Origin of the sequence: Pseudomonas fluvialis, assembly GCF_014207935.1 — a bacterium.
Taxonomy (GTDB): domain Bacteria; phylum Pseudomonadota; class Gammaproteobacteria; order Pseudomonadales; family Pseudomonadaceae; genus Aquipseudomonas; species Aquipseudomonas fluvialis_A.
In genome coordinates, this window is sequence record NZ_JACHLL010000005.1 from 57,672 (window position 1) to 173,014 (window position 115,343).

General features: G+C 62.2%; 76 protein-coding genes (2 of these 76 cut by a window edge). 17 read left to right on the forward strand and 59 right to left on the reverse strand.

The annotated features are described in order from the left end of the window. The 8 genes from HNP49_RS13880 to HNP49_RS13915 form a co-directional block, all read right to left on the reverse strand. Window positions 1–693, reverse strand: partial view of a two-component system response regulator gene (locus HNP49_RS13880; RefSeq protein WP_184684219.1) — the 5' portion only. Its footprint begins 468 nt before the window's first position; the window shows 693 of its 1,161 coding nt (coding positions 1–693); the start codon lies at window positions 691–693; its stop codon lies off the left edge, out of view. Between the two features lie 56 nt (window positions 694–749). Continuing rightward, complete coding sequence (locus HNP49_RS13885; protein WP_184684221.1) at window positions 750–1,397, reverse strand: hypothetical protein; 648 nt, start codon at window positions 1,395–1,397, stop codon at window positions 750–752. 93 nt (window positions 1,398–1,490) lie between these two features. Then, window positions 1,491–15,083, reverse strand: a complete 13,593-nt coding sequence (locus tag HNP49_RS13890; protein ID WP_184684223.1) for a VCBS domain-containing protein — start codon at window positions 15,081–15,083, stop codon at window positions 1,491–1,493. 36 nt (window positions 15,084–15,119) lie between these two features. Then, a complete protein-coding gene (locus HNP49_RS13895; RefSeq protein ID WP_184684225.1) occupies window positions 15,120–16,463 on the reverse strand; it encodes an HlyD family type I secretion periplasmic adaptor subunit in 1,344 nt (447 codons plus the stop codon). Window positions 16,464–16,478: 15 nt separating this feature from the next. Next, the gene (locus HNP49_RS13900; RefSeq protein WP_184684227.1) at window positions 16,479–18,632 is read right to left on the reverse strand and encodes an ATP-binding cassette domain-containing protein; all 2,154 of its coding nucleotides are present in this window, start codon (window positions 18,630–18,632) and stop codon (window positions 16,479–16,481) included. Further along, complete coding sequence (locus HNP49_RS13905; protein ID WP_184684228.1) at window positions 18,629–20,209, reverse strand: ABC transporter transmembrane domain-containing protein; 1,581 nt, start codon at window positions 20,207–20,209, stop codon at window positions 18,629–18,631. The genes HNP49_RS13900 and HNP49_RS13905 overlap by 4 nt, the downstream gene beginning before the upstream one ends. Before the next feature lie 329 nt (window positions 20,210–20,538). Continuing rightward, complete coding sequence (locus HNP49_RS13910; RefSeq protein WP_184684229.1) at window positions 20,539–20,895, reverse strand: hypothetical protein; 357 nt, start codon at window positions 20,893–20,895, stop codon at window positions 20,539–20,541. A 39-nt stretch (window positions 20,896–20,934) separates the two neighbouring features. Further along, a complete protein-coding gene (locus HNP49_RS13915) occupies window positions 20,935–21,327 on the reverse strand; it encodes a hypothetical protein (protein WP_184684230.1) in 393 nt (130 codons plus the stop codon). An 813-nt stretch (window positions 21,328–22,140) separates the two neighbouring features. Between HNP49_RS13915 and HNP49_RS13920 the strand changes: the two genes are divergently transcribed. Then, window positions 22,141–23,703: a sensor domain-containing diguanylate cyclase gene (locus HNP49_RS13920; protein WP_184684231.1), complete on the forward strand. Its 1,563-nt coding sequence runs from the start codon at window positions 22,141–22,143 to the stop codon at window positions 23,701–23,703. An 84-nt stretch (window positions 23,704–23,787) separates the two neighbouring features. Here the strand turns inward: HNP49_RS13920 and HNP49_RS13925 are convergent, their stop codons facing one another. From HNP49_RS13925 to HNP49_RS13940, 4 genes are all read right to left on the reverse strand, one after another. After that, window positions 23,788–24,813: a sensor domain-containing diguanylate cyclase gene (locus HNP49_RS13925; RefSeq protein WP_184684232.1), complete on the reverse strand. Its 1,026-nt coding sequence runs from the start codon at window positions 24,811–24,813 to the stop codon at window positions 23,788–23,790. A 224-nt stretch (window positions 24,814–25,037) separates the two neighbouring features. After that, on the reverse strand, window positions 25,038–25,307 hold the full coding sequence (locus HNP49_RS13930) for an amidohydrolase family protein (RefSeq protein ID WP_184684233.1): 270 nt from the start codon (window positions 25,305–25,307) through the stop codon (window positions 25,038–25,040). Window positions 25,308–25,479: 172 nt separating this feature from the next. Beyond that, the gene (locus HNP49_RS13935; protein WP_184684235.1) at window positions 25,480–25,662 is read right to left on the reverse strand and encodes an AlpA family transcriptional regulator; all 183 of its coding nucleotides are present in this window, start codon (window positions 25,660–25,662) and stop codon (window positions 25,480–25,482) included. Between the two features lie 242 nt (window positions 25,663–25,904). After that, window positions 25,905–27,323 (reverse strand): integrase, encoded by a 1,419-nt coding sequence (locus tag HNP49_RS13940; protein WP_184684237.1) that lies wholly within the window; start codon window positions 27,321–27,323, stop codon window positions 25,905–25,907. A gap of 431 nt (window positions 27,324–27,754) precedes the next feature. Here HNP49_RS13940 and HNP49_RS13945 point away from each other — a divergent pair, with 431 nt between their 5' ends. From HNP49_RS13945 to HNP49_RS13955, 3 genes are all read left to right on the forward strand, one after another. Next, a complete protein-coding gene (locus HNP49_RS13945; protein ID WP_184684239.1) occupies window positions 27,755–29,479 on the forward strand; it encodes a type I secretion system permease/ATPase in 1,725 nt (574 codons plus the stop codon). A 6-nt stretch (window positions 29,480–29,485) separates the two neighbouring features. Beyond that, entirely contained in the window at window positions 29,486–30,823 is a 1,338-nt protein-coding gene (locus HNP49_RS13950) for an HlyD family type I secretion periplasmic adaptor subunit (protein ID WP_260407197.1), read from the forward strand. Window positions 30,824–30,891: 68 nt separating this feature from the next. After that, entirely contained in the window at window positions 30,892–32,148 is a 1,257-nt protein-coding gene (locus HNP49_RS13955) for a TolC family outer membrane protein (protein WP_260407198.1), read from the forward strand. Between the two features lie 5 nt (window positions 32,149–32,153). Here the strand turns inward: HNP49_RS13955 and HNP49_RS13960 are convergent, their stop codons facing one another. The 3 genes from HNP49_RS13960 to HNP49_RS13970 form a co-directional block, all read right to left on the reverse strand. Beyond that, entirely contained in the window at window positions 32,154–32,993 is an 840-nt protein-coding gene (locus HNP49_RS13960; RefSeq protein WP_184684243.1) for a hypothetical protein, read from the reverse strand. A gap of 34 nt (window positions 32,994–33,027) precedes the next feature. Beyond that, window positions 33,028–34,866, reverse strand: coding sequence for an acetylglucosamine transferase (locus HNP49_RS13965; RefSeq protein WP_184684244.1), 1,839 nt, complete (start codon window positions 34,864–34,866; stop codon window positions 33,028–33,030). An 87-nt stretch (window positions 34,867–34,953) separates the two neighbouring features. Beyond that, window positions 34,954–53,757: a hypothetical protein gene (locus tag HNP49_RS13970; protein ID WP_184684246.1), complete on the reverse strand. Its 18,804-nt coding sequence runs from the start codon at window positions 53,755–53,757 to the stop codon at window positions 34,954–34,956. Between the two features lie 559 nt (window positions 53,758–54,316). Here HNP49_RS13970 and HNP49_RS13975 point away from each other — a divergent pair. The 4 genes from HNP49_RS13975 to HNP49_RS13990 all read left to right on the forward strand — a co-directional run bounded on the left by HNP49_RS13975 (window position 54,317) and on the right by HNP49_RS13990 (window position 60,505). Further along, complete coding sequence (locus tag HNP49_RS13975; RefSeq protein WP_184684248.1) at window positions 54,317–55,489, forward strand: response regulator; 1,173 nt, start codon at window positions 54,317–54,319, stop codon at window positions 55,487–55,489. Window positions 55,490–55,728: 239 nt separating this feature from the next. After that, a complete protein-coding gene (gene xrtD, locus HNP49_RS13980; protein WP_221445243.1) occupies window positions 55,729–57,246 on the forward strand; it encodes a VPLPA-CTERM-specific exosortase XrtD in 1,518 nt (505 codons plus the stop codon). Between the two features lie 18 nt (window positions 57,247–57,264). Next, the gene (locus HNP49_RS13985; RefSeq protein WP_184684252.1) at window positions 57,265–59,673 is read left to right on the forward strand and encodes a tetratricopeptide repeat protein; all 2,409 of its coding nucleotides are present in this window, start codon (window positions 57,265–57,267) and stop codon (window positions 59,671–59,673) included. 10 nt (window positions 59,674–59,683) lie between these two features. After that, window positions 59,684–60,505, forward strand: coding sequence for an ExeA family protein (locus HNP49_RS13990; RefSeq protein WP_184684255.1), 822 nt, complete (start codon window positions 59,684–59,686; stop codon window positions 60,503–60,505). A 22-nt stretch (window positions 60,506–60,527) separates the two neighbouring features. Here HNP49_RS13990 and HNP49_RS13995 read toward each other — a convergent pair whose 3' ends face one another. The 10 genes from HNP49_RS13995 to HNP49_RS14040 form a co-directional block, all read right to left on the reverse strand. Further along, the gene (locus tag HNP49_RS13995) at window positions 60,528–61,268 is read right to left on the reverse strand and encodes a WecB/TagA/CpsF family glycosyltransferase (protein ID WP_184684257.1); all 741 of its coding nucleotides are present in this window, start codon (window positions 61,266–61,268) and stop codon (window positions 60,528–60,530) included. After that, window positions 61,265–62,449, reverse strand: a complete 1,185-nt coding sequence (locus HNP49_RS14000; RefSeq protein WP_184684258.1) for a glycosyltransferase family 2 protein — start codon at window positions 62,447–62,449, stop codon at window positions 61,265–61,267. The genes HNP49_RS13995 and HNP49_RS14000 overlap by 4 nt, the downstream gene beginning before the upstream one ends. Next, on the reverse strand, window positions 62,446–63,648 hold the full coding sequence (locus tag HNP49_RS14005) for a glycosyltransferase family 4 protein (protein ID WP_184684259.1): 1,203 nt from the start codon (window positions 63,646–63,648) through the stop codon (window positions 62,446–62,448). The genes HNP49_RS14000 and HNP49_RS14005 overlap by 4 nt, the downstream gene beginning before the upstream one ends. Window positions 63,649–63,652: 4 nt before the next feature. Then, on the reverse strand, window positions 63,653–64,177 hold the full coding sequence (locus tag HNP49_RS18840) for a serine acetyltransferase (RefSeq protein WP_184684261.1): 525 nt from the start codon (window positions 64,175–64,177) through the stop codon (window positions 63,653–63,655). Beyond that, entirely contained in the window at window positions 64,178–65,155 is a 978-nt protein-coding gene (locus HNP49_RS14015; RefSeq protein ID WP_184684262.1) for a glycosyltransferase, read from the reverse strand. It abuts the gene before it with no gap. 17 nt (window positions 65,156–65,172) lie between these two features. After that, on the reverse strand, window positions 65,173–65,793 hold the full coding sequence (locus tag HNP49_RS14020; protein WP_221445244.1) for a serine O-acetyltransferase: 621 nt from the start codon (window positions 65,791–65,793) through the stop codon (window positions 65,173–65,175). Continuing rightward, entirely contained in the window at window positions 65,790–66,761 is a 972-nt protein-coding gene (locus HNP49_RS14025; protein ID WP_184684264.1) for a glycosyltransferase family 2 protein, read from the reverse strand. Before HNP49_RS14025 ends, HNP49_RS14020 begins: the two co-directional genes overlap by 4 nt. Window positions 66,762–66,798: 37 nt before the next feature. Further along, complete coding sequence (locus HNP49_RS14030) at window positions 66,799–68,253, reverse strand: FAD-dependent oxidoreductase (RefSeq protein ID WP_184684265.1); 1,455 nt, start codon at window positions 68,251–68,253, stop codon at window positions 66,799–66,801. A gap of 271 nt (window positions 68,254–68,524) precedes the next feature. Next, on the reverse strand, window positions 68,525–69,106 hold the full coding sequence (locus HNP49_RS14035) for a DapH/DapD/GlmU-related protein (RefSeq protein ID WP_184684637.1): 582 nt from the start codon (window positions 69,104–69,106) through the stop codon (window positions 68,525–68,527). Between the two features lie 42 nt (window positions 69,107–69,148). Beyond that, on the reverse strand, window positions 69,149–70,519 hold the full coding sequence (locus HNP49_RS14040) for an oligosaccharide flippase family protein (RefSeq protein WP_409372554.1): 1,371 nt from the start codon (window positions 70,517–70,519) through the stop codon (window positions 69,149–69,151). 90 nt (window positions 70,520–70,609) lie between these two features. Here HNP49_RS14040 and HNP49_RS14045 point away from each other — a divergent pair, with 90 nt between their 5' ends. The 3 genes from HNP49_RS14045 to galE all read left to right on the forward strand — a co-directional run bounded on the left by HNP49_RS14045 (window position 70,610) and on the right by galE (window position 75,754). After that, window positions 70,610–72,115 carry an O-antigen ligase gene (locus HNP49_RS14045; protein ID WP_184684266.1) on the forward strand — a complete coding sequence of 502 codons (1,506 nt, stop codon included), beginning with the start codon at window positions 70,610–70,612 and terminating at the stop codon, window positions 72,113–72,115. Window positions 72,116–72,119: 4 nt separating this feature from the next. Further along, complete coding sequence (locus HNP49_RS14050; RefSeq protein ID WP_184684267.1) at window positions 72,120–74,711, forward strand: glycosyl hydrolase family 5; 2,592 nt, start codon at window positions 72,120–72,122, stop codon at window positions 74,709–74,711. A gap of 62 nt (window positions 74,712–74,773) precedes the next feature. Further along, on the forward strand, window positions 74,774–75,754 hold the full coding sequence (galE, locus tag HNP49_RS14055; RefSeq protein WP_184684268.1) for a UDP-glucose 4-epimerase GalE: 981 nt from the start codon (window positions 74,774–74,776) through the stop codon (window positions 75,752–75,754). A 10-nt stretch (window positions 75,755–75,764) separates the two neighbouring features. On the opposite strand, the gene HNP49_RS14060 is transcribed toward galE, so the two are convergent. The 7 genes from HNP49_RS14060 to HNP49_RS14090 form a co-directional block, all read right to left on the reverse strand. Beyond that, window positions 75,765–76,583 (reverse strand): CpsD/CapB family tyrosine-protein kinase, encoded by an 819-nt coding sequence (locus HNP49_RS14060; RefSeq protein WP_184684269.1) that lies wholly within the window; start codon window positions 76,581–76,583, stop codon window positions 75,765–75,767. A gap of 10 nt (window positions 76,584–76,593) precedes the next feature. Next, a complete protein-coding gene (locus HNP49_RS14065; RefSeq protein WP_184684270.1) occupies window positions 76,594–78,156 on the reverse strand; it encodes a Wzz/FepE/Etk N-terminal domain-containing protein in 1,563 nt (520 codons plus the stop codon). Between the two features lie 20 nt (window positions 78,157–78,176). Continuing rightward, window positions 78,177–79,193: a hypothetical protein gene (locus HNP49_RS14070; RefSeq protein ID WP_184684271.1), complete on the reverse strand. Its 1,017-nt coding sequence runs from the start codon at window positions 79,191–79,193 to the stop codon at window positions 78,177–78,179. Between the two features lie 107 nt (window positions 79,194–79,300). Further along, complete coding sequence (locus HNP49_RS14075; RefSeq protein WP_184684273.1) at window positions 79,301–79,852, reverse strand: polysaccharide biosynthesis/export family protein; 552 nt, start codon at window positions 79,850–79,852, stop codon at window positions 79,301–79,303. A 75-nt stretch (window positions 79,853–79,927) separates the two neighbouring features. After that, complete coding sequence (locus tag HNP49_RS14080; RefSeq protein WP_184684274.1) at window positions 79,928–80,506, reverse strand: hypothetical protein; 579 nt, start codon at window positions 80,504–80,506, stop codon at window positions 79,928–79,930. Window positions 80,507–80,544: 38 nt separating this feature from the next. Further along, the gene (locus HNP49_RS14085; protein WP_184684276.1) at window positions 80,545–81,219 is read right to left on the reverse strand and encodes a hypothetical protein; all 675 of its coding nucleotides are present in this window, start codon (window positions 81,217–81,219) and stop codon (window positions 80,545–80,547) included. A gap of 154 nt (window positions 81,220–81,373) precedes the next feature. Then, on the reverse strand, window positions 81,374–82,783 hold the full coding sequence (locus tag HNP49_RS14090) for an undecaprenyl-phosphate glucose phosphotransferase (protein WP_184684278.1): 1,410 nt from the start codon (window positions 82,781–82,783) through the stop codon (window positions 81,374–81,376). A 638-nt stretch (window positions 82,784–83,421) separates the two neighbouring features. Here HNP49_RS14090 and HNP49_RS14095 point away from each other — a divergent pair. After that, a complete protein-coding gene (locus HNP49_RS14095) occupies window positions 83,422–84,087 on the forward strand; it encodes an endonuclease I family protein (RefSeq protein ID WP_184684280.1) in 666 nt (221 codons plus the stop codon). A gap of 88 nt (window positions 84,088–84,175) precedes the next feature. Here the strand turns inward: HNP49_RS14095 and HNP49_RS14100 are convergent, their stop codons facing one another. The 10 genes from HNP49_RS14100 to bioB form a co-directional block, all read right to left on the reverse strand. Next, a complete protein-coding gene (locus tag HNP49_RS14100; protein ID WP_184684282.1) occupies window positions 84,176–85,954 on the reverse strand; it encodes an acyl-CoA dehydrogenase C-terminal domain-containing protein in 1,779 nt (592 codons plus the stop codon). Between the two features lie 118 nt (window positions 85,955–86,072). Next, on the reverse strand, window positions 86,073–87,365 hold the full coding sequence (locus HNP49_RS14105; RefSeq protein ID WP_184684284.1) for a diguanylate cyclase: 1,293 nt from the start codon (window positions 87,363–87,365) through the stop codon (window positions 86,073–86,075). A 144-nt stretch (window positions 87,366–87,509) separates the two neighbouring features. Further along, complete coding sequence (locus HNP49_RS14110; protein WP_184684286.1) at window positions 87,510–89,315, reverse strand: phenylacyl-CoA dehydrogenase; 1,806 nt, start codon at window positions 89,313–89,315, stop codon at window positions 87,510–87,512. Between the two features lie 158 nt (window positions 89,316–89,473). Then, window positions 89,474–90,262 carry a putative metalloprotease CJM1_0395 family protein gene (locus tag HNP49_RS14115; protein ID WP_184684288.1) on the reverse strand — a complete coding sequence of 263 codons (789 nt, stop codon included), beginning with the start codon at window positions 90,260–90,262 and terminating at the stop codon, window positions 89,474–89,476. Between the two features lie 42 nt (window positions 90,263–90,304). After that, window positions 90,305–90,562, reverse strand: a complete 258-nt coding sequence (locus tag HNP49_RS14120; protein ID WP_184684290.1) for a hypothetical protein — start codon at window positions 90,560–90,562, stop codon at window positions 90,305–90,307. 111 nt (window positions 90,563–90,673) lie between these two features. Next, window positions 90,674–91,348 carry a dethiobiotin synthase gene (gene bioD, locus HNP49_RS14125; RefSeq protein WP_184684292.1) on the reverse strand — a complete coding sequence of 225 codons (675 nt, stop codon included), beginning with the start codon at window positions 91,346–91,348 and terminating at the stop codon, window positions 90,674–90,676. A 2-nt stretch (window positions 91,349–91,350) separates the two neighbouring features. Then, window positions 91,351–92,169 carry a malonyl-ACP O-methyltransferase BioC gene (bioC, locus tag HNP49_RS14130; RefSeq protein ID WP_184684294.1) on the reverse strand — a complete coding sequence of 273 codons (819 nt, stop codon included), beginning with the start codon at window positions 92,167–92,169 and terminating at the stop codon, window positions 91,351–91,353. Continuing rightward, a complete protein-coding gene (locus tag HNP49_RS14135; protein WP_184684296.1) occupies window positions 92,162–92,893 on the reverse strand; it encodes an alpha/beta fold hydrolase in 732 nt (243 codons plus the stop codon). Before HNP49_RS14135 ends, bioC begins: the two co-directional genes overlap by 8 nt. After that, window positions 92,886–94,070 (reverse strand): 8-amino-7-oxononanoate synthase, encoded by a 1,185-nt coding sequence (gene bioF / locus HNP49_RS14140; protein WP_184684298.1) that lies wholly within the window; start codon window positions 94,068–94,070, stop codon window positions 92,886–92,888. The genes HNP49_RS14135 and bioF overlap by 8 nt, the downstream gene beginning before the upstream one ends. Before the next feature lie 13 nt (window positions 94,071–94,083). Then, window positions 94,084–95,142, reverse strand: coding sequence for a biotin synthase BioB (bioB, locus tag HNP49_RS14145; RefSeq protein ID WP_184684299.1), 1,059 nt, complete (start codon window positions 95,140–95,142; stop codon window positions 94,084–94,086). Window positions 95,143–95,213: 71 nt separating this feature from the next. On the opposite strand from bioB, the gene HNP49_RS14150 reads away from it, so the two are divergent. The 5 genes from HNP49_RS14150 to HNP49_RS14170 all read left to right on the forward strand — a co-directional run bounded on the left by HNP49_RS14150 (window position 95,214) and on the right by HNP49_RS14170 (window position 99,254). Then, complete coding sequence (locus tag HNP49_RS14150) at window positions 95,214–95,963, forward strand: ComF family protein (protein ID WP_184684301.1); 750 nt, start codon at window positions 95,214–95,216, stop codon at window positions 95,961–95,963. Between the two features lie 72 nt (window positions 95,964–96,035). Then, window positions 96,036–96,794: a TOBE domain-containing protein gene (locus HNP49_RS14155; RefSeq protein WP_184684302.1), complete on the forward strand. Its 759-nt coding sequence runs from the start codon at window positions 96,036–96,038 to the stop codon at window positions 96,792–96,794. Between the two features lie 17 nt (window positions 96,795–96,811). Further along, complete coding sequence (gene modA / locus HNP49_RS14160) at window positions 96,812–97,549, forward strand: molybdate ABC transporter substrate-binding protein (RefSeq protein ID WP_184684304.1); 738 nt, start codon at window positions 96,812–96,814, stop codon at window positions 97,547–97,549. After that, window positions 97,536–98,228: a molybdate ABC transporter permease subunit gene (modB, locus tag HNP49_RS14165; protein WP_184684305.1), complete on the forward strand. Its 693-nt coding sequence runs from the start codon at window positions 97,536–97,538 to the stop codon at window positions 98,226–98,228. The genes modA and modB overlap by 14 nt, the downstream gene beginning before the upstream one ends. Before the next feature lie 51 nt (window positions 98,229–98,279). After that, entirely contained in the window at window positions 98,280–99,254 is a 975-nt protein-coding gene (locus tag HNP49_RS14170; protein WP_184684307.1) for a serine/threonine protein kinase, read from the forward strand. A 148-nt stretch (window positions 99,255–99,402) separates the two neighbouring features. Here the strand turns inward: HNP49_RS14170 and HNP49_RS14175 are convergent, their stop codons facing one another. The 17 genes in view from HNP49_RS14175 to HNP49_RS14255 are tightly spaced (at most 19 nt apart) and all read right to left on the reverse strand, a layout consistent with a single transcriptional unit that may run on beyond the window. Next, entirely contained in the window at window positions 99,403–103,017 is a 3,615-nt protein-coding gene (locus HNP49_RS14175; RefSeq protein WP_184684308.1) for a DUF6701 domain-containing protein, read from the reverse strand. Window position 103,018: 1 nt separating this feature from the next. Further along, on the reverse strand, window positions 103,019–103,432 hold the full coding sequence (locus tag HNP49_RS14180) for a hypothetical protein (protein WP_184684310.1): 414 nt from the start codon (window positions 103,430–103,432) through the stop codon (window positions 103,019–103,021). Beyond that, window positions 103,422–104,309: a type II secretion system protein gene (locus HNP49_RS14185; protein WP_184684312.1), complete on the reverse strand. Its 888-nt coding sequence runs from the start codon at window positions 104,307–104,309 to the stop codon at window positions 103,422–103,424. Before HNP49_RS14185 ends, HNP49_RS14180 begins: the two co-directional genes overlap by 11 nt. Window positions 104,310–104,311: 2 nt before the next feature. Beyond that, window positions 104,312–104,770: a prepilin-type N-terminal cleavage/methylation domain-containing protein gene (locus tag HNP49_RS14190; RefSeq protein ID WP_184684314.1), complete on the reverse strand. Its 459-nt coding sequence runs from the start codon at window positions 104,768–104,770 to the stop codon at window positions 104,312–104,314. Between the two features lie 13 nt (window positions 104,771–104,783). After that, a complete protein-coding gene (locus HNP49_RS14195) occupies window positions 104,784–105,233 on the reverse strand; it encodes a type II secretion system protein (protein ID WP_221445246.1) in 450 nt (149 codons plus the stop codon). After that, on the reverse strand, window positions 105,233–105,682 hold the full coding sequence (locus tag HNP49_RS18845; RefSeq protein WP_184684315.1) for a type II secretion system protein: 450 nt from the start codon (window positions 105,680–105,682) through the stop codon (window positions 105,233–105,235). The genes HNP49_RS14195 and HNP49_RS18845 overlap by 1 nt, the downstream gene beginning before the upstream one ends. Before the next feature lie 19 nt (window positions 105,683–105,701). Beyond that, the gene (locus tag HNP49_RS14205) at window positions 105,702–106,232 is read right to left on the reverse strand and encodes a type II secretion system protein (RefSeq protein WP_184684317.1); all 531 of its coding nucleotides are present in this window, start codon (window positions 106,230–106,232) and stop codon (window positions 105,702–105,704) included. Between the two features lie 2 nt (window positions 106,233–106,234). Further along, window positions 106,235–106,783, reverse strand: a complete 549-nt coding sequence (locus tag HNP49_RS14210) for a hypothetical protein (protein WP_184684318.1) — start codon at window positions 106,781–106,783, stop codon at window positions 106,235–106,237. Next, window positions 106,783–108,015, reverse strand: a complete 1,233-nt coding sequence (locus tag HNP49_RS14215; protein ID WP_184684320.1) for a type II secretion system F family protein — start codon at window positions 108,013–108,015, stop codon at window positions 106,783–106,785. Before HNP49_RS14215 ends, HNP49_RS14210 begins: the two co-directional genes overlap by 1 nt. Further along, window positions 108,015–109,736, reverse strand: a complete 1,722-nt coding sequence (locus tag HNP49_RS14220; RefSeq protein WP_184684321.1) for a GspE/PulE family protein — start codon at window positions 109,734–109,736, stop codon at window positions 108,015–108,017. Before HNP49_RS14220 ends, HNP49_RS14215 begins: the two co-directional genes overlap by 1 nt. Beyond that, window positions 109,733–111,073, reverse strand: a complete 1,341-nt coding sequence (locus HNP49_RS14225) for a tetratricopeptide repeat protein (RefSeq protein WP_311772124.1) — start codon at window positions 111,071–111,073, stop codon at window positions 109,733–109,735. Before HNP49_RS14225 ends, HNP49_RS14220 begins: the two co-directional genes overlap by 4 nt. Then, window positions 111,040–111,972, reverse strand: a complete 933-nt coding sequence (locus tag HNP49_RS14230; protein ID WP_184684322.1) for an ExeA family protein — start codon at window positions 111,970–111,972, stop codon at window positions 111,040–111,042. Before HNP49_RS14230 ends, HNP49_RS14225 begins: the two co-directional genes overlap by 34 nt. Window positions 111,973–111,975: 3 nt before the next feature. Beyond that, window positions 111,976–113,598: a pilus (MSHA type) biogenesis protein MshL gene (gene mshL, locus HNP49_RS14235; protein ID WP_184684323.1), complete on the reverse strand. Its 1,623-nt coding sequence runs from the start codon at window positions 113,596–113,598 to the stop codon at window positions 111,976–111,978. A gap of 5 nt (window positions 113,599–113,603) precedes the next feature. Next, window positions 113,604–113,900 carry a Type II secretory pathway component gene (locus HNP49_RS14240; RefSeq protein WP_260407199.1) on the reverse strand — a complete coding sequence of 99 codons (297 nt, stop codon included), beginning with the start codon at window positions 113,898–113,900 and terminating at the stop codon, window positions 113,604–113,606. A gap of 7 nt (window positions 113,901–113,907) precedes the next feature. After that, window positions 113,908–114,576: a type II secretion system protein GspM gene (gene gspM, locus HNP49_RS14245; protein ID WP_184684324.1), complete on the reverse strand. Its 669-nt coding sequence runs from the start codon at window positions 114,574–114,576 to the stop codon at window positions 113,908–113,910. Next, on the reverse strand, window positions 114,573–115,178 hold the full coding sequence (locus HNP49_RS14250; protein WP_184684325.1) for a PilN domain-containing protein: 606 nt from the start codon (window positions 115,176–115,178) through the stop codon (window positions 114,573–114,575). The genes gspM and HNP49_RS14250 overlap by 4 nt, the downstream gene beginning before the upstream one ends. Then, on the reverse strand, window positions 115,178–115,343 hold the 3' end of the coding sequence (locus tag HNP49_RS14255) for an MSHA biogenesis protein MshI (protein WP_184684326.1). The gene runs 752 nt beyond the window's last position; 166 of the gene's 918 nt are visible here — the last part of the coding sequence; the start codon falls outside the window, past its right edge; the stop codon is at window positions 115,178–115,180. Before HNP49_RS14255 ends, HNP49_RS14250 begins: the two co-directional genes overlap by 1 nt.

Below are 115,343 nucleotides of genomic sequence, written 5' to 3' on the forward strand. Positions count from 1 at the left end.
AATGCGATCGGGAATGCCGACCTTGCCGATGTCGTGCAGTGGCGCCGATTTGAACAGCAGGTCGATGTAACTATCGTCGATCTGCTCGCTGTAAGGCGAGTCATGACGCAACTGGTTGGCCAGCACCTTGACGTAGTGTTGGGTACGGCGGATGTGGTTGCCCGTCTCCGGATCGCGGGTTTCTGCCAGGGAGGCCATGGCCAGAATCGTCACATCCTGGATAGCAGTGATTTCCTGGGCGCGGCGTTGCACCTCGTGTTCCAGATAACTGTTCTTGTCGCGCAGGAAGTCTGCCGCGCGTTTCAGACTGAGGTGGGTTTCCACCCGGGCCAGTACGATGGGCGGACTGATGGGCTTGGTGATGTAGTCCACGGCGCCGAGTGAAAGACCATGCCGCTCATCCTCAACCAGGGCCTTGGCCGTGAGGAATATCACTGGAATATCCCGCGTGCGCGGATCGGCCTTGAGCCGTTGGCACACTTCGTAGCCGTCCATCTCGGGCATCATGATGTCGAGCAGGATCAGGTCCGGCGGGCTGTCGGACTGGGCGATCTGCAGGGCCTTGGCGCCGCCGTTGGCCAGCTTGACCCGGTAGCGGCCGCGGAGCAGATCACTCATCAGGCTGAGGTTGTCCGGGGTGTCGTCAACCACCAGCACAACAGGCAGGGGGGTATGAACCGTGGGCTGATCCATCAATGCTGACTCCGTGCGTTAAAAGTTACTGAGTGCTGGTGGCTGAGCGACAAGTATCAGCCTCCGAAAACTACCGCCTCAAAGATCTCGTAATACTCTTTACCAGCCCGGATCTTGAATACATCGCCCTGTTTGGTTGCCTTGAACGTCATGTCGCCATCGGCCTGACTCAGGTCGGCGCCAAGAGCTTGGCCTTTATCAAAGAAAATGAAACGTGTCTTGCCGCTCGGCAGCGAGACCTTGACGGTGGCGGAGCCGCCTCCCTCACGCGCCACTTCGAACGCGCACTGGCGCACCTTGCCACCGCCCTCTGAACAGGGAATGTCGCCTCGTGCATCAAATTGTCCCTGACCGGCGCGCTCGGTATGCGACGGCCCTTTGGATGCTGCGGCTGCACCACCGCCCGGCGCCGCGAAGCCGAGGATTTCGCAGGGGCCATTGCTCTTGTCCTTGGCCGTGTAGGTCACATACGGGGGCTCGCTCCCCTTCGGCGTGATATCGACATAGGCGCCCGCCGATTTTGCGGTGATCTGGCCATCCGGGTGAGTAGTGGTCTTTGCCAAGGCGCCATTCATGCGAACCTGCCCCTTGGGGTTGGTATCGACGTTGAGACCGGCTCCGCACTTGGCTGCGAAAACAGGAACCTCGGCATAGGCCGATGTACTGGCCGCAAGGGCCATGACGAGCAGAAGGTTACGTTTCATGTGTTGCTCCTTTTTGATGGACGTAGGTCATGCTGCAGGTAGTGCTTTGTTGAAGTAGGGCGTTTTCTCTCGCGGGTGATCATGAGTGAGCCGCTATGTGCCGTGATGGTTCTGATCATCCACCGGGTGCGTTACAGCATCGGCTGCCTCGATCAGATTCTCATCCGGATCACTGCCTGCCTCATGGCTGCCCGCCCCCTGATCAGCCGTGCTGGCCAGCGCAATCAATGCTTCAGTCGGCGGTAGATCAAGATGTGGTGCCACCAGCGCATCCGGCGAAACGCCAGCTGCGTGCAGGTAGTCGTCCACGGGTGACAGCATATTGCTATGCAGCGTCAGGCCCGGATCGACGTGACCTGATGTGTCGGCGAACTGCAGGTAGTCCTGCAGCGTGCCATCAGCTGGCGGCGGTGGCAGTCCGCCCGTCTCGAGGCCGAGCGTAACCTGTTCGGCCGGCTCGATCGGATCGGGCGTAACATCATCCTGCCCGTGGCCCGCCTCGTGACCGAGGGCGAGACCATGGGAGTGATTATCCCCATGCCCCAGCGCCAGACCATGGTGGCCATGGTCGTGCCCGGTCGTGCTCCCGCCGGAAACCTGGCCCGCCGTGCCCGTGCCCGGATTCTGCTCCCCGGCAGCGGCCGATGGCGGAACCAGTTCCGGGGCGAGCTGCTGCACAGGATCGGGCACATCCAGAGACGGCGCCACCATATCCGGCTCGGCTGGCGGCGGCGCCTCGAGTTCCGGCGCCAGAACCGGTGCGGGCGGGGGCGGCAAGGGGGGCTCGAGAACAGGTGCATCGTCGGTGCCGATGATGGTCATCACCATCTCATGCGTCGTGCCATCCGCCAGTTGCACCGCGAAGACATCTTCCGTCTTTTCGCCGTCATTCAGCGCGTCGGCGCGGCCATCCGGCGTGTAGGTCCAGTAGCCGGTGCCGTCGATGGCGAAGAGGCCATATTTGCCCAGCACCACCACCGGCTGCACCGCGCGGCCGGCATCGCCGTCGAGGCTCGGAGGGGGTGGCGGTGGGGGTGGCGCATCACCTGCCCCGTCCTCGGACGGCGAGCCGAGATTGACGACAAAATCGGTGACAGGATCCGCACCGTCGCTTGGTTGATCGTCGCTATCTGGCGCGCCTCCGGCCGGGGGCTGTCCCATATCGGCGAGCACGCCGTGCACCTGCTGGTCTTCTCCCAACACCGAATGTTGCACATCGAAGTTCTCGCCCGGCGGCGGGCCGAGCGTAACGACAAAGTCCGGTGTGGGATCGGAGCCGTCGGCCGGCAGATCGTGGCTGGGTGCCGTACCAGCGGCAGGGAACGGCTGCCCCGGCTGCAGTTCTACCCGGACTTCCTTGTCAATCCAGGGGGATTCGCTCGTGCCATCGGTGCTGCACGTTTCGACATGGAACAGGTAGTTGCCGGTCTGGCCGGCGGGCGGCGTGACCGAGACCTTGTCCAGCGCCCAGCCGTCCAGCGAAACCGGCTTGCCGGCTTCGGCGGTGGCCGTATGCACCCCGTCGGTGACGACCGCACCGACCGGCAGATCGCTGAGGCGTACCTCAATATGCTCGTCAGCATCCGGCGAGGCGGCGTTGATCTTGAGGCTGAACGGGTCGCCCGGCTGCACATGGTGCACCGTGTTGAGGTCCACCACATTGACGCGGATCGTCGCCGTCGTGTGATTCACGCCGTCGGTGACTTCGTAGGTGAAGCTGTCGCTGCCCGAGAAGCCCGCTGCCGGCACGTAGCGGAAGGTGCCGTCGCCATTGCTGGTGATCGTGCCGCCGTGCGCCGTGGTGGCGTCGAAGTGGCTTAAGGTGACCGCATGGCCTTCGGGGTCGACGGCCTGATCGAGCACGTTTTGGGTAACCAGTTCGGTATCCGTGACATCCATCCGCGCGTCGACATCCGGCACCGACGGCGCCCAGTCGGTCGGGTGCATGGCCAGCTGGAAGCTGGTCTGGCCGCCGTCGGAGACCACGCCAAAACGCCCGCCGTTGAGCGGCGTGCCGAAGTCGTGCGACACCTTCATGACACCGCCCGACCATAGCTCGGCCACGCTGCCATGCACGCGCAGTTCGACGTCGTGATCGACATCGGGCGTTGCCATCGTTGCGTCGGTCACATGCGCGTGCTGAACAAACTGGCCGTTGCGATATTCCTCGATGTTCCAGCCGCCCTGGCCGGCACGCAGCACGGCCATCTTGAAGTTGTTGGCGTCCTGGTAGTCGAAGACGATACCGCCCGTGGTGTTGAAGCCGCTGTGGGCGTGGGCATTGACGGTCGCCGCCAGGGTGTAGTCGGCTTGCAACGCACCGGCGTAGTCGACCAGCGCCACCTGCTTGGCCGTGCCGCCGGCAACACTCATTTGGGTGCCAGCTATAGTCCATTCGCCATTGACCGCTTCGACGCCGTGCGGCGTGCCGTCATGCGGCGTATTGCTGAAGCGGACTTCGGCAAAGTTGGTGTAATGGACCACCGCCGCACCGCCACCGGGCAGGGTTACCGTGGCCGTGCCGGCGTGGCTGTCGATCAGCACGTCGTCGGCATCGTAGGCCGAGAGGTCAAGGACGTTGCGGCCGCTGCCGCCATCCACGGTGTAGGAGGCGCCATCTTTCAGCGCCGAGAAGCGGAAGATGTCGTCGGCGCTGCCTCCCTTGGCCGTGGTCACGTCGTAATAGCCCGAGGCCAGCCCCTGCGCCGGGGCCTGGAAGTCCTGATTGGTCGGGTCGAAAAAGATCGCCTGCGTGGCTTGAGAGAAATCGGCACTGGCCAGCGTGCTGTGACCGGATGCTGATACGGCCTCGACGGAAAGCGTCGGGGCGTCGGCCACCCCGGTGATGTCGAGCGTGCCGTGCGCTACCCGCGTGCCATGCCCGTCGCCGACAGTGAGCGTGACCGGAATGTCGTCGTGGCTGACGTTGGCGGCGGGGGTAAAGCGCCAGGTGCCGTCGGGTTGCTTGGCGAAGGCCCCGTATTGCGGGTCGACTGCTACCGAGCTGATCGCCAGCGTGTCGCCGGTGTCCGTGTCGGCAGCGCCGATGAGCTTCAGAAGCTCGGCCTCGGTGTAATCGTGCGCGGTGTCTTCCGCAGTCGCATCCAGTGCCGCCGGCGTCGCCGTGGTGCCGGTGACCGTCGGCAGATCATTGCTGCCCTTGATGGTCAGGGTCACGGTCTGCGTGGTTTCGGCGCCGTGGTTGTCGCGGATGGCGACGGTAAAGCTTTCGTGCTCGGTGGCGCCTTCGGCCAGCGCCTGCGCGCCCTGATGCAGGCGGTAGGTCCACGCGCCGGTCGTTGCATCGATGCTCAGGTCGCCATACTGGCCGTGGGCCGCGCCCGAGATGGCAAAGCTCAGCGTATCGCCGCTGTCGACGTCGTGCGCGGTCAGTTTGCCGGTGACGGTTTCGGCGAGATCCTCCTGTACTTCGCCTTCCTGCAGGGGGGCGGTGCCGCTCGCCGGGGCGCCGGTCTGCAGGCGGAAAGCCCCACTCTGGAAGTCGTAGCCGGAGAACAGCGCGTCATACGCAGCCCCCGAGATCACAGTGCCGCCACCCGACGAGCTCAAGACGCGTTGCGTGGAGTCGGCGGCGTCAGTGAGCCGGAAGCCGGGATTCGTCCCTTCGGCCATGTCGAAATGCAGGGTGTAGCCCTGTTTCACATAGTTCTGTATATCGCCCAGGGTGACCTGCGAGACGCCGCCGGCCGGGGTGCCCGGCAGGGTCACCACCGGCGGGGTGCCATCAGTCTTGGTGAACACCAGGTCAGCCTCGGTGACAACGAATTTCGCCGGCCATTCATGCTGCCTGTCCCGCGTCAGCATGATCGTTCCCGCGGCGCTTGTTCCCCCACCGATGACTTCCAGCAGGCCGCCAACCATTCCGTTTCCATGGGCCGCCAAGGCGTGGCCGATGACGGCCAGCGGATTGTCGTCCAGCGTCATCTGGTGGCCCGCGGCCACGCTCAGGGCCGAGGCGCTGGCGGTGGTGGCCGCGCCGATCACCGGCGCATCGTTGGTGCCGGTGACGGTGATGGTGAGGTCCTGAACGGACTTTGCGCCGGCGCCGTCGGTCGCCGTGACATGAATGACCACGTCGCGCGTCTCGCCCACGGCCAGGTTCTGATAATCGGCGTGGCTGGGGTCGAAGCTGTAGCTGCCGTCGGCATTGAGCGTGAAGCCGCCCGCCGTCGAGTCGGTGGTGAATTTGAGCGCATCACCGGCATCGGTGTCGGTGGCCTGCATCTGGCCGCGCAACAGGCTGCCATCCTCGGTCACCGACTGGGTCTGCGCCTGCAATACCGGTGCGTCGTTGCTGCCGGCGACGGTGACCGTCACCTGCTGCTGCACGGTTTCGCCATCGGCGGTGTGGGCCTCGACGGTGAACGTGTCGGTGCGCTGCGCGCCGGCTGCGAGGGTCTGAACCTTGCTGTCGTCCAGCGTGTAGGTCCAGTGGCCGCTGGCATCGACGCTGAAGCTGCCGTAGGTGCCGGCATGATCGGTCTGCGCGGTAAAGGTGGGCACGTCGCCGGTATCGGCGTCGGTGGCGGTGAGCGTGCCGGTGGCCTTGTGCTGTGCGGTGGCGTCTTCTCTGACGGCCCCCGTGTGAGCGCCGGCGATGACCGGCGCATCTTCGCGCCCCTGAACCGTGACCGTCACCTGTTGCCGGGTTGTCGTGCCGTCGCTGGAAGTGACGCTGACCGTAAAGGTTTCGGTTTCACTCTGTCCGGCATGCAGTGCTTGCGTCACTCCTTTGCTGTTGTCGATGATGTAGTGCCACTGGCCGCTGGCATCGATACTGAAATCGCCGTAGGCGCCATGTTGTGTTGCGGCAGTGAAGTTCACCGCCTGGGTGCTGCCCGCAACGGTCGCTGCCAGCTTGCCGGATACGGCAGCAGCTGCATCCTCGGCAATCGACTGTGCATGGTCGCCGCTGATGATCGGTGCGTCCGCCGTGCCGGTCAGCGTGACGGTAATCTGATGCGTCGTGCCATCGGCCGAGCGCACCACGAAATGCTCCTGCGCCGTGGCGCCGGCGGCCAGCGCATCGGCGCGGTCGTCGGGCGTGTAGATCCAGTGTCCGTCCGTGCCCAGGCTGAACTTGCCGTACTGGCCGTCGCTGTCGCTCTGGGCGACGAAATGCGCCTGCGAGGCATCCGTGTCCGTGATCGTCAGTAAGCCGGAAATGGACGCGGCATCCTCGTCGCCGCTGCCGGTGTCGTCGCCGGCGATGACGGCATCGGGCACCGGCTGTGTCGGGTCCATCACCAGCGGCTGGCTGGCCTGGGCGTGAGCCTGTGTCCCATCAGGGCCCTGGGTGGTGACATCGAGCGTGATTCTGGCGTTGCTGGTGAAGCCGGCGGGCAATTGCGCCGTGAGGCTGCTCAGCGTCCAGCCGGCCACATCCACGTTTGGCGTGGCCAGACTGAGCGTGACGCTGTGCTGCCCGCCATCGCTGACGACGGTGCCTGGCGGTAGGCCGCCAATAACCGCAGAGACGACATGGTCATCGGCATCGGCCGGTGCGCCGAAGGCGGCATTCAAGTGCAGCAAGGCGCCGGGGTTGGGTGGCGCCAGCGCGGTGTCGACGTTGACCGTGGCCGGCGTGACGGAACCCACCGTGGTGACCTGGGAATGCCCTGTCGTGTCGATGAACTGGCCGTGGCTATCGAGCTGGATGTTGGCCAGAAGGGTCGGCTGGCCGCGCAGCACTGCCTGCAGCGGGGCTTTGGCGAGATCGGCCGTGCTGACTGCGGTGGCGGCAAGGGCGGTGTTGAAGAGCTTGCCGGAGAAGGCGTCCTGAGCAGAGGCGCCCCCACCGAAGCTGTCCTGGTCGTTGCCGAGCATGAACTTGCCTCCATCCGGGATCGTCACGCCCTGCCCGATGCCGGTCAGATGCTTGACGACCTGGCCGTCGATCAGCAAGTCGAAATTGCCGCTCGTGCCGTCCCAGACGAAGCCGAGCCGATGGTCATGGCCATCGTGCGGCATCGGAATACCGGTGGTGTACTCGTGGCCGCCGATGCGAACGGTCATGTCGTCCGGATTCCAGATGTAGAACTCGTCAGAGTTGCTCGGCGTTGCATAGCTCAGGAAGGTCGCGCCGTGAATGCCCGAGGTGGCCACCATCTGGCCGGCCACTACGGTCATTTCAACGGACAGGCCCTGCATGGCGTGGCCTACGGCAATCGGCTGTGTCATCACCACGCCGTTGGCGGAGTTCTCGGCGAACTGCATGACCTGCTGGCTGGCGGTTACGGTCAATGTCGGTGTCGGCGCGTCAGTGACGGGGGTGATATCCAGTGTGCCGTGGGCCTCCGTCGTGCCATGGCCGTCGCTGACGGTGAGCGTGAGCGGGATGTCGTCGTGGTGCGCGTTGACGGCCGGAGTGAATCGCCAGTCGCCGTTGGGGAGTTTGGAAAATGCCCCGTACTGCGCGTCGACAGTGACCGCGCTGATCGACAAGGCATCGCCGGTGTCGACATCGCTTGCGCCAACGAGCTTCAGCAACTCGGCCTGGGTATAGGTGTGGGCGGTGTCTTCTGCTGTCGCTGTCAGCGCCACGGGGGCACCCGTGGTGGCCGTGACAACCGGGGCGTCGTTGCTGCCGGTGACGGTGATGACCAGATTCTGCGCGCTGTGCGCGCCGTGCTGATCGGAGACGGTGATGGGGATGGTGAGCGGCTGGGAACCGCTTGCTGCCAGATGATCGTAGGCGGCAACGCTCGGGTCGAAGCTGTAGCTGCCGTCGGGGTTGAGCGTGAAGCCGGCCACCGTCGCAGTCGTGCTGAAGGTGAGCGTATCGCCGCTATCGACATCGGAACCGGTGACACGGCCGGTGATGGCTGCGGCGCCTTCGGCGACGCTGGCCGGCGTGACCGTGACCGTGGGCGCATCGTTGGTGCCGGTGAGGGTGATGACCAGGTTCTGCACATTCGTGCCGCCGTGGCCGTCGGACACCGTCACCTGGATGGTGATGACCTGCTGCTCACCTTGGTGCAGGTGCTGATAGGCGGCGTTGGCGGGGTCGAAGCTGTAGCTGCCGTTGGCGTTGAGGGTGAAACCGGCGACCGTGCCGGCTGTGAACGTCAACGCCCCCGTATCGACGTCGGTCGCGCTCAGTTGGCCGGTGATCGCGGCACCGTCTTCATTGGCGCTGCGCGGGGCAGGCGCCGAGAGCACAGGCGCATCATTCGTACCGGTGACATTGACCGTGACCTCGCGGCTGACATGCTCGCCGGTGCGCGTGGTGACTTCGACCGTGAAGGTCTCGGTGCGGGAATCGCCTGCCGCGAGTGCGTTGGTTTCCGCCTTGCTGTTGTCGAGCGTGTAGGTCCAGTGGCCCTGCGCGTCGATGGCGAAGGTGCCGTAGGTGCCAGCCGTACCCCCCTGCACGGTGAATTGCGGGTTGTCGGTGGTGTCGATGTCGGTGACGTCGAGCGTGCCGGTGAGGTGATCGGTGGCCGCGTCTTCCTGCAGGCTGCCAAGCAGCAGGCCGCCGGGGTGCTCGGTGGCGCTGGCGCCGTTGATGCCGAACACGTGCTCCGGTTGGGCCTGGCCGTTGATGACGGTGTGCAGGGTCTGCGTACCGTCGGGCAAGCGGGCGACGCCCAGTTCCCAGTGGCCGTTGGCATCGGCTGTGGCGGTACCGAGGCGCTGGGTGCCGGCGTAGACCTCGACGGTGGCGCCGGCCGCCGCTTCGCCGGTGACGACGCTGCCGCCGTTGGCGGGGTTGATGCCGAGATACTTGGCGAAATAGATGTAGTCCTTCTCGCCCGTGCCATTACCGTTGCAGACCTTGACCACCTGCACCATGGTGCCGTCGGAGAAAACGGCGACGCCGCCATCCCATGTGTTGCGCTGGGCAGGTGGTTGCGGTGCGAAATCGTAGCCGGCGACATGCACGTTGGCGCCGAACCAGCCATTGGTACTCAGGAACTGGTAGCCGTGCACACCGCCGACCGGATTGTAGTTGCTGCCGATGGTGGGGCGCTGGTCTTCGGGGATGCCGTCCAAAACGTTGACGTTGCCGCCCGGCGCATAGAGCGCCAGCAGGCGGGTGCTGGCGGGCATGCCGGCATCTTGGGTGGCAAAGGCACTGAGATCGGCCGCGCCGGTGGGGTGCAGGATCTGGGTGACGCCGGTAATGGAGTGATCGGGCGCAGCGCCGTGGGCAGTGATGGTCGGCAGGTCGTGCGTGCCGGTAACGGTGACGGTGAGTTCCTGCGTCGTGCCGTCCTTCGTCGTGACGGTGACCTTGTCCTGCACCGTCTCGCCCTCGGCGAGCCCTTGCACGCCGGCCTTGCTGTTGTCCAGCGTGTAGATCCAGCGGCCGTCAGCGCGCACGTCGAAGCTACCGTACTGGCCGGCGATGACATGATCGCCGAAGTCGCCGCCATCGACCATTGAGCCGCCGGAGGTGGTCATCCGGCCGAGGAAGGTGCCGCCGGTGGCGCTGTCTTCGGTGACGCCACCCGTCACGTCGCCCGCGATGGTGACGTGGTCGTCGAGGCCGTTGATGGTGACCGTGAGCGTCTGAGCCGTGCCGTCGGCCGTGTGCACGGTGATCGAATCGGTCAGGTGCTGCCCGGTATTGAGGTTCTGGATCGCCGCCTGGCTATTGTCGGCGGTGTAGGTCCAGTGGCCCTGCGCATTGATGCTGAAGGTGCCGTAGTGGTTGCTGCCGGCCACATCGGTCTGCGCGACGAAGTGCGCTTCGCCGCTGTCGACATCGGCAACGGCGAGCGTGCCGCCGGTGGTGAGCTTGCCGGCGACGACGGCCGCATCCTCGGCGACGCTGCCGGTGGACGCACCGGTGACCGTGGCGCCATCCTGGGCGCCGGTGACGGTGATGACAAGGTTCTGGGTCGAGGTGGCACCGGCGGCGTCGGTGACGCGCACGGCGATGGTGACCTGCTCCGTCTGGCCGGCGGCGATGTGCTGGTAGGCCGCGTCCTTGGGGTCGAAGCTGTAGCTGCCGTCGGCATTCAGCGTGAAGCCGGCCACCGGGTTGGGCAGGCTGAAGCTCAGCGTGTCGCCGGTGTCGACATCGGTGGCGTGCATCTGGCCATTGAGCGTGGCGCCATCCTCGGTGACGCTTTGCGTCTGAGCTTGTATGACCGGTGTGTCGTTCGTGCCGGTGACGGTGATGGTGATTTGATGCGTCGTGCCATCCGCTGCTCGGACCTGATAGACGACATCCTGAGTCTGTCCTTCACGCAGTGCCTGAAGGGCCGGGTTGTTGTTGTCGACGGAATATCCCCAACCACCGGCCGCATCGATCCGCAAGTGGCCGCCGAAGGGGTCGGAGACGGCGTGTTCGCCAAACGAATTGAACTGGAAGCGTTCCTGCCCAGCGTCCGGATCGTGAATGGTCAAAGTGCCAAAGGCGGTCAACTGACCATGCCCCGATACCTGGGTATCTTCCTTGACGGCGCCGGTATCGGTGCCGGTGATGACGGCCTGGTCCTGCGTGCCATGCAGGGTGACGGTCACGGTCTGGCGCGTGCCGTCGGCCGACATGAAACTGACGCTGTCGGTGGCCGTTTCGCCGTCCTTGAGTGCCTGGATTTTCGTCTGCGTGTTGTCGGCGCTGTAGGTCCAGCGGCCTTGCGCGCCGATGCTGAAGCTGCCGAAACCGTGGTCGCCGGCAATGTTCTGCATGGCAAGGAAATGATCCTGTCCGGCATCCGGGTCGGTCACCGCTAGCTGGCCGCTGGCGGAGAGTGTGCTGCCGCTGCCGGTGTTGTCTTCGCTGACGCTGCCGGTGTGGGTGCCGCTGATGATGGCGCGGTCGTCGGCGCCCATGATGGTGACGGTGATGATGGTCGGTGTGCCGTCGATGCTGCCGACGACGATGCTGTCGGTGAGCGTCTTGCCGGAAACCAGCGCCTGCACGGCGGCATTGCCATTATCGAGCGCGTAGGTCCAGTCGCCGTTCGCGGCGAGCGTGAAGTGGCCGTAGTGCGCATCGCGATCGACCGGCTGGAAGGCGCTTTCGCCGGCATTGGGGTCGCTGACTGAGAGGTGATGACTGATGCTGCCGGGCTGGTCCTCGGTGACCATGCCGTTACCAACGCCGGCAAAGATGGCGGGGGTGTTGCTGCCCTTGATCGTGATGTCGATGTCGTGGCTCGTGCCATCGGCCGTGTGCACGGTGAAGTGCTCGGGGAGCTGACCGTTGGCCGGCATTTGTGCCAGCGCCGGACGGGTGGCATCGGCGCTGTAGGTCCAGCTGCCGTCTGCCTTGATCTCCAGCACACCGTGCGTACCGGGGATGAGTTGGGCCTGGAAGTGGCTTTCGCCCGCGTCGAGGTCGATGGCCGTCAACTGGCCCTGCACACGCAGGTGCCCACCCGGGGCGCCGGCCACGGCGCCCATGGCACGGTCGATGCCGCCGACGACGGGCACATCGTTGGTACCGGTGATGGTGATCTGGATCTGCTGGGTGTCGCTCAGGCCATGCGCGTCGGTGACGAACACCGGCACGCTGATGACCGCCTGCTGTCCGGCGGGAATCTCGTTGTAGGCCGGGTTGGCGGGATCGAAGCTGTAGCTGCCGTCGGCGTTGAGTGTGAAGCCGGGAATGTGCTGGCCGAGGCTGTAGCGCAGGGTGTCACCGCTGTCGGGGTCGGTGGCGGTGAGCTGGCCTGTCATGGCGGCCGCGCCTTCGTTGACGTGACGTGGCGGCTGCACGGCGAGCGTCGGCGCATCGTTGGTGCCGGTGACGGTGATCTGGATCTGGCCGGGTACGGCGCCGCCGGCGGAATCGACGACCTCGATAGGCAGCGTGACAATCTGGTGCTGACCGAAGGCGAGATGATCGTAGGCCGGGTCGGCGGGATCGAAGGTCCAGGAGCCGTCGGCCGCCAGCGCAAAACCGGCAACCGGCGTCGTGGCGTGGAAGCTCAGGGTGTCGGTCGTGTCGATGTCGATGGCGGCGAGCCGGCCGTGCATGACGGGGCTACCCTCGAAGGTCGATGCTGGCGGGATCAGGCCCAGATGGGGCAGATCGTTGGTGCCGGTGACGGTGATCTGCAGGGTCTGCGTGTCGCGTGCGCCGGCCTGGTCGGTGACGGTGACCGGGATCTGCAGCACAAGCTGCTCGCCGGCGGCGAGGTGCTGATAGTCCGTATGCGAGGGGTCGAAGGTGTAGCTGCCGTCGACGCCGAGCGAAAAGCCGGGAACCGGATTGGGGGCGCCGAAGACGAACACGTCCCCGGTGTCCGGATCAGTGGCAGTTACTTGCCCGCGGACCACGGCACCGTCTTCGGTGGCTGTTTGGCTGACAGCCTGAAGTACGGGCGCGTCATTCGTTCCATTCACATAGACCGTCAAGGTCTGCGTGGTGCCGTCCTTGCTGCTGACCTGAATGGTGTCGGTGAGCTGGTAACCATCTTTCAGGGCCTGCACGGCCGGCTGGGCGTTGTCGAGAGCATAGGTCCAAGTGCCATCGGGGGCGATGGTGAAGGTGCCGTGGGCGCCCTGTGCGGCGGACATGGGCACGAACTCGGCCTGTCCGGCATCGGGATCGGTCACGGTGAGCTTGCCGCCGGTGTGCGGCTGGTCGTCTTCCTTGACCGTGCCGACGGCGGTGCCGGCGATCCGGGCCTGATCATAGCGGCCGTTGATGGTGACGGTGATCTGTTGGGTCGTGCCGTCCTTGCTGCTGACGGTCAGCGTGTCAGTGAGCTGGTCGCCATCCTTCAGGGCCTGCACGGCCGGCTGGGCGTTGTCCAGCGCATAGGTCCAGGTGCCATCGGGGGCGATGCTGAAGGTGCCATGGGCGCCCTGCGCGGCGGACATCGGTACGAACTCGGCCTGTCCGGCATCGGGATCGGTCACGGTGAGCTTGCCGCCGGTGTGCGGCTGGTCGTCTTCCTTGACCGTGCCAACGGCGGTGCCGGCGATCTGGGCCTGATCGTCGCGGCCGTTGATGGTGACGGTGATCTGCTGGGTCGTGCCGTCCTTGCTGCTGACGGTCAGCGTGTCGGTGAGCTGGTCGCCATCCTTCAGGGCTTGCACGGCCGGCTGGGCGTTGTCCAGCGCATAGGTCCAGGTGCCATCGGGGGCGATGCTGAAGGTGCCATGGGCGCCCTGCGCGGCGGACATCGGCACGAACTCGGCCTGTCCGGCATCGGGATCGGTCACGGTGAGCTTGCCGCCGGTGTGCGGCTGGTCGTCTTCCTTGACCGTGCCAACGGCGGTGCCGGCGATCCGGGCCTGATCATCGCGGCCGTTGATGGTGACGGTGATCTGCTGGGTCGTGCCGTCCTTGCTGCTGACGGTCAGCGTGTCGGTGAGCTGGTCGCCATCCTTCAGGGCTTGCACGGCCGGCTGGGCGTTGTCGAGAGCATAGGTCCAAGTGCCATCGGGGGCGATGGTGAAGGTGCCGTGGGCGCCCTGTGCGGCGGACATGGGCACGAACTCGGCCTGTCCGGCATCGGGATCGGTCACGGTGAGCTTGCCGCCGGTGTGCGGCTGGTCGTCTTCCTTGACCGTGCCAACGGCGGTGCCGGCGATCCGGGCCTGATCATCGCGGCCGTTGATGGTGACGGTGATCTGCTGGGTCGTGCCGTCCTTGCTGCTGACAGTCAGCGTGTCGGTGAGCTGGTCGCCATCCTTCAGGGCCTGCACGGCCGGCTGGGCGTTGTCGAGGGCATAGGTCCAGGTGCCATCGGGGGCGATGCTGAAGGTGCCATGGGCACCCAGCGCGGCGGACATCGGCACGAACTCGGCCTGTCCGGCATCGGGATCGGTCACGGTGAGCTTGCCGCCGGTGTGCAGCTGGTCGTCTTCCTTGACCGTGCCGACAGCGGTGCCGGCGATCTGGGCCTGATCATTGCTGCCGTTAACCTGCACCAGCAGGTGCACGGCGCGGGTCACGCCACTGGCGTCGGTGGCGAAGACCAGGAAGCGCTCGGTGACCTGCTGCCCTTCGCCCAGTGCCTGTACCCTGGGATTGGCGTTATCGAGCAGGTAGTGCCATTGGCCGTTCTGGTCGATATCCAGTGAACCGAGCAACCCCTGATGACTGGCGACATCCCACTGCACCGGACCATTGGGATGACCGCTGATGGTCAGTGCCCCCTGGGTCTGCAGCTGGAGGTCTTCCTTGACTTGGCCACTGGTGGTGCCTTGTGCCTGGAAGGTCTCGGGTGCAGTGGTTACTCCGGAGGGAGAGGTTGCTGCCTGGTTGGCTTGGCTTGCGGCGGCCGCTTTGCCGCCCGCCGCACCGCCACCGATGGCCTTGGCGCTGGGATGCTGATCCGAAGAATCGAGATGAACCGAGCGGATGGCTACTGGCCCCGCCGGGTGGCTGACGAGTGGTGCAACAGGGTCGGGATAATCCGGCGCCTGAATATAGCCTCTGCTCGGAAAGGCAAGCGAGGAGTTGCCCGACGGAGCCAGGGGCTGGTCAGTGGGTATGACACTGGCGTCAGGTACCGTCAGGGTTTGCGCTGGGTGCGCGGCGGTGGGGATAGACTCCTCCTCCGGTGCATGCTGGGCTGAAGCCGGCTCTGCCTCCTGAGAGGGGGTGGGCTGGGCCTTGAGCTGTATCTCCCAGGCAATGCTGGTTTCGGTCGGCAGGCGGTCATCCGCGCTTCCCAGCGAGTGTTCACGTGCTTTGAGCAGTTGGGCTTTTTGCTCGGGGGTCAGACTGTGAGTAAAAGGTGTCTTCGCCATGATCAATCTCGCTGAAAATAGTGCGCGGACGTTAAATCAACGTTCGTGGAAAGCTGTGTCCGATGCCAGGAACAGGGGTTTTAGCAGAAACTGCATAACCGTCTTTTGCCCTGTGGCAATGTCCGTCTCTCCCGTCATGCCGGTAATCACGACGTGCTCGGGACTCTTCACATAGGGCTGAGCCAGGGTTATCTGCACCTTGTAATAGGGCATGCCGTTCTCCTTGAGTTTGCTGGAGGCTGGTGCCACCCGGCTGACAGTGCCTTCGATGGAGCCGAAACGCGCAGAGTCGAAGCTGTCGATCTTGACCATTGCCCGCTGACCGGGTTTGACGAAGCCAATGTCCTTGGGCATTACCATGGCTTCCATGACCACCGGTCGATTGCTCGGTACGATCTGGGCGATCATGCCGCCGGGCGGGATGACAGCACCAACCTGGGTTTGCGGCAGTTCGGTGACGACCCCGGCAATCGGCGCCTTGAACAGCATGAAGCCCTGACGCTCCTCGAGCGATTTCTTGAGACTAACGGTCTCCCGATATTCCTCGGTAGCTTTGCTCAGCTCAGCGCTGATCTGCTGCTTGAACTCGGCATCCTGCTTGGCCAATTCGGCTTTGGCACTCTCGATGGCGCTGCTGGTGCTCAGCTTGCGCGAAGCTATCTCTGCCTGGCGCTGACGAGCGGAACTGAGCTGCACGCGCGCGTCGCTCAGCGTGATCTTGCTCACCAGGCCGCGCTTTGCACCTTCCTCAATCCGGCTGAGCCGATCCTGAACCTGGGCAACCTCCTGATTGGCCTGCTGCTCTTCGCGCACCGCCCCGTGCCACAGGGCTTCCTGCCGCAGTACTTCACTCTGCCTGGCAGCCAGCGCCGATTTGGCCATGGACATCTGCGCCTGGTAGTTGACCTTGGCCTGTGCCGTCAGCAGCGGATAATCCTTGGCGTAAGCCGAGAAGTCCGGCTGGCGATTCTCCAGAATGGCTCCCAGACGTTCGCGGTCGAGTGCCAGGGCATTGAGCTTGATCTCCACCTGGCCGCGATCCTTGGCCAGGTTGGTGGCGGCGAATTCAACCAGTGGTTGACCTTCGCTAACGGTGTCGCCCTCGTTGACGAGCAGCTTGACGATGCGACCGCCTTCTTCGCTTTGCAGGGTCTGTACATGTTCGCTGGGTTGGATTTCCCCGCGCGCCTTGGCCAGTTCGTCCACCGGGGTGATGCTGGCCCAGACGATGAAGACGATCACCAGGGCAATGATGCCCAGCAGGGTGCGGCGCATCGTCCGGGTCTGGTTGCCCTGGTCGAGAAGGGTCTCGATGCGCTTGGCGCTGCGCTCGTCCTGGGTAACGATGGCGGCGATGCTGAGGTTCTTCTGGGTATTCATGGCAGTAGGCCTAAATCAGAGGGACGCCGGGGTGGGGTTCACCGGGCCGAAGTGGACAAGAGCGCCATCGTTGAGTACGACAAGCTGATCGCTGCGCTGAATCAGATCGGTACGGTGAGTGGCAATGATCACCGTGGTCTGGCCTTTGAGGCTGTTCAGCAGGCTGACCAGATAGGGATCGAGTACCGGGTCTTTGTCGCCCAGCGGGTCGTCCAGCAGCAGCAGGGGCGGATTGCCCATCAGCGCCGCCGCCAATCGCACGATATAGCGCATGCGGATGGCGTGAGCGTCTTCGCGCCAGGGACTGAGCGTTTGCCCAAGCGCCTCGGCAGCACTACCAGCGGCAAAGTGAACCCACCACTGCGGGCCTGCGGCCAGGGTCAGAGCTTCTGCGACTTCTTTATCGCTGGCCAGCGGGCAGCGCAGTCGCACTGCCTCGCCCAGCTTGACCGAAAGACCGCCTGCAAGCTGTGGCATGTAGCCAATCCAGGCCCGGTAGTCATCCGGGTCGAACTGGCGGATGTCGTGCCCACCGACCAGCACCCGACCATTTTGTGCCGCGCGAATACCGGCGAGCGCTTCCAGCAGGGTCGATTTACCGGCTCCGTTCGGGCCGACTACGGCGAGTAACTGGCCTGGCTCGATGGCGAAGCTGATGCCATTGAGGGAGGGCTCACGGTCACTGCTGTGGCGGTAATACAGGCGGTCGGCTTCAATGTTCGCCGTCAGGCTGGTGATCGGCGACACCAGTTGCGGATTGCAAACTTCCCCCTGGCTGGCCAGCAACTGATCGAGCTGGCGATTGGCATCGAGCAACTGCCTGATGCGCACATGGCTGGTGAACATTTGCTGGGCCGGTGTGGTAATGCGCCAGATCAGCATCATGGTGGCGATCAGGCCGCCCTGGCTCATATGCTGTGACAGCACCAGGGCGACACCGCAGCCCATGGTCGCCAGTACGGTGAGCATGGCGAGTGTCTGGCCGATCACCTGGGACAGGGCATTGGCCAGCGCATGCTCACGGTTGGCCTGTGTGCTCTGCATCAGCAGCTCTCTCAGCTTGCGCTCCCAGAGTGATGAGCCGCGCACGCCGCGCAGCGCCCGCATGCGCGCGGTCAGTACGACGATCATGTTGTTCAGGTTGCGTGAGCTGCGTCCGGCTTCGTTGCTGCGTGTCTGGATCAGTCGCGCCAGCGGCACTGCGCACAGCGCGAACAGCAACAGGCCGATCAGGGGGACGAAGACGATCCAGCCGCCCAGAAGCGCAATCGTCAGCAGGAAGATCAGCACGAAGGGGAAGTCGACATTGATTGCCCCACCGGCACCACCAAACCACTGGCGGACGTTTTCGATCGAACGCAGGCGACTCAGATTGTTGTCGACGCCCAGACGGGTCGACACCTCAATCGGCAGGCCAAGTGTCTTGCGCAACGCCCTGTAGCTGATGCGAGAACCTGCCCAGGCGGTCATCCGCGACAGGGCTTTGAGCCGGGCCAGACGCAGAGCCCAGGCACCAATAATGGCGATGATCACGCCACTGGTCATGCCCCACAGGGTGGTGGTGGCGTTGCTGGGGATGATGCTGTTGTAGACCAGCATGGTGAACAGCGAGATGAGCAGGGCCAGCAGGTTGGCGAACAGGCTGACCAGCGCCACGCCCGCAATTTCCCTGCGCGCTTTGAACATCAGGTTGTTCAGTAGGCCTGTTCTGGGCGTATCCAGCGGCTGGTAGTTCGGGTCTGCTTCTATCAGTAACAGGGAGCCGCCGCCGATCTCAGCCCCTGAGTGCAGGCAGTTGCCGTCATGCCACCAGTACTGTCCGTCCATCTGCCCCATGAAAACCCTGGCAGAATCGTTATCCAGCACAACACTGGCGATGGGCAGACTGTTCAGATCGGGTCTGTTTTTTACGGGCTGTTGCCGCAAGCGATAACCCTGTCCGGCCAGTAGCCTGGCCAGGTCGTCGATATCCAGGGGCTGTTCGGCGTCGGGTAGGTCGGCCAGCAAGGTACGTGGCGCACCGAGCCAGTCGAGGCTCACCAGTAGCGGTGCCAGGCATCGTGCCAGTGGCGAAGCCTGCAGGCGCCTGCTGCCCAAGGCTGCATTGATCAGGCCCATGCGGGCCTCTTCACGGGCATAAAGCGGAATTTTTTCGAAGGTATCCGTCATACCGAGACCTCCCGGGCATCGGCTGGGCGGATGTCGACCTGAATACTGCGACTGCAGGCAGCAATCAGGGGCTCCTTGTAGGTGGCTATCAGCACGGTGACCTTGCCTTGCAGAGAGGTAAGCAGGGCTGCCAGGCGTTTCTGACCGTCAAGGTCAATGCCGCTGGCGGCGTGATCAAGCAGGAGGATGCGCGGCGAGCGCAGCAACGCACGGATAATGGCTATGCGCTGGTAGACGCCTTCGTCCAGATGCTCTGCGGTACCCGCCCCCACTTCCGTGAGCATGCCGCTGCGCAGGCGTGAGACATAATGATCGAGCCCGAGTTGTTCGCACAGAGCATCCACGTCAGCGTTGTAGCGGGGGTCGTAGAGGGTCAGGTTGTTCAGGATCGAGCCGGGAATCAGGGCCAGATGGCGCGTCACCAGCGTGACACCGGCACGGTAGTCTCCCGCCTCGTAATCGCTTATGGGCAGACCGTCGACCTTGACCCGAATCTCTTCGGATTGACTCAGGCCGGCGATGGCTGACAGTAGTCGCGAGGTTATGGCCGGATCTTGGGTATTGAGGTGAACGATTTCACCGGGGTTAACCAGCAGAGGCTCGGTCAGCAGGCCAGGGGCATTCACTTGCAACTTGCCCTGCGTCACCTTGTTCCGCGTGGCGGCGGGAGGGGTTGTTTTTCGTCCGGTCGGCAGATTGAGCAGATCGTCGACCTTGCGCTGTGCTTCCTTGATCCGTTGTAACTGCGCCCAATAGCCCAGGCTGGCCATGGCCGGTCCGATGGACCGGCCGGCAAGCATGGTGCAGGCTGCCAGGGCGCCTGTGGTGAGTTCGCCATGCATGACGCCAATGGCGCCGAACGCGACGATCAAAACGGTGGCCAGTTGACCAAAGGTGGTGGCGTTTTCGCGGACCCAGCCCAAGCGGGTTTCCAGCTCGGCGCTGGTCGCCATGTAACGGGCGTTGCGACGCTGCCACAGGCTGGCCAGCAGACTTTCCGCGCCATTGCCCTTGAGGTAGGCCAATGCGGAAAACAATGACCAGGCCTGCTCGTTGCGCTGCTCCTCTTGTTCATTGACCTGTTTGGAGAGCCGTGCGATGGCTGGGTTCAGCGCCAGTGCGAGGAGAAGTGCAAGGCAGAACAGCATCAGCGGTATCAACGCCAGCCAGCCACCCACATAGCCGATCAGGGCAATATAGAGCAGGACGAAGGGCAGTTCGTACAGCGCAGCACCAGCCTGGCCCGACCAGAAATCACGCACCTGAGCGATGGCCCTGAAGGCATCAACGATGCTTGCTGTGCCCCGGGTTTCCACAACCTCCACATCCGCTGCGTAAAGCTGCAGCAGGGCCTGCTGCGTCGCCTGCGCCTCATAAGCGGCTCCCAGACTGGCGAAAAGCACTTGCCGGCCATAGCGCAGTGTGGCCTCCAGCATGATCGCAATGCCCACGCCCACTACCAGAAACAACGCGGTACCGAACGATTGCGATGGCAGAATGCGATCGTAGATCTGTAGCAGAGCAAGAGGGAGCGCCAACGCCAGTAGGTGCATGGCGGTGGAGCTGGCCAACAGCAACGGGCGTTGCTGACGGTGGCTCAAAGAGGGCGCTTGGGGCATGAAGTCCATTCCTGCAGCGAGGCGATCAGAATAATAAAAGAAGAGTTTTGCACGGGCTTCTGACTCATTCCACTTATGCGTGCAAGTGATTGGCCAGAGGAGCGCCTAGCCAGCACGCAGGAGAGCCTATTGGCGCTGGCATCAATCCTGATCTGAATCGCCCCGGAATTTGTGGAGACCCTGCGCCACCACCGAATTCCTTCCATCATTCGCCATACTGAGCACGCCAAGATCTGTTGTTCCTAAACAAGCACGATCAAGTTGCGACCTCACGCCTGCTGTACTTACTAATCCTGCTCAGTGCAAGTGACCAATTCCATCCTTCGCCCGTAGAACTCGACCCAGTCCACATCACCAAACTCCTTCTGCAGCAACCGTTTCAGATAGGCGTGCCACCCTTGGAGAGCCTCCGCCTTTTCCTCAAAGTAGGCGTAACGGTCATAGATCGCATCTACCGACAAGTCCTTGTGGTTAAGGATGCGACTGCGCACTTCTTTGCCCAAGCCATGCTTGGACATGTGCGTGGTCGCCGTGCGACGTAAGTCATGCACAGTAGGACGCGGATAACCATCAGCAACGCGCAGCAGGCTCTCCTCTTCGACGCGATCCGAATCCTTCACGTATTCATCGTAGAAGCGGCGCATCGCGCGATTGAGCGAAGGCTGCGTCTGCGGCTTAGCAGGCTACCGCCCAGGAAACACATACTGCCCAGGACTGGACAACGTTTTGCTGTCAGCCGAACGCGCAGGGGCCGCCGCCATCACTTTCTGAATTTGCCGTTCACGCAGGTAATTCAGAATGCTCAGCACGTCCTCGGACAGCGGGATGGCAATCGGATTGTCGTTCTTCTCGAACTTGCCACTGCGATCCCAGATCTGGTCTTCGAGATCAAAGTCGACCCAGCGCATTTCCACGATGCGCCCCGAGCGCTGGGCCAGCATCAAACTCAGCAACAGGGCAAACCGGGTATTGGTTGTCAGCGAGGCACCGGCCAACTGGTGCAGGAACCACACCAGCTCGTGCCGATTGAGACTGCGTTCGCGCGGCGTTTCCTTGGCCACCCTCTTGATCTGCACCAAAGGCGTGGCATCGATAATCTCGCGCTCGACGCAGAAGTTGGACTCTAAAGCTGGGCGCTACTCAAATCGGGGGAGATGTCCGTCACGACCTTGCCGGACTTTTTCAGCCTGTAGGTAGCTGATAGATGAGTGCCACCACAAAGACCTCGCAACCGTGGGCTAGGTCAAACAGATGCTGGCCTTTTTTTGGGGGGGGATTGACGTGGCGGGCTATGGCAGATCGTTTGGCGCAGCAGTTAGCCATCGAGGGAGCTAGGTAGGAAAATCAAGACTTTGGGCAATAAAAATAACGAACGCGTGCGGACTTCGGGAGTCCACAATTTTATACATTAACTCGCGCTTTCCACGTGGCAGCAGCTTCGCACATCGTTTAGCAGTGGCTCTAATGGCCTCGTCTGTGCCATGGATCCGGCAGGCCAACAGCAGAGCTATAACAGCATCTGTCAGGTTCATGCAGCCTATAGTAGCGAATGCTGCCTCCATACGCATCGCAGAGCGATCATCAGCCGTTACTTCTTGGACTTGCTTATCACTCTGTCACACGCTGCTATCGCCTAATATCTGTATCTTTTGCACGTTTTCACGCAGCGACCGGACGGATTACGGTACCGCCCGCTAACCATACACGCACATTATCCAGCTATGCATGACTACTTTGGTGGTTCTGCTCGAAAAAGCAACCACAGCATCTGTATGGGCTAGCCTGAAAGGGAAGTATGGCCTTCTAACATCAGCCCTTCGAAGCGGATTACGCTCGAAATGCTGCCGTGCGACATCGCAGACTGTAGTTGTCTAGCTTGAGACGTCACCATGGCAAAAATCGATTTGCGCCGATTGATCCTCCTGCTGGCCCTGTCGACGGGGGTAGTGACCTTCGTTAATGGGCTTTATGCCAGCTACCTGACACAGCGTGACTTGCTTATGAGCCAAGCGCTGGTCGCCAATCGAGTGTATGCCGCCAAGCAAGCGCTCAATACTGACAATTTCATTCACTCAGCGCAGACACATCTAGCTTTCAGTGCCCAGAAACTCTCTCATCGGACGCTCCAGTCCGAGCGCTTGCGGGAGGAGGTGGATAGGCTGCGACTGCAATCGAATGACTTTAACTCTGTATTCATCGTAAGCAGTGACGGGCGAGTTCTCGCCACATCGCCCGAAGGACTTGGCCTGGTCGGAGTAAAGCTCGAAACCGAAGGTGCCCGAGCTATTCTCAGCAAGAGAGCGCCGGTCATTACAGACCCATACCTTGGTAGTACCAAGCACCTGCTGATTGTGATGTCGCAGCCGATTTTCAGGCCGGACGGTGAGTATCAGGGCTACGTCGGTGCCGCGATCTACCTTCAGGAGCGGAATATCCTAAAAGCGCTTCTGGACGAGGACTATAGGAATGACGGCTCTTACGCTTACGTCGTGGACAAGCGCGGGCAGTTGATTTACCACCCCGAAGCCTCACGTATTGGCGAGACAGTGATTGCCAATCTAGCTGTGCAAGAGTTGATCAATGGCAGAGAGGGAGCCCAGAGGCTGGTCAACCTTAAAGGTGTGGACATGCTGACGGGCTACGCCATCATGAAGTCCACAGGTTGGGGCATTGTGGCGCAAACACCAACAGCCTCGACTCTTGCAGTGCTGGACCAGTTGATGCTTGATACCTTGTTGCAAACGATACCTCTCTCAGTGCTTACGCTACTTGGCATCTGGTGGCTATCGCATTGGATTTCACATCCTCTCAAAAGGCTTGCTCAGAACGTACAAGCATGGGAAGAGCCCGAGGCAGTAGAACGATTACGTGCTATCAAGACCTGGTATTTCGAGGCTGACCATCTCAAATCCGCCATTATTCAGGGGCTAAGTCTGCTTCAGCAGCGCATGGGGAAATTGAACCGTGACAGTCTTACAGATCCACTCACTGGACTGAACAATCGTCGCGGCCTCCGTTTAGCCTTGGATACATTGCTTAGTGCCGGTAAAGGGTTTTCGGTTATCACTTTGGACATTGATCACTTCAAGGAAGTGAATGACCTGTATGGACATGACGTAGGCGACAGTGTTCTGAAGTTTTTGGCTGAGCAGATGCAAGCATGCTTCCGATCAGATGATGTCCTGTGCCGTAGTGGAGGTGAAGAGTTCGTCGTACTACTTCCCGATCTAGCACTAACTGCTGCCCACAAGATTGCAGAGCGCCTTCGGCTCAATATGGCGTCTCAACCCAGTCCGTCTGGTCAAATAGTTACTATTTCGATCGGTGTAGCCTACATGCCGGCAGGCGACTTATCGGTAGAGCCAGTACTCAAGCAGTCCGACGCAGCCCTCTACCAAGCAAAATGCAGTGGAAGAAACTGCGTCATTTCTGCTGCCAACATGTCTACTTAATGGGCCACGTGGCTAGATAAGTGCCACTCCGAATCCGCATTCGCATCGTTAATCGCCAATGATGTAAGGCAGGTACTGGCAATGCTAACGATCCATATTTTCCAAGCGTTTACGTTCTCGTTTGTCCTGGTACATCGCTTGGTCTGCGTGCTCCATAAGAGCCTCAAGGCTTTGCCCGTCTTTGAGTGCGATGGCTGCTCCAATACTGGCACCCAACCGCAGCCAATTTGACTCAAACTCAAAGGGCGCGGATATAACCTCTCGAAGGCGCTCGATGCCTTCAGCCAAATACGACATGCCATTGGTTGGCTGCAAGATGACACCAAACTCATCGCCACCCAAGCGAGCAATGGTGTCTGACTTTCTGAGGGCCTGACTTGCGCGGCGCGCTACTTCGCAAATGGCAGCATCGCCTGCGCGATGGCCATAGTTGTCATTAATGGATTTGAGTCCATCCATGTCGATGATCAAAAGCCCGAACTCTGATCCATCGCGTGCCGCACGAGAGAGGTCACTTCTTATCCGATCAAAGAACAGAGCACGGTTAGCAATACCTGTCATTTCGTCATGGGTAGCTCGGTGATACAGATCCTGGGCTGCATATCTGGCTGCCATGAACATGTCAGCGCCAAGGACTTCTGCTAGTAGGCCCAAGACCGCTTCATCAGCATTATTAAAGGCCGAAACAGCTTTCGACATGACCTTCAAAACACCCACGGTAGTACCTTCGTGCTGCAGAGGTACTACCAGCATTGAGCGAATGTGCATTCGTCTGCAGGCTGCGCGGTCAACACGTTCGTCGGTTTCGGTATCAATGCACCGCAGGATCTCTCCACTCAGTACGCAGCGCCCAGATAGGCTGCTTGCAAGCTTCAATCGGAGCCCCAACTGGCCGGCAGCGATACCTGAGACGGCTCGATAGACCATCTCCTCATTCTCAGCCAGCTCAATAACTGCTCCCTCTGCGTTGATCAGCTCGAGCGCGCGCTCTACCACGACCGACATTACCTGGGCGAGATCGAGGCCTTGCCTGGCAATTTCCGTCTGGATGCGGATTATTGATATCAACTGCTCGCGGCTTGGGAGCGCCAAATCTGACTCACGAGGCATACAACACCATGCCTTACGGGCTATACGTTGGTGTCAGTATAGTGGCGGTATGCCTTCACGGGCCTTTGGGTGGCGAACTCTTGACGAGCGGTAGATTGGATGGCGGCTAGATGCCGGGCAAATGCACCAGGCGGAGTTCATACACTGTAATTGGCCGGGAGATGCCGTCCGCGTAAGCCCTCCGCCGGTCAGAAGCGCACGTTTGCATCTCGTTAACATAGACCTTAGAAGTCCTCACTGCGATATACCTCCTCGCCGCCAAGCAAAGTCCAAAGAACCTTGGTCTTTCCGATCTGGTTGACCGGCAGTTTGAAGATGTCACGGTCCAATACCACCAGATCGGCCTGCTTGCCCGGCTCCAGCGAGCCGGTGTCCTGCTCCTGGCGCAGGGTATAGGCCGCATCAAGGGTATAGGCCCTTACCGCCGCCTCCAGACTCGGCAGACTGCGAGGCCCCAGACTCAGCGCATTTTGCAGGATGCCCAAGGGCGACAAGGAGTTCACCTTCCACCAAACTACGCTCAACACCAGTAACCACGCTACTTTCAGCTAACTGTACTTTCCCTAAGCTACGCCCGATTTCACTGGGCTTGCAGCGTTTCTAGGCAACTGAAAATCCTACGTTCCATGCAGACAAAAAAATGCCGGTCATTGACCGGCATTTTTGCTATCTCGCTGCAGCTGCGCTGGCTATCCAGTCATCAACCTCATGCTGAAGCCAGCGACTTGCTCGACCTATCTTCACCTGCCTAGGGAAGTCACCTTCCCGGATACGGCAGTAGATGGTCTTGCGACTCAGGCCGACTTTCCTGCTAACGGCATTGAAATCCAATAGAACCATCTCAGACATAGGACACCTCCAAAATCGAGGTGCTAGCAGGTTGATGTAGACGCAGCTGTAGTGATGTTTTCCTCATGTGAACTACTCAGACGGATCGTGCCTTCGAGGCATTGGTTCTGCTTTTCCATTTCCGCAGTGCATCAAGCAGACAACGACACAGCGGCAAACCTTGGGGCTCCGCATAACCCCAATACCTGTATATTTTCACAGGCATTGAAGTCACGCAACAAAATACTTGACTTTACAGAAAATTATCCAATCTCGAACAAATCCAGCTGTTCAGCCTGATGTTCGTCCTCATCAGGACTATCGAGCAGACGACTCAGCGCAGCATCAAAAGCAGCCATCGTCGGGCGCACCTGTGGCAATTTCGCTTCGGGGTTATTGCGATAGTGCATCTCGACAACACCTGTTTGTCCGTGCGACTGCAACGCGTCGCTATCGAAATCTTTGATGCCGTGGCGCTGCATGAACTGTGTGCAGGTACGCCGGATATCACGCGGAGTAAATTTCGGCACGGGCTGGCCATCCAGCTTGGCATGTTCAGTCGCAAACCACTCGCTCACCGCATGAGACAAGCTGGACGGATGAATCGGCGTTTTCCCATTAATGCTCCATGGGTATTCAGATTCTTTCGGCTGTAAGACACGAACCTGCTCCAGCACCTGCAGTGCTCTCGCGCTTAAGGGAACAAAGTGAAGACGCTTTTTACCGCCTCGCCCTTTGCAATCGATGACTTTCACGTACTTGTCTTCAAGGTTGTAGCTGGACCAAGGCTCACGAATGAACTGGAGAGGTCGCTGGCCTGCAGTAGCAAAAGCAAAGTGAAAAGCACGAGCCATGATCGGCCCTACTACCGCTCCAACCTGCGTGATGGTCTGCCAAAAATGCTTCAGCTCCTTATCAGTCAGAGCGCGCTCGCCAGGCTTTGATGTGTTCGGGACAGTCACTGGATCAGCAGGATTCATCTGAAGTCCGTAGCTTTTATTACTGCTTCGGTCGATATGATGCTCAGCTTTCACGCCAAAATTGAAAGCAGCCACGAGAAACGAACGAACCTTACCCGTCTGACGCCCTGCACCTCGATCCCAGATTGGTTTCAGCAGCAGATTCACATGCTCAGGCCTGACATCTTTAGCTTTCATGGCCATGACATTGAGTTTCTGCACCTGGCCGTCGTCGGCCACAGAAACCACTTTTTCACCCTCCAAATCGTTACGCAGTACGCGCTCAAACTCAGCTAATTGCTGGTCTGAAACACCGTTGCGCCTGCGATCTTCGATGTAATCCCGAAAGAGCTCTGACAGAGTGCCTTTTGAGGCTTCGATTTCAGCGAGACGCTGCTGCTCATGAAGTTGGCGTTGGCGCTCGGCCTGCCGTGCCTCTTCCTCAGCATCACACTTGGCTTGATAGGCTTTGATGTCACCATGTTCTGCGGCAATCTTTGCGAAACGGACAGCTTGCTCGCGAATCTCAGTAAGAGAGAGACCAGGACTCTTCGGTGCTTTCTTGAAGACACCTACCTTAACCTTCTGCCCATCTTTACCTCGGCGGCGGTAGTAGGCCTCGATGACACCTGAGGCACGGCACTCAAACAAAATTGATCCGCTACCACGGCCTGGTAGCGAATCGGTGGCAGTCTGACGAGGCCTAAGCGCCTTCAGCTCCACATCTGTCACAAATTTCCTACTGCTTGCCTTACCCGATGCCCCTGCCATTTTTGCGTACCGTTTTGCGTACCGTTTCTAAGGGCATGATCGGCCACACCCGGAGCCAAGGGGAAACACCTAACCCCTTGATTTCAGGATAACGCGCTAAATTGGCTTTTTTCGGGAGACGGCGGGAAACGATCAGAAACGCGCTTTTTACTGCCTCATAATCCTTTGGTCCACGGTTCGAGTCCGTGTGGGCCCACCACCCTTCCCCTATCGGCAGCAGGTCGGTCAAGATGACTTGTACACTGCCGATATCCCCTCTAGAAGCCCGGTCTAGCGCGCCAGTCTATGCAGACGCCGTGAAAGGCTTACACTTGCCCATGGTTCGCATCCAATAACGGCAATTCAAGAACAGCGACCCTCAGCCGAGAGATACCCAGAAGTCCATGCGCTTACGCCTTGACCCCGCCCGCGACATCGATGCCGCCCTGCTGCGCTACCGCAAGCTGTTCTGGGTCATTGCCCTGTTCAGCGGCGTGATCAACCTGTTGGCCATCGTTCCCTCCATCTACATGATGCAGGTGTTCGACCGGGTGATGAGCAGTCGCAATGAAATGACGCTGCTGCTACTAAGCATCATGGCCCTGGGCCTGTTCCTGCTGAGCTCCCTGATCGAGTGGGTGCGCGGCCAGGTGATGATCAAGATGAGCGCTGGCATAGACCTTGATCTTGGCGAACGTATCTTTGGCGTCGCCTTTCAGAAAAGCCTGAAAGAGCACAATGCCAACCCGGCGCAGGTTCTCAGCGACCTGACAGCACTTCGTCAGTTTGTCACCGGCTCGGCGCTCATCGCCCTGCTCGATTTGCCCTGGATGCCAATCTTCCTGATTGTCACCGGCTTGCTTCACCCCTGGCTCGGTCTCTTTACCCTGCTCGGAGCCCTTATCCTTTTTGGTCTGGCGATCTGGAACGAGAACGCCACTCGGCAAGGCCTGGCTGAGGCCAATCAGATATCGGTAATGTCCGGTAAGTATGTCAACAGCACCCTGCAGAACGCCGAAGTCATCCAGGCGATGGGGATGCTGGGGAACCTGCAAAAGCGCTGGGCGACACTGCAACAGCGCCTGATCAAGGCTCAGTCGGAGGCCAGCGACAAAGGCGCCGCCATCTCCACACTGACGCGTCTGGTGCGCACCGCCTGGCAATCACTGGCGATGGCAGTGGCAATGCTGCTGATTCTTGAAGGCCAGATTACCGGTGGCGTCATGATGGCCGCCGGCTTTCTGATCGGCAAAGCCATGCTTCCGGCAGAGCAGGCCATCAGTTCCTGGAAACAGCTGGATGCGGCCAAAGCCAGCTACCAGAGACTCTGCCAGTTACTTGAAGAGTTCCCCAAACAGGCGGCGCGAATGCCACTGCCTGCGCCAACCGGTGCGTTGCGCATCGAGCGCCTGGTCGTGACACCGCCCGGCGCACAACGTCCGGCGGTCAACGGTATCGATCTGGCTCTGGACAAGGGTGAGGTACTGGCCATCATTGGCCCCAGCGCCTCAGGAAAATCAACCCTGGCGCGGGCCATTGCCGGCGTCTGGCTACCCAGTCACGGCTCGGTACGCCTGGATGGCGCAGAAATCAGCCAGTGGGATCGTGAGGCACTGGGGCCGCACCTAGGCTACCTTCCGCAAGATATCGAACTGTTCGCCGGTAGCGTGGCCGAAAATATTGCCCGCTTTGCCGATGTCGATTCCGTCAAGGTCATCGAGGCCGCCACACTGGCAGGCATCCATCAAATGATCCTGCGCTTCCCGCATGGCTACGACACGCCGCTCGGTCCTTCTGGCATGGGCCTTTCAGGCGGTCAGAAGCAACGCATCGGCTTGGCCAGGGCACTCTACGGGCAACCACCACTGATCCTCCTCGACGAGCCCAACTCGAACCTCGACGACGCCGGTGAGGCAGCGTTGGTCAGTGCCATCGGCACTTTGCGCCAGGCTGGCTCGACGGTGATCCTGGTCACGCATCGACCTAGTGTTCTGGCCGTGGTCGACAAGCTTCTGGTTCTGCAGGAGGGCACGCAGAAGTTGTTCGGGCCACGCGATGCGGTTCTCAAGGCACTACTGCCACCGAGCCAGCCCACCGTCACTGCGGCCCCGTCGGCCCAAACGAGTTAACCAGCCATGACCAACATGATGGCCACCCCTTCCGAGCCGCCTCTGCCACCCGCAGTTCGCGATGCTGCTGCCACCGCCAGACAGGGCTTGTGGATCATTGCCATCGGCTTGGGCGGTTTCCTGCTGTGGGCCAGCCTGGCCCCCCTGGCTCAAGGCGTAGCCGGCAATGGTACGGTGACCGTCGCCGGCGAACGCAAGACGGTGCAATCGCTGACCGGCGGTTCGATTCAACAAATCCTCGTACGTGAGGGCGAGTCGGTTCGCCGCGAGCAGTTGCTGGTCCAACTCAATACCGTGCAAGCCCAGGCACAGCTGGATGTTGCCATGAGCCAATGGCTGAGCAGCCGCAGCGTCGAGGCGCGCCTGAGTGCCGAGCGCTTGGGGCTGCAGAGCATCCATTGGCCGGAGGAGTTGCTCAAACGGCAGCAGGACCCACGCGCCAAGAGTGATATGGAGCTGCAGAACAACCTGTTTGAAACCCGCCGCGCGGAACTGGAAAGCCGCCTGCAGATTGCCCATAGCAGCACCGAATCGCTGAAGGAGCAACTGACCTCTTACCAACAGATCAAGGCTCATCTGGAAACCCAGCTGGATTACCAGCGCAAGGAGCTGGAAGGGCTACGCGCCCTCGCCGCCGAAGGTTACGTGCCGCGCAATCGCCTGTTTGAAGCCGAGCGCAACTCGGCACAACTCAGCGCCCAACTGACCGCCGGCATCGCCGATATCGGCAAGACGCGCCAGGCGATCAATGAAAGCAAGCTGCAGGAACTGCAATTGCGGCAGGCCTTCCGTGCCGAAGCCGAATCGCAGTTGACCAGCGTATCGGCCGAGGCGGACAGCCTGGCCGAGCGAATCAAGGCGCTGGAGTTCGAATTGAGCAATGCGGCCATTCGCGCCTCCGTGGATGGCCAAGTCATTGGCCTGACCGTCCACACCATCGGCGGAGTGATTTCCGCCGGGCACCGGTTGATGGACATCGTCCCTGGGGGTTCAACCTGGATCATCAAGGCCAAGTTCGAACCCATGGTTGCCGACCGGCTCAAGCCAGGGCTACCGGTCGACCTGCGTTTCTCGTCGCTGACCAGCGCCACCTTGCCCGTGGTGCGAGGCGAAGTGCTGACCGTTTCCGGCGACCAATTGCTCGATGAGCAGACCAAGATGCCGTACTTCTCCGTCGAGGTCAGCGTTGGCACCGAGGCGGTCAACGAGTTGCTGCATCATGGTCTGGATGTGAAACCGGGCATGCAGGCCGAAGTCATGGTGCAAACGGGCGAGCGCACCTTCATGAACTTCCTGCTAAAACCGCTGCTTTCCCGCCTGCGTGGAGCGATGACCGAGGAATGAGCATGGCCAGACTGCTGACACTTTGGATGCTTCTTGCCCCCTCACTGGCATTCGCGACAGAACACCCCATGTCACTGCTGGACGCCTATGACAGTTCCCTGCACAACGACCCGGCCTTCCAGGGTGCCACTTTCGACTACCAGGCTTCGCAGCAGGAAGAAGCCATAGGCCGGGCCGGCCTGCTGCCACAGCTGTCGGCAAGCGGCCGTTATGGTGATACCCGGCAACTGAGCGGTCAGGACGTCGACAGCAATAGTGCCGATGATCGTTATGCCAGTGGCAACCTCAGCCTCACCGCCCGGCAAATGCTCTATGACAAGGGCAAGCTGGCCTATTACGACCAGAGCAAGGCTCGCGGTAAGGTAGGTTCTGCGCTGTACAACGATGCCACTCAGGAGCTGTTCAATCGCGTGATCGAGGCCTACTTCGAAGTCGCCCGCCAAAGCAACGAGTTGAAACTGGCCAGTCAGCAACGCACTGCCATCGAGGGCCTAGCCAAGCAGACGCAGAGACTCTACGAAGCGGGCGATGGCACCATTACCGATATCGACGAAGCGCAGGCCCGCCTCGATCTGGTCAAGGCTCAGGAGATCGAGTACCTGGCGCGTATCCGCGCTGCCCTGCGCAGCCTTTCCGGACGCACCGGCCAGGCGGTCAACGAAATTGAACCGATGCAGGATAGCCTGCCCCCCCATGCGCCACTGCAAGCCGAACAGGACCTGCAGTACTGGCAACGCCAGGCCCGCCTGGCTGCACCGCGTCTGGATGCTCGCCGTGCCTCAGTCGAACTGGCCGAAGCGGAACTGCAGGGGCAACGTGCGGGGCACTACCCCTCGCTATCGCTGGTCAGCGAATACAACAAGAGCCAGCAAGACAACCTCAGTGACGACTATCGCCGGCAATCTTCCTACTACCTGGGAGTGGCCGTGGACGTGCCGCTTTTTGCCGGTGGCGGCGTCAATGCGTCGGTCCGCAAGTCCGCCTACGCCCTCTCCAGTGCAACCGCTCAACTGGACAATGAAGCACAGCAGCTGGTTGAGGATATCGAACGCGACTATCTGGGCGTGGTCAGCGGCTTCGAGAAATGCAAAGCCCTGCAAACTGCCGTCAACTCGAACCAGCGAGCCCTGGCCTCGGCGGAAAAGGGCTACCAGGCGGGCGTGCGCTCCACCATCGACATTCTCAATGCCCAGCAAGTGCTATTCACCGCGCGGCGCGACCTGCTCAACACCAAACTCTTGATGTTGCAGAGCTATGTCAGCCTGCATGCCCGTACGGGGCTGATGCACCGGGGCATTCTCGAACAGGTGCAGAGCCTGTTCTGACGCCCTCAGACTCCCGGAACGTAATGCTGCTCACCCGCAGCCACCAGCAGATTCAGCTGACCGGTGTGACGACTTAACCAATCACCATCGACGCCACCTTGCGCACGCAAGTAGCGCAGCAGGTAATAACTGCCCAGGCGTTCGGCACAGAACGCCCAGATCCGAGCCTGAATATCGTCACGCCGGGTGTCGTGGAGTTGCACGCAACGCCGCACAACCGCTTCGACCGCCGTGATGTGTGGCAACCAGAAGTCGACAGGAAAAACGCCTAGCTCGATGCCGCCAGGGAAGAAGATCTTCTCGTCGAAGAAGGCCATGACTTCCTGTTTGCTCAGAGCCCCTACCTCCACGGCGGCAGCGGTGAAGCGCAGAAAGTCCTCAATGTAGTGAACATCCTTGTACTGGTAGAGGTAGCCGTGGTTTTCCCCATTAAGGGTGAACTGCCCTGGCTTCCCGATCAGGAAGTCAGAGGCCTTCGGCAGCATCAGGTCCGCCAGATCAAAGCGCTCGACCTCCGCGCTGGAGAGCACATCCATGACCTGGTAATTCTCTGCAGGTGTCCCAATGCGTTCGCGGCTAAGAAACTTGCGGTACTGGCAGATCCCCACGTAACGCACATCACGCTGCTGCTGTTGCAGCAGGTTCTTGAGGGCAAACGCACCGGCCATGGAACCCAATACAGGGTGATAGGGCTCCCACTCCGGCGCCAGGTCACGCAAGTTATGCCGCCCCTCCCCCTGGGCATCACCCATATAAATCGCGGCAACATAGGGCGGATAGTCAACCTGCAGTGGCACATGGGTCAGGCAGGCATACAGCAGATTGTCCGGGGCGCAGAGTGACATCAACAAGCATCCTTGGTCAGCAATAGCAGGTATTTCAGGCTTTGTTGAGACGTGCATAGGCACGGCTCAGGCCAGCTTCGAAGCTGCGCACAAAACTAGGCATGTCAAACAGCAGGGAGTTTTCCCGGCCATGTTTCAGGCGCTGTCGCAGCCCGCCAAGCTGTTGCTTGTCCTTAGCCAACTCGACAGCACGCTGTTCGTATTCGCTCAGGGAGCGGGTAATCAGCTCGGGTAAATCCAGGGCGGTGAGCAGGCTGCCAGCCATGCGCGAAGCGAAGGTTCGTCCCGAGCGAGTCAACACCGGCAACCCCATCCACAACGCATCATTGGCGGTCGTGCCGCCATTGAAAGGGTAAGCATCAAGAAACAGGTCGGCTACCGTGTAACGCGCCAGGTAGAGTTCGGGCGCCACTCTGGGTGCAAAGATCAGTCGCTCGCGGGCCACGCCCAGCGACTCCGCCCTGGCGCAGAGGTTGGCTTGAGACCACTGATTGTCAGCCAGCAGCCAGAACACGCTACCTGGCACTTGCTGAAGAATGCGCATCCAGCAGTCGAACTGCTCCTCATTGAACTTGTAGTTATTGTTGAAACAGCAGAAAACAAAGCGATCCTCCGGCAAGCCACACTCTGCACGGCTTGGCAGCGCGGCAACCGGGCGCTGACGATCACTGCACTGAAAAACCGGCAAGTACAGTGGACGCTCGCTGTAGAAGGGTTTTTCGCTATCCGGAATCAGGTATTCGTCTGCAATCACATAATCCACACAGGGCAACCCTGTCGGCCCGGGGAACCCCAGGTAGGTTACCTGCACCGGTGCCGGCCTGAATGCAAGGATGTTCGGCCGTGCTCCCGACGTCAGCCCCTGCAAATCGACCAGCACATCGATTTCCTGCTGACGGATCAGTTGGGCAGCCTCAGCATCATCCAGCGCGCCAATCGGGATGAAGTAGTCCATCGCCGACTTGACTCTGGCCCGCAGTGCCGAACCATCCTCTCGGCTCCAGCAGAAGCCATAGACCTCGAATGCCTGGCGATCGAGCAGCTCAAAAAGCTCCACCGTCAGCAATGAGACCGCGTGCAAGCAGAAGTCCGAGGATAGAAAGCCAATGCGCAGGCGTTCATGCTGGTAACCACTACGCGGAGCCAGCTCGGCCACCCGCTGGTTAACCCTCTCACTGACAAAGCGCTGGGCAGTGGCCAGCTGCAAGCCGGGATCATCGGTCGCCGACAGCATCGCCAACGGCGAAGTTGCCTTGAGCATCTCACCCAGCGAAAGCTGTTCCAGCTCAGTGAATACGGGCCACTCACACTGCTTTTGGCGCAGGTGCACCCAGTGCTGAATGACCTTCGGCTGCTCCGGGTCTGCCTGCAGACTGGCCAACAGCTTGGCCTCGGCACTATTCAGTTGGCGGGTCTCTTCCATCAGGCGGCCCATGCTGTTGAGCACCATCAGGTACAGCTCCCGATTAAGCTCGGGGCCCACCAACGGATGATCAAGCATGGACTGCCAGATGATCAGCGCATTGTCCGCACGGCCCTGCCGCTCAATCACGGCGCCGAGATTGAACCAGGCCTGAACAAAATCCGGCTTACTCTGGATAGCCGACCGGTAAGCCTGCTCTGCCGCTGGCAGCTGTTCGAGCTGCGATAACGTCACACCAAGATTGAACTGCACGATGTAATCAGCCGTCGAGCGACAATGCGCCAACCAGCTTTGATACAAACGCACTACATCCGTATGCCGCCGCACAGTGCCCAACCGCTCTGCCACCGCAATCAGCTGCATCGGCTCCAGGCTTGCCTGCTCGGACAACTGCAGGGCATTGAGAAAAGCGGTATCAAGATTTACAGATAGAACTGAGCTTTCCGGCATGCAAACGCCTTAATCGGGCAATCCATTTCCATACACAGACAGTTCCAGGCCGCCCGAAAGAGGCGAACCTGGAACTACTGCCACTGGTTATGAATAGAAGCTGGTATTCACGTTGCTTGCAACCAGCAACTGGATCTCTCCATCGTTGTAGACGTTGTAGTCCGTGCCATCGACCTGCACGCTGCCAGCAGCCTGCCATTCGCCGGCCGGGTCGTTGATCACCACACTGTCATGGGCATCACCATTGATCAGCATCTGCACCGGCGCCGAGGCGCCCAGCGCGGTCTCGACCAAGCCAACCTGCCCAAACTGACTGATGCTCTGGGCATCGAGTGTAAGGGTGGTTGACTTACCAGCATCGCCAGCCAGGTTGATCTGACTGAGGCTGTTGGCACTGACCAGGTCCGGGTTAACTGCCGTGAGATCGATGCTCATCCCCTCACTACCGCCATTGCGGAACCAGGCATCAACGATGCTGTGCAGTTCACCATCAACGGTTTCGTAGCTGGAGGTCAGTCCAATCCAGTTGCCGTTGTTTACCTGAGAGGTCTGCTCAGCCGCCAGATTGATACTGGTGATACCCAGAGCGGACAGGTTGTACAGCTCACCAGCCTGGCTCACACCATCCTGGTTGCCATCAACCCACACACGCAGTGCCGCAAACTCGGTGTCGGCGGAACTGATGCGCCCATCCTGATTGCTATCAAGCTGAGCCAGTGCCGCAAAACCATCTTCGGCATGACCGCCATCGGTGAGGCTGGTGGCATTACCGAACAGCTCGCCGCCATCATTGATCAGCCCATCGCCGTTACGATCCAGCGCCAGCAGGCCATCGCCCTCACCGACCCAGCCAACATTATCCAGATCGCCATCGGCATCTATGTCGAAGTGGGTATTGGCGGCCCAATGCAGGGTCTGCACGCCGTCACCGTTGAGGTCCAGCACCAGCGGCGAGGTATTGAGCACCGCCAATTGCTCGGTACTCATGGCTGCCAACTGGTCAGGCGTGAAGGCATCGGCCTGGGTCATGCTCAGGGCCTGCAACTGGTCGGTCGTCAGCGCCGGCACATCGGCCACATCGATCGCCACCAGTTGAGCCGTGTTGAACAGGGCAAAATCGCTCGCCTGCAACGCGGCAACCTGGGCCGAGGTCAGCGCCGAGACATCCGCAGTCTCCAGCGCCTGCACCTGAACCGAGGTCAGTGCGATGATCTGGTCGGTCGTCAGCGCCTTCACCTGCGAGGTGGTCAGGGCAACGATATGTGCGGTGGTCAGCGCCGCAACCTGATCGCTGGTCAGTACCGCCAGGTCGACGTTCTGCATCGCCTGGATCTGCTCGGTGGTCAGAGCCGCCACATCACGGGTTTCCAGTGCCTGCACCTGAACGGTGGTCAGACCGGAGACCTGAGAGGTGGTCAGGGCACGAACCTGCTCGGTGGTCAGCGCGACAATCTGCGCAGTGCCCATGACGGCCAGATCGGAGATCTGGATGGCCGCCACCTGTGCGGTGGTCAGTGCCGCCACGTCCGCAGTTTCCAGCGCCGCGACCTGGGTCGAGGTGAGCGCCACGACCTGAGACGTCGTCAACGCCGCCGCCTGTGCCGTGGTCAGCGCGACGATCTGCGCAGTGTCCAACGACTGCAGATCAGAAGCCTGGATGGCTGCAATCTGCGCCGTCGTCAGCGCGGCCAGATCCTGGGTCTGCATCACGGAGAACTGCTCGGTCGTCAGCGAAACAATCTGCGCCGTGGTCAGCGCCGCCGCCTGTTCGGTCGTCAGCGCAACGATCTGTGCCGTGGTCAGCGCCGCAATATCGGCACCCTGCATCGCGGATACCTGCAGCGTGGTCAGGTCCTGGATCTGATCGGTGGTCAGTGCAGCGACCTGCTCGGTCGTCAGGGCCTGGATCTGTGCCGTGGTCAGCGCCGGCAGCTGATCGCTGGTCAGCTCCACCAACTGCGCCGTGCTCAGCAGGGCAATGTCACTGGCATCCAGTGCAGCGATCTGCTCGGTTTTGAAGGCCACCAGATCACGGGTTTCCAGCGCCTGCACCTGAGCACTGGTCAGGGCCTGAATCTGTGCGGTACTCAAGGCACGGAACTGATCGCTGGTCATCACCTCGATCTGCGCGGTGGTCAGCGCAGCAACATCGCGGGTCTCCATCACGGCCAGCTTGGCGGTGGCCAGGTTGGCAATCTGCGTGGTACTCAGGGCCGCCACCTGGCCGGTAGTCATACCGACAATCGCGGCGGAACTGAGGGCATTGAGGTCGTCCGTTTCCAACTTGCTGATCTGCGCAGTAGTCAACGCAGCGACCTGGCTGGCACTGAGCGCCGCCGCCTGTGCCGTGGTCAGGGCAACGATCTGGTCACTGGTCAGGTTGGCCATGTCGGCAGTCTGCAGCACCGCAACCTGCGCCGTGCTGAGCAGCGCGAAATCGGCTACCTGCATCGCTGCCACCTGAGTGCTGGTCAACGCGACGATCTGATCTGTGGTCAGTGCCTGGACCTGATCCGAGGTCAGCGCCACCACCTGCGCGGTGGTCAGGGCCTCGATCGCAGCGGTCTTGAGAGCCACCAGCTGCTCGGTCTCGAGTGCTGCCACTTGCTCAGTGGTCAGCGCCGCTGCCTGCTCGACAGTTACGCCCTGCAGGGCCTGGGTGGTCAGCAGGACCAGATCCTCGGTCTCCAGAGCGCGGATCTGTGCAGTCGTCAGCGCAGCCACCTGGGCCGAGCTGAGCACAGGTACCTGATCAGTCGTCAGCGCGACAATCTGCGCGGTGGTCAGCTCGGCCACATCACGGGTCTGCAGCGCGGCGATCTGCGCGGTACCCAGCTGCACCAGATCGGCGGTCTCGATAGCCTTCACCTGCTCGGTGGTCAACGCGACAATCTGCGCGGTGGTCAGTGCCTTGACCTGGGCAGTGGTCAGCCCGGCGATCTGTGCGGTGCCCATCACGGCAATGTCGCGGGTTTCCAGCGCGGCAATCTGCGCGGTGCTGAGTACTGCCAGATCAGCGACCTGGATGGCCGCGACCTGCTCAGTGGTTAGCGCAACGATCTGTGCGGTGGTCAGCGCCTGGGCCTGGGCAGTCGTCAGGGCAACGATCTGCGCAGTGGTCAGACCTGACAGATCCGGCGTCTGGATCTGACGGATCTGCACGGTGGTCAGCGCAGCGAAGTCCTCCGTCTCCATGGCCGCCAGCTGTGGCTTGGTCAGCGCCTGAATCTGCTCCCCAGTGAGAACGCGAACCTGATCAGTGCTCAACGCCACGATCTGATCGGTGGTCAGCGCCGTGATGTCGACCGCCTCCAGACCGGCCACCTGATCGGTGGTCAGTGCCGCAATATCGGCGGTCTCCAAGGCAGCAACCTGACTCTGCGTCAGCGCCTGAAGCTGGTCGACACTCAGCGCACGTACCTGAGCAGTGCTCAGCGCCTGAATCTGCGCCGTCGTGAAGGCCGCCACCTGCGACAACTGCAGTCCGGCGATCTGGGCCGAGGTCAGCAAGGCCAGATCACCTGTTTCCAGGGCGCGAATCTGTGCGGTGCTGAGGAAACCGATCTGGTCGGCGGTAATGGCGCCGATCTGTGCCGTGGTCAGCAGCGGAATTACGGTAGTCGACAGTGCGGCCAGATCCTGACCCTCCATCGCCGCGATCTGTGCCGTCGTCAGGTTCACCACCTGGGCAGTGGTCAGCGCCGCGGCCTGGGCGGTCGACAGCAACTGCACCTGATCGACGGTCAGCGCCGCGACATCCGTGGTTTCCATCGCCACAATCTGCGCCGTGGTCAGTGCCCCGATCTGCTCCAGCGTCAGAGCGCGGGTCTGCTCGGTCGTCAGAGCCACCAGTTGCTCGGCGCTGAGATTCTGGATGTTCGCCGTTCCCAGAGCCGCGACCTGCACACCCGACAGCTTGCTGAACTGGGCGGTGGAGAGCGCTGCGGTCTGCACGGTGGTCAACGAAGACACCTGCTCCTCAGTCAAGGCAGCAATATCGGCGGTAGCCATGGCCGTGATCTGGCTGGTAGTCAGCTTGGTCAGCTGAGCCACCGTCAGGGCCGCAAAACGGTCCGGAGTCAGCGCCACGATCTGCTCGGTGGTCAAGGCCACCAGTTGGGCGGTGGTCAACGCCGGAACCTGCGCCACGTTGATCGCCGCCACATCGGCGGTTTCCAAGGCACGTATCTGTGCCGTGGTCAGCGCAGCCAACTGTGTATTGGTCAGAGAGACGATCTGCTGGGTGGTCAACGCGGCAATCTGCGCAGTGGAGAGCGCCTGCAGATCGGCCAGTTCGATGGCGGCAATCTGGTCAGCAGTCAGCACGGCCAGATCAGCCAGCTCCATGTTGCGGAACTGCGCGGTGGTCAGCGCAGCGATCTGTTCGGCGCTGAGCGCAGCAGCCTGCTCAGTGGTGAGTCCCTGAACCTGTGCATTGGTCAGCGCCTCGACCTGAGCCGTACTCAGAGCAGCCAGCTGAGGCAACTTGAGCGCTGCCACGTCGGCGGTTTCCAGCGCCCGCACCTGGGAGGTGCTCAGAGCGGCCAGTTGGCCAGCCGTGAGGGCGCCAACCTGCTCGGTAGTCAGAGCAATCAGCTGCACGTTGCTCAGGGCGGCGACGTCCGCAGTCTCCAGCGCCGCCACCTGGCGGGTAGTGAGACCGGCGACTTGTGCTGTGGTCAGCGCGACCAGCTGCTCGGTACTCAAAGCGACTATCTGCGCGGTGGTCAGCGCAGCCAGATCGGCGATTTCCAGCGCCCGTACCTGAGCGGTGGTGAGCGCCGCGATCTGAGCGGTGGTGAGCGCGGCAGCAGCAGCCGTGCTGAGGGCATCGACCAGATCGGCACCCGCTGCAGCAATGGTACCGGCATCCAGGGCCGCCACCTGGCTCGGGTTGAGAGCCGCCAGCTGGGCACTGCCGAGGGCCGCTACCTGAGCGGAGTCCAGCACGGCCAATTGCTCGGCCGACAGTGCAGCCACATCGGCCGCTTCGAGGGCTGCCACCTGCACACTGGTCAGGGCCGCGACTTGCTCGGTGAGCAGGTTAGCCATCTGGTTGGTGGTCAGGCTCGGAATGGCCGCCACGGCAATGGCGGCAATGTCTGCGGTTTCCAGGCTGATGATCTGATCCGCACTGAGCGCAGCTAGCTGGGTGCCCGTGAGGGCCGCCACCTGCTCGGTACTCAGCGCCGCCAGTTGGGCCGAGGTCAGCACAGCCACGTCGGCGTTCTGCAGCGCAGCAATCTGCGCGGTAGTCAGCGCCGCGACCTGGCCACCCGAAAGCTGCTCAACCTGAGCGGTGGTCAGCGCTATCACCTGAGCGGTGGTGAGTGCTGCGATCTGGGCCGTACCAAGCGCCGCGATCTGATCACTGGTCAGCAAGGCCAAATCAGCCGTTTCGATAGCGCGTATCTGGGTGCTGCTCAGCACTGCCAGATCCGCGGTTTCCAGCGCGACTATCTGAGAGGTACTCAGCGCCGCAATCTGCGCCGTGGTAAGAGCCTGAGCCTGGGCGGTCGTCAGAGCCGCCAGTTGCTCGGCGCTGAACTGGGCCAGGTCGGCGAGTTCCAGAGCACGCAGTTGCGTGCTGGTCAGCGCAGCGATCTGGGCACCACTCAGGGCCTGCACCTGAGCGGTGCTCAGGGCGACTATCTGCGCCGTGGTCAGTGCCGCCAGGTCATCTGTCTGCAGAGCGCTGACCTGAGCATTGCCGAGCGCAGCCACCTGAGCGGTGGTCAGCGCTGCCGCTTGCTCGGTGGTCAATGCCGACAGCTGGCCGGCCGTCAGCACCTGAACATCGGCCAATTCCAGTACACGAATCTGGGCAGTGGTCAGCGCAGCAAAGTCCGCAGTCTCAAGCGCCTGCACCTGGGCGGTGGTCAGCGCCACCACCTGATCGGTGGTCAGCGCAGCAGCCTGGGTCGGGCTCAGAGCACGCACCTGTAGCGTGGTCAGGGCCTGCAGATCAGCGGTCTCGATCACTCGCAGTTGCGCGGTAGTCAGGGCTGCAATCTGCTCGGCACTCAGTGCACGCAGCTGGGCACTGCTCAGGGAGATTACCTGGGCATTGGTCAGGGCCTGCAGATCCGCAGTTTCAATCGCGCCGACCTGTGCAGTGGTCAGTGCGGCAATCTGCACCGTACTGAGCTTGCTCAGCTGGCCACCGGTAAAGGCGGCAATCTGCTCGACAGTAAAGGCAGCCAGATCGGCGTTCTCCAGCGCCGCCAGCTGCGCGGTGGTGAAGTGCTCGATATCGACGGTTTCCACCGCCACGATCTGTGCAGTGCTCAGGGCGACTATCTGTGCCGTGCCAAGCGCAGCGATCTGGTCGCTGGTCAGGGCAGCAATCTGGTCACTGGTCAACGCGGCCACATCGGCAGTTTCCAGCGCACGCACCTGAGCAGTGCTCAGTGCGGCGATCTGTGCCTGGGTTAGCGCCTTGACCTGTGCGGTGGTCAGCGCGGCGACCTGGCTGGTGCTCAGAACCCCGAGATCTGCCAGTTCCAGCGCCGCCACCTGATCGGTGGTCAGCTTGGACAGCTGCGCGGTAGAGAGCGCCGCCACTTGGGCAGTGGTCAGCGCAGCGATCTGCTCGACGCTGAAGACCGCCAGATCCTCGGTCGCCAGGGCGGCGACCTGATCGCTGGTCAGCGCAGCGACCTGGGCGGTGCTCAGCGCGGCAATCTGACTCGCACTGAGGCTGGAGATCACCGCACTGGAGACCGCAGCCAAGTCGGCCACCTGCAAGGCAGCAACCTGATCGACACTCAGTGCGGCCAACTGGGCACTGGTCAGCACGGCAGCCTGCGCCGTGGTCAGCGCCACCACCTGGGCAGCCGTGAGAACAGCCACGTCGGCGCTTTCCAGAGCCGCCACCTGAGCGGTGGTTAGCGCGGCAATCTGCGCAGTGCTCAGGGCTTCGACCTGCAAAGTGGTCAATCCCGCCACCTGCGCGGTACTGAGGGCGGCGATCTGTGCCGTGGTCAGCTTGATCAGCTGAGTCGCGCTCAGAGCCGTCAAATCAGCCACCTCGATGGCACGTACCTGGGCCGTGCTCAGCGCCTGCAGTTGTTCCGTGGCCAGCGCGGCCAACTGAGCAGAAGTCAGCGCCACTATCTGCGCCGTGCTCAAGGCGCGGACGTCGGCCGTTTCCAGTGCGGCCAACTGCGTGGTCGAGAGTCCGGCAACCTGCGCGGTACTGAGGGCTGCTACCTGCTCGGTGGTCAAGGCCACGACCTGCGCGGTCCGCAGGCCTGCCAGGTCAGCCACCTCGATGGCTCTGACCTGAGCAGTGGACAGCGCCTGCAGATCCTGAGTCTGCAGTGCACCGATCTGCTCGCTGGTCAGCGCGGCAATTTGCGCCGTGGTCAATGCCGCCACCTGGGCACTGGTCAGCGCCACTATCTGGGCAGCCGTCAGAGCCGCGATATCGGCGGTTTCAAGCTGGGATATCTGGCTTGGCGCCAGGGCCGCCAGATCGACGGTTTCGAGTGCCGCTACCTGAGCGGTGGTCAGAGCCTGGAGCTGGGCAGCACTGAGGGCCTGAACCTGTACCGAGGTCAGGGCAGCGATCTGGTCGGTAGTCAACGCAGCCACGTCGGCCGTTTCCAGTGCTTCGATCTGCGCGGTGCCTAGCGCCTGCAGATCCACCAGGGCCAGGGCGCTCACCTGCGCCGTGGTCAGCGCCTGGATTTGCGCGGTGGTCAGCGCCGCGACTTGAGCAGTGGTCAGGGCATCCAACTGGGCAGCACTCAGCACCGCCAGATCCGCCACTTCGAGCGCGCGGATTTGCGCGGTGGTCAGCGCGGCAACCTGGACCAGACTCAGGTTCTGCACCTGGGCAGTGGTCAGCGCGGCGATCTGCGCGGCGCTCATGGCCACCAGATCCTGAGTCTGCAGGGCGGCAACCTGGCCTACAGTCAGGCTGCTGACCTGAACAGTGGTCAGTGCCGCAACTTGTGCACTGCTTAGCGCAGCGATCTGCTCATCGGTCAGGGCACGCAGGTCCTGGGTTTCCAGGGCGCGGATCTGCGCCGTGGTCAGCGCTGCGACATCGGCCAGTTCCAGCGCGGCTACCTGAGCGGTACCCAGCGCCACCACCTGATCGGTGGTCAGCGCAGCGACCTGTTCGGTGGTCAGACTGGTCAGTTGATCGGCCGACAGTACTGCCACATCGGCAGTATCCAGAGCCCGAATCTGTGCGGTTGTCAGTGCCGGGATCTGTTCCTGGGTCAGGGCCAGCACCTGGGCGGTGGTCAAGGCGGCAATCTGCGCAGTCGTCAGCGCGGCCAGATCATCGGTCTGCAGCGAAGCGATCTGCGAAGTTGGCAAGCTGGCAATCTGCGCAGTCGTCAGTGCAGTCGGCTGGGCACCGCTGAGCGCAATGACCTGCTCCTGGCTGAGCGCCGCCACGTCAACGGTTTCCAGCGCAGCGATCTGGGTGCTGCTCAGCGAGGCGATCTGCGCCGTAGTCAGCGCCTGCATCTGCGAGGTCGTCAAGGCCACGATCTGCGCCGTGGTCAACACCTGGACATCGGCAATTTCCAGCGCGGCGACCTGGGTCTGGGTCAGAGCAGCGATCTGCTCGGTGGTCAGAGCGGCTACTTGTTCGGTAGTCAGGGCAGCCACCTGGGCAGTGCCCAGCAAGGCCAGATCGGCGGTTTCCAGCGCACGCAGTTGACGTGACGTCAGCGCCTGCAACTGAGCGGTGCTCAGGGCCACTACCTGTGCACTACCGAGCGCGACTATCTGCGCGGTGGTCAGTGCAGCGACGTCCTCGGTTTCCAGGGCACGGATCTGCGCCGTGCTAAGGGCGGCAATCTGCACAGTGTTGAGACCCGCCACCTGAGTGGAGGTCAGTGCAACGATCTGCGCACTGGTCAGAGCCGCAATATCGGCGGTCTCCAGAGCACGCAACTGGGTTGCCGACAGCGCCTGCAGGTCATCGGTCTCGATGGCCAGCATCTGGCTGGTGGTCAGCGCCACAAGCTGCGAGGTAGTCAGCGCCGCGAACTGCTCGCTGGTCAGGGCCGCGATCTGCGCAGAAGTCAGCGCAGCCAGGTCGGCGGTTTCGATCTGACGAACCTGGGCGGTAGACAGCACCGCCAGATCGGCCTCTTCCAGCGCAGCAGCCTGCTCGGTGGTCAATGCGCGCACCTGCCCGCTACTCAGCGCAGCAACTTGCGCGGTGGTCAGCGCGGCTATCTGCGCCGTGGTCAACGCCGCCAGATCGGCGGTTTCCAGCGCCAGCACCTGTGTGGTACCGAATGCCTGCAGATCAGCGACCTGCAGACTGGCCGCCTGAGCGGTAGTCAGCGCGGCAATCTGCGAGGTACTCAAGGCCTGCACTTGGGCGGTCGTCAGGGCAATGATCTGATCACTGGTCAGACTGGCAAAGTCCTGGGTCTGCAGCGCAGCCACCTGCGCGGTACCAAGCGCGGCCACCTGAGCGGTGGTCAGAGCCTGCACCTGAGCAGTGGTCAGCGCGACTATCTGTGCGGTACTCAGGGCAAACAGATCCTGAGTCTGCAGGGCCGCCACCTGGTCTGTGGTCAACGCCGCCACCTGGGCAGTGGAAAGTGCAGCCGTCTGCGCGGTAGACAGTGCGACTATCTGCGCGGTGGACAGTGCAACCAGGTCGGCAGTCTCCAGCGCCCGCACTTGTGCGGTGGACAGCGCGCCGATGTCCTCTATTTCCAGAGCACGAGCCTGTGCGGTGGTCAACGCCTCGACCTGAGAGGTGCTCAGCGCCGCGATCTGAGCAGAGCCCAGCGCCACCAGTTGAGCAGTGGTGAGGGTTGCCAGGTCGACGGTCTCGATCGCCCGCACCTGCAGCGTGGTCAGCGCGGCCAGTTGATCGGAGACCAGAGCCTGCAACTGGGCGCTACTCAGGGCAGCGATCTGTGCAGAGTTGAGTACCACCAGATCGGCAGTCTCCAGCGCGACGATCTGTGCGGTGGTCAGCGCCGCTACCTGGGTAGTGGACAGCGCGGCAATCTGCTCGGTCGTCAGCGCCGCAATCTGATCGCTGTTCAGGCGCACCAGATCCTGGGTTTCCAGCGCAGCGATTTGCACACTGGTCAGCGCCGCCACTTGAGCGGTGGTCAGGGCGGCAACCTGAGCGGTAGACAGTGCAGCGATCTGCACGCTGGTGAGTGCCTGCAGATCGGCCAGTTCAAGGGCCTGCAGTTGGGCACTGCTCAGCGCGGCAAGCTGCGCGGTACTCAGCGCGGCAACCTGGGCGGTCCCCAAAGCGGCGATCTGTGCCGTACTCAGCGCAGCAATATCAATTGTATCCAGTGCTCGGATCTGGCCAGTGGACAGCGCCGCCAGGTCCTGAGTCTGCAGTGCAGCAACCTGGGCACTACCCAAGGCGGCAATCTGCTCGGTACTCAGGGCGGTGAACTGGGCGGTGGTCAGAGCCTGTACCTGGGCACTGCTCAGCGCCGCGATATCGGCAGTTTCCAACATCTGCAGCTGGGCGCTCGCCAAAGCGACGATGTCCTCAGCCTCGATGGCCGCTACCTGCGCGGTGGTCAGGGCTTGTACCTGAGCCGTGCTCAAGGCACCCACCTGGTCGGAACTGAGTGCTGCAATCTGGCTGGTACGCAAAGCTGCCAGGTCATCGGTCGCCAACGCACGGACCTGAACGGTAGTCAGTGCAGCGATCTGCTCGGGCGTCAGTGCACGCACCTGAGCAGTGGTCAACGCGACGATCTGCTGGGTGCTGAGTGCTTCCACCTGCTCGGTGGTCAGAGCCTCGATGCGATTGGTGGCCAGGGCCGCCACATCGACGGTTTCCAGCGCCCTGACCTGCGCGGTGGAAAGCGCTGCCAACTGGTCGAGAGTCAATGCAAGTGCATGGGCAGTCGTCAGCGCGGCGATCTGTGCCGTACTCAGCACGGCGATGTCGACGGTATCCAGAGAAGTCAGCTGGTGGGTCGTCAGGGCCTCGATCTGCGCAGTCTTCAGCGCACCTACCTGAACCGAACTCAAAGCGACCGCCTGATCAGTGGTCAACGCGGCGATGTCGGCCGTCTCGATAGCCGCCACCTGGGCGGCACTCAGCGCAGCGATCTGCTCGATAGCCAGTGCGCGGACCTGCTCGGTCGTCAGTGCTGCAACCTGCGCGGTGGACAGCGCGGCAACCTGGGCCAGGCTCAGGGTCACCAATTGGGCAGTCGTCAGGGCCGCCACATCGGCGGTTTCCAAGGCGCGCAGCTGGGTGGTGGACAGCGCAGCCAACTGACCAATGCTCAGCTCCCGGATCTGCGCGGTAGTCAGCGCAGCAATCTGCGAGTTGTTCAATGCGGAGATATCGGTGGCATCCAGCGCACCCAGTTGAACAGTGGTCAGCGCAGCAATCTGCTCAGTGGTCAGGGCCGCGACTTGCACGGATGACAATGCGGCGATCTGTGCCGAACTCAGGGCACGCAGGTCCTGGGTTTCCAGCACACCGATCTGGGCTGCAGTCAGCGCCGCTACCTGCTCGGCGGTCAGAGCGGTCATCTGGGCGGTGGTCAGGGCTGGAACACTGTCAGTCGACAGGCGTGCCACATCGACCGCTTCCATGGCGGCAATCTGAGCGGTCGTCAGCGCGGCGACCTGAGCCGAGGTCAAGGCGCGAGCCTGAGTCAGGGTCAGGGCCACGATCTGCTCGGTAGTCAACGCAGCGAGGTCCTGTGTCTCGATCGCCACGATCTGGGCCGTGGTCAGCGCGGCGATCTGCGCACTGGTCAGTGCACGCACCTGGGCCGTACTCAAACCGGCGATGGTCGCCGGCGCAATGGCGGCCAGGTCGGCCGGTTCAAAGCCAGCAATCTGCGCCGTGCTGAAGCCGGCGATCTGCGCGGTGGTGAGCGCCGCTGCCTGATCCTCGGTCAGGGCGTAGATCTGCGCGCTGGTCAGCGCTGCAGCCTGCGCGGTGGTCAGCCCACGAATGGCCGCAGTAGACAATGCCGCCAGGTCATTGGTTTCCAGTACGGCAATCTGCTCGGTGGTCAACGCTCCCAGTTGCGCCGAGGTCAGCGCCACCGCCTGATCCTCATTGAGGGCAACGATCTGCGCCGTGGTCAGCGCTCGCACATCGGCGGTCTCCAGGGCAGCGATCTGAGCGGTATTGAGGATGCTCAGCTGCTCGGTGCTCAGAGCAACGACCTGCGCGGTAGTCAGTGCGGCGATCTGCGCAGTACCAAGGCCAGCCAGATCGTCGGCCTCCAACGCAGCAACCTGGGCAGTGCTGAGTATCGCTACCTGAGTGGTACTCAGTGCCGCGACCTGCTGCGCGGTCAGAGCCTGCACCTGCTCGGTGGTCAGAGCAGCAACCAGCGCCGTGCTCAACCCGCGGATGGCCGCGGTGCTGAACAACTGCAGGTCGCCAGGCTCGAGCACAGCGAATTGCTCGGTGGTAAGGCCAGCCAGCTGGGTGCTGGTGAGCGCCACCACCTGTTCGTTGGTCAGGGCCTGGATCTGCGCGGTCGTCAGGGCACGGAAGTCCTGACTCTCAAGGGCGCGGATCTGTACCGTGGAGAGAGCCTGCACCTGATCGGTGGTCAACGCAGCCGCCTGCTCGGTAGTCAGCGCGGCAATGCTTGCTGTAGACAGCACGGCCAGGTCTTCCAGCTCGATTGCCGGTACCTGAGCCGAGGTGAGCTTGGCAAACTGGGCCGTGGTCAGCGCGGCGGCCTGCTCGGTGGTGAGGGCAGCTACCTGCTCCAGACTCAGGGCCTGAAGGTCAGCACTTTCGAGCGCGCGCACCTGGGCACTGGTCAGCGCCTGCAATTGGTCGGTGGTCAGCGCGGCGACCTGAGTGCTGGTCAGCGCAATCACTTGCACGGTCGTCAGCGAGCGCAACTGGTCACTGCTCAGCGCCGCCACCTGCTGGGCGGACAGCACGGCGAGGTCCGTGGTTTCCAGGGCACGCAACTGCACGGTAGTCAGCGCGGCGACCTGTTCGCTGCTCAAAGCGGCCACCTGAGCAGTGGTCAGCGCGACCACCTGGGCGGTGCCCAGGGCACGCAGGTCGGCAGTCTCGATGGCGGCGATCTGCTCGACTGTCAGCTTGTTCAACTGGGCGGTGCCGAGCGCGGCCACCTGGGCGCTGGTCAAGGCAGCCACCTGGGCGGTGGAGAACGCCTGCAACTGGGCACTGTCCAGCGCAGCCAGGCCGGAAGTAATCAGTTGCGCCAGATCGGCGGTTTCCAACGAGGCCAGTTGAGAAGTGGTCAGAGCCACTATCTGAGTCGAGCTCAGGGCGGCGGCCTGATCAGTGGTCAGCGCACCCACCTGTTCCTCATTGAGTACCCGCACCTGCTCGGTACTCAGGGCACGAATACCTGCAGTCCCAAGGGCCTGCAGGTCTTCAGTCTGCAAAGAGGGCAGCTGGGCGGTGGAGATACCGGCGATCTGCGCGGTGGTCAGGGCCGCCACCTGGGCGGATGTCAGGGCGATCAGTTGCTCGTTGCTCAGCGCACGCAGATCGGCAGTTTCCAGAGCACGGATCTGTGCGGTCGACAGTGCAGCCAGTTGGGCGGTGGTCAGCTCGGCGATCTGGCTGGAAGACAGCGCACGGATGGCAGCGGTACTCAACTGCGCCAGGTCGGCCAACTCCAGAGCGGCTACCTGCTCTGCGGTCAGGGCGGCGACCTGAGTAGTGGACAGTGCCGCCACCTGGGCGGTGGTCAGGCCGGCGATCTGCTCGGTGCTCAGCGATGCCAGGTCGGCGGTTTCCAGCGCTACGATCTGCGCGGTGGTCAACGCAGCAATCTGGCTGGTACTCAGCACACCCAACTGCACATTGTTGAGGCTGACAATGGCAGCCGTACTAAGGGCTGCCAGGTCGTTGTTTTCCAACGCAGCGATCTGCGTAGTAGTCAGTTTGCTGACCTGTTCAGTGCTCAACGCGGCCACCTGCGCGGTGGTCAGAGCCTGGATCTGCGCAGTACTGAGCTGACGCAGATCGGTAGTTTCCAGGGCGCGTATCTGCACCGTGGTAAGCGCCGCCACTTGTGCGGTACTCATGGCCTGGATGTGTGCAGTACTCAGCGCCTGCACATCGGCAGTTTCCAGAGCCACGATCTGGGCTGTGGTCAGTGCCCTGATCTGCGCCGTGGTCATAGCCTTGATGTCGTCGGTTTCCAGCGCTCGAATCTGTGCGGTAGAAAGCGCAGCAATATCGACGGTCTCCAGCGCGGCTACCTGCCGGCTGGTCAACCCGGTCACCTGAGCCGCGCTCAACGCCTGAACCTGGGCAGTGCTCAGCGCAGCCAACTGGTCTGAGCTGAACTGTGCTAGATCAGCAGTTTCCAGTGCGGCGATCTGCGTCGTGGTCAAGGCAACGACCTGCTCCGTGCCCAATCCCTTGACTTGATCAGTGGTCAACGCCCGTAACTGGGCAGTGGTCAATGCACGAGTCTGAGCAGTAGTCAGGGCATCCACTTGCACGCTGGTCAGTGCCACGATCTGCGCGGCATTCAGGCTAGTGATTGCATTGGTGGCAATGGCCGCCAGATCAGCCGTCTGCAGCGCTCGCACCTGGGCGGTCGTCAGACTCGCCACCTGTGCGGAAGTCAGCACCGCCGCCTGGGCAGTTCCCAGAGCCACGATTTGCGCAGTGGTCATGGCCTTGAGATCACCCGTCTCAACGGCCTGAACCTGATCAGTCGTCAGCGCTGCAACCTGCGCAGTGGTCAGTGCCGCCACCTGAGCAGTGGTCAGGCCACGCACTGCGGCGGTATCCAGTGCCCGCAGGTCTAGGGTTTCAATGGCCCGAACCTGTGCCGAACTCATGACTGCAATCTGTGTCGAGCTCAACGCGGCAGTATGGGCAGTGGTCCAGGCGGCAATCTGCGCCGTGGTCAACGCCTGCATCTGCGCGGTGGTCAACGATCCCACCTGACGGGCAATCTGCTGCGAAGCGCTCAATGGGTCATTCAGCGCAGCAATTTGTGCAGTACTCAAGGCGACCATCTGCGGGATGGTCAGGGCGGCGACCTGCGCCGAGGTCAGCGCCTGCATCTGCGCGGTAGTCAGCGCCTGGATGTCGGTGGTTTCAATGGCCTGGATCTGGCGGGTCGTCAGGTCGTCAATCTGCGTGGCCAGGATGCTGGCAATTTGCACACTGCTCATGGCTGCAATGGCCGAACTGGCCAGGGCGGAAAGATCGCCGACCTCCAGCTTCTGCACCTGGGCAGTGGTCAGAGCCGCCACCTGGGCATTGCTCAGGGCAGCCGCCTGGGCAGTGGTCAGAGCCACGATTTGTGCCGTGGTCAGACTGGCCACCTGCGCCGCCGTCAGCCCCTTGATCGCCGCTGTGGTCAGCGCCGCCAGATCAGCCACTTCAAGTTTCTGCAGCTGCGCAGTAGTCAGGCCGGCCAGCTGCGCGGAGGTAAGCGCCTTGGCCTGGGCGGTAGTCAGGGCGACCACCTGGGCAGTTGTCAGTCCCTTGATGTCCGCCGCCTCGATGGCGGCCACCTGGGCGGTACTGAGCGCCACCAACTGGGCGGTGGTCAACGCACCGATCTGCGCTGAGGAGAATGCCCGGATGTCATCGGTGGCGAGAGCAGGCAGGTCGGCGACCTGAATTGCCGCCACCTGGGCAGTGGTCAGTCCCGCAACCTGAGTCGGCGTCAGCGCGCCGATCTGTGCCGAATCGAGCAAGACAATATCGGCCGTGGTCAGCGCAGCCAGATCAGCCACTTCCAGCTTGCTCAGCTGTGCCGTGGTCAGCGCAGCTACCTGAGCATCGGTCAGCGCCACCACCTGAGCGGTGGTCAGGCCGGTAATTGCCGAAGTCGCAATCGCGGCGATATCGACTTCCTGCATCGCAGCGATCTGCGCGGTGGTCAAGGCTCCGACCTGAGTGGCCGTGAGTGCCGCCGCCTGAGCGGTGGTCAGCGCCTGCAACTGGCCATTGGTCAAACTCTGCAGCTGCGTTGCAGTCAGTCCGCGAATCGCAGCGGTACTCAGAACAGCAATATCCGCCACCTCAATGGCAGCAACCTGACTGGTGCTAAGGGCCGCAAGTTGAGTGGCAGTCAGGGAGACCACCTGGGCGGTAGTCAGCGCGGCAATCTGCGCCGTGGTCAGCTTGGCAAAGTCAGCCGGCTCCATGGCGGCCAACTGCGCGGAGGTCAGCGCCGCAATCTGCTGATTGGTCAGAGCCACAACTTGAGCAGTGGTCAGGCCGGGAATGGTCGTGGACTTGATGGCCGCGAAATCAGCGACTTCCAGGGCAGAAATATTGGCGGTGCTGATCGCTGCCAGTTGGGTAGCGGTCAGGGCGGCGGCCTGTTCGGTGGTCAGAGCCACCAGTTGAGCAGTGGTCAGGGCATTGATCTGGGCGGTAGTCATGCCGGCAATGACACTGCTGGCCAGTGCCGGAATATCCGCAGCATCAATCGCGACGATCTGGGCGGTACTCAAACCTGCCACCTGGGATACCGTCAACGCACCGACCTGCGCAGAACTCAGAGCGGTCAGCTGGCCGGCGGTCAGAGCCTTCACATCCACCGCTTCGAGCTTGGCAATCTGTGCGGTGGTGAACGCCTGTACCTGAGCATTGCTCAGTGCCGCGATCTGCACGGTGGTAAAACCTGGCACTGCAGCAGTCGACAGCAAGGCGATATCGGCCGCATCGATGGCAGCCACTTGTTCGGTACTCATGGCCCCGATCTGGTTAGCCTTCAGCGCCTGGACCTGCAGGGTGGTCAGCGCAGTCACCTGAGCGGCACTCAGCGCCGAAATCTGTGCAGTACTGAGGTTGGCAATGGCCGCCGTGCTCAGGGCCGGCATGTCGCCATTCTCAATCGCCGCAATTTGCGCCGTGGTCATGCCTCCAACTTGAGAGGCAGTCAGTGCGCCAACCTGGGCGGAAGACAAGGCCAGCACATGTGCCGTGGTCAAGGCCTGAACATCAGCCACATCGAGCTTGGCAACCTGAGCCGTACTCAACGCCTGCACCTGAGCGTCACTGAGGGCGACGATCTGTGCCGTCGTAAAGCCCGTGATAGCGGCAGTCGACAGCGCAGTGACATCGGCAGCTTGCAGGGCAACAATTTGCGCAGTGGACAGCGCGGCCAACTGGACGGCGCTCAGCGTACCGACCTGCTCGGTGGTCAGAGCCACCACTTGAGCCGTGGTCAAGGCCGCCATCTGGGCAGTACTGAGGCTGACGATGGCGGCAGTCGACAAGCCAGGCAGATCAGCCGCCTCAATAGCGCGCAGTTGCGCTGTGCCAAGCCCGGCAACCTGAGCGGCCGTCAATGCGCCAACCTGAGCTGAACTCATGGCCACGAGCTGAGCGGTACCCAACGCCTGGATATCGGCAACATCCATTGCCGCAACCTGGGCACTGCCCAAGGCGGCGATCTGAGCGGTGGTCAGATTGGCCACCTGCGCAGTGGTAAGGGCTTTGATGACGACAGCGTCAAGAGACGCCAGATCAGCCGTTTCCAGCGCAGCAATTTGCTCCGTGCTGAGTTTGGAAATTTGCGCCGAGGTCAGCTCGGCCGCCTGCGCAGTGGTCAACGCAACCAGCTGTGCAGTCGTCAGCGCCACGGTCTGTGTCGTCGACAAGGCCGCAATGATGCTCGGATCCAGAGCAGGGATGTCGCCCACATCAATCGCCTGCACCTGCGCGGTGGTCAGCCCCTTGATCTGCTCGCTGTCTAGCACGGCGATCTGAGCAGAACTCAAGGCAGCAATCTGGGCAGTCCCCAGGGCTCCAAGATCTGCCGACTCCAGATTCTGCAGCTGAGCAGTGGTCAAGGCCGCGGCCTGGGCAGTGGTCAAGGCCGCAGCCTGGGCGGTAGTCAGACTGGCAATGACGCCCGTCGCCAAGCTGGCCAGATCACGTGTTTCCAGAGCCTGTACCTGAGCAGTGGTCAAGGCCTTGACCTGGGCACTGGTGAGTGCCGCCGCCTGTTCGGTGGTCAGACCGACCACTTGCGCTGTCGTCAGGGCGGCGACATCCCGGCTTTCCAGTGCACGAATCTGACTACTGCTCAGCTCGACCAAGTCCTGAACTTCAAGAGCTGCAACCTGCTGAGTGGTCATGGCGACCAGCTGAGCCGTACTCAACATGGCCATCTGCGCAGTGGTCAGTGCAGCAATTTGCGCAGTGGTCAAGGCAGCAAAATCAGCAATCTCCATCGCCGCCAGCTGAGCACTGGTGAGTGCTGCAAGCGCATCCACATCCAGGGCCGCCGCCTGAGCCGTGGTCAAGGAAACAATCTGCGCCGTTGTCAGCGCAGCAGCCTGGGCTGTGGTCAGCGCTCCAATCTGTGCCGTAGAAAACTTGCTGAAGTCGGCAGTAGGAATCACAACCAATTGCGCCGTTGTCAGTGCAGCAATATCGGCGGTTTCCATGGCCACCAGCTGTGCAGTTCCAAGCGCAAAGACCTGAGCAGTGCCGAGAGCGGCGACCTGAGCCGTAGTCAGCGCCTGGATCTGCGCCGTGGTGAGGGCTGCCACGTCAGCCGTTTGCAGGGCTTGAATCTGCGCGATAGTGAGATCGTCAATCTCGGCCGCATCAATCGCCTGAATCTGCGCGGTAGTCAGCGCCACGACCTGTGCAGTGGTCAGGGCTGCAACCTGGGTTGCCGTCAGGGCCTGGATTTGCCCAGTGCTCAAGGCCGCGAAATCCGCCGTTTCGAAAGCACGCACCTGAGCGGTGGAGAGCACAGCGAGATCTTCGGTTTCGATGGCTCGCACCTGGGTGCTGCTCAGTGCAGCGATGCTGCCGGTACTGAATGCCTCGAACTGCGCAGTGGTCAGCGCCACCATCTGCGCCGTGCTAATACCTGCAACATCTTCGGTGGTCATCCCCGCAATATCTGCGGTTGCCAGCGCCTGAACCTGATCCGTGGTCAAACCATCGAAGATGCTGCTCATAGTCTTGTTACCTGCACAGTGTGAGTCTGCATCGGCACATCATCAGAGGCAGGGCCGGAGCAGAAAAAAATCCTAAACAACGTTGGCGGCAGACCCCCGCAGTTCTTTAAGAACTGAACAGAATCTCGCCGCAGCTTTTAATTACGCATAGCGCCCATTTTATGGCGTCAACTATCCATCATCACAGTAATCTAGTGGCACTTGGCCACGCCAGTGGCCGAACGCGCCAACCGACGAACGCAACAAAGCCCAAAGCAAGCGGCATGCCTGCCTTTTGAGCCATCACTCATCAACTATAGATGGAGCAGCGAAAAGCGCTGCCTGGAGATCGACACGCCATACGGCGCACCGGTAGCAGCCTCAGGTCACCACACACAACTTGCGGCAAGCCCTTGCCGACGACAGCGCCACACGAGACTCCAGCGGCAAGAACAGGGCAGTACCGAGCGAACGATTTCGAGTACCCCATGACCGATTGGCGAGTTTCACCCGAGCCCGCCAGCACAACATCGCGGACTACACTGACAGTTAGCCCTCGGATGTCAGGAAACTTCTTCTCATGCAGGTAATGATCATCGAAGACGACGCCTGGATGGCTGACCTGATCAAGCAGATCGTCCTCAAGCTACGCCCGCAGGCCGACGTCAGCTGCTTCGAGCGGGTCGACGCAGCTCGCGCGGCATGGCTGGCCGCCCCCTGCCAGCTGATCATCAGCGACTGGAATCTTCCCGGCGAAAGTGGGGTCAGCCTACTTGAAGAAATTCGTCAACAGGACAGCCAGGTGCCGATCCTGATTATTACCGGGCGCGCCGACCGCGACAGCGTCCTGCAAGTACGGCGCCTGCGGATCAATGCCTTCGTCACCAAGCCCTTCAAGGTGCCCAAGTTGCTTGAGCAACTGGCTACCCTCCTCCCGGAGCAGGAAGAGCAAACGTCAGCGCCGGAAAGCGTCCCACCTGACTTCATGACCTATCTGGCCGAGCTGTCACCAGAGCAGCTCGACCTGCCACTGCTGGATGACACCCAGAAACTGCTGGAACAGCACCTGCATGGTGAACAACTCGACCTGCGCCAGCTGATTAGCCAGATCCAGCACGACACCGCGCTCAGCGCCAGACTGATAGCCGCAGCCAATACACCGGAGTACAACAGTAGCGGCAAGCCCTGCATCAGCCTGTATGAGTCCTTGCAACTACTGGGAGTCAGTACGTCGCTCAACCTGGCTCTGGCGCCCTGTCTGCAGCGCTCCTGCCAGTTGCGCAGCGGGGTATTGCGCCTCTACGCCCAGGCCCATATAGACGAGGCCGAGCAACTCTATGAGCACGCCCGCGAACTGGCATTGCAACTCAAGCTACAACCCTGGCCCTTCCAGAGCGCGGCACTGCTGCAGCGCATGGGCGAGCTCTGCGTGCTGCACCAGGCACAGAACTGGGAAGATCTTGGCCACAGCCTGGAGGATCAGCAACTGCTTGCCGCCCTGCAGCGATACAGCCGGGACTTTGCCGATGCCCTCAAGGACAACTGGCGACTACCAGTTCCCCTGCTGGAGCTGATCAATGCGACTCACGCATTACCAAGTGGCAACCTCAAGCGTGAGCTGATCCTGATGCGCCTGGCTGCAGTGGAGCTGTCGACGACCGTCGACGATCCCGAGCAACAGCGCCTGCGCCGCCTGCTCGGCTTGCCAGATGCCTCAGCCAGCACGGACGCAGCGCCAAACGATACCCCGTAAGCAATATCTGCGCGGCCGGCACAGGAGAGACGCCCGACCAGAAATACAGCAGAAGGACGCAGCCTGCTCCTCCGCAATAACTCCACGCCATATGCCGCACATCAGGCCGGCTCACCTTCATTGCAGCCTACCCTGAGCCGCGTGCCGCCTAGCGTGTAGTGTCAACAGACAGTTAGAATCGCGCCCTCGATCAGGGAGGATTTTCTATGGGCGGCTACGGTCTCGACCGTTTAGGACGCATGACTGTTCTGTTTATGCTCGCCGCCCTGCTGACCATCGGCGCTTACTGGGGCGGCCTGACCGAGCTGGTCGCACGCTGGAGCACCCAGGAAGAATACAGCCACGGTTTTTTCATCCCGCTGATCAGCCTGTGGCTGCTGTGGCAACGCCGCGAAGCCCTGAGCGACAGCCTGGGCGCTCCCGCCTGGAGTGGTCTGCTGCTGCTGTTTGGCGCATCGGGCCTGCTGCTGCTCGGTGAACTGACGGCCATCTTCATTCTTGTGCAATACGCTTTTCTGCTTTGCCTGGCGGCTCTGATCCTTTGCCTGGGCGGCACAGCCCTGCTCCGGGTAACCCTTCTGCCCCTGGCGCTGCTGATTTTTGCAATTCCGCTGCCCTACTTCGTCGATTCGCAGCTGTCCTGGCGCCTGCAACTGCTGTCATCTCAGTTGGGCGTCGCGATACTTCGGGGGCTGGATATTTCGGTATTCCTGGAAGGCAATGTGATCGACCTCGGCACCTATCGCCTGCAGGTCGTCGAAGCCTGCAGCGGGTTGCGCTACCTCTACCCGCTACTGAGCATCGGCTTTCTGGTCGGCTACCTGCTCCGCGCACCGCGCTGGCAGCAGGTACTGCTGTTCCTCTCGACCATTCCCATTACCGTGCTGATGAACAGCCTGCGGATTGCCATGGTCGGCGTTCTGGTCGAGCGCTGGGGAATCGGCATGGCCGATGGCTTTTTGCACTATTTCGAAGGCTGGATCATTTTCCTCGCCTGCCTGGCACTGCTGATGGCGGAAATCTGGCTGTTCGAACGCCTGGGCAGGCGCCGGCCGGTTCTGACCGTGCTCGCCTTGCCGAACGTGACGGGGCGAGGCGCTGCTCGCGCCCCCCGCTATAGCAAACACGCGCTGACCTATGCCCTGCCCGTGCTACTGCTGGCCGGAGTGAGCGTCAAGCAAGTTGGGGAGCGAGAGGAAATACGCCTCGATCGCCTGCCACTCTCGGCCTTTCCGCTTCAGCTCGAGGAGTGGCGTGCCAGTGAAAGCCGGCTGGAAACCCAGGTGGAAAGCAGCCTGGGCCTGGACGATTACGTCATCGCCGATTACCGCCGTGACAATGGCGATATCGTCAATTTCTATGCCGCCTACTACGGCTCACAGCGCAAAGGCATTTCCCCCCACTCACCGCAGGTCTGCATCCCCGGCGGTGGTTGGCTGATCACCGGGCTGGCCCGCCAGCCGGTGACACTGGGCAACGGCCAGAGCTTCGCCGTGAATCGAGTTCTGATCCAGCGCGGCGAGCAGCGCCAGCTGGTGTATTACTGGTTCGAACAACGTGGGCGCCGCATCGCCAACGAGTACTCGATGAAATGGTATTTGCTGACGGATGCCGTGATGCGCAACCGCAGTGACGGCGCCCTGATCCGACTGACCACGCCAATCAAGGCCTTCGAGGCCCCGGCTACCGCCGATCAACGCTTGCAAGATTTCATGCAGCTGTCCGTACCGCGACTCGCCGTGCATGTTCCAGATTGATTTCCAGGGGTTGGAGAAATGATAAAGCTGCAAAGGAATAACGCCGGCAAGAACATCAGCCACATGGCGCTCGCCCTGTGCCTTTCGGGTCTGCTGGCCTGCTCGTCACCTGAAGAACAGGCCGCCAAGTACTACGAGAAAGGCCTTGCCCTGCTGGAGCAGGGCGATCTGATCAAGGCCCGTATCGAGCTGCAAAATGCCCTGCAGATACGCCCCAGCATGAGCACCGCCTGGTATGCACTGGCACAGATTGCCGAACAGCAAGGCGACTGGGAAAAGCTCTTCTCCCTGCTGAACAAGGTGATCGACCATGACCCCAAGCACCTCGCCGCCCAGATCAAACTGGGACGCCTGCAGCTCGCTGTCGGCCAGCTCGACAAAGCCCTGGCCACCAGCGACATCGCTCTCAAGCTGGCGCCGGACAGTGCTGACGCCCTCGGTCTGAGAGCCGGCGTGCTGTACAAGCTGGAGGACCAGCAGGGCGCGGTCGCGCAGGCCAATGCAGCCCTGACGGTCAGCCCGCACAACATCGACGCCCTGGTGGTGCTGGCAACCGAACGCCTGGCTGCCGGCGATGCCAAGAGCGCCATCGCCTACCTGGACCGTGGTCTCACCGCCAACGAGAAGAACATCGCCCTGCAACTCATCAAGGTGCAGGCCCTGGAGTCACTGGCCCAGACCGATTCGGCCGAAGCAATCTTCCGCCGGCTGATTGCCCTTTACCCGGAAGCCCGCGCCCTGCGCCACGCCCTGGCGCAATTCTATCTGCAGCACCAGCGCCCGGACGCCGCCGAGGCCGAATACCGGACCATCGCCGCCGATCACCCGCGCGACGTTCAAGCCAGGCTGGATGTCGCCAGGTTCATTGGTTCAACCCGCGGCCAGCGGGATGAGCAGGCGTATCTGCAGGAACAGATCGCCATCGAGCCGGGCAACCACGAGTTCACCTTCGCGCTCGCCGCCCTGCATCAAGCGGCGGGCGATCAGCCAGCCGCCGAAAGCGTTTACCGCGACATCATCGCCAGCACCGGTGCCACCCCGGAAGCCATCAAGGCCAAGGGCCTGCTGGCTGGCATCCTGCTGGCCAACGGCAACAAGGCCGAAGCACAGCAACTGCTCAACGAGGTGCTGGCCGGTGACCAGCGCAATGAACAGGGCCTGCTGCTCAAGGCAGGTCTTGCGATCGAAGCTCAGCAGCTGGATCAGGCCATTGCCGACCTGCGCACCATCCTGCGCGACTCGCCCAACTCGCCCCGCGCCCTGCTGCTGCTGGCCAAGGCCCATGAAATGGCAGGGGCTGTCGAGCTGGCCCAGGAGAGCTTTCAAAAGGCCTACGAGGTCGGTAAGCCCAATACCTCTTTCGCCATCGCCTATGCGGAGTTCCTCCTGCAGCGCGGCCAGGCGGCACGCGCCGAGCTGGTCGCCAGCGAATTACTGCAGCATGCTCCCGACCATGTTCCCGCCCTCAAGCTGCTGGCCCAGGCCCGGATCAATCAGGGCAACTGGACGGGTGCGCAGGCAGTGGCGGACGGCATGCTCAAGCACGACGACCAGAGCCAGGCTGCCGATCAGGTTCGCGGTGCGCTCTACGCCGCACGCAAGGACTACTCGGAAAGCATCGCCGCGTTTCGCCGTGCGCACGATGCCGCGCCCGCCGACATTCAGCCCATCGTCGCGCTCGTGCGCTCCTACATGTTGGCCAACAAGCCCGATGAGGCCATTACCTTCCTTCAATCCGCGAGCCAGGCCAGCCCGAACAACCCCACCACGCAGCTCCTGCTGGGTGAGCTGTACGCTGCCAAAGGCAACATTGCGCAAGCCGAAAAGCACTTCCAGCAACTGCTCCAACTGCAACCAGAGCAGGCCACCGGCTATGTCAAACTGGCCGGCCTGTACATGCGCAGTGGCAACCTTGCAGAAGCGGAACGCACCATCGGCCTGGGACTGGGCAAGACCCCCGGACACGTTGAACTGCTCACGGTGCAGGCCAGCCTCTTCGAGCTGGGCAAGCGCTACGAGGACGCCATCCAGGCGTATGAGATACTGCTCAGGCAACACCCCGGTTCGGATATCATCACCAACAACCTGGCCAGCCTGCTCAGCGAGCAACGCCAGGACCAGGCCAGCCTCACCCGCGCCTATGAGCTGGCGCAGCGCTTTCGTCGCAGTGAAGTGGCCTATTTCAAAGACACTCTGGGCTGGGCCAGCTACCGCGTTGGCAAAATCGCAGAGGCCGCCAAGCTGCTCGAAGAAGTCGTCGCGCAAGCACCCGACCAGGCGATCTTCCGCTACCACCTGGGCATGAGCTATCTCGCGCTGCACAACAAGGAACAAGCCCGCAAAGAACTGCAGAGCGTGCTGGCCTTGAGTCAGGGCAACAATTCCGCCGATGCCGAACGTGCCCAAGCGGCCCTGAACACCCTGTAAGGCCCACGCCATGTACGAAGCATTCTACCGACTCGCGGAAAAACCCTTTTCCATCCAGCCCGACCCCGACTTCCTGTTCATGAGCAGGCGTCACGACATGGCCTACGCCATGCTCGAATACAGCCTGGCAAACAAGGCCGGATTCAGCGTGATCAGCGGCGAAATCGGCTGTGGCAAGACCACCCTGATCCGCAAGCTGCTCGACAATCTGGGCGATGAGGTACTGACCGGGCTGGTCAGCAACACCCACGCCGACATCGCCGATCTGCTCGAATGGGTCATGCTGGCCTTCGGGCAGCCCTATCAGGGGCTGTCCAAGGTCGCCCTGTACGATGCCTTCCAGCAATTCCTGGTCGCGCAATATGGCGCCGGCCGGCGCGTGCTACTGATCGTCGACGAAGCGCAGAACCTCAACCCCGGGGCACTGGAGTCACTGCGCATGCTGTCGAACATCAATGCCGACAAGGATCAGTTGCTGCAGATCATCCTGGTCGGTCAACCCCAGCTGCGCGACCTGCTACGGCGCCCCGAGCTGCGTCAACTGGCCCAGCGAGTAGCGGCACACTTCTTCATTCCCCCGCTGGAAGAGTCTGAAGTGGCGCGCTACATCGAGCATCGCCTGGCCGTGGCCGGGCGCAGCGAAGCCCTGTTCACCCCGGAGGCCGTCACCCGCATCGCCCAGCTCAGTCGCGGCATCCCACGCAGCATCAACATTCTCTGCGATACCGTGCTGGTCTACGGCTACTCCGCCGAGCGTGAGCCTATCGATGCCGAGCTGATCGAGGAAGTCGTTTGCGACCAGGACGAGTTCGGCCTGTTCACGCGCGACTGAGCGCATACAGGCACGACTGCGCTCAACGGCTACGGTGCAGGCGCAAGGTCCGCCAGAGAAACTGCGGATTGCCCAGCACATAGCGCTGGAACAGGCGGCGCGGCTCCAGCAACAGACGGTATGCCCATTCGCAACCCAGTCGGCGTACCCAATGCGGCGCACGCGTGACCTTGCCCCCCAGAAAATCCAGGATGGCACCACCACACACCACGACGCTGGGGAGATCCAGAACGGCCAGCCGAGCGGCCAACCACTCCTGCTTGGGCATGCCCATGCCCAACACAATCAGTTCCGGACGCTCTCGCTCGGCCAGCCCGAGGTAGTGCTCCAGCTCTGCGAAACCATGCGCCGTCGAGATCACACTCACGCCGAACTCGCTCTCGGCACGCTCCGCCGCCTGCTGCAGGAATGGCTCGCAAGTTCCCCACAGGGCAACGCGGCGGCCGCGGTAAGACGCCAGCAGTTTGGGAATGAAATCGGTGCCATTCATATTCAGGCCGACAGGCATGCCCAGACGACGCAACAGGATCGCCATGCCGGAGCCGTCACGCAGTAACACCTGGGCCGCACTCAGCGCCTCATGATAATCGGCATTGCCGGCCGACAGATTGAATGCATGCGCGTTGACAAAGCCGACCACCGTACAGCCCCCCGGACTGGCAAGCTGTTCGAGCAGGCGCTGTTCGGCCGAGACGTCGGAGACCAGATGCAGCCGCGCCAGCAATGACTGCCAGCGTTGCTGCCAGTGCAGCGACCGGCTCATGGCTCATCCCGCCTGGAGCGTACCCACTCGACCTGCCGTTTGAGCGCGAAGCCCAGATACAACGGGAGCTTCTTCAGCGCATACACCGGCGCATAAAGCAGTGTCGGTAACGACAGCAAATCACGCCCGCAGCGCCACCAGGCAAGCAACACGGCAGCTCCGAGAAGGGTCGCCAGCAGGGTCGCCAGCAGTGCCGGCGCGGCCTCAGAGCTGATCGCCAGCCAACCCCAGGCCGCCACCAGAACCAGCAACACCAACAGCGTCAGCAAGGCCAGCGGCGGCACCAGCAGATCCAGTGTCATGCCCAGTAGGCGCCAGTCAGAACGCCGGAACGACTCACTCAGCAGACGCGGGACCTCGTTGAGGATGACGCCCAAATGCCCATGTTCCCAGCGCTTCCGCTGGCTGCTGAGTCCCTCATCGCTACTGGGGAAATAACTGATCACCTGCGCCGCCGGGCAGAACAGTGGCGGCCGGCCCTGCCGGCAGAGGTCCAACCCCATCTGCAGATCCTCGACCAGATGACCACTGGCCAGGTTGATGGCACCGAGATCACGCCAGGCGAACGCCATGCCAGAGCCCATCAACTGGCAAGGCAGGCCAAGCACAGCCCATCCCGACGGGCGCAACAGGTTCTTTACCCGCCAGGCGAACTCGGCAATGCGTACTTTCAGGCCGGCCTGCTCTGGGGCACGCATCAGGTACAGCGCCTGCGCCGGCCGCGCAGTGGCGACGCAGGCTGCAGCCAGGCGCTGCAGAGCCTGTTCGCCCAGCTCACAATCGGCATCGAGAATGATCACGATATCCGGCGCATCGGCCTGCAAATGCGCGCGACCAAAATCCAGGGCATAACCCTTGCCACGCCGCTGCGGATCATGGCGCTCCACGACCTCCGCTCCCGCCTGGCGGGCCAGGGCCGCGGTATCGTCGCTGCAGTTATCCGCCACGACCAGCAAGCGATCTCCAGACTGCAGCTGTGGCAACACGCCGGCCACTGTGCGGGCAATCAGCAGCGCTTCATCGTGCGCCGGCATCAACACCGCCAGTCGAGGTCGCGTCGGCAAGTCAGGCGCAGAACGACTGGTTCGACCGGCCAGCAGCACCTGCACCGCCAGCACCGAAACCGGCAGCAGAATCAACCCCAGCATCGCCAGCAAAAGCCAACTGATCAGCGCACTCATGCCTGCCTCCGGAACAACTCGGCCAGCTTGCTCGCCTCACGATCAATCGAATGCCGCTCCAGAACCCGCGCATAAGCCGCATCGCCCATGCGCTGGAGTACCTCGACAGGCTGCGCGAGGCAGTCGTCGAGGGCCGCGACCAGGCCATCAATGGCTCCGGCCGGGAATAACCAGCCGTTTTCGCCCGGTCGAACCAGTTCCGGGATACCCGCCACGTAAGTGGTGAGCACCGGGCGACGCAGTGCCATGGCCTCCATGATCACGACCGGCAAGCCCTCGGCGAAGCTGGGCAGCACCAGAGCCCGCGCCGCCAGCAGTTCTGCACGGACCTGTTCGCTGCTGATCCAGCCAGTGATCCGAACCCGATCCTGCAAGGCATGGCGCTCGATCAGCGTCTCGATCTGCTTACGCATCTCGCCATCGCCCGCCAGTACCAGCTCGAACGAACAGCCGCGCTCGGCCAGCTGTCGAGCCGCTTCAAGCAGCAGCAGCTGACCCTTCTGCTCACACAGGCGGCCGACGCAAACCAGCCTCGGGGTCGCGGGAACAGGAACCGGCTCGACCTCATGGAAAGCCCGTTCCAGACCGCAGTGAACTACCTCGACCTTGTGCCAGTGCGCGTGCTCGACCCAGCGGTACAACTGACTACGGCCGTAAGAGCTGATCGCCACCACAAAAGCCGCGCGGCGAACCTTTTCACCCAGGTGGATGAACTCCGGCTTGTCGAACTCTTCCGGGCCATGCACGGTGAAACTGTATGACGATCCACCGAGCGCCGCCGCCAACATCACGACTTCCGCCGAATTGGTCCCGAAGTGTGCATGCACATGCCGGGTCTCGTTCCGCACCAGCCAAGGCAGCAGACGGCAAGCCTCGGCCAGGTAGACAACATGATAGAACCAGGCCCGATCAGCACGCCGCCCCATGCGCAGCGCCAGCCCCAGTGCCGCCATGAAGCGCCGCGGGCTTTTCAGGACGCGCAACAGCACCGGCAGCAGCAAACCAGCCAGCCCCGCCTGCAGGACATAACGCGTGCGCTCACGTTCGCGCACATCCTCGGCATCCACCAACTGGTCGTCCCAGCCGCGCAGAGCGATGCGCTGCACCTCGAAGCCCTGGCGCTCAAGGGCAAGTATCTCGCGACGGATAAAGCTGTGGCTGACCTTGGGATATTGGTTGACGAAATAGGCAATACGCATGGACTCAGTCTTCCTGACTTGGGCGGGGTCTTACTACTGCGGGAATGCCAACGGCCATGCAGTTATCCGGCACATCACTCAACACGACGGCGTTAGCCCCTATCACGGCGTGATTACCGATACGCACCGGGCCGAGAATCTTCGCCCCGGCACCAATATCGACATGCCCGCCAATCTGCGGAGCACCGCCACGGCCACGAGTACCAATGGTGACCTGCTGGAACAGCAGGCAATTAGGTCCGATCAGCGCCTGCGGATGCACCACCACACCATTAGGGTGAGGCAACAAGAGTCCGCCACCGATGCGGGCATTCAGAGGAATATCGGCACCACTGATCACCGACCAGAACACATGCCGAAGCACCGCCCACTTCTTCAGCAACCAGGAAAAAGGATTGCTCCGGCTCTGATGGCGCTGATAACTGCGAATGGCAGCCAACAGTGAACGCGACGGCGACCAGCTCAGCAGAGTCTTGAACTCCCGCGTCATATCAACTTCATGCGCAGACACGTCATAGCTCTCGTTCATCTATTTGTACTCAATCAACTGCGCCCGGGTGGCGCGCAAGCGTCCCCACCAGTACTTCAACTGGCCCTGCAACTCGGGAAACTTGCCCAGCACCAGGAAGGCCGCCTGCAACCAGTTCTGCCGTGGGCTCAGCGCGCCTCGCCGGGCCATACGAAGCACCTGCAGGGGATACAGCAGCAGGCCAGCCAGCGCCCAGCCACCCAACAGCGGCATGCTCAACAGCACACCCAGCGGAATGCCAAGTCCCCACAGCCAGGCACGCTGCGACTCACGCAGCCAATGCCGCGCAGGCGAGCGACCATGCATAACCGCGCCCTCGGCAAAGGCATGCCCTGCACGCACACTGCGCTGCCACCACTGACCGAAACGGAGCATGGCCGCGTCGTGCAGGGTCATCTCCTCATCCAGGCGCCAGATGCGCCAGCCAGCGGCGCGCAAGCGCACGCAGAGTTCGGGCTCCTCGCCTGCAATCAGATCCGGATTGAAACCCTGCACTTCACTGAATGCCGACACCCGCATAAGGGCATCTCCACCACACGCACTGGCCTCGCCATGCGGAGTGTCCCACTCGCGGTCGCACAGCCAGTTATAGATCGAACGCTCAGGGAAGCGCTCGCGCCGCCGCCCGCACACCACGGCGAACTCCGGCTGCTGTTCCAGAAAACTGCGCGCCTTGTCCAGCCAGCCGGCGACGACCTCGCAGTCACCATCGACGAACTGCACATAGCGCAGCGCCGGATACAGCCGCAGCAGCTGCTGCGCCCCGGCGTTACGCGCCCGAGCGGCGGTAAAGGGCGTAGACAAGTCCAGCGCCAGCACCTCGACACCCAGCCCTAGCGCCAACGCCGGCGAGCCATCGGTAGAGCCAGAATCGACATAAACAATGCAGTCACTGCCAGCCTGCAATGAACGCAGACAGCGCTCCAGACGCTCGCCCTCATTACGGCCGATGACCACTACACCCAACTGCGCAGCCATCCCTGCTGCCTCCTGGCTCATGGCTGAACTGCCTCATCCACTACATTCAGCTGTCGCTCACAACGCTGACGGATGCTCGGTTTGGCGCAGAGCACCACGCTATTGGCCGGTACCGAGCAGGCCAAGACGACATTGGCGCCGACCACGCTGCCTGCCCCGACCTCAATGGCACCGACTATCACCGCGCCGGCACCAATATCGCAGCGATCACCGATCACCGGCTTCAGCCAGCGCGGATCACCGCGCCGCTTGACGCCAAAGGTGGTGTTCTGGCGGATATGCACGTCATCACCAATCGACAACGCCCCCAGCACCATGCCGCCGTGATGCCAGATCCGCACGCGTCGGCCGACGTGCACTGTGTATTTGAGACTGATACCCGCCAGCCACTCCACCAGCTTTTCGAGGACCTTGTACAGCAACGATAGCGGCCAGCGCAGCAGGCGACTGCGCAACCCCATGCGCCAGTTGCCGAAACGGTGCACCGCAAGCGCCCAGAAGCCCTGACTGAACGGATCCCGCTCATGGGTAACAAAGTCTTCCTGCAGCAGGGCCCAGAAACCAATGTCAGGTGGATTGCAATTACGCATCCCGAGCTGCACGTCACTCTCGGGACGGTCCGAGGTCACCTCGATCATTTTGCCCCCAGGTAGCTGTAACGAAGAAAATCCCACCATAACCGGGGAGGATTCTCATTGGGCTTGCGCCGTACGGCCCGCCAGGCACGCCCCACCGGATAACACAGCAACCAGGCCAGATTGGCCAGATGCAGGTAGCCAGCCCCATGATGCTTACGGAAGAAATAGTCCCGCGAATCAAACCAGTACTTCGGTCGACGCTTGAGCATCCGCGTCTTGCCGGTAACCCCGGATGCCTGCCCGGCCAGATGCACCACACTGAAGTCCGGCCAGTACCACACCTGATAGCCATGCGCCTGCGCCGCCAGGCAGTAGTCGGTCTCCTCGAAGTACATGAAGTAGCGCTCGTCCATCAAGCCAACCACGCTCAGCAGTTCAGCCCGCATGAACAAACTGGCTCCGCTGACCCAATCGGTCTGGTGCGGCTGCGCACTCGGCGGGGGAGCAATTCGATAGCGCTCTAGCAATCGCGACAGCGGACCGAAACCCAGCGTCGCGTCAATCTCCGACCACAGCGTCGGCTGGCGAAAGGCGCTACAACGGACACCACCGTCCTCATCTTCAATGCGTGAGCCAACAATGCCCACCTGCGGACGATCGTGGAAAAACTCCAGCAAAGGCCGCACCGCATTAGCCTGCAAATAGGCATCCGGGTTGAGCAGCCAGACAAACTCATCGGTGCCAGCCCCCTCGCCACTCAACACCTCAGCCAGACACTGGCGAATCGCCTCATTGTTTCCGTAGGCAAACCCGCCATTACGCGGCGAGACGATGAAGCTAATCGGGAAACCGCACTCAAGGCGCGGCAGCTCCTGCTTCAGCAGCTCGGCAGAGCCATCCGCCGAGCAGTTGTCGATGACCACGGCCCGTACGTCGATTCCCTCAGAGAGCAACGGCAGCAAAGAGCGCACACAACCCAGCGTGAGTTGCGGAGTTCGGTAGTTGACAATCAAGACCCAGAGCTTCATGGCACGTCCACTACAGCTTCCATCCCCGGTAACAAGCTCAACTCAGCACCCGCTGCTGCTGGTCGAGATGCCCTGCCAGGCGCAAAGCCAGCTGCAGCAATGGCATGGTCGGGTTACAGGCGCCGCCAGTGGCGAACACGCTGCTACCCGCCACATACAGATTCTCCGTGGCAAACACGCGGCAGTCCTGATCAACCACACCGGCGGCGGCCTCCTTGGCCATTCGCGTCGTACCCATGTGATGTGCGTGGGGACCTGCGACCAAGGGCAGGCTCTCATCGTAGATATTCTCATTGAGCTTGACGAAGCCCAACCCGCTCTCGGCAAAGCGCTTGGCCACCTCCAGGCCGATGTTCTTGATCGTGCGCCGATCCTCCGTCGCCAACGCCCAGTGCAAGCTGACTTTGCGCATACCCAGCGCATCGCGCTCCTCAAGCAACTGCAGGCGGCTAGAAGGATTGGGGAACTGCTCAATCAGGGTGCTGATCTCTCCGTCACCCGGGCAGTTGAAGCTGGAGACGAACGATACCTTGTCGGCCACACCCATGCGGCAGGCCAGGTTCTTGAAGAAGCTCTTGATTTCCGCCGTGCGCCCATAGGATTTGACCTCCTCCAGCACCTTGAAGGTCGTATTCCCCTTGCCACTGCCATGCCGCCCCACGAAAGCATCCGTGGTGTAGTACTGACGTGGGCTCTGCGCCAAGCCCTCTGCCAGGATGAAGCTCCCCAGATTGATATTGAGGTGCTCCATGAAGCAACGCCCCGCCAGACCATCTTCCCGGATCACCCCGGCCGCACGCAGCGAATCACTGTTGAGCAACTGGCGGGCATTCTCGATTGCCCCCATCGCCAGGATGAAATGGCTGGCATTCACCTGCTCATGGTTCCTGGCGTAGTCGCTCACGGTTACTGCGACAACCCGCTTCTTGGCTGCATCGAACTGCAGGTCAACGCCGTTGCAGTTGATGAAGACATCAAGCCCCTGCGTTTCCTGCAGCTCTTTCTCATACTTCTGGGCAAAACGCGTTGGCGGACTCAGTTGAAACTGATCGGCGGCGAAATCATCGCCGGCCAGAGGAGGATTGAGCGCCTGAAAACCCTGCACAGCCTGCAGATCGAGAATCCCCATGGCCTCTGGCATATAGCGGGCAAATTCGGCATAGGAGATCGGCCATCCCGGCATACCGGCAACAGACTCGCGCGCAAAGTCCGACGCATCGAATGGACGGCAACGGCCTGTCCAGTGATTCGACGTTCCGCCCAGGAAACGCAGGCGTGTAGCCGCAACATAGGCATCCTGAGCGGTGGACTGCACCTGATACAGATCCTGTGAGCGGGCATCATAAGAACGTCCCCCTCCCTCAGCCAACAGCACCTTCCAACCGGCCCGCGCCAGCTTCAGCGCGACCGTGATTCCGGCCGGCCCGGCACCGAGGATGCAAAAGTCATAGTGCGCACGCAGCTCTTTCTGCGTCTGGTAGTCCTTGATCATGCCGAGCCCTGACGGAAGTACTTGGCTGGCAGCACCCAGCCATTAATGACTACAAAGTCCCCCGAGGAACCCGGAGCATTGCGCCCCAAACCAAACAATCCGCTCCCCACGCCCAACAGCAAGGCTGAACGCAGAAAAACCCGGCGAGCAAAACCCTTCCCCGAATGCGGCTCAGTGCGCATATGCAAACTCCCTTTTTCAAAATCCAAGTTTCTACACAACCCGCACAGCACGCCATCCGGCGCTTTCCCGCCAGATGACCAATAAGGCTCTAGCTCTCGCTGCGCGGCTCACCAAAGAAGAATGCGGCGCGCTGAGCTTTAAGTTGCGGTTCTATCCGAGGGTCATACGCCCCCTCGCGCTGCTTGATCAACTCTATCCAGGGATATGCTTCGCAGCGTTTCTCCAACCGCACGACCAGTTCCTCGGTGGTGCAAATCGGGCGAGCCGGATTGCCTCCAACCACCATGCCAGACGGCACGTCCTTGGTAACCACCGCACCCGCTGCCACAATCGAGTCAGGTCCGATAGTCACGTTCGGCATGACGATGGCTCCGTGACCGATAAAACAGTTGTCCCGAATATCCACGGCGCCCACTGAATCGAGCTTCTTGCCGTAGCGGGTATTAAGGATGCGAATGACACCGTCATGCCCCAGCACAGTGCAGTTGGCCAATGTGACGTTACTACCGATGCGGACCAAATTCGGGTCAGTGATGTTACATCCCAAACTGATGCGCACATCTCGACCTATGGAATGCAAACCGCCCCACTTTCCCAAATACTCCGCCCACTCATACGCTGAGGGCTTACAGAGTTTCCGATACAACGCCCGGCCTCGCCCGGTTCGCATCGCAACTAGAGCCAGTAATCGTTTCAACACCTGCAGCCCCCATTAGCCCAACAGATAGTCCATTAACCAGCCCGCTGCCAAACCCAGCAGCAGGACAGGCAACACAACCAATTCCCGCCCTGGACTGAAAAAGCCCAAACGCCTACTAGCCCATATCACCAGAAGCAGCGTCGGCAGCTTGTGTAGCGCCACCCCCCAAAGCGCCCATTCCGGCCCGCCAAGCGCCAGTAGCAGCGGCAGTAATGACCAGAGGGCGGCAAAGCGCAGCAGATTATCCAACGCCAGATACTTACTCCTCCCGAGAGCCAGCCAGAGCTGCTGGGCGACTACATAACGCAGCATGAATAATGACCAGGCGAGCACAGCGAGCATTTGCCCAGCTTGTGAATAGCGCTCGTCATACAACCAGCCAATCAAAACGGGCGCAGCTACAGAGAGGAAACCACAGGAAAACAGCAGCACAAAATCGGCCAAGAGGCGCAAGCGTTGATAGAGATGGCGTAAGCGCAGGGGATTATCCGCACGCACAGCCTCACTGAACGCCGGCAGAGCAACCGCCGCCGCAAACTTTTGCACTGCGGTTTCCACAGCTCCCAGCAGCAGGATGGCAATGGCGTAGATTCCCAGCTCCGCCGCCGACAGGCTCCCGGCCAACCAGATGCGATCGCCCTGCGCTGCCAGTACGCCGACCACCGAGGACAACAGAATCCAGCGACCGAAACTGACCAGTTCGCTTAAGGCCTGACGATCCCAGCATGGACGATTCGCAGGCCCAACGAACCACAGGTGGCTGAGCAGGGTGGTAATCAAGACGGAAACCAAACCAGCAACCACCAGAGACCAGATACTGCCAGTCCACCAGCCGAGCAACAGCATGACCAGCAAGCCACCGCTCTGGGCAACCAGTTCGCCAAGCGCCACTTTACTCTGCTGAAAATTACGAAATGCCAAGGCCACCTTGGTCGATTGAAAGCCACTGATCACCGCGGATAAGCCGGTCACCGCGAGAACCCCTGGCAACTCATCAGCCGCATAGGTAGAGCCCGCAGGCAACCATTGCCTCTGCTGAGCCAGCCAGGCCAGCGCCGCGATCAGCACGGTGAGGGCGAACAGCACGAAGCCACGGACAATCTGCAGGGTCCAGGCGGTATCAAGAAAGAGAGGGTCCTGACCGCGCTTGCTCTGGATGATGTTCTGCCGCAGGCCAATATCGGAGAACAAGGCCAAGACCACCGACAGGGTGGTCGCAATCATCATGATGCCGAACATTTCCGGCACCAGCAGGCGCGCCATGATAAGGTTGCCGCCCAAACGCATGGCCTGGGAAGCGATCAACGCCGCCAGGCTCCATGCCCCGGCAGACATGGCTCGCCCGCGCAGGCTGGACGATGGCACCGAGCCTCCTGAAGCCATAGTATCATTCCCTGATTTATCGGCCGGCAAGGTACCACAGCCGCGCTCCAGCGGCCACACACCGCCCCTTCAACGGATGAAGGCAGCCTCATGCCCGAGCACTTACGCGCCCTGATCGTCATTGTCATTCTCGCCACTGCCGTCTTCAGCCTGGCAGGCAAAACCGCCACTCAACTCATTCCGGCAAGAGATTTCAAGCGACGGCGCAACCTGTGGTTCGCCCTGACCCTGCTGGCCTTCCTGACTCACAGCTTCTGGCTCTATGCTGCCGCCGCAACCTTCTGCCTACTGCTGACCAGGCGACAGGAACACACGCCTCTCGCGCTATTCTTTCTTCTGCTTTTCGTCATGCCCCCCGCCACGGTGCAGATACCGGGGTTCGGACTGATCAATTACCTGATCAAGCTCGACCACCCACGCCTGCTGGCACTGGTCATTCTCCTGCCGGCCTTTTTTACCCTGCGGCGCCAACCCGGCGTGATTCGTTTCGGTCGTCTGTGGCCAGACCGGCTGCTGCTTGCCTACCTGCTTCTGGTGGCGCTGCTCTATTTGCGCGAGACCACCCTGACCGACAGCCTGCGCCAGAGCCTGTACCTGCTAATTGACGTGCTCCTGCCCTATTACGTGGCCAGCCGTGGGTTGCGCCAGTTGCAGGATTTCAGAGATGCCTTGCTCGCATTCACCCTGGCGGCCATGGTCCTGGCGCTGATCGGCCTATTCGAGTACGCGCGTCACTGGCTGCTATACAGGGCCCTGCTTGGCGCACTCGATATCGAGTGGGGGCTCATGGGCTACCTCGGTCGCGGCGGCTCCCTGCGCGCCGTGGCCACTGCTGGGCAGGCGATCGTGCTGGGCTACATCCTGGCCGTAGCCATCGGTTTCTATCTCTTTCTGCAAGGCGTTACGACCAGCCGCCTGCAACGCTGGTTAGGCGGCCTGTTACTGGCAGCGGGACTGTTTGTGCCGTTATCGCGCGGCCCATGGATTGGTGCAGCCATCATGCTGGCTACTTTTATTGCCAGCGGGCGCCATGCCCTCAAACGGCTATTCCTGCTGACCATGGCCGGCCTGCTCAGTCTGCCACTGCTGATGATCATTCCGGGCGGGCAAAAGCTGCTCGACCTGCTGCCCTTCATCGGTTCGGTGGAGAAGGAAAACATCACCTACCGGGAGCGCCTGATTGATAACTCTCTCATCGTCATTGAGCGCAATCCCTGGCTAGGCTCCGTAGACTACCGGAAGACCCCGGAAATGCAGTCGATGATTCAAGGACAGGGGATTGTCGATGTGGTGAATACCTATCTTGGGGTCGCCCTCGAGGTTGGCCTGGTTGGTCTGATGCTGTTCACGGCATTCTTTGTGACGATCCTTCAGGGTATCAGGCAGGCCTTGCGCAGGCTGCCCCGCCATCAGAACGAGGCCCGAAACCTCGGCCGCGCTCTACTGGCCACACTGTGCGGTGTTCTAGTGATCATCTTCACAGTCAGCAGCATCAGCATCATCCCGGTGGTCTATTGGTCTGTCGCCGGCATCGCAGTGGCCTATGTTCAATGGGTACGCCTGCAAACACAGCCCCACGCCACACTCGACAGGTGATTCCATGCTCTTACGTCTTCGCCCTGTACGCACGACCGTGCTGGCTGTTCTGCTCAACATTCTGCTGGCGCCAGCCATCTGGGCATCGGACTGGCAGGTCCAGCTGGATGACAAGAGTGGTCTGCCGGTACTGGATCGCGGCGGAAGTCCTGCCCTACAAAGCTCATTCGCCTTCTGGCAGGGCAACTGGGCCTGGGCCAATACATCAAGCCGCCTACAGATCAATGGTGACTACAACTACAGCCTGACGGCAGAAAACCAGAGCCTGGACTTCAATCTGGCGGCGATCATCAAGCGCCCCGACGAGCAACAGCTGACGTGGGAGTTCCGCATCGACGCAGGCAGCCAGATCGACACCATCATCGGCGGGGGTGTGGTCTTCAAGTTTGACTTAGCCAATCTAGGGGCTGAGATGGGGCAGCCCAGACTCCTCAGCGACAATCGTGGCTGGTCATGGGGCAACGAAAGCCGTCGCCTTGAACTGAAATTCGATGCGCCACTGGCACGACTGTACTTTGAGCGCGGCAATCCGGCGGAAATACGCGCCTTTTTCTTCAAGGACAGCCTATCTCCGGGCCAACAAACCATCAGAGCCAGCCTGACTCTCAGCGGCGATATTGCCATTGCACCGACCGCCGAAGAGCGCTTCGGACCAGCAGACATCAGTTCATGGCCAAGCGACAACCTTGACTGGAAGACCTCCCCCGTCGATCTGTCCTTCCTCAACGCCGCGGAAAAACCGGCAGGCAAGCGTGGCTTTCTCCGTGCCGTCGGTGAGCAGTTGCAATTCGCAGACGGCACGGCGGCACGTTTTTGGGGTACCAACCTCTCTGCCAACACCCTGTTCGGCACCCCCCATGACGCGGTCAGGCTGCAAGCCAGACGCCTCTCCGAGCTGGGTTTCAACCTGGTCCGCCTGCATCACCACGACTCGCCCTGGGTCAATCCGAATATCTTTGGTGACCGCAAGCAGGTCGCGAGTACTCAGCAACTCAGCGCCGAATCGCTTGAGCGGATCGATTGGTGGATCAAGTGCCTGAAAGACGAAGGCATCTATGTCTGGCTGGACCTGCATGTGCAGCGCGCCCTGACGGAGCGGGACAACATCTTCGCCTTCGACGAGATCCGCAAAGGCAAGGAGACGGCGGACCTCAAGGGCTATGCCTACGTCAACGCCACAATCCAGAGTGCCATGAAGCGCTTTGCCGAAGACTATGTAAGCCATGTCAACTCGCACACGGGGCTGGCCTATAAAGACGATCCAGCCATCGCCGCCATGCTGCTGACCAATGAGAACGATATCACCCACCACTTCGGCAACGCCCTGCTGCCCGACAAGCAGGTACCACAACACAGTGAGCTGTACATGGCCGAAGCCGAAGCCTTCGCCGAACGGTTTGATCTGCCTGCCAGCCAGACCTGGCGAGCCTGGGAGCATGGACCGGCCAAGCTGTTTCTCAACGACCTAGAGCGGCGCTTCAACGCTGAAATGATCCAGCACCTGCGGGCGATGGGGGTACGCGTACCGATTGTCACTACCAGCACGTGGGGTGGTAACGGCCTCAGTTCGCTGCCAGCACTGACTACCGGAGACCTCATCGACGCACACAGCTATGGCGGTCTCGGCCAACTGGAACGCAACCCGCAGAGCAGTGCCGGCATCATGCACTGGATTGCCGCCGCTCAAGTCGCAGGCAAGCCGGTCAGCGTGACCGAGTGGAACACGGAGCCCTTCCCGACCCCGGACAGGCATGCTCTGCCGCTTTATCTGGCAGGCAGCGGTGCCTACCAGGGCTGGGACGCGCTCATGCAATACGCCTACAGCCAAGAACGCATCAATGGCAGCTGGATCACCGCCTCGAACTGGCATGCTTACACCGACCCGGCACTATTGGCCACGCTACCGGCGGCGGCTTTGCTCTACCGACGTGGCGATATTCGCGAAGCCAGCACCACGTTCATCTTCGCTCCGAGCGCCAGTACCCTGTTCAACCAGCGGATCAATCCAGCCAATTCGATTGCCCTGCGCAGCGCCGCGGAGAAAGGCAAGCTGCAAATCGCCATGCCGGAAACCCCGGAGTTGCCTTGGCTGCAGCCAAGCCCGATTGCACAGAACGCCCAGATCATTCGCGATCCTGGACAATCCGTCCTGGATAGCAGCAACTCATCGAGCAGCGATAACGGGGAGCTACGACGCAACTGGCAGCAAGGCATCTTCACCATCAACAGCCCTCGCTCGCAGCTTGCCACCGGCTGGCTTGGCGGCGAGTCGATCGAGCTTGGCGAACTGAGCATCGCCAGCAAGACTCGCAATGCCAGCGTGGCTCTGCAGAGCCTAGACGGCCAACCGCTCGCAAAATCTCGCAACCTGCTGATATCCATCGGCACCCGCGCCATCCCCAGGGATGGCAACAAGGTCCCCTTCTATGTCGAACCATTCGAAGGGCAGCTCTCGCTCACGGCACCAGCGGGTCTCAAGGTCTACCGGCATGGTATCCTTGCACAACTTGAGGAGCAGCCCAGTACTTACGCAAACGGGCGCTACACAATCAAGCTAAACGGAACATTAGCGACAAACTGGCTGTTCATCCGCTAGCCAAAACGGCAGCCGGACGCCCACCTGCAGACAGGTGTTGCAGCAGTTTGCGGGAGAGATCAATGAAGATCCTGGTTGTAGGTGGCGCCGGTTATATCGGCTCGCACATGGTCAAGCACTTGCTGCGCGCTGGGCACTCGGTGGTGGTCGCAGACAACTTTTCCACCGGTTATCGCAACGCCGTCCCGGACTGCTGCGCCTGCGTGGAACTGGATATCGCCAATAGCGAAGCGCTCGATACCCTGTTTGCCACTCACTCGTTTGAAGTGGTCTTTCATTTCGCATCTTTCACCCAGGTGGGCGAGTCGATCGAGCAACCCGGCAAGTACTACAGCAACAACCTCAGCGCCACGCTGACCCTGCTGCAGACCATGCTCAGATTTGACGTCAAGCGCTTCATCTTTTCCTCGACCGCCGCCGTCTATGGCAACCCACAGACCACCCCGATCGACGAGGATCATCCCAAACAGCCGATCAACCCCTATGGCCGCAGCAAGCTGATGGTCGAGCAGGTACTCGAAGACCTCGACCAGGCCCACGACCTGAAGTCCGTCAGCCTGCGCTACTTCAACGCCGCAGGTGCCGATCCGGAAGGGACGCTCGGCGAACGCCACGACCCCGAGACCCATCTGATTCCGCTCATCCTCCAGGCAGCATCAGGACGGCGCAGCGAGATAACCATTTTCGGCAATGACTACGATACGCCGGATGGCACCTGTATTCGCGACTACATCCATGTCAGCGATCTGGTCGATGCGCATGCACGTGCTCTGGACTTCATCATCGAGCAGAAATGCAGTGCCACCTTCAACCTAGGTAATGGCACAGGCTTCTCCGTACGCCAAGTCATCGACACCGCCAGACGCATCACGGGCAAAAACATCCAGATTCGCGAGGCCGCCAGACGCGCAGGAGATCCCGCGCGCCTAGTGGCAGACGCACATCGGGCCCGCGATCAGCTCGGCTGGCAACCGCGCAACAGCTCGCTGGAGCAGATCATCGAGGATGCCTGGCACTGGGAACAGCAGTACCCCTGGAGCTAAGTGAGGGGGATCAGGGGTAGTAGCCGTGACTCTCCGACTCGGCCTTGTTCAGCACAGTACCGATCAGGTTGCTGGCCGGGAGATGATGCAGGCAGTCCTCGATCTCCTTGCGACTGCTCATGCCATTGGCTACCACCAGCAACACGCAATCGATCTTTGGCAGAACGGCAATGGTATCGTCGGAGCTGAGCAGTGGCGGCAAGTCGAAGATCACGATGCGCGACTCGTAGCGCTCACGCAGATCATCGATCAGGCTCGCCACTCGAGGCGATGAAAGTAGTTCGGTGGAGTGTGAAATCGGCGCCTTGGTCGGCAGCACGACAAACCTCGGCAGAGCGGGATTGACCAGCACCTCCTGCAGTTCGGCATCCCCCCCCAGAAGGTCATTCAGCGAACGCTCCATCGGCAAGCCGAGATAGCTGCCGATCTTCGGCCGACGCAAGTCGAAATCCACCAGCAATGCGGTCTTGGTCGTGTAGTGCGCAATGCTCATCGCCAGATTGATCGCCAATACGCTTTTGCCGGCCTCGGCCGTTGGCGAGGTGATCGCCAGTGTCCGCCAGCCGTTTTCCTCCATGGCCTTGAGCACCTGAGTGCGTAGCAGATCAAAGGCCCAACTCATGTTGGAGTTCTTGTTATAGGCGACGATGCGATTGCGCTCGAGGTGGTCAGCCGACAATGGCACGACTTTGGTCTGCACGTAGTTCAGTTCGCCCAGCTCTTGCGCAGGAGCCGCAGCACCCGCACCGGCCCGCCCGCGCACTGTTGCCCTGACACCCGGCTGCGCATTGCTCCGGGCCTTCTCGATAGCCAGTTTGATTCTTTCCATGAGGGTTGCCTTATTCGAAACGGGCCAGGGCCTTGAACAGCAGGATGTCCAGCGGCATATAGAGCAGATGCAGCGAGACCAGCAGAGCGACGGTCAGCAGTCCGGCAATCGCAAAGCCTCGTCGCTGCCACGCACGCTGCCGAGCCAGCTCGGCCTTGGTCGGAATATAGGGAATCGTCGCCAGCACACGCCGGCCCAGTACATTGGCCAGGGCATCAACCCCTCGCACTCGCTGACTAATAGTTTCCAGCAACATCACCAAGCCCGCGGAACCGGCCAGGGCGAGAAACACGGCCAGAACGGCAATCTTCTTGCGATTGGGCTTTACCGGCTTTTCCGGCATCAAGGGCGGCTCCAGCAGCACGAAGCGTTCGGCCTTGTTTTCCTGTTCCAGATTCTCCGAGATACGCGCACTCATCTGTTTGGTGCGGATCTCTTCATATTTGCGCTGCGCATTCTCATGATCGCGCATCAGCGTAATCAGGCCACGTTCGACCTGGGGCGTCTGCAGAATCTGCTGCTCGTAGGCCGAGACGCGAGCCAACAGGCCCTGCTTCTGCTGGCTCAGCGAGTCGGCGCGGGCTTGCAGCGTGGCAATCTTCGCCTCGACCCGAGCAATCTCCAGCCCGGATGCAGAAGCGGGCACGTCGCCCTTCAACTCAGCAGCCTGCAGGTCGTTGATCTTGCGCTCAAGAGCACGCACATCTGGATGTGCGGCTGTGTATTTGGACAACAAGCGCGCATGCTCCGCCTTGAGGCTCGCCAGATCCAGCGGCACATCCTTCCCATCGCTCGCCGCACCTGCGGGGGCTACACCGGACCTGGCAGCGGCCAACTCAAGATCGAGGAAGCGCAACTCTTCCAGCGTGCTCTTGTAATCGCGATCGACCTCTTTGAGCTCGGCCTCACTGCGCGCCAGCATTCCCATGCGCAGCTCCTGATGTTCCGGCAACGCATTGCCATGCTCCTGCTTGAACGCCGCCAGCTGGTCCTCGAGCGTTTCCAGTTCCGTCTTGAGCTTGTTGGCCTCCTGGGTCAGAAACTCTGTCGTTTCGCTGGCCCGCTCTGTCCGCTGCTTGATGTTCTCATCAAGGAAAAGTGTCACCAGTTCATTGGCCACCCGGTTGGCCACCTCCGGCCGACGATGCTCGAAGGACAAACGGAATGCGATGGTCGCCAGACCACGCCCCTTGACCTCGGCATTGACCAACGTAACGGTGATTGCCTCGCGCATCTCGTCGATCTTCTCGGAAACCGTGAGCAGCTTGCTCTCGTCGGCAAACAGCCGGTACTTGTCGATGATGCGTAGCAGATTCTCCCGCGTCATCACCCGCTGCCGAATGATCTCGATACGTTCATCGGCATAGGTGTTGTTGTTCACCGCCACAAGATCGGTGGGAATCTGCTGCGACTCCACCAGAATGGTACCGGTCGACTCATAAACCGGCGGTATCAGCAGTGCAACCAGCAGACCAGCCGCCAGAATCAGGACAAAGCTCAAGCCAAGCAGCCAGGCACGGCGCCTAACCACGGCCAAATAGTCATTCAGAGTCAGTTCGTAATCAGCAGTCATGGCATCGACAATTCAAGAAGTTAGATATCCGGGTGGCTATAGATAAACGTCAGGCCGATCACGCTGGCGCTGGCATCGGCGACATCGTCCTCACTCCGCTGTTTGTACGCCACGGACAGACGGGCCTGCCAAAAAGACGACAACTCGTGGCTGAGCCAGGCGTCCACCTGGCTGAATACATTGGGTTGTACCCCCTTGCTGTCACGCCAAGTGCCACCAAGGCCGGCGCTGGAGCGCTCGCTCAAGGCGTAACTCCATGTACCGTGCAACTGCTCAACCTCAACGAATCCACCTTCTCCACTGGTGGTTGTGGTGCGCTCGGCGCCCAGACTGAGCAGGGCACGCTCCCCCGAGTAATTGAGACTGACTCCACCCTGCCAGCCACCTTCGTACTCATCGCTACTCGCTACATCATGCCCAGCCTGCAGTTCGGCGTCCCAAGCCTCGGACAACGCCAGCCTGACGCCTGCAACAGGCTTGTAGTTGGTCGAAGCCTGCTCACCAGAGTCATCTGCAGGGATATAGCGACTAACGGTGAAGCCCGTGAACGGAACCAAGCGAGCCGTCAGGGCATAATCGATGTCGAAGTTCAGCGACAGGTCTTCATAGTCATTCAGCGTGGTGTCGTCATAGCTGACGGTGTTGTACATGAGGGTATTCGAGAGAGTGCTTCGTGCATTAGCCTGAGTGCGCCAGAATCCACTCAACGCATGCTTCTTGCGAGTACCGTCACTGGTTTCGACACCTGTTTCGTCGAGAGCAGCCAACGTCGAGCTTTCGTCGTAACGCCACGAGCTACCCAGCGCCCCCATCTCAGTCTCCCGCTGCCACCCCAGGTTCAGTCGAGGATCCTCACGATCCCCGATAATGCGTTGATCCGAACTGCGCTGTATCTGCCCACCCAGCCCCACACTCAGCACATCGAGACCGGATGTCCGCTCAAGCCTGTAGTCCGGAGACAGGGTGGTGCGAGTAACCGCCTCGCTCTGATCAGCCTCGAGACGAGGATTGGAGTCATGCTCAACCGATGTAGGCATGCTCAGCGAGCCCTGCCAGCTAGCGGCCTGAGCCCAACTGACGGGGAAAACGCTTCCCAGCAGACAAGCCAAGACCCGGCGAACCAGCAACGGCGCAATCGACACGGCTAAGGCACAACCAGAGTATCGCCAGCCTGCAACTGCATGTTGGTCGACATATCCCTGGCTGTGATCAGGTCGGTATAGGCAATCAACAGCGTTTCCTGGGCACCGCTACGGTTGCGCACAACCTTGATGGCATCCTCATCGGCAAACTTGTCCAGCCCTCCAGCCAGACTCAGCACCTGCAGCACCGTCAGCGGGCCTGACATCACCACCGGCCCTGGCTTCAGTACCTTGCCCAGGACATACACGACGTTTCCTTCAATGCCCGCAATCACCACGCTGACATTCGGCTCAGGGATGTATTGCTCCAGCTTCTCGGAAATTGCGCTGGCGACATCGCTCACTTGCAAGCCCGCCACCTCGATTCGCCCCACCAACGGGAAGGTAATACTGCCATCCGGCAGGACTCGCAGCTCCTGCCGCAGATCGTCTTCCCTCCAGACAGAAACCTCAATCACATCACCAGGATTCAGGCGATAGTCCTTTGCTTCAGGAGCAGCCCAAGCAGCACTCCCCCCGAGCACGGACAGCAACAACACACCCAAGAGGCGCATGACATTTACTCCGCTACTGATTTTCGGCCAACAAAAAAAGGGGGGGAATCCCCCCCTTTTACGGATATACGGTGGTCAAACCGCCACTGACTGACGATGGTGACGCGCCCAGGAGCGGCGCCGATAGAAAAACGCTCCGAGCAGCGAACTACCGAAAAGCAATGCAGCACCAGGCAACGGCACTGCTGCATCGAGCAGCAACTTGGAGTTCAACGAGTTGTCCAGCAGATTACTCACTCCGAAAAACAGAGGGCCGCTGTAGTTGGACGCCGGCACCCAACTGAAATACTGCCAGCCGCTATCGCCGAAGTTACCTACGCTGGCGACACTGGCTAGCAGGTTGTAGCCACCATCGGTGACAACAAAAGCGCTGTCGTTGTAGGGCAAGTAATCACCCGCAATAAAGCGCCACATGAACTCATAGCGCTGCCCCGCACTCAGACTGACGGTACCGAAAAGCCCCTGATTTCCCTCGAGCTGCCCATACCAGTCGCCTTGATAAGCCATTAGCGGGTCATGCACGGCAGTACCACTGCCGATCCAGCTCCCCAGGCCTCCCGATTCAAAATCCAGCCCGGAAACAGTCGCGGCCGAAGCGGCCGGCGCCACGATGCTAAACGCACAAGCCAGTGCCAACTTACGCAGTTTATTCATAACGCCTCCTTAACCCAGAAATCCATCACGCCAACCACCTACACCTTGCGGCGATTAGCCATCAAGACAAAGCCGAACAACGCGGAAGCAAACAACCATGCTGCGGCCGGAAGAGGAACGGCACTTGGTTGATTGACGTACGAATCTGAAGCGCCCCCCCTGCCGATACCCTGCACATGCAAACCAACGCGAAAATCGCCCTGTCCCAGAGCCTGCAACAAGCCATCAAAATTAGTGGCGCCAGCCCAGAAGCCGAGAAAAGAAACCCATTCACCCAAACGGTTCACGCCATTACTCGGCACACCAGCGGTCAGTACACCCTGCTCCAGGCTCCGGCTATTCGAATCCCCGGAGAAGCTGGCAACAAAACCCGCCGCCTGACCTGCTGGCAAGTTGACCGGCGCGGCATGGCCGTCGAACGACACACCAACCCCCGAATCCGCCTGATAGATAATGTCGCTGAACAGCCTGCGCCGCCGATCATCGAAATAGATATCGGTAATAGAGGAACGTACGCCCACAGCGTTACGGAAAGTAAACAGGGCGCCACCTGGCAGCGCCTCGACCTCAAGGCTCAATTGCTGGCCAAGAAGCTCTGGAGAGTTATCGCTGATGCGTTCGAAGTGATACTGCAGGCTTGCTGCCGCACCTTCCAGCGAAAAGCCGCCGATGACCAGCGCCGCCGCCAGCCTGAGGATTGATGCAATGCGCATGAGATGCTCCCTGCATTCAAGCAACTTCCCTGATTTGGGTAGAAGCGTATCGACAAGCCAGAGCCAATGTCAACAATACGTCGCTCAATGAGAAAAAATCCCTCGATAGCGCAATTGCGCCAACAAAACGTCAGGCGAACTTATGGCACCACTCTTAGTAGGCCTGCCGTCCGGTTAAAGCGAAAACCGTTCTCAGCAGAATCACGAAATCGAGCCACAGCGACCAATTGTTGATGTACTCGATATCCGATTCGACACGCTGGATCATCTGCTCGATATCCCGCGTCTCCCCCCGATAGCCTCGCACCTGAGCCAGGCCAGTCATACCAGGCTTGATGTTGTGCCGAGCAAAATAGGCCGTAATGCGCTGCGAGTACTCTTCATCGTGCTGAATGGCATGCGGCCGCGGACCAACCAGTGACATGTCGCCACACAGCACATTGAACAGCTGAGGTAGCTCATCAAGGCTTGTGCGCCGGATGAAAGCCCCGACCCGGGTCACACGCGGATCATTGCGCCGGGCCTGCCTGATCACACCATCCTCCGCAGCGTGCACGACCATGCTGCGGAACTTCCAGATGCGAAATATCTCGCCATTCCAGCCCATGCGCTCTTGCCGGAAGAAAACCGGCCCCGCGCTATCCAGGCGAATGGCCAGCGCAACCAATAACAGCAACGGAGATACCAGCAATAACGCCACGCAGGCCAGCAGCCGGTCCTCCAGATTCTTTAGCAGCAACCGCATGCCGGTCAGCGGAGTCTCGGACAGGGTCAGCACCGGAATGCCGGCAATTTCCCGCACACTGTGATTGATCAGACGCAGAGAAAAGATGTCCGGCACCCAATGCACTGCAATATGCCGATCCAACAGCTTGAAGTAGACCTCCTCGATCACATCCGAGGCATCCAGCGGGGTAACGAAATAAACCGTGCGCACGGCATGCTGTTCCAGCAACTGATCGAGCTCACCGAGCACACCCAACCGCCGCAACCCCTTGCCAGGAGGGATGGAGTCGTCCACGCCCTTGATCGAGACGCAGCCAATCACTTGCTGTCCCAACCATGGGTTGTCGCTGATTTTTCGATTCAGGAACTCCGCTAACCGGCCAGAACCGATGATCAGCGCATTCTCATTTTGCACATTGCTCTGCAGTCGCAACTGCACTTGCCGCATAAGAGCATGCAGCATCAATTGCGCGAAAAAGCCCAAAACGAACAACTGACCAACAAGCAGCCGCGAATACTGCTCGCTCTGCTTAGTGAGAAAAGCCATCACCAGCAGAAACGCAAAAGTCGCACTCCACGCTTTGAACAGGCGAAAAGCCTTGAGAGTGAAGCCTGCATTGCTGCGATAAATGCCGTAGTAGTCATACACCACAGCCAAGGCACCCAAGAGGAGCAAAAGCAGGATGACATAAGCCGGCGCCAGATAACCGATATGCCACTGCACCAGCCACCAGGCCACCCCAATCACCGCAAGCCCATCCAGGCATGCCTGCAACGTGTTGGAGGTACTACTGCGGCGCTGCAGAACCGAGCGACGACTAGCAAGCTGGATTGTCATGCGGCCTTCCACCCATTCGCATGCTGGAACAAGCAGAACAGCACCATGTCGATACAGGGCCGCGATATCCGCGCATTTATAGCCATTTGCCTTCTCACTCCCTTGAAGCCCCGCCAACCTGCGGATAAGCAGTCACCCGCCCCTGCACAACAGGCACAGGAGAACGTGGCTGCGCATACTACTGGAGGCCGTCAGCGCCAGCAGCTTTTGCGAGTAGCAAAACGCAAAATCAGGGATAAACAGCACATTCCCCCAGCCGGAAGGCCTCGAACAAAATCAGCACAAACTGCTGAAAAAGAAAAACCCCGCCTAAGCGGGGCCTTGCAGAGGTGTGTCCTGACTTCCTTGCCAGCTCCGCCATCCTGGCGGGTATCCATGGTATCCGTGTTATGCGAAGCGCTTCCTGCGCGGTTTCCATGGTGAGCACTTTAACCAGGCACCAGCCAGAGCCATAGCAGCGAACGACACTACAGCCTGTAAGCCATTACCTACAATGGCTTACCGATGGGCCACTGATAACCCGCCATTAGTGCAGCCAATGAATACCCGCAAGCTGGTTTTTTTGTGACGCAGTGCTTGTTAGACTCAGCATTGTCCTACAAAAACAACAGGCCATATCAAGGCCATGGGGTCACAGCATGCGCGTCGTTGCCATTGCCCTCTATTCCCTGGCGCTCTCCGCCACCTCTGTCGCCATTGCCAACGCCGGCGGCCAAAACAAGCTGTCCGACCCGAAAGCCGCCATCGAGCAGATATTCTGGCCACAGCTGTACAGCGCAGGCGGCACCTCGCTGTACTGCGGTAAAACCTTCAATAGCGAAGGCGGCCAGTTCGTCGCCAGTCCGGTCTACCCGACCAAGCAGATCAAGAGCAGCCTGCGCTGCATCACCGACAAGCAATGTGCGGAGAAAAACAGCCAGTACCCGTTCATGCTGGCCGACCTGCACAACCTCTATCCAGAGCTGGCTCGTGTCGAGCTGGCGCGCCGCAACTCCCTGTTCGGCGCCCTCGGCGACGCCGTGCCGAGCAAGTTTGGCGATATCGACTGCGATCTGAAGGCCAGCTTCCAGCTGGTTGAACCGCGCAACGAGGCCAAGGGCAATGTCGCTCGCGCACTTTTCTACATGCATGTGGAATACGACCTGCCGATTCCAGGCCAGGTGCAGATGTTCAAGCAATGGCATCAGATGGACCCACCGGACGCCGAAGAGAAAGCCCGCAATGATCGTATCGCCGAACTGCAAGGCACGCGCAATCGCTTCATCGACAATCCGGAGCTGGTCGACCAGCAGATCAGCAACTGAGTTCAAACCCACACGAAAAAGCCCCGCCTAAGCGGGGCTTTTTCGTGTTCAGGCTGAATGCCTGCCGTAATCCGGCAGGCAATGGCCATCAGAACTGTGCAGCGTCGAGCAGATACAACGATTCACTGCCGGCCTTGACCGAAGCACTCAGCGAGTGGATACGCGGCAGCAGGCGAGCGAAGAAGAAGCGCGCGGTGCCCAGCTTGCTCACGTAGAACTCGTCCTGATTCTGCTTGGCCAGGGCGGCACGGGCCATGAGTGCCCACATGTAGGCATAGGCGGTGTAGCCGAAGACCTGCAGGTACTCGACCGAGGCGGCACCGATTTCATTCGGGTTGGCCTTGGCGCGCTCGATAACCCAGGCAGTCAGCTCGTCCAGATTGGCCACAGCAGCCTTCAACGGCTCGACGAACTCGGCCAGACCGGCATCGGCACTACCGATGAACGCCTTGATCTCGTCGGCGAAGTGTTTATAGAAGCTGCCGCCGCTACCAACAATCTTGCGCCCCATCAGGTCCAGAGACTGGATGCCGTTGGTGCCTTCGTAGATCTGGGTGATGCGGCAGTCGCGGATCAGTTGCTCCTGACCCCACTCGCGGATGAAGCCGTGGCCGCCGAAGATCTGCTGGCCGTGCACGGTGGTTTCCAGCCCCATGTCAGTGAGGAAAGCCTTGGCTACCGGCGTCAATAGGGCAACCAGCTCCTCGGCGCGCTTGGCCACGCTGGCGTCTTCACTGTACTTGGCGGTGTCCAGCTGCATGGCGACGTAGCTGGAGAAGGCACGACCGCCTTCGTTCAGCGCCTTCATGGTCAGCAGCATGCGACGCACGTCCGGATGCACGATGATCGGGTCAGCGGCCTTGTCCTTGGCAACCGGGCCGGTCGGCGCACGGCTCTGGATACGATCACGGGCGTACTCGATGGCGCTCTGGTACGAACGCTCGCCCAGTGCCAGACCCTGGATACCGACACCCAGACGCTCGTAGTTCATCATGGTGAACATGGCATTGAGGCCCTTGTTCACTTCGCCGACCAGGTAGCCGGTGGCGCCGTCGAAGTTCATGACGCAGGTGGCCGAGGCCTTGATGCCCATCTTGTGCTCGATCGAGCCGCAGCCCAGGCTGTTCTTCGCGCCCAAGGAGCCGTCGGCATTGACCATCACCTTCGGCACGATGAACAGCGAAATGCCTTTCGGGCCAGCCGGGGCATCCGGCAGCTTGGCCAGCACCAAGTGGATGATGTTCTCGGTCAGGTCGTGCTCACCGCCGGTGATGAAGATCTTGGTACCTGTGATTTTGTAGCTGCCGTCAGCCTGAGGCTCGGCCTTGGTACGGATGATGCCCAGGTCGGTGCCGGCATGCGGCTCGGTCAGGCACATGGAACCGGCCCATACGCCGGCGTACATGTTCGGCAGATACTGGTTCTTCAGCTCTTCGCTGGCATGGTTAAGGATCGACAGGCAGGCGCCGGCAGTCAGCATCGGGTACAGCCCGAAGGATAGGTTGGCCGAGTTGACCATCTCCTCGACCTGGGCGCCAATCACTTTCGGCATGCCCATGCCGCCGAACTCAGGCGAACCGCCCACACCCACCCAGCCGCCATCAGCGTAGGTCTGGTAGGCCTGCGGGAAACCGGCCGGGGTTTTCACTGCGCCATCGGCCCAGGAACAGCCTTCTTCGTCGCCACTGCGGTTCAGCGGAGCGATGGTGCCGGCAGTCACCTTGCCAGCTTCTTCCAGAATGGCTGCTGCAGTGTCTTCATCAACCACTTCGGCCAGACCAGGCAACTGGGCCCAGAGCTTGGATACTTCGAAGACTTCATTGAGGACGAAGCGCATATCGCGCAGGGGCGCTTTGTAATCAGCCATGGGAAACCTCACGCAACTCAAGGGGCGGCCGGAATGGCCGGTTTTCAAGAAGCGGCATTGTAGCTGAACAACTTTAACGAGACATAGAGTCACTGCGTGACTATTTCAAAAACAATAGTCACGCACCAGCCGTTTCCAGGCGCTGCGCGCCGCGGCGATTCTGACCATGCGCCATGACCCGATTGCGACCCGCCTGCTTGGCCGCATAGAGCGCCAGATCGGCACACTTGATCACCTCTTCCGGCTGGCGCTGCTCCAACTGTCGCTCCGCCACACCAATGCTCATGGTCACCGACACGCTGCTGCTCTTGCCACCGGCACGACGCTGCTTGCCCTCACGGGCATCACCCGGCCGCGAGTGCTTGTCGCGCAGCTGCAGCGGGTAATGCTCGACCGCCAGACGTAAGGCCTCAAGGTGCGGCAGGCATTCCTCGACCGTCTTGCCGGGGAACACCACGGTGAACTCCTCCCCTCCATAGCGATAAGCCTTGCCGCCACCGGTGACCTTGCGCAAACGACTGGCCACGAGCTTGAGCACCTCGTCGCCGACGTCATGGCCATGGGTGTCATTGAACTTCTTGAAATGATCGACATCGGTCATCGCCAGCACATACTGGCGCGGCAGGCGCTGCAGGCGCTCGTTCAGTGCGCGCCGCCCCGGCAGCCCAGTGAGCTCATCACGGAAGGCCATCTCGTAAGCCTCATGCGCCACTGCCACCGCCAGACTGAGCATGACCATGCTTGTCATCGCATGCAGGGCATGGGGCAGCAGAAAGACCTTGGGCAACATCCACAGCAGCGCAGCCGCACCGAGCAATTGGGCCGCATGCAGCGGTCTGGGCTGGCGCAGATACTGTACCAGCAGACCAATCAGAGCCAACGCGAAGACCGGATAGGCCAGCTGGATCAACCCCAGGCCAGCATCCTGCAACAACGGCCAGCGGACCTGCGCCAACCACACCAGCAGTTCATCGGGATAACGCCGCGCCAGGGCCAGGGCCACCGCAGCCACCGCAATCAGCAAGGCGCTGCGCGCCAACAGCTCCTGACTCAGCGACGCTCGCTCTTGCCACAAGGCATAGCCGCCATACAACAGTGGCAGCAGCAAACTGCAGAGGTGAAACGTCAGCGCAGTATCGGCCTGGACCCGGCCATTGGCGCGAAAGAAATCGACCTGATTGTCGAGGAAGTAGTAGGCCAGATAGACCACCACCAGCAGAAAGGTCTGTCGTTGCCGTTCATAAGCCAGGCAGTAGGTGCCAGCCAGCAACAGCAACAGGGTCGGTAGCACGTTGAATAGCGAAGCGAAGAATTCCGTCAACGAACCCAGCAAGCTGGCCGCAACGCCACCCGCCAGCAGCAACAGGCTGGGCAGAAAATGCGCGGGACGAACATCGGCAAGACGGAACACGGCGACTCCACGACGAATGCGATCAACTGCCCGCATTGTGCCTGCAGCCAGGCCACAACACATCGGGCAAAACGGCGGTCCGTCGCACAAATGAAAACGCCCACCGAATGGTGGGCGTTTTCTGACTTCTGACGCAGCTACTGCTTAGTAGCCCAGAGCGAAGTCTTCTTCAGCCATATCCATCAGGTTGCTGGCGCCGGACAGCATGGCAGCAACGTGGGTACGGGTACGCGGCAGGATGCGCTCGAAGTAGAAGCGCGCGGTCTGCAGCTTGGCCTTGTAGAAAGCCTCGTCCTCAGTGCCGGCAGCGATCTTCTCGGCAGCCAGGCGAGCCATGTCAGCCCAGAAGTAGGCCAGACAGACGTAACCGGAGTACATCAAGTAATCCACCGAGGCGGCACCGACTTCTTCGCGGTCCTTCATGGCAGCCATGCCCACTTTCATGGTCAGGTCGCCCCACTCCTTGTTCAGCTGGGCCAGCGGTGCAACCAGGCCTTTGATGGCTTCGTTGGCTTCGTTGGTCTGGCAGAACTTGTGCACGATCTTGGTGAAGCCCTTCAGCGCTTCGCCCTGGGTCATCAGCACTTTACGACCCAGCAGGTCGAGCGCCTGAACACCAGTAGTACCTTCGTACAGGCAGGAGATACGGCTGTCACGCACGTTCTGTTCCATGCCCCACTCGGCGATGAAGCCGTGGCCGCCATAGATCTGCACGCCATGGTTGGCCGCTTCGAAACCAACTTCGGTCATGAACGCCTTGGCGATCGGAGTCAAGAAGGCCAGCATGGAGTCGGCGGCTTTCTTCTCTTCTTCGTTCTGGCTGTACTTGACGATGTCGACCTGCTTGGCAGTGAAGTACACCATCGCGCGGTTACCTTCGGCGAAGGCCTTCATGGTCAGCAGCATGCGACGCACGTCCGGGTGGACGATGATCGGGTCAGCAGCTTTGTCCGGCGCTTTCGGGCCAGTCAGAGCACGCATCTGCAGACGCTCACGGGCGTACTTGATGCCGCCCTGGAAGCCGATCTCGGCATGAGCCAGACCTTGCAGAGCAGTACCCAGGCGAGCAGTGTTCATGAAGGTGAACATGCAGTTCAGGCCCTTGTTCGCCGGGCCGATCAGGTAACCGGTGGCGCCGTCGAAGTTCATCACGCAGGTAGCGTTGCCGTGGATGCCCATCTTGTGTTCCAGAGAGCCACAGGAAACGGCATTGCGCGAACCAACGCTGCCATCGGCATTGACGTTGAACTTCGGCACGATGAACAGGGAAATACCCTTGGTGCCCTGCGGGGCGTCGGGCAGGCGGGCCAGCACGATGTGGACAATGTTGCCCGACATGTCGTGCTCACCAGCGGAGATGAAGATCTTGGTGCCGGACACCTTGTAGGAACCGTCAGCCTGCGGCTCGGCCTTGGTGCGCAGCATGCCCAGGTCGGTGCCGCAATGCGGCTCGGTCAGGCACATGGTGCCGGTCCACTCACCGGAGACCAGCTTGGTCAGGTAGGTGTGCTTCTGCTCATCGGTACCGTGCTCGGCGATGGTGTTCATGGCGCCGTGCGACAGGCCCGGGTACATGCCCCAGGACCAGTTGGCCTCGCCAACCATCTCGCTCAGCACCAGGCCGAGGGACTCCGGCAGACCCTGACCACCATGGGCAACGTCGTGCGCCAGACTAGGCCAGCCGCCTTCAACATACTGGTCGTAGGCTTCCTTGAAGCCAGTCGGGGTTTTCACGCCTTCCGGAGACCAGGTGCAGCCTTCGATGTCACCCACACGGTTCAGCGGAGCAATCACTTGCTCACAGAACTTGGCGCCTTCTTCCAGGATGGCATTGACCATGTCCGGAGTGGCGTCTTGGCAAGCCGGCAGGCTCTGATAGTGCGCTTCATAGCCGAGCAGCTCGTCACGTACGAAGCGAATATCACGCAAGGGGGCCTTGTAATCAGGCATAGCAGTAAACCTCTGCGGTAGATCCAAAGTGAGTGACCGGTTATTCGGTCAGTACTGGTTATCCGGGTCTGCGGGCACACAAGAACGCCGCAGATCAAACGGGCGTTTGAAACATACGTTTACGCCCAACCCTTGTCAAGCACCCAGAAGGGGCTGATTCACACCTCAATATCGAGGTTTTCAGCCGGCTCCTGCAGGGCCGCCAGACGGCGGTAAAGTTCAAGACTAGGCGCTGGCGGCAGGCTCTGCTCGGTCTTTTCCGGCTTTTCCTCATTGGCCTCCTCTTCCTCCTCGGCCTGCTGGCGCTCCTCACTGCGCGCCGCCTGTTCGGCCGCCAGCTGCTCACGCTGCAGCTGGCCCAACTCAGCTCGCGCCTGGGCCGCCAGCACCTGTGCCTGCGCGGCAACACGCAGGTCCTGCGCCGAAGGTTCGGCCGGTGCCAGCGCCGCCCGCTGCACCAGCTCCATCTTGCGCAGGGTGGCTTCGGGATTATTGGGGATCGGACTGACGTCGATGCTCACCTCGCCACTCGTGGCATAAGACTGACCATTCGGCCCGCGGGTATAGGTGAAAGCCGGCGGCCCGGCATAGCGACCACCCACCGAGGCATGCGCCTGCTCATGGTTGCGCACTTCCCGATCACGCGCCGCGAGGTTCTGAATCTGCCGGCTTTCCTGCTCTTCACGCTGACGCTGACTGACCGAAGCGTCTTTATCGCTCGCCTGCTCGCGCGGGCTCTCAGCATCCTGCTCAGGCAGGCTTTGCGCTTGCTCGGCAGGGCTTTGCGTGCGCGCATCACCCGGCGCGTCCAGAGACTGCACCGGGGTGACCGGCGCCTGGGTGGCCCGTGCCAGATCGGGGGAGGAATCAGCCGACACCGGCCGGGCCGGCAGACTGGTGCTACTCGGCATATACGAAGACAGGTAAGCCGCGCTGCCGATTTGCATGCTCGCCTCCTGTCGTTCGTAGTGAGAGAACTACACGCGCGCTCAGGCGCGGATATCGACCAACGTACCCAGAACCTGATCAGCTGTTTCGATGACACGCGCACCGGCGGCGGCTTCGCGCTCGCCCACTTTCAGCTCAACCAGACTGGTGGCCAGATCAGGCTCTGCCGGCGGCGCCGCCTGGCTGTCACGAGCCGGCAGACTGTTGCGAGCGATATCGCTACCCGCCTCGGCCACACGATTCATGCCGCCCTGCACCGCACTCAGGCCGGAACTGAAGGCACTCGGTGGAATTTGCATGTCCGCACACTCCAAAAACAGAAAATGACTCTGTAAGTATTCAAGCAGATCATGGTCATTTTTTGTACAGGCAGTTAGTTATGAGCAACGCGACTCATAGTGCTTCACGCACTAGCAGTGCAGTTGCAGATAGGGAGCCACGGCTGCCGGCGTCGCGACAGGCAGATGAGGCACAAACCCCAGGCAAGGCGCCGGTAGGCGCTCACGGAGTGTCGCCAGGTTATCCTCCAGCCGAGAGGCGTTCGGATCGACTAGATTGGCGACCCAGCCAACCAGCGGTAAACCGTCACGCAGGATCGCCTCGGCGCTGAGCAGGGCGTGATTGATGCAGCCCAGACGCACACCGACCACCAGAATCACCGGCAGCTGCAAGGCAATCGCCAGATCGGACAAGCTCTGCTCACCGGCCAGCGGCACCCGCCAGCCACCGGCACCCTCGACCAGGGTGAAGTCAGCCCCCAGCGCAAGCACCGCCCGTACCGGTTCGGCCAGGGCGGCCACCGTCAGTTCGACGCCCGACTCGCGAGCAGCCAGATGCGGGGCAATGGCCGGCTCGAAGGCCAGCGGGTTGACCTGTTCATAGCGCAACGGCAATGAGCACTCACCCAGCAGGGCCAGCGCATCACCATTGCGCAAGCCCGCTTCGGTCAGCTCACACCCCGACGCCACCGGTTTGGCCGCGGCGGTCGAGAGCCCCGCCAGGCGCGCGGCATGCAGCAGGCCGGCGGCGATGGTGGTTTTGCCGATCTCGGTATCGGTGCCGGTGACGAAGAATGCTCGCTTCACGGTCAGGCGTCCTTGCGCAAAATGCCGTAGACCACCTGATAGGTCGCCGGCAGCCCTTCAGGTTGACGAAACTGTTCGTAGGCCTCGACCAGCGCACGAATCCGCGCCCGCCCTGTCAGGCCGTCCGGGCGCCCCGGATTGAGATTGTGTGCGCCGATGTCCTTGAGCGAGCGGGTCAGCTCGCGCAGGTCGGCAAAATGCAGGACCTCGGCCCGGCGTTGCAGGCCCTGGACTTTCAGACCACTGGCCGCGCACAGATGCTGATAGTCGCTGAAACGGCGGAAGCGATTGACGTGGACAAAGCCATCGACCGCCTGCCAGCTGTCACGCAGCTCCTGCAGGGTACCTACGCACAGACTGCTGAAAGCCAGCATCCCGCCGGGCTGCAGTACCCGCCGGGCCTCGCGCAGCACCGAGGAGAAATCGCCACACCACTGCAACGCCAGGCTGGAGAAGATCAGTTGCTGACTGCCGCTCCGAAGCGGCAACTGCTCGGCATCGCCAGCGACAAACAGCTGAGCGCCGCCCAGCGGACGAGCATGCCGCAGCATGCCCTCGGCGATATCCAGCGCCACACCCTGGGCTGCCGGGAAGCGCTGCGCCAGCTCGCGACTGAAATAGCCGGTGCCGCAGCCCAGGTCGAGCCACTGCTGCGCCTGGTAATCGGCCGGCAGCGCACTCAGCAGCTGCTGACCCACAGTACGTTGCAGCTCGGCCACGGCATCGTAGCTGGCCGCCGCCCGGGAAAAGGACGCCGCCACCTGACGCTTGTCCGGCAGCCCATCCTGACCGTCCTCGGCAGAGCGCAGCGCATCAGTCATCGCGCACCTCGGTGAGGAAGGCATCGATGGCCGCTGCCACCTCATGTGGCCGTTCCAGCGGGAAGGCATGACTGCCCTCCTCCAGCAGGCCCACTTCGATATCCGGCTGCAGCGTCAGCAGCGCCTCGGCCACCTCGGCCGGCACCAGCGCATCGCCACCGGCAAGCAGGTGCAGCTGCGGCCCGGCATAACGCTGGATGGCATCCCGGCTGTCGAAGCTGGCCAATACCTGCAGGCCGGCGAGCAGCTGCTCGGCACTGGCATGCGGCGCAGCCATATTCAGCTGGCGGGCCAGAGCACGCGGATCGGCGGCGCCCTGACTGCAGAGCAGGCTGAAGCGTTTCAGCGTCGCGGCAGGATTTTCCTCGCAGCCCTGATAGAACGCATTGAAAGTGGCCTCCGGCATGCCATGCGGCCATTCGTCATGCGCCACAAAACAAGGGTTGCTGGCCAGGGTGAGCAGGCCGCAGCAACGCTCGCCGCGCAGCGCCGCCAGCTCGCTGGCGAGCATGCCGCCCAGCGACCAGCCGCCGAGCCAGGTATAGGGCGGCAAGCGCTCGTCCAGCTCCAGCAGCCACTCGCGACTGTCACCACTGTCTAGGTCCGGTAGCGGCTCGATCTCCACCAGCAGATGCTCGTCCAGCCGGCGCAAGGCCTCGGCCAGCACTTCCAGCGGCAGACTCCCAAGCCCCCAGCCCGGCAGCAGAATCAGCTTGTTACGCATCGGCACCCTCCTCGGGGTTCGCCAGCAGCGGCCAGCATTCCGCCAGCGCCTGCAGCAGTCGCTCCAGCTGCGCCTCGCTGTGCGCGGCGGAGAGCGTCACGCGCAGACGGCCGCTGCCGGCCGGCACGGTCGGTGGGCGAATGGCACCCACCAGCAGACCGCGCGCCTTGAGCATGGCCGACAACTGCATGGCCCGCTCACTGTCACCGACCAGAATCGGCTGGATCGGCGTCGGGCTGTCCATCAGGGTCAGACCGATCTCGGCCGCGCCCTGACGGAAACGTGCGATCAGCGTGTTCAGGTGGTCACGCCGCCAGCCTTCACTCTGCAGCAGCTCAAGGCTCTTGAGGGTGGCGCAGGCCACCGCTGGCGGCTGGCTGGTGGTGTAGATGTAGGGACGGGCGAACTGGATCAGCGTCTCGATCAGCTCCTCGCTGCCGGCGACAAAGGCACCGGCGGTGCCGAAGGCCTTGCCCAGGGTGCCGACCAGCACCGGCACATCATCCAGGCCCAGACCGAAATGCTCGACAATGCCGCCGCCCGTGGCGCCCAGCGGTCCGAAGCCGTGGGCATCATCGACCATCATCCAGGCCTTGTTGCGGCGCGCCTCGGCACACAGCGCCGGCAGGTCGGCGAGGTCGCCGTCCATGCTGAACACGCCATCGGTGACCACCAGGGTGTTGCCCGTGGCCTTTTCCAGTCGGTTGGCCAGGCTGGCCGCGTCATTGTGCAGATAACGGGAGAAGCGCGCTCCGGACAGCAGGCCCGCATCCAGCAGGGACGCATGATTGAGGCGGTCTTCCAGCACCGTATCACCCTGCCCGACCAGGGCGGTGACGGCGGCCAGATTGGCCATGTAGCCGGTGGAGAACAGCAGCGCCCGCGGACGCCCGGTGAATTCGGCCAGCGTTTCTTCCAGCTCGTGGTGCGGCGTGCTGTGGCCGATCACCAGGTGCGAGGCGCCGCCACCGACGCCCCATTTCTCGGCGCCGGCGCGCAGGGCGGCGATCACCTCGGGGTGGTTGGCCAGGCCCAGGTAGTCATTGGAGCAGAAGGCCAGCAGCGACTGGCCATCGACGCGCACCTCGGGGCCCTGCGGCCCCTCCAGCAGCGGGCGCTGGCGGAACAGGTGGGCGGCACGACGCTCGGCCAGGCGCGTGGCGAGATCAAAGGCCATCGGCGGCCCCGGCTCAGGCCGACGCGGCGTTGTAGAACAGCTTGGAATCGCGCTGCTCAGCCAGGGCCTGCTCGATGGCGGCCTGGTGCACCTCGTCGGCGTGTTCCTCGCGCTCCTCGGGCTTGATCCCCAGGCGCTTGAACAGCTGCATGTCCTTGTCGGCCTGCGGGTTGGCGGTGGTCAGCAGCTTCTCGCCATAGAAAATCGAATTGGCGCCGGCCATAAAGGCCAGGGCCTGCATCTGCTCGTTCATCGCCTCGCGCCCGGCGGACAGGCGCACGTGGGATTTCGGCATCATGATCCGCGCCACGGCAAGCATGCGAATGAAGTCGAACGGATCGACGTCCTGCTCCTCGGCCAGCGGCGTGCCCTTGACCTTGACCAGCATGTTGATCGGCACGCTTTCCGGGTGTTCCGGCAGGTTGGCCAGCTGGATCAAGAGCCCTGCGCGGTCGTCCAGCGACTCGCCCATGCCGAGGATGCCGCCGGAGCAGATCTTCATTCCCGCCTCGCGCACGTAGGCCAGGGTCTGCAGGCGCTCGCTGTAGGTACGGGTTGTGATGATGTTGCCGTAGAACTCCGGCGAGGTATCCAGGTTGTGGTTGTAGTAGTCGAGGCCGGCAGCAGCCAGCGCCTGGGTCTGCTCCTTGTCGAGCTTGCCCAGGGTCATGCAGGTTTCCAGGCCCAGGGCCTTCACGCCCTCGACCATCTTCAGCACGTAGGGCATGTCCTTGGCCGACGGGTGTTTCCAGGCCGCGCCCATGCAGAACCGGGTGGAGCCGATGGCCTTGGCCTCGGCGGCCGCCTCCAGCACCTTCTGCACCTCCATCAGCTTTTCCTTGTCCAGGCCGGTGTTGTAGTGGCCGGACTGCGGGCAGTACTTGCAATCTTCCGGACAGGCGCCGGTCTTGATCGACAGCAGCGTGGAAACCTGCACGCGATTCGGGTCGAAGTGTGCGCGGTGCACGGTCTGGGCCTGGAACAGCAGGTCGTTGAACGGCTGTTCGAACAGGGCCTTGACCTCGGCCAGGGTCCAGTCGTGGCGGGTAACGGAAGCAGTGCTGGCACTCATCGGGGGTATTCCTTATTCGTTGGCTGCTAGGCTGGTCGCAACACGGATGCAGGCATCGTCAGGGAAGCACCATGCGCTGTCAACCAACCCGGCAATATCAGGTTTACAACTGGACAAAAAACAAACAGATCTGTTTGTTGTGTGATGAACCGGCCGAAGCCGGGCCGCCGCTCTGCGCCGCCTGTGAAACGGAGCTGCCCTGGCTCGGCGCGCACTGTGCAGTGTGCGCCCTGCCGCTGACAGGCACGCCAGAGGGCGGCCCGCTGACCTGCGGCGCCTGCCTGCGCAAGCCGCCTCCGTTCAGCCGGGTCGAGGCAGTCTGGCGCTATGCCTTCCCGCTGGACAGCCTGATCACCCGCTTCAAGCATCAGGCGCAATGGCCCATGGGACGCCTGCTGGCCAGCCTGATGTCACATCACCTGCAACATGCCTTCAGCGAAGGCCTGCCGCGCCCTGATCTGCTGCTCCCCGTGCCACTGAGCAGGCAGCGCCTGCGCCAACGCGGATTCAATCAGGCGGCCATGCTCGCCGACTGGCTGGCCGGCGAACTGCAGCTGAAGCAGCAGAACACCTGGCTGCAACGGGTGCAGGACACGCCGGCGCAGCAGAACCTCGATGCCGCCCAGCGCCAGCGCAACCTGCGCCATGCCTTCGCCCTGGCCAGGCAGGCCAGGGTGCAAGGCCTGCACCTGGCCCTGGTGGATGACGTACTAACCACCGGCGCCACCGCCTCCTGCCTAGCGCGCTTGCTGCTCAAGACAGGCGCTGCACGGGTGGATGTCTACTGCCTGGCGCGCACGCCCCGCCCGGGTTACGCCTAAAGAGGTAATTGACCTGCCCAGCGGGATCGCTCAGGGTATGGCGCTATATACAAATCTATATGGCGAATCCCGATGAGCCTGTTGACCACCCTCGCCCAGCATGTCGCCCGGCGACCCCAGCGGATCGCCCTGCTGCAACAGATTGCCGAGCAGGGCTCGATCACCCGCGCGGCCAAAGCGGCCGGCCTGAGCTACAAGGCCGCCTGGGATGCCATCGAGGAACTCAACAACCTGGCGGCCACGCCGCTGGTGGAGCGCAGTGTCGGTGGTCGTGGCGGCGGTGGCGCACGCCTGTCCGTACAAGGCGAGCGCCTGCTGCAGCTGTACCAGCGACTGGAAGCGCTGCAGGCCCAGGTGCTGCAGGCCGCCGAGCACGACAGTGACCTGCAGCTGCTCGGCCGTCTGATGCTGCACACCAGTGCCCGCAATCAGCTGAGCGGCTGGGTGCGCGCCATTCACCCCAGCGGCGGCAACGACCTGATCGACATAGAGCTGCCGGGCGGCGCCTGCCTGCAAGCGCAGATCACCCACGACAGCACCGAACGCCTGCAACTGCAGCCGGGCAGCAACGTGGTCGCCCTGTTCAAGGCCGGTTGGCTGAAGCTGAGCCCCGCTGTATCGACCAGCATGGAGGACAACCGGTTGAGCGGCCATATCGAACAGATTGTGAATGGGGACGACAGCTGTGAAGTGCATATCCGCCTGAGCGGCGGCCAGTCGCTGTGTGCCCTGGCCCAGGCCGCGCAGCTGCAGGCCGAGCAACTCACCCTGAACAGCCCGGTACTGGCCCAGGTCAGCCCGAGCCAGGTACTGATCGGTCGCCAATTTTGATCTCGCGAGCCATGACCATGCGCAGCCTCATTACCACCGCCCTGCTCAGCCTGACCCTGCACGTGCAGGCCGCAGAGCCGCTGCGTATTGCCGTCGCGGCCAACCTGCTGCCGGTGATGGAACGGATCGCCCACGACTATCAGCAGCACGGCGGCCAGCCCGTGCAACTGGCGGGCGGCTCCAGTGGCGCATTCTTCGAGCAGATCCGCCGTGGAGCGCCTTTCGACCTGTTCTTCTCTGCCGACGCCGAACGCCCGCAGCAACTGGCCGACGCGGGCATCGGTCAGGACGCGCAAAGCTACGCCTGCGGGCGCCTGGCCCTGTGGACGCCACGCCATAGCCCAGACCTCAACGCCCTGCCCGCCGGCAAGCTGGCCATTGCCCAGCCGGACACCGCACCTTACGGCAAGGCTGCCCTGCAGGCCCTGGAGCGCAGCGGCCAGTTGCAAGCCGTGCAGCCACGCCTGGTGTATGCCCAGGACATCGGCCAGGCCTACCAGTTCGTCTCCAGCGGCAATGCGCCTGCGGGCCTGGTCGCATTGAGCCAGTTGCGCGCCAGCCAGGTCCCCTCCGGCCAGTACGCCGTGCTCGCCTATACGCTGTACAGGCCCCTGTTGCAGAAGCGCATCCTACTGGCCACGGGCACGCGTGCGGCGCTGGCAGAAGACTTCCTGCAGTTCTTCGACGCGCAGCAGAGCACGCTGAAGAACGCCGGTTACATCCTGCCCGGAGAGACCGGCTGTGCTGCTGAGTAATGCCGACTGGCAAGCGGTGGGCATCAGCCTGCAACTGGCTGGCCTGTCCACTGTCCTCCTGCTGCTGATCGGCCTGCCCCTGGCGATCTGGCGGGTGCGCCGGGAAACGCCGTTACGTCGGGTACTGGACGCCGTGCTGGCCCTGCCGCTGGTTCTGCCGCCCACGGTGCTGGGCTTTTACCTGCTGGTGCTGTTCGCCCCGCAGACGCTGCTGGGCAGCAGCTGGCAGTGGCTGAGCGGCCAGCCGCTGGCCTTCAGCTTTGCCGGGCTGGTGCTGGGCTCGGTGATCTACTCACTGCCCTTCGTCGTGCAGCCGCTGACCGTCGCCCTGCGCGAGATCCCGGTCAATCTGCTGGAGTCCGCCGCCAGCCTCGGCGCCAACCGCTGGCAGCGCCTGTGGCGCATCACCCTGCCCCTGCTGCGCCGCGGCCTGCTGGTCGCCGCCACCCTGGGCTTTGCCCACACACTCGGCGAATTTGGCGTGGTACTGATGCTCGGCGGCAGTATTCCGGGGGAAACCCAGGTGGTGTCGATCGCCCTGTTCCAGCATGTCGAAGCCTCGCGCTACGCCCAGGCCCATCAACTGGCGGCCCTGATGCTCGGCCTGTCGTTCTTCCTTCTGCTGCTGGTCTATGGCCTGGGCGCCCAGCGCCGGCCTGCTCCCGCGCCGCGCGACTAACCGCCCAGGCGCAATGCGGCTAGACTAGCCGCCCCGCCACTGGAGCCGGCCATGTCCCATCCCTTTGCCACCCTCAGCCCCGACCTGGTGCTGGACGCCGTGGAAAGCCTCGGCTACCTCAGCGATGCCCGCGTGCTGGCCCTCAACAGCTACGAAAACCGCGTCTATCAGGTCGGCATCGAAGGCGAGACCCCGCTGATCGCCAAGTTCTACCGCCCCGCGCGCTGGAGCAATGCGGCGATCCGCGAGGAGCATGCCTTCAGCCTGGAACTGGCCGAACACGAAATACCGGTGGTGGCGCCGTTGCTGCGCGATGGCGAGAGCCTGTTCGAACACGCCGGATTCCGCTTCGCCCTGTTCCCGCGGCGCGGTGGCCATGCGCCGGAACCGGGCAATCTCGACCAGCTGTACCGCCTCGGCCAGTTGCTCGGCCGCCTGCACGGCGTCGGCGCCAGCCGACCGTTCCAGCACCGCGAAACCATGACGGTCGAGAACTTCGGCCACCAGTCGCTCGCCTGCGTACTGGACAGCGGCTTTCTCCCGGCCAGCCTGCGCCCGGCTTACGAGTCGGTCGCCCGTGACCTGCTGGCGCGGCTGGACGCCCTGTTCGCCAGCGTGCGCTACACGGCCATCCGCCTGCACGGCGACTGCCACCCGGGCAACCTGTTGTACCGTGACGAAGCCTTCCACATGGTCGATCTCGACGACTGCCGCATGGGACCGGCGATGCAGGACCTCTGGATGATGCTGGCTGGCGAGCGGCAGGAGCGCCTGGGCCAGCTCAGCGAACTGATGGAGGGCTATCAGGAATTCCACGACTTCGACCGCCGCGAACTGGCCCTGATCGAGGGCCTGAGAAGCCTGCGCCTGCTCCATTACAGTGCATGGCTGGCACGCCGCTGGGACGATCCGGCCTTCCCCATGAGCTTTCCCTGGTTCGCCAACGAACGCTACTGGGGCGATCAGGTCCTGGCGCTACGCGAGCAACTGGCCGCTCTAGACGAGCCACCACTGCAACTGTTCTGACCCTTCATAAAACTGGCACACAGGCTGCATAGGCTTAAGCAACCGAGCAGCAGCTCTGCCAGTTTCGGGGACCTTGGTACAGGCAGGCCGGGGATTCCCTTTTTTATCGACAACACAAAGGCCACCCCATGGGGTGGCCTTTGTCGTTTCAGCGATACAGCTCGCGCCGGTAGATCAGCGGTGCGGCGCCACGATAAACACCAAAGGTGGCGAGCCCCTGCGGCGCCTCGCGGCCATTGCCGCGCCAGTCGTACCAAAGCCAGTCCGGCAGACAGTTGGCCTGCCCGGCAATACAGGCCGTTGGCGTGCGCAAACCGACCAGAACCGAACCGTCGTTGCCCGCCCCCGGCGCGGTCAGGCTGATCAGCCCCTGCGCAGCCGTCAGCGCGGGCGAGGAGAGGCTGGCCGTGGTGTCGCCGGCGCTGAGATTGCCCGTGGTAACGCCCAGCTCAGGCTGCCCCAGCACAGCCGCCGTGCAGGTATCCGCGCTTTCCAGCTGGAACAGTCCCGTGCTGCTGCCCTGCCAGCTTTCCAGGCGCAACGGCAACGCCAGCGGCTGCAGCTCGGAGCCATGGGCATTACCGATGGACAGGCGGCCCAAGCGCACCTGGCTGCCGGAAAAGTCATAGCTGTAGGTCTGGCAGGTACTGCCACTGCGAACGCAGGCACCATCGGCATCGGTCAGCGCCGAAGCGCTGAAGCCCTGGCGGATGGCCGCATTGAACGGCAGGTCATCGGCCAGTGGAACCGTGGCCGGGGTGTACAGCAGCTGCTCGCCGCTCCAGCGCCAGGTCCGCGCGCCATCGCCACCGTCGGCCCCGCTCTGACTGGTCGTCAGCGTGCCCTGGGCCTGCAGGCGACCCGGGGTATCCAGGCTGGCCTTGCCGGTGACCGAAAGATAGTCATCCCGCCCGGGCAGACTGAGACGCCAGAAATCACCCCGGTCATAGTTCCCGGTCACTACATTCTGGCGGTTGAAGGCGGTCACCGTCAGACGCGGGTCCTGGCCGCTGGCAAAGGCCATCGGCTGGCCCTGATAGCTGAAGGCAGTGCCACAGGACGGCGTCAGTGCCGCCTCACCGCTGGCCTGCAGAAAGGCCGGGGCAAACCGACCGACCAGACCGCTCACTGTGGCACTGACCGTCTCACCAAAATAGGCATTGGCCGGCGGCGTGGCGGCGATTCTGAACACGCCCACCTCGGAAATCGATTGATTGCTCAAGGCGGTCTGCGCGCCCAGACCGTGGTTGTAGCTGCTCACCCCCAGCGCGCCGTTGCTACCGCCGACAGGCGCCTGCACCTGGCTGGCCAGGGCAATGCCGTTCAACTGGAAGTTGGGCGTCACGCTGTTGTCTGCCAGCGCCGCCGCGGTCAGGGCCTCGCCGTCACTTTGCCAGGCGACCGCCTTGATTCGCAGGCTGAACGAATCGCCAGCACGCACGCCGCCGGGGTACAGCGGACAGCTGATATCTGCTGCGGTGCAGCCCGCCGCCGTATCGGTCTGCAGCAGCAGGCCGTAGGGCTTGCTGACGAAGTCATCATTGCCGGTGAGCACCAGTCCGGCATCCAGTCCGCTGCTGCCGCTGTAACTGGCACCCAGACTGATCAGCCCGGCATCGGCATAACGCACCGTCAGCGCGGCGCTGGCCGTGCTGTCGAAACTCAGGGTCAGCGGCGTGTTGCTGGTCACCGTGGCGCCGTTGATCTGCACCGGCAGGGTGCCACTGGCCGGATTGCTGTAGGTGCGGGTGAAGTTCACAGTGCGATCGCCTTGCCAGGCCGGTACGCATGTCTGCGTGCCGTCATCCTTGACCGCCTGCAGCGTGGCCGCCGTGGGCTTGTTCGCCAGTATATTGGGCACATTCAGAATGAAGCCGCTGCTGGCAAAGGTAACCGCGCAACTGGCCGACACTCCGCCCACGATGCACTGGGTGGCATTGCTGGCCGCAGGAGTAGCCGTCAGCCCCAGCGTCGAGGTGCCCGCCGTGGTGCGCTGGAACTGCAGCGCACTGCTGCCGGTAAAGGTCACAGGGGTGGCCGACCAGTTGTTCGGCGTGCCACTGGGAGTGAGATTGACCGTGACCGGGCTGGCGTACAGGCTGCTGCAACTGCTGTTCTGGCAGGCGCGCACCGTGACATCCAGCGGATTGCAGGTCAGCGCCTGGCTGCTGGCGTAAACCAACTCGTAATGATCGACAGCGGCGACCGTCGGACAGGCGTGCCGGTAGGCCATCTGCGCCGCGAAATCGCTGGCGACCAGCAATTGCTGATCAAGACGAACCTCATCCAGCCAGCCGGTGAAGCCCGTACTGCCGGTACCGCCGATCTGCAGCACCGAACTGTTAGGCGTGGTAGCGCCAAACAACTGGGCACTGCTCTGCCCGCTCGCCGACTGCACGCCGTTGATGAAGATCCGCCCGGTGATGTAGTCAGCCACCAGAAACTCTTCAAAGAAATCCAGGCTGAAGCCCACATGGCTCCAGGTATTAAGCGGCAAGGCCGAGCTGGAGGTCACCGTGAGCGTTTCGCCACCACCAAACAGGCCGTAGCTGAAGCGGGTGGTCAGGACCAGTCGACGACTGGAATCCAGCGCCAGTTGATAGTTGGTGCCCTTGCGCAGGATCACCACCGTCGAACTCGGCGTCTGCGTAGGCCGTATCCACAAGCCCATACTCAACTGGGTATTGAAATCCACACCATTGTTATCGGCGATCTCGACGCGGCTGCTGCCCCCTGTCATCACCCCATAACCACAAGTACCTGGGCTGCCGCTGAGGGCCGGCGTCGCATTGGCGGTCTGCGCGCCCCCCAGCCCCCGACCGGCCAGGCCGGTACCGGTGCTCTCCAGCACCTCACCGGTAGCGCCCGTCCACTGAGCCTCATCCAAGGCCCACCAGTACTGAGAGGTCACCACACCACAATTGCCACTCGGCGCTACATAGGTGACCCGTGCATTGCTGGCCAGGCTGATGTTTTCGCCACTCAGCGCACCGAACACATAGCTGGGGCTGTCCAGGGTGACGGCCTGATTAGCGCCCTGCTGATTAGCACTGTAGACATAGCCACTGAGGGTGGCCTGGTTATTCAGAGTCAGGCTGCCGTAGCTGAAGAGGTAAAGGTTGTTGGCACTGCCCGCAGTATTGATGGCCGGCGAGTTGAGCAGCGCCGACGAGGCCAGGGTCCAGTTATCGCGTACGAACAAACGTACCTGGCCACTGCCCTGCACCTGAATCTGCGATTGATAGCCGGTGGTCAGCGCCCGCACCCAGTAATCCCCTGGGCTCAGGCGCAGGGTGCTGCTGGAAGCCAGGTTGAGCTGGTCGATGAAGAAGGTCTGACTACTGCCGTTGACCGTCAGCTGAGCGCTGTCGTTGAGGGTAATGCTACGGTACTGATTGACCCCATTTCCCGCCAGGGTCTGCGTGCTGGCATAGGGCACATTGACCGTCGCCGTATAGGCTGACGTGTCAGGAAAGCTGCCGGGATCCTGGATTGGTGCCGCTATGCCGCTGGCCGTGCAGTGGGCGCCGCTGCAGGTCAGCAACGTCGAGCCGGCATTACGGTTGACCGTTTTCGCTGCCAGCACACTGTCCGGGTTGCCCAGGAGCTGTGCATTGTAATCGAAGACGATCCCCCCCTTTTGAGCGGCGTTACCGATGTAGGGGGTCTGCAGGCCATCAGGAAAATTGCTCGGGCAGTTGCCTACCAGTGCCTGCGCCCAGGGACTTAGCAGCATCAGCAGAAACAGACCGAAAACCCGCATCTCAGCGCTCCACCACGGCGGTCAGACTGCGAAAGGCATAGTCCGGGCGACTACCCGCCGCACCGTTCTGCGCCTGGGCGGTGAGCCGGTAGATGGTCAGGCCGGAGCCATCGTCATCGGTATGGCTGGTGCTGCTGCAGGTCAGGCTGACCGTGAACTCACTCAGCCCGCCGCCGGCCATGCTCACTCCGCTGTTGCTGCAGCTGCCAGCATTAAAGGCGCGGCTAATGCCCCACTCCAGGCCGGCGCGGGCTGCCTGGTAGGCTCGCGCCTGCTGCAGGGCCAGGCTGTTGCTGCCGTGCTGGGTGGTCGAAAGGCGCGCCATGGCCGCGATCACCAGGGTGATCACGATGATGACGAACAGTGCCGCCACCAGGCCGAAACCCTGCTGCCGGCCCCGCGCTTCAGGGCGCATTGTCGGCGTGCACCTGTTGCAGCAACTCAAGGTTCTCGCCCTCCTCACTGATGGTCAGGCTCATGGTCAGCAGGCCCGCACGCTGGGTGGTACCGGGCTGGTAGGTAAAGCGGCAGCCAATGACCTTAGATGCCAGCGGCTGTGGATTAGAGCCGGCAGGCGGGGTCGTCGGGATACTGCTGTTGAGCGCTGTGTAGCTGTAACGCACCAGTTGTCCGCCGCTGCAGCGATAACCCACCACGCGTTCAGCCAGATAAATACGCCGCTGCGGTGAGGCCAGGGCAAAACGGAATCCGCCGGACGGCAGGTTATTCAGGGCGATCAGTTGCTCATTCGCCGGCGCCCCGGCCTGCACGGAAAAAGTGATACCGGTAAGCGTGATCACCCCCGGATTGGCCGGCGCCCAGACATTGGCCCCGGCCACCGGGTTGCCGCCGGACTCTGCCCCCACGTTGTACAGCACCAGCCAGTTGGCCCCGGCCGGGTTCAGCGTGGCATCCAGCAACTGGAAGTTGTTGCAGCCACCATCCACGGTGCTGCTGCCGCAGCTGCCGGCGGCCGCCGAGGAAAAGCGCAGGCCGTCGCTGCCGACCCGGTTCGGCCGGTAGCGTGCCGCGCTGTGAATCAGCAGCACCTCCAGCGCCAGGCCGTCGGCCGAAACGCGCAACGAGTTGGGCACCGCCAGACGCACATCGCGCGCCACACGGTTGAGCGAGGTGGCCGCCAGGTCCACCAGCTCGGCACGCCGGCTCTGGCCGACGAAACCCTCCAGCGGCCGCGACAGCACCGAACTGATCATCACCGCGACAATGCCGGCGATGGCGATCACCATGATCAGCTCGACCAGGGTGAACCCGGCGCAGGACGATCGGCGCATGATCAATACCGCGTCCGGTAGCCGGAGAGCAGCAACGACTGCCCGGCCGGATCGGTGACTGTGACGCTGACCGCCAGCACATCGCCAGCCGGCAGGCCATTCCAGGCCTGAGCGGCAACAGCCACCTGCACCCGGTAAGCGGCCAGCGCGGCAATCGCCGCACCCGAGGTGCTGCGCGCGCCGTTATCGTCCAGCCCGGCGTAGTCGCAGACATTGTCGAACGCCGCACGGCTGGCCGGCGGCGACGGACACTGAGTGCCCGTGGCGGGATCGAAAAACGGTTGCAGGAGGATTTCTTCCAGATAGGCCTCAGCAATCGCCAAGCTCTGCTGACGTAGCAGAGGGTCGGCCGAGCGCCCGGTAATGGCAGCCATGGCCGAGTACAGCGCCGCGGCAGCAATCCCGATAATGACGATGCTGATGACAAGCTCGACCAGGGTCATGCCCTGCTGGCGGTTCATTGTCCCTGCATCCTCATTGCCCCTGCACCAGGCCGGTTTCCGCCGTCACGCTGAGGCTGAAACCGCCCACCGTGGCACTGGCAGTCCCCGCCTGCGGGCGACCGAGGGAATCAAACACCACGGGGAAATTGGTGACGGTAATAGCCACCCCCTGCGGCACGCTGCTATTGCCCATCGCCGCGCCGTCGGCACCCGGCACGGCCAGGCTGTAGCCACCGGACGTGCAGTTGGACGCCTGACGCACCTGATAGCCAGCTGCCTGGCTCAGGCTCACCTGAGTCAGGCAGCCAGAAGCCAGCGCCAGCTTCTGCGCGTAGCGCACGGCAGAGAGGCTTTCCTCATAGAACATGCGCTGATCGAACTGCTGCCGATCAAAGAAACGCGGCCCCACCACGGCAGCGAGAATGCCGATGATGACAATCACCATCAGCAGCTCGACCAGGGTGAAGCCGCGCGGGGGCATTAGCAGCCTGTGATAGTAACGGCGCTGATAGCAGGTGCTGAGTTAGCCGCAGCAGCAGTGTATGTAAACGAGCAGCTAGCAGGTGTCGGAGCAGCTGCTACGCGAATAACCAGAGCCGCTGCACCACCACCGGTGGTATCAAAGTCGGCACTCAACTGCGCCGCAGCAACTATCCCTGCAGCATCTGCTGTCGGATAAAGGTTGGCCATTGTGATAGTCACACCCTCAAGTACAACTGACTGGTTGGCAGTGTTACCCGCAGCCAAAGCAGCAGAATGAGCCACCGCGGAAGCAGAGCGCACGGCACCCAAAGCGCCATTCAAAGTAGCCTCGCGTGCATCTTGTCCAAGATTGGCAAACCGCGGCAGCGCAAACGCCGCCAGGATGCCAAGAATCACAATCACCATAATCAGTTCGATCAGGGTAAAGCCGCTTTGCTGTTTTTTCATGGTCATACTTCCTGGTTGATCAATTGAACGAGTAGGTCACTTCGCCAAGGTTGGCGTCGTAGAAAATCCGGTCATCGCCGTTATCCGGCTGGTAGGTGAAGGTGCAGCGGGTACCGCTGGCTGCAGCCACGTAATCCACCGCTCCGGCGGCCGTGCCGACGCTCGGGGCCGATCCCTGCAGCAGATTCTCGAACAGGTCGCGACAGCTCGCCGCGCTGACGCTGGCAGTAGCCGAGGGATTGCCCGAGTAGTCGATCCCCAGCGGCCAGCCACTGGCATTCACATCGACATTGCCATTGCCGAAGCCGGCCACGTCGATCTGGCAATTGCCGCCAGCGCAACCGTTGTTGCCGCCATTGCGGTTCAGTTCGTATTGCGAGCGCACCAGGCTGACGGCCGAGGCCAGTGCGCCCGAGGTGCCCTGCACCGAAGACTGGTGGGCGTCCTTGGTGGCATTGATGAAGCGTGGCAAAGCCACCGCCGCAAGAATGCCGAGGATGGCGATCACCACCACCAGTTCGATCAGGGTAAAGCCGTGTTCTCGCCGCATGCCTACTCCTCTTGCTCTGCCTGCAGATATACCTGCAATTGGCTAATGCTGATTTGCTCCAGCTCAACGGCCAGCAGGCCGTCGCTGGATACGGCCGGTTGGCCGTCATTCGTTCGTGCCGCCTGCTGGCTGCGTTCCGGTATCGCCCGCAGGCGCCAGGCCCGCATGCCATCCACCGCGCCGGCCTGCTCGCCACCACGATGTACCACCCAATGCTGCGCCGGCCAGAAGTACCAGCACCCCGCACGAGCCTGAGATAACAACTCCAGCTCGCCGCAATAATCTTCGGCCTGCCAGCGCAGCTGCGCAAAGGGGTTGGCCTGCAGCCAATGCCTGTGCAGCGTGCGGCCTTGAGCCGTTTCCTCCAGCGCCAGGCGATTCAGCCCGGCATGCAGATTCTCCAGGGTCGCCGCCTCGCTGCGCTGACCGGCGACGTCGAGCATCCGCCAGCCCAGCATGGCCACCACCAGCACTCCTATCAGACTAGCCAATCCCCAGCCCCAACGGCGGCTCAGGCGCACCGTGTGAATGCTGTCGTAATCCGCCGTCATCAACGCCCCTTGGCCACCGAGCCGAGTTCCCACATCGGCAGGAACACACCCAGCGCCAGCACCAGCACCATCACGCCCATGGCCACGATCAGGATCGGCTCGATGGCATCGGCCAGTTGCTTGAGGTCGTAGTCCACTTCCTGCTCGTAAAAGTCCGCCACCTCGACAAACAGATCGTCCAGTGCGCCGGTCTCCTCGCCCACCGCCATCATCTGCAGCACCAGCGGGGTGAACAGCCCGCTGGCCGAAGCCGTACGGGTCAGGGCCTCGCCCCGCTCGACCCCTTCGCGCATGGCCAGTACGGCCTGGCCGATATGACGGTTGCCGACACTGGCGCTGTTGATCGACAGCGTCTGCAGCAAGGGCACGCCGGCGCCGTACATCATGGCGAAGGTGCGGGTAAAACGAGCCAGGGCGATGCGCTCGAAGATACCGCCGACAATCGGGATGCGCAGCTTGAGGCGATCCCAGGTCAGCGCCCCCTCATCGGTCTTGATCCACTGGAAGAAGGCATACAGCCCGCCCCCCAGCAGCAGGGCCAGCAGCCACCAGTAATGCTGGAAGAACTGCGAGGTGCCGATCAGCGCGCGTGTAGCCCAGGGCAAATCAGCCTTGAATTGCTCGAAAACCTTGGCGAACGCCGGAATCACGAACAGGTTGATCACCGCCAGCGCCACGCCCATGGCCGAGAGCACGAACAGCGGGTAACGCGTGGCCTGCTTGATGCGCTTGCGCGTCTCGCGCTCCAGCTCCAGGTAGCTGGACAGCTGTTTGAAGGCGCCATCCAGCTGGCCAGTGTTCTCACCGACGCTGACCATGCTGACAAACAGGGTGCTGAATACCCGCGGGTGGGCATGCAGGGCCACAGCCATGCTCTGCCCGCCCTCCAGATCGGCGCGCACCGCCTGCAGCACTTCGCGGAAATACAGGTTGCGGTTGGACTCGCCGAGTCCGGCGATGGCGCGGATGATCGGCACGCCGGCCTTGGTCAGGCTGTACATCTGCCGGCAGAAGATGATCAGTTCTTCCAGATCGACACTGCGCTTGCGCAGCCGGTCGGCCAGCCAGGCCATGGCATCGTCGCCGCCGCTGGCCGTCTCTTCTTCGATCTGCAACGGGGTGATGCGCTGGGCGACCAGCTCGCTGGCCACCGCATCAACGCTATTACCCTGCAGCGAGCCGGAGACACGTTCGCCCTGGTGGTTGCGTCCGGTGTAGCGAAAACTGGCCATCAGCCGGGCAGCTCATCGGTGAGGGTGGCGCAGACCTTGAGCACTTCCTCCACCGAGGTGACGCCGGCCAGCGCGTAATCCAGCGCGCAGGCGGCCAGCGGGCGGTAATGTGGGTTGCGCTGGGCCGCTTCGGCAAAGCTCTGCGGATCACTGCGGCGCAGCGCAGCGATCATCGCTTCGTCCATCTCCAGCAACTCGTAAACGCCGATCCGGCCCTGATAGCCACTGTTGTGGCACTGATGGCAGCCGGCGCCCTGCTTGAACGTACGCCCAGCCAGGGAACCACCGTGCAGACGCTCCAGCCAGAGCAACTGCTGCGGCTCGGGCGCATGTTCTTCCATGCAGTTCTCGCACACCCGACGCACCAGGCGCTGGGCCAGCACGGCATTCAAAGCACTGGCCACCAGGAAAGGCTCAGCGCCCATGTCGATCAGGCGCATGGCCGAGGTCTGCGCATCGTTGGTGTGCAAGGTGGACAGCACCAGGTGACCGGTCAGCGCGGCGCGCAGGCCAATTTCGGCGGTCTCCTGATCGCGCATCTCGCCGACCAACACGATATCCGGGTCCTGACGCAAAGCGGCGCGCAGCACGCGGGCGAAGCTGAGGTCGATCTTGGCGTTGACCTGTACCTGATTGACCCGCGGCAGGCGGTATTCCACCGGGTCTTCCACGGTGATGATCTTCTTCTCCGGACTGTTCAGTTCGGAAAGCCCGGCATACAGCGTGGTGGTCTTGCCCGAACCGGTCGGGCCGGTGACCAGCACCATGCCGTAAGGGCGTTGCAGCAGACGGCGAAAGCGCGCCAGCAGATCGGCCGGCATGCCACTGCCGTCCAGATGGAAAATGCCGGCACTCTGATCCAGCAGACGCATCACCACCGACTCGCCGAACTGCACCGGCATGGTCGAGACCCGCACATCCAGGCTGCGGCTCTTCACCCGGATATTGAAGCGGCCATCCTGAGGCAGACGCTTCTCGGAAATATCCAGGCCGGACATGATCTTCAGGCGCATCACCAGCGCCGAGGCCACCCGCGCCTCCTTCATCACTTGCTCGCTGAGCACGCCGTCGATGCGCTGGCGGATGCGCACCACGCCCTCATCCGGCTCGATGTGAATATCCGAGGCCTTCATCTGCACCGCATCCTCGAACAGCGTCTGCAGCAGGCGCACCACCGGCGCCTCGCTGGTGTTATCGGTGCCCAGCTTGGAAAGGTCGAAGTCGCTGTCCTGCAGCTCGCCTTCCAGCTCGCCGGCGATCGAGGCGATCTCGCTGGTGCGCCGGTAGACCAGGTCGAGGGTGGCCAGGAGCTCCGCCTCGCGCACCACCGCCGGCAGCACACGGGTTTTGAGAATGCGCTCCATCTCGTCGAGGGCGAACAGGTCCAGCGGGTCGGACATGCCGACCAGCAGGCCGCCGCCCTCGCGGGTCAGGACGATCGCGCGGAAACGCCGGGCCACGGCCTCGGGCAGGCTCTGCACGAGGTTCTGATCGAACTTGAAGTGACGCAGCTCGATAAAGGGAATCTGCAGCTGCTCGGACAGCGCCGTGAGCAGCTTGACCTCGCTGACCAGGCCCATGTCGATCACCGCGCGACCGAGCTTGGAGCCGGTGCGCTTCTGCTCCTGCAGCGCCTGTTGCAACTGCAGCTCGCTGATCAGGCCGGCCTGCACCAGCAGGTCGCCGATGCGCACCTTGCGCTGGCGGACTTCCTCGCTCATGGCTGACCTCCGAGTGTCTGTGCGCGGCTGATGGCAAAACGCCGGGCGCCGTCATCCAGGCCCTGGCCGCGCAACGCCTGCTGGTAATGCTGGGCGGCCTGCTGCGGCTGCTCCAGCTGCTCCAGGGCAATGGCCAGGCCCAGTTGCCAGGCGGCCTGCTGCGGGCGCAGATCGACCAGTTGGCGATAAACCTCGGCACTCTCGCGCCACTGCCCGGTCTGCTGATAGGTCGCCGCAAGCAGGGCGTGATAGCCGGGGTCGCGCGCCAGCAACGGGCGCCGCTGCGCCAGCGTGGCGACCGCCGCCTGGGTCTGCCCGCTCTGCAGCTGGGCGCGGGCCAGGAGAATGCGCAGCTCGCTGTCATCGCCAACCTGAGCCAGCTGAGCCGGCAACCAGCCGAGCAGCTTGTCCTGCTGGCCGGCACCCAGGTAGGCGCGCGCCAGCAGGCGGATGGCATCGGCGTCGTGCGGCTGCTGGCGATGCACACGCTCCAGCTGCTCCACGGCGCCGGCGTAATCCTGATCGAGCATGGCCTGACGCGCCTCGGCCAGCGGATCGGCCGGCCGCGCGGTGATGGTCACCTGCGGTCGCGCGGCAGGCGCCGGCTGGCTGGCCGGCTCCGCGCGTACCTGCCAGGCCGGGGTTTGCACGGGTGCTGCGCTTTCTTCTTCGGCGGCAGGCAGATTGCTAAGATCTACCTGTTCGCTCTGAGCAACATCAGCGCCCTGCATCTGTGCTTCCAGCCAAAGCTGCCAGCGCGCCCCGGCGGGTTCCAGACGGTCGCTGACCTGCAGCTGATCGCCCAAACCGACCAGCAGCACCAGCACGTCATTGCCCTGGGGTTCTACCCGCCAGGACAGGCTGCGCCCGTCCTGCTGCAGACGCCCGCTACGCGGCTCACCCGAAAGGCGCAGGCCAGGCAGACGCAGACTGACCGCGCCACTCTCGTCGGTGCGCTGGTAGGCCACCGACTGATCCAACAGCAGCTGCAGGACAAAACGCCCGTTGACGTGCTGCGGCAGCACCTCCAGCACCTGCGGCATGGCCACCGCCGCCACGGGAGTCGGCGCGGCCAGCACCGGTCCCTCTGGTGTGCGGCCGACGATACGGCCGATCATCAGGCCGACCAGCAGACCGGTGAGAATCACCGCACCGAGAAACATCGAACCCAAGCGCAGACGACGGCTGCGCTCGCGGCGGCGCGCGCCTTCCTCGTCCACCGCATACAGACCTTCCAGTGGCACCCTCTCGCTCGGCGCCGCGCGCCGCGCATCGAGGTCGCGCAGCATGTCGTTGACCAGACTCATGACCACCACCCCGACCACTGCTTCAGCCACGGCCAGGCACCCAAGAGCACGACAACCGACAGCGTACCCGCCGCCAGCCCCAGGCTCAGCCAGCGCGGCGACCAGTGCCGGAACGGCTGGGCGCCCTCGGTATCGGCCATGGCGCGGCGCACGTGGCTGGCCGTCACCTGCCGACTGCCATCACCGAAGGCGGCCATCAGCGCCTTGTGCGCCAGGATATTCAGCAACCGCGGAATACCGCTGCTGCCACGTACCAGCACACCTACGGCACGCGGCGCGAACAGTGGCTCGCCACGGTAACCGGCCACCGCCAGACGCTCCTGAAGGTAGCGCTGGGTGTCACGCACATCCAGCGGGCGCAGGCGATAGGAAAAGGTGATTCGCTGCAGCAGCTGGCGGAATTCATGGCGGGCCAGGGTGACGTCCAGTTCGGGCTGACCAAACAGCACCACCTGCAGCAGCTTGCGCTGTTCGGTTTCCAGATTGGTCAGCAGGCGCAGTGCCTCGAGGGTTTCCGCCGGCAAGGCCTGGGCCTCGTCGATCAGCAGCACGCAGCTCTTGCCGGCCGCCGCCAGTTCGATCAGGCGGATTTGCAGGGCATCCAGCAGGGCATGGTCCTGCAGGCTGTCGACGCCTTCGATGCGCAGCTCGCGGGCCAGCGCCTGGCGCAGCTCCAGCGGGCTCAGGCAGGGATTGGGCAGGTAGGCCAGCTGGTAGCGCTCGGCATCCAGCAGATTGAGCAGCGCACGGCACAGCAGGGTCTTGCCGGTGCCCACTTCGCCGGTGACCTTGATAAAGCCCTCCCCCTCGCCCAGCGCCACGCGCAGCAGGTTGAGGCAGGCCTGGTAAGGCGCCAGCTGGACCAGAAACTCGGTATTCGGAGTCAGCGCGAAGGGCTTCTCGCGCAGACCGAAGAACGCCTCATACATGGGCTATCTCAGCTCCTTGAAGGCGGCCGCGCTTTTCTGGATCTCGTTGATCCAGGTCTCGTCGCTGACCACCTGCGGGCGCAGCAGAATCACCAGCTCGCTCTTGCGCAGGTCCTTGGACTGCTGCTTGAACATCGGCCCGATCAGCGGCAGTTGCGATGCCCAGGGCAACTTGGCATCGATGTTCTGGTTGGCATTCTGCAGCAGGCCGCCGATCACCACCACCTGGCCACTGCGGGCACGGACGATGGAGTCGGACTGGCGGGTGGTGGACAGCGCCAGCGGCAGGTTGAACTCGTTATCCTCGCCGCCCAGGGTGATGGTCTTGTTCTGATCCTGCACGCGGCTGACCGAGGGCCGCACGTGCAGGGTGATGTCGTCGTGTTCGTCGATCTGCGGCGTCACGTCCAGCGAAATGCCGGAGAAGAACGGCGTCAGGGTGATGTCCAGATCCGGCGCGGTGGTGCCACCGGCCAGAGTGGTGGTGGTGGTCGACACGTCGGTGACGAAGAACTCGTCGGTGCCGACCTTGATCACCGCCTTCTGGTTGTTCAGCGTGGAGATCCGCGGGCTGGACAGCACGCGCACCTCGCCCTGGGTTTCCAGCAGCTGGATCACGCCTTCGAAGTTGCCGAAGTCGAAACTGGCGGTAAAGGTGCCGCCCACGCCGGTCGGACCGCTGATCGGATTGGTCGGGGTATTCAGGCCATCCAGACCCGGAATGAAGCTGCCGAGCCCGATCGCCTTCTGCCCGGAGATGTAGGTCCAGTTGACCCCGGCCTGGAACTCGTCATTCAGGTCGACCTCGATGATCTTGGTTTCCAGGATCACCTGACGCTGCAGGTTGCGCTGGGCCATGCGCAGGAAGGCCTCGACGTTCTGCTGGTCACGGCTGTTGGCGCGCACCACCAGCAGGCCTGCCTGCGGGTTGACCACCACGCTGTTGCCCGGCTCCTCACCGACGATCATCTCCACCACCTTGCGCACCTCGGCCCAGAAATCCACCGAACTGGTGGTGGTCAGGCGACTGGCGCTGAGGGTGGTGGAACTGGTACTGGTGGTGGTCTCCGCACCGGTGCTGTCGGTGTTGTCGCTGTTGGTCACTTCGCCCGAGCTGACCCGGGTATCGGTGGTGCCCTCACGCTGGATATTCAGGTAGTTGAGGTCGTAGGTCTGGGTCACCGGCTGGTTGGGCAGGATCTGGTAGCCATAGCTGGTCTTGCGGAAGTCGTAGCCGTAGCTGTCGCGTACCGCCGCCAGCACTTCCTCAAGCGTCACGTTGCGCAGGCTGAAGGTGATGTTGCCCTGGATTTCCGGGTGCACCACCAGGTTCTTGCCGGCGCCATCCATCAGGCTGAGGAAGAACTCGCGGGCCGGCATGTCCTTGGCCGCCACATCGAAACGCGGACCGCTGGCCAGGGCCCGATCCATTTCCAGCGGCGGCAGCAAGGCAGCCTGCACCGAGGGCGGCGGAGCGACCTTGGCTTTGCTCTGCTGCAGGCTCTCCTCCAGCATGCTGTTGCTCTGCTGGTAAAGCTGGTCGTCGCCATCCTTGAAGGTCTGGCAGGAACTCAGTAGACACAGCAGGCTGAGCAGGCCGAGGGACGGCAGGGCACGAGTATTCATCGACATCATCGACTCGGTTTGACTATGGGTTCGGCCAGGCGCAACAACTCTTGCTGCCCCTGGCGCTCGATCAGTACGGCACGCGGGTAGATAGCCTTGAGCCGGGACGAACCCAGCTGCTCACCCACTTTGAGGCTCTGGCCATTGATCACGGCACGCTGGCCATGACTGCCACGAATGATGGCCTGCAACTGCAGCGCCTGGGCGGCATCCGCCGGTTCAGCAGCATGCCCCTGTGGCGGCTGGGTCGGATCAAGCGCGGCCAGGGCCGTCAGGCAAAAGAGCAGTGCAATGAGGCTCAACAGGGCTCTAGACACCGACCCACCCCGCTTGCCGGCTGAGGGTATACAGCTCCAGACGAATGCTGGCGCGGCCACTGCCGCCGGCATCCACCTGATAGTCCAGTTGCTGCCAGTGCAGGCGCCAGCCCGAGGCCTGCACGGCCTGCAGATAGGCGATCAGCTCGAAGTAGCCGCCCTCCAGGGTCAGGCGCACGCCATGCCGGTACAGACTGACCGCCGGCGCAACCGCCTTTTCACCCTTGGCGGGCTCCGCCTCGCCCGGCACCTCCAGCGGTGCGGAAAAGCTTTCCACCGCGGCCAGGTTCAGTCCTGGCTGGGCACGCAGCAGATCCTCAAGCACCCGGCGCATGGTTGGCGGATCGATCAGCGCAGCCGTCTCATGGTCGATACCGTCCAGCAGGCGTTCATGTTCGGCCTGCGCTAGCAGCAGGCTGCTGCGCATGCCCAGGTTGGGGTCCTGCTCACGTTTGCGCTGCAACTCGGCGCGCTGCGTCTGGGCCTCCAGCAGCCGGGCCTTGGCGCCCTGCAACTGACCGCTGAGCTGTTTCTGGCGCAGTGCCAGGGGATCGGCCACCAGCAGCAGATACAGCATGCCGAGCAGGGCAAAACCCACGCCGAGGGTCAGCCACTGTTCACGCGGCACCATGGCCTGCCAGCGCTGCAACAAGGCTTTCATGGCTGCTTCTCCTGATCGGCTGCCTGCGAGGAGAGGACAAAATCGAACGGTTCGCCGGCCGTGCGTTTGGCACTGAAGTGGGCAAACTGCCGGCCCTTGAATGCTGAGGCCTGACCCAGCGCCTGCAGGTAGCTCGGCAATGCCTGCTGGTCGCTGCTGCGACCTTCCAGACGCAAGTGACGACCGCCATCGGTGAAGGCAATCCGCGTCAGCCACAAGCCCTGGGCCGGATGCTGCTCGGAGAGCGCCACCAGCGGGTCGGCAAAACCCTGCTGATGCTGCTGGCCCAACAGCCGCAGGTAATCGGCCAGACGCTGCAACTGGCGGTTGCGCTCTTGCGCAGAAGCCACCTGCAGGGGCAATTGCGGATCGAGCTGCGGTTCGCGAAACACCGCCTGTTCGCCGGCCAGCAGCTGTTCTTCGCTCTGCGCCAGAACCTCGGCCTTTTGCAGCTGCGCCTGCAGATCACGCACCTGCCACAACTGCCAGCCGCCATGCAGCAGTGCCAGTCCAAACGCTACCAGCAATGCCTGGAGCATATGACGCGGCCGCGGACCGGTCTGTCGGCGGCGCTGATGCTGATAGAGGTTGAGGTTCTGCATCAGCTGTTCTCCTGACGCAGGGCCGCGCCGACGGCGGTCAGGCAGTAGGCCTGCTCACGCTCATCGAGCAGCGGCACATCGTCACCGAACAGATCTTCCAGGCTCAGGCGTTGCAGATTGACCGCAAGGCCTCCAGCCAGAGCCTGCATGGCCTGCTCGCCATCG

What these genes read in the sequence shown, in the direction of transcription:
- HNP49_RS13900 (WP_184684227.1), bottom strand. Translation starts at nt 18,632, where the DNA reads ATGACGGATACCTTCGAAAAAATTCCGCTTTATGCCCGTGAAGAGGCC.
- HNP49_RS14015 (WP_184684262.1), bottom strand. Translation starts at nt 65,155, where the DNA reads ATGGCTGCGCAGTTGGGTGTAGTGGTCATCGGCCGTAATGAGGGCGAG.
- HNP49_RS14150 (WP_184684301.1), top strand. Translation starts at nt 95,214, where the DNA reads ATGCGCTGTCAACCAACCCGGCAATATCAGGTTTACAACTGGACAAAA.
- HNP49_RS14135 (WP_184684296.1), bottom strand. Translation starts at nt 92,893, where the DNA reads ATGCGTAACAAGCTGATTCTGCTGCCGGGCTGGGGGCTTGGGAGTCTG.
- modA (WP_184684304.1), top strand. Translation starts at nt 96,812, where the DNA reads ATGCGCAGCCTCATTACCACCGCCCTGCTCAGCCTGACCCTGCACGTG.
- HNP49_RS13960 (WP_184684243.1), bottom strand. Translation starts at nt 32,993, where the DNA reads ATGTCACTCTGCGCCCCGGACAATCTGCTGTATGCCTGCCTGACCCAT.
- bioB (WP_184684299.1), bottom strand. Translation starts at nt 95,142, where the DNA reads ATGAGTGCCAGCACTGCTTCCGTTACCCGCCACGACTGGACCCTGGCC.
- HNP49_RS13950 (WP_260407197.1), top strand. Translation starts at nt 29,486, where the DNA reads ATGACCAACATGATGGCCACCCCTTCCGAGCCGCCTCTGCCACCCGCA.
- HNP49_RS14005 (WP_184684259.1), bottom strand. Translation starts at nt 63,648, where the DNA reads ATGCGTATTGCCTATTTCGTCAACCAATATCCCAAGGTCAGCCACAGC.
- HNP49_RS13990 (WP_184684255.1), top strand. Translation starts at nt 59,684, where the DNA reads ATGTACGAAGCATTCTACCGACTCGCGGAAAAACCCTTTTCCATCCAG.
- HNP49_RS14230 (WP_184684322.1), bottom strand. Translation starts at nt 111,972, where the DNA reads ATGTATGAGGCGTTCTTCGGTCTGCGCGAGAAGCCCTTCGCGCTGACT.
- HNP49_RS14220 (WP_184684321.1), bottom strand. Translation starts at nt 109,736, where the DNA reads ATGAGCGAGGAAGTCCGCCAGCGCAAGGTGCGCATCGGCGACCTGCTG.
- HNP49_RS18845 (WP_184684315.1), bottom strand. Translation starts at nt 105,682, where the DNA reads ATGAAAAAACAGCAAAGCGGCTTTACCCTGATCGAACTGATTATGGTG.
- HNP49_RS14035 (WP_184684637.1), bottom strand. Translation starts at nt 69,106, where the DNA reads ATGCGAACCGGGCGAGGCCGGGCGTTGTATCGGAAACTCTGTAAGCCC.
- HNP49_RS14045 (WP_184684266.1), top strand. Translation starts at nt 70,610, where the DNA reads ATGCCCGAGCACTTACGCGCCCTGATCGTCATTGTCATTCTCGCCACT.
- HNP49_RS14215 (WP_184684320.1), bottom strand. Translation starts at nt 108,015, where the DNA reads ATGGCCAGTTTTCGCTACACCGGACGCAACCACCAGGGCGAACGTGTC.
- HNP49_RS14060 (WP_184684269.1), bottom strand. Translation starts at nt 76,583, where the DNA reads ATGGAAAGAATCAAACTGGCTATCGAGAAGGCCCGGAGCAATGCGCAG.
- HNP49_RS14065 (WP_184684270.1), bottom strand. Translation starts at nt 78,156, where the DNA reads ATGACTGCTGATTACGAACTGACTCTGAATGACTATTTGGCCGTGGTT.
- HNP49_RS13890 (WP_184684223.1), bottom strand. Translation starts at nt 15,083, where the DNA reads ATGGCGAAGACACCTTTTACTCACAGTCTGACCCCCGAGCAAAAAGCC.
- HNP49_RS14020 (WP_221445244.1), bottom strand. Translation starts at nt 65,793, where the DNA reads ATGATCGAGGTGACCTCGGACCGTCCCGAGAGTGACGTGCAGCTCGGG.
- HNP49_RS13985 (WP_184684252.1), top strand. Translation starts at nt 57,265, where the DNA reads ATGATAAAGCTGCAAAGGAATAACGCCGGCAAGAACATCAGCCACATG.
- bioF (WP_184684298.1), bottom strand. Translation starts at nt 94,070, where the DNA reads ATGGCCTTTGATCTCGCCACGCGCCTGGCCGAGCGTCGTGCCGCCCAC.
- HNP49_RS14040 (WP_409372554.1), bottom strand. Translation starts at nt 70,519, where the DNA reads ATGGCTTCAGGAGGCTCGGTGCCATCGTCCAGCCTGCGCGGGCGAGCC.
- HNP49_RS14050 (WP_184684267.1), top strand. Translation starts at nt 72,120, where the DNA reads ATGCTCTTACGTCTTCGCCCTGTACGCACGACCGTGCTGGCTGTTCTG.
- HNP49_RS14250 (WP_184684325.1), bottom strand. Translation starts at nt 115,178, where the DNA reads ATGCAGAACCTCAACCTCTATCAGCATCAGCGCCGCCGACAGACCGGT.
- HNP49_RS14090 (WP_184684278.1), bottom strand. Translation starts at nt 82,783, where the DNA reads ATGACAATCCAGCTTGCTAGTCGTCGCTCGGTTCTGCAGCGCCGCAGT.
- mshL (WP_184684323.1), bottom strand. Translation starts at nt 113,598, where the DNA reads ATGAATACTCGTGCCCTGCCGTCCCTCGGCCTGCTCAGCCTGCTGTGT.
- HNP49_RS14000 (WP_184684258.1), bottom strand. Translation starts at nt 62,449, where the DNA reads ATGAGTGCGCTGATCAGTTGGCTTTTGCTGGCGATGCTGGGGTTGATT.
- gspM (WP_184684324.1), bottom strand. Translation starts at nt 114,576, where the DNA reads ATGAAAGCCTTGTTGCAGCGCTGGCAGGCCATGGTGCCGCGTGAACAG.
- HNP49_RS13955 (WP_260407198.1), top strand. Translation starts at nt 30,892, where the DNA reads ATGTCACTGCTGGACGCCTATGACAGTTCCCTGCACAACGACCCGGCC.
- bioC (WP_184684294.1), bottom strand. Translation starts at nt 92,169, where the DNA reads ATGACTGATGCGCTGCGCTCTGCCGAGGACGGTCAGGATGGGCTGCCG.
- HNP49_RS13935 (WP_184684235.1), bottom strand. Translation starts at nt 25,662, where the DNA reads ATGTCTGAGATGGTTCTATTGGATTTCAATGCCGTTAGCAGGAAAGTC.
- HNP49_RS13970 (WP_184684246.1), bottom strand. Translation starts at nt 53,757, where the DNA reads ATGAGCAGCATCTTCGATGGTTTGACCACGGATCAGGTTCAGGCGCTG.
- HNP49_RS14080 (WP_184684274.1), bottom strand. Translation starts at nt 80,506, where the DNA reads ATGAATAAACTGCGTAAGTTGGCACTGGCTTGTGCGTTTAGCATCGTG.
- HNP49_RS14110 (WP_184684286.1), bottom strand. Translation starts at nt 89,315, where the DNA reads ATGCCTGATTACAAGGCCCCCTTGCGTGATATTCGCTTCGTACGTGAC.
- HNP49_RS13920 (WP_184684231.1), top strand. Translation starts at nt 22,141, where the DNA reads ATGGCAAAAATCGATTTGCGCCGATTGATCCTCCTGCTGGCCCTGTCG.
- HNP49_RS14070 (WP_184684271.1), bottom strand. Translation starts at nt 79,193, where the DNA reads ATGCCTACATCGGTTGAGCATGACTCCAATCCTCGTCTCGAGGCTGAT.
- HNP49_RS14085 (WP_184684276.1), bottom strand. Translation starts at nt 81,219, where the DNA reads ATGCGCATTGCATCAATCCTCAGGCTGGCGGCGGCGCTGGTCATCGGC.
- HNP49_RS13895 (WP_184684225.1), bottom strand. Translation starts at nt 16,463, where the DNA reads ATGAATACCCAGAAGAACCTCAGCATCGCCGCCATCGTTACCCAGGAC.
- HNP49_RS14175 (WP_184684308.1), bottom strand. Translation starts at nt 103,017, where the DNA reads ATGCGGGTTTTCGGTCTGTTTCTGCTGATGCTGCTAAGTCCCTGGGCG.
- HNP49_RS14120 (WP_184684290.1), bottom strand. Translation starts at nt 90,562, where the DNA reads ATGCAAATTCCACCGAGTGCCTTCAGTTCCGGCCTGAGTGCGGTGCAG.
- HNP49_RS13885 (WP_184684221.1), bottom strand. Translation starts at nt 1,397, where the DNA reads ATGAAACGTAACCTTCTGCTCGTCATGGCCCTTGCGGCCAGTACATCG.
- HNP49_RS14100 (WP_184684282.1), bottom strand. Translation starts at nt 85,954, where the DNA reads ATGGCTGATTACAAAGCGCCCCTGCGCGATATGCGCTTCGTCCTCAAT.
- HNP49_RS13965 (WP_184684244.1), bottom strand. Translation starts at nt 34,866, where the DNA reads ATGCCGGAAAGCTCAGTTCTATCTGTAAATCTTGATACCGCTTTTCTC.
- HNP49_RS14075 (WP_184684273.1), bottom strand. Translation starts at nt 79,852, where the DNA reads ATGCGCCTCTTGGGTGTGTTGTTGCTGTCCGTGCTCGGGGGGAGTGCT.
- HNP49_RS14115 (WP_184684288.1), bottom strand. Translation starts at nt 90,262, where the DNA reads ATGCAAATCGGCAGCGCGGCTTACCTGTCTTCGTATATGCCGAGTAGC.
- HNP49_RS14095 (WP_184684280.1), top strand. Translation starts at nt 83,422, where the DNA reads ATGCGCGTCGTTGCCATTGCCCTCTATTCCCTGGCGCTCTCCGCCACC.
- HNP49_RS13975 (WP_184684248.1), top strand. Translation starts at nt 54,317, where the DNA reads ATGCAGGTAATGATCATCGAAGACGACGCCTGGATGGCTGACCTGATC.
- HNP49_RS14185 (WP_184684312.1), bottom strand. Translation starts at nt 104,309, where the DNA reads ATGCGCCGATCGTCCTGCGCCGGGTTCACCCTGGTCGAGCTGATCATG.
- HNP49_RS14210 (WP_184684318.1), bottom strand. Translation starts at nt 106,783, where the DNA reads ATGACGGCGGATTACGACAGCATTCACACGGTGCGCCTGAGCCGCCGT.
- HNP49_RS14190 (WP_184684314.1), bottom strand. Translation starts at nt 104,770, where the DNA reads ATGAACCGCCAGCAGGGCATGACCCTGGTCGAGCTTGTCATCAGCATC.
- galE (WP_184684268.1), top strand. Translation starts at nt 74,774, where the DNA reads ATGAAGATCCTGGTTGTAGGTGGCGCCGGTTATATCGGCTCGCACATG.
- HNP49_RS14155 (WP_184684302.1), top strand. Translation starts at nt 96,036, where the DNA reads ATGAGCCTGTTGACCACCCTCGCCCAGCATGTCGCCCGGCGACCCCAG.
- HNP49_RS13925 (WP_184684232.1), bottom strand. Translation starts at nt 24,813, where the DNA reads ATGCCTCGTGAGTCAGATTTGGCGCTCCCAAGCCGCGAGCAGTTGATA.
- HNP49_RS13995 (WP_184684257.1), bottom strand. Translation starts at nt 61,268, where the DNA reads ATGAGCCGGTCGCTGCACTGGCAGCAACGCTGGCAGTCATTGCTGGCG.
- HNP49_RS14030 (WP_184684265.1), bottom strand. Translation starts at nt 68,253, where the DNA reads ATGATCAAGGACTACCAGACGCAGAAAGAGCTGCGTGCGCACTATGAC.
- HNP49_RS18840 (WP_184684261.1), bottom strand. Translation starts at nt 64,177, where the DNA reads ATGAACGAGAGCTATGACGTGTCTGCGCATGAAGTTGATATGACGCGG.
- HNP49_RS14195 (WP_221445246.1), bottom strand. Translation starts at nt 105,233, where the DNA reads ATGCCCCCGCGCGGCTTCACCCTGGTCGAGCTGCTGATGGTGATTGTC.
- HNP49_RS14205 (WP_184684317.1), bottom strand. Translation starts at nt 106,232, where the DNA reads ATGCGGCGAGAACACGGCTTTACCCTGATCGAACTGGTGGTGGTGATC.
- xrtD (WP_221445243.1), top strand. Translation starts at nt 55,729, where the DNA reads ATGACTGTTCTGTTTATGCTCGCCGCCCTGCTGACCATCGGCGCTTAC.
- HNP49_RS14025 (WP_184684264.1), bottom strand. Translation starts at nt 66,761, where the DNA reads ATGAAGCTCTGGGTCTTGATTGTCAACTACCGAACTCCGCAACTCACG.
- HNP49_RS13945 (WP_184684239.1), top strand. Translation starts at nt 27,755, where the DNA reads ATGCGCTTACGCCTTGACCCCGCCCGCGACATCGATGCCGCCCTGCTG.
- HNP49_RS14170 (WP_184684307.1), top strand. Translation starts at nt 98,280, where the DNA reads ATGTCCCATCCCTTTGCCACCCTCAGCCCCGACCTGGTGCTGGACGCC.
- HNP49_RS13910 (WP_184684229.1), bottom strand. Translation starts at nt 20,895, where the DNA reads ATGCGCCGCTTCTACGATGAATACGTGAAGGATTCGGATCGCGTCGAA.
- HNP49_RS14180 (WP_184684310.1), bottom strand. Translation starts at nt 103,432, where the DNA reads ATGCGCCCTGAAGCGCGGGGCCGGCAGCAGGGTTTCGGCCTGGTGGCG.